This is a genomic window from Occultella gossypii, assembly GCF_019947135.1.
GTDB lineage: Bacteria > Actinomycetota > Actinomycetes > Actinomycetales > Beutenbergiaceae > Occultella > Occultella gossypii.
This window is the reverse complement of record NZ_JAGSHT010000010.1, coordinates 343,040-457,138: the sequence shown is the minus strand read 5'-3', so window position 1 is coordinate 457,138 and position 114,099 is coordinate 343,040. Positions and strand designations below refer to the sequence as shown.

Genomic DNA, 114,099 nt, shown 5'->3' with positions numbered 1-114,099 from the left:
CGGACGCCGGCGCCGGTCCGTGCGGACTCGGCGATCGCCCCGGCGAACAGGTCCGCGGCCAGCTCGTAGTGCCGGGGCGGCACGGACACCGAGATCTCCTCGGCGGCGCGGGTGTAGAGCTTCGTCGGGCGGCCGGCACCGGGACCGCGGCGCCCGCCGAGCCGGCGGAACTCCACGCCGAGCAGGCCGGCGGCGGCCAGCGCCTCCAGGTGGAAGGCGGCGGTGCTGCGGCTCAGCCCGAGCGCGCTCGCGGCGGCCTCCCGCCCGACGGGCTCGTCCTGCCCGGCGATCAGGTCGTACAGCGCGCGGCGCGTCGGATGGTCCAGCGCGGCGAGCCGATGCGTGGTGTCCTCGACCATGACCACCACCCTACGCTTCTAAAAACAACTTTGCTGGACGAAAGTTCGGGAACGGATCTACCGTCGTTGCATGGACGACCTGACCACCCTCACCGCGGAGCCGCCGAGCCCTCGGTTCGCACTCGAGCAACCGAGCGGGACAGCTCACGGACGCGACGCCGTCGACCTCGAGCATGTGGCGACCGACCACCAACCGATCGATCGCGCGAAGGCGATCACCGCCGTCGGCGACCTCCTCACGGCCCTCGGCCGCGACGTGCGCGGACCGCACCTGCAGGACACGCCCCGGCGGGTCGTGGACGCCTACCTGGAGATGCTCACCCCACGTGAGTTCACCCTCACCACGTTCGGCAACGACGAGCACTACAACGAGCTCGTGCTGGTCCGCGACGTCCCGTTCCACTCCCTGTGCGAGCATCACCTGCTGCCGTTCACCGGAGTCGCGCACGTCGCCTACCTGCCCGGGTCGCGGCTCGTGGGCCTGTCCAAGCTGGCCCGGGTGGTGGAGCATTTCGCGCGTGACCTGCAGGTCCAGGAGCGCCTCACCCAGCAGATCGCCGACTTCCTCGCCGAGCGGCTCGACCCCCGCGGGGTGGGGGTGGTCCTCGATGCCGAGCACGAGTGCATGTCGCTGCGCGGCGTCGGGGCGCGGGGTGCGCGGACCGTGACCAGCGCCCTGCACGGCGTGTTGCGCGACGACGCGCGCTCGCGCAGCGAGTTCCTCGCCCTCACCGGGCTGCGCTGAGTACCGATACCGATAAGGATGAGTGCCATGGCTGAGCAGACGTTCGTGATCATCGGAGGCGGGCTGGCCGGGGCCACCGCCGCGACCACCCTTCGGGAGCAGGGCTTCACCGGCCGGGTGGTGCTGTTCGCCGGCGAGGACGAGGTGCCCTACATCCGCCCGCCGCTGTCGAAGGAGTTCCTTGCCGGCTCGGCGGACCGGGCCGAGCCGCAGGTGCACCCAGAGCCCTGGTATGCGGAGAACTCCGTGGAGCTGCGCCGCGGCACGCCGGTGCGCGAGCTGCGCCCGGCCGCGCACGAGGTGCTGCTGGACGACGGTGAGACGCTCGGCTACGACAAGGTGCTGCTCGCCACGGGTGCGTCCTCGCGGCGCCTGCGCGGGGAGGCGTACCCGGACCTGCGCGGGGTGTACTACCTGCGCACGTTCGCCGAGTCGGAGGCGCTGCGCGCCGCCCTGGCCGACGGCGGCCGTCGGGTCGTCATCGTCGGTGCCGGTTGGATCGGGCTCGAGGTGGCCGCGGCCGCCCGCGGCTACGGCAACGAGGTGACCGTGCTCGGCCGGGAGGACGTCCCGCTCGAGCCCGCGCTGGGCGCGGAGCTCGGCGCGTACTTCGGCGCGCTGCACGCCCGCAACGGTGTGGACGTGCGGATGCAGGTCGAGGTCGCCGGGTTTGAGGGGGAGTCCGATGTGACCGGGGTGCGCCTGGCCGACGGCGAGGTGGTCGGCGCCGACGTGGTCGTGGTCGGGGTCGGCGCCGTGCCCAACACCGAGCTGGCGCAGGCCGCCGGGCTGCGGGTCGAGGGCGGCGTGGTCGTGGACGCCGCGCTGCGCGCCGAGGGCGACGCCGACGGACTCGCGGACGTCTTCGCGGCCGGCGACGTCGCGAGCGCGTTCCACCCGGTGCTCGGCAAGCACCTGCACGTGGACCACTGGGCGAACGCCGAACGTCAGGGTGCCGCGGCGGCGCGGTCCATGCTCGGCCAGGACCTCAGCTTCGACCGGGTGCCGTACTTCTACACCGACCAGTTCGATCTGGGTATGGAGTTCTCCGGGTACGGCGACCTCATGTCCGGCTCCCGGGTGGTCTACCGCGGCGACGTGGGAGGCGGCGAGTTCATCGCGTTCTGGGTCACCGGACCCGATAACGACGCCCGCGTGGTCGCTGGGATGAACGTCAACGTGTGGGACGTCAACGAGCAGATCGACGCCCTGATCGCGTCCGGCCGTGGGGTGGACGTGGCCCGGCTGGCCGACCCGGACGTCGCGATCGCGGATCTCTGAGCGTCGAGAGTGCTGTGGTGGCAGCCATGTCTGCTCGGTCGGACCGGGGCGGGATGGCACGATGGGACGCGTACCCGGGGACCCCGGCATGGAGGACCGCGCCACGATGACGCACGCAACGCTCTGCCCGGACCCGGTCCGCCGCCTGGCGCCCCGCACGATCGGGCCCCGCACGTTCGACTTCGCGAACCGGGTGGCCGTGATGGCCATCGTGAACCGCACCCCGGACTCCTTCTACGACGGCGGAGCGACGTTCGCGCTCGACGCGGCGGTGTCCGCGGCGGTGCGTGCCGCGGACGACGGCGCGGACTGGGTGGACGTGGGCGGCATGGCGTTCTCGCCGGACACCCCGGAGCTGAGCGTCGCGGAGGAGCTCGACCGGGTGCTCGGCGTGATCGAGGGGATCCGGGCGGCGTCCGACGTGGTGATCTCCGTGGACACCTACCGCCCGGAGGTGGCCCGGGCCTGCGTGGCCGCCGGCGCCGACGTCATCAACGACACGATGGGCCTGCGGGTGGACGGCATGGCCGAGGCCGTCGCCGAGACCGGCGCCACCGTGGTGATCGCCCACTCGATCGCGCAGCCGCACCGGCACCATCCCAGACCCACCTACGGTGACGTCGTGGCCGAGATCGCGCAGTTCCTGCGCGCCAAGGTCGAGGCGGCGCTCGCGGCCGGGATCGCGCCGGACCGGATCGTGATCGACCCGGGCCACGACCTGAACAAGAACACGCTGCACTCCCTGGAGATCACCCGCCGCCTGGCCGAGATCACCGAGATCGGGCTGCCCACCCTGGTGGCGCTGTCCAACAAGGACTTCGTGGGGGAGACCCTCGACGCACCGCGCGGGGAGCGGCTGATCGGCACCCTGGCCGTGACCGTGATGTGCATCGAGCGGGGCGCCCGGATCGTGCGGGCCCACAACGTCGCGCCGACCGTGCAGACGATCCGGATGGCCGAGGCCGTGCTCGGGCTGCGTGAGCCCGCCTGGACCCGGCACAACATGTGACGGGTTCCCGATGAGCACTGCACCTGAGCCCGCCGACGAGCCGGCCTTCGACACCGGCGACCTGCTCGCCGCGTACGCCGTCGCCGACCGCGACCGCCCCCACCTGCGGGTCAACTTCATCTCCAGCATCGACGGCGCCGCGACCCACGACGGACTCTCCGGTGCCTTGAACAACGCGGCCGACAAGCAGGTCTTCGACACCTTGCGCCGGCTCTGCGACGTCGTGATCGTCGGCGCCGGGACCGTCCGTGCCGAGGGGTACGTGGGGATGCGGCTGCCCGAGCCGGATGCCGCCTGGCGCCGGGAGCACGGGCTGGCCGAGCACCCCGTGTTCGCGATCGTCTCCGCACGCCTTGCCCTGGATCCGGCGTCGCCGGTGTTCACCGACGCACCGGTGCGCCCGATCGTGTTCACCGGCCCGGCTGCGCCCGAGCCGCAGCGTGCGGCCCTGGCGCAGGTCGCCGACGTCATCGTGTGCGAAGGTCCCGGCAGTGCGCCGGTGACGAGCGGGGCCGGCGTGCCCGGGGGCATCGACGCGCACGCCATGCGCCGCGAGCTCGCCGGCCGCGGCCTGACTCAGATGCTCTGCGAGGGCGGCCCGCACCTGTTCGGCACCCTGATCGGCGCCGACGCCGTGGACGAGGTGTGCCTCACCGTCAGCCCCGTCCTCGAGGGCGGCCCGGCCGGCCGGATCGCCCGCGGTGGCCCGCAGCGCACGCTGGACATGCGACTCGCGCACGTGCTCTCCGCCGGTGACATGCTGTTCCTGAGGTACCAGCGCCAAGACGCCTAGGAGCGACGATGCGACGGACCATCCGGCCCTTTCGGAGCGTCCGACCTGCACGTGTGCTGCTCCTGGCCGTCATGCTCGCGCTCGCGGCCGGCTGCACCACCGACCGCGAGGGCGGCCCCGTGCCGGAGCCGAGCGCGATCACCCCGACCGCCCCCACCGAGCCCGAGGCGACCACCTCCGAACCCGGCGCATCCACGCCCGCGACACCCCCGCCGTCGGGCCCTCCGGCCGACGTCACCGACGTGCGCGTCGGCGCCACGGTCGCGACCGGCCTGCAGACGCCGTGGGGCGTCGCGTTCGCACCGGACGGCTCCGCGCTCATCACCGAGCGGGACTCCGGGCGGGTGCTGCGGGTCACCGGCGGCGCCGTCACGCCGCTGGATGCCGGCGGGGCCGACGGCGCAGTGCCGGACGTCCAGCACGGCGGCGAGGGCGGCCTGCTCGGGATCGCCGTCGGGCCCGACGGCGGCGTGTACCTGTACCTGACCACGCGCACCGACAACCGGGTGATCCGGATGGACCTCGACGGCGACGCCCTGGTGGGCCCGCGGGTGGTCCTGGAGGGCATCCCGGCGGCCGGGAACCACAACGGCGGCCGGCTCGCGTTCGGCCCGGACGGCTTCCTGTACGTGAGCACCGGTGACGCCGGGCGGACGTCCCGGGCGCAGGATCTGGACAGCCTCGGCGGCAAGATCCTGCGCCTCACCACGACCGGCGACCCGGCACCCGGCAACCCGTTCGGCACCGAGATCTACAGCTACGGCCACCGCAACGTGCAGGGCCTCGGCTGGACCAGCGACGGACGGCTGTACGCCTCCGAGTTCGGGCAGCACGACCTCGATGAGCTCAACGTCATCACCGCGGGCGGCAACTACGGCTGGCCGCACGTCGAGGGCTGGGCCGGGACCGGCGAGTACGTCGATCCCGTGGTGACCTGGCCGACGTCGGAGGCCTCACCGTCGGGCCTCGCGGTGACGGACACCGGCGTCTGGCTCGCCGCGCTGCGCGGCGAGCGGCTCTGGTACGTGCCGATCACGCCCGACGGCGTGGGCGAGCCGAGCTCGTATCTGGACCTGGGCAGGCTGCGGGCCGTCACGCTCACGCCCGACGGCGAGCTGTGGGTGGCGACGTCGAACACCGACGGCCGTGGCGAGGTCCGCGACGGCGACGACCGGGTCGTCGAGCTCGACGTCTCGTAGCCCTCGCCCCAGGCGACGGTCGGCCCGGCCGACCCCGGACGCGGCGGCGGCCGGACACGCGAGGTGCCCGGCCGCCGTCGCCTGCTTCCGCTACGGAACTACCTCACAGATCACCCCGTTCGGTGACCGCCAGCGTGTTCAGGATCGGGTACTCGTAGCTGCGCCGGTTGGCCAGCTCGACCTCCAGATCACCGCCCTCGTGCTCGACGATCACGGTGTGCTGGTCGGCCCACAGGCCGCCGGCCTCCTCCGCGACGTCCACGGCGACCAACGCGTACTCGCCGTTGACGAGCACGTCGAACAGACGGTCACGCTCGGGGTAGTCCGCGTCGAACTCGGCGAACCCGAGGTCGATCGCGTACGTCCCGGCCGGTGCGTCGGTGAACACGTAGCTGAAGATCCCGGTGCGCCGGGTCTGGAACAGCGTGTCCTCCATGGTCCCGCCGATCGCGAGGTCGGTTGCCTCGGTCTCGGTGCGCTGACCGGTCCAGCCCCAGTCGCCCGCGGAGAGCGGCTGATCGGCGGACCAGGCGAACTCCCCGGCGTCGGTGTAGGCGCCGCCGCCGGCGTTCACCCCGACCTGGTAGGCGGAGACGATCAGGGTCACCGGGACCGTGATCGTCGAGACCCGCCCGGCGTTCGTCTGCACCAGGATGTTCGCGCCGTACACCCCGGGCGCCAGGCCCGTGGTGTCCACCGTGACGTCCAGCGTGGCGGACCGACCGGCCCGCACGGTGCCCTCGGCCGGGGTGACCGTCAGCCACGGCACGTCCGTGACGTTCGGGTCGCCGACGTCCACGAGGTACACCTCGCCGGTCAGCTGGTTCGCCGTCCAGAGGGCGCCGGTGGCGTCCAGGTCCAGACCGGAGCCCGGGCCTTCACCGGCCACCGGGTAGGCGACCGTGCTGATCGTCGAGCAGTCCTCGGGCGAGATCTGGAAGAACGACGTGACCAGCGCGCTGTTCACGTACCAGATCGTGTTCGAGGTGGGGTTGTACGCGATGCCCGCGATGGACGGGTCCTCCGGCGTGCACTGGGCCAGGGTCTCACCCGGGGTGGCGTGCGTGGTGCCCGCCACCGTGTAGATGATGCCCTCGTTCCAACCGCCGGTGTAGAACACGTCCTCGGCCGCGTTGTAGGCCAGCCCGCGCTGGGACACGGACGACCACGGCGAGCCGGTGAGGGTGGTGGTCGCCGCCCCCGTCGCCTCCTCGAAGCAGTGGATCCCGTTGTCCCCACCGACGTTCACCTGGCACAGGTCCCCGGTCGTGGAGTCCTGCGCGAGGTCGCCGGACCAGGTGCCGCCCCAGTTCGCCGGGAACTGGCTGCCCGGTGCGCCGGCCGTCGAGTACTGCTGGTTGACGACCTGTTCCGCGTCGGAGATCCACACGTCGCCGGTGTACCCGACGCCCCAGGCGACCCCGGCAAGGTTGGAGTCCCACTGGGCCAGGATGTCCCCGACCGCGTCCGGCGTGACCGGTGCGGCCAGCTGGTCGAGCTGGTCGTCGGAGTACAGACCCAGCGCCGTGCGGGCGTTCGGGTCCGTCTGTGCGGCCGCCTCCTCGAGTTCGGCGAAGGCCGAGTTGACCTGCGCCAGCGAGGTGTTGCCCGCGGGCACCACGGCAGCGTCCACAGCCGCCGTCGACAGCGCCGGAACGGCCGCCGCCTCGTTGACCGCCCGCGGGAGCTCACCGATGGTGTAGGTGAGCGGTGCCGAGCCGGTGTTGGCGATGGTCAGGTCCGCCGTGCGGGTCTGGCCCTCGGTGAGGGTCCAGGAGTACGACGGCGGAGCAACCGTTGCGATGCCCGTCTTCAGCTTCGGGGAGAACCGGTTGGTCTCGCCGTCCACGTCGATCACGACGTCCCGCGTGCGGGTGGTGTACCCCGGGGCCTCGATGTCGACGGTGTAGGCGCCGAAGAACAGCAACAGGTTGTAGTCGCCGCCGAAGTCGGTGGTGACCGTCCGCGGCTCACCGCCGTCGTCCGGGGTGGCCGTGACCGTCGCCCCAGCAACGGCCAGGCCGTCGTTGAGGTCCGTCACGTTCCCGAACACGGTGCCGTTCGGCGGCAGTTCGTACCGCACCGAGGAGCCCGTCGCCAGGACGGCCTCGTTGAACGAGTACTGGCTCGCGACCGTGCCGGCCTCGTTCTCGATGCCGACCGTGGCCGAGTCGCCGAGCAGGCGCGGGTTCTCCGCGTTGGAGGCCGGGCCGTAGCCGATCTCCACGTCGCCGCCGGCGAACAGGGTGATCGAGAAGCTCACGGTGTCCGTGCTCGAGAACGGGCTGACGTCCCGGTACTCGATGACGAACGCGTCCTCACCGTCGATGGTGGTGCTCGCCGTGTGGGCGGTGCCGCCATTGTTGAAGGTGAAGTCGTCCCAGAACCCGTAGACGGCCGCGTTCGGTGCGGCCGTGGTCGGCAGCGCCGCGTTGGAGTACGCGGTGACCGCGGCGAGGAAGTTCACGTGCCCGTTCGTCGACACGTACGCCGTGGAGTACGAGCCGCCGTAGAACGGGAACGCGAACGGCAGCTCCACGGCCGTGGCCGCGTCGTCACCGGTCAGGCTGAGCGGGGTGTCGCCCTGTCGGTAGCCGTCGGTGCCCACGGAGCAGAAGTACCCGTAGTCGTCCTGGAGGCCGACGAGCGCCGCATCGAGCGTCTCGTCACCGTCGACCACGATCTCGGTCGAGAACGGGGCGCTGCACCGGTCACCGGTGATGGTGACGGTGTAGGTGCCGGCCGGCACGTCGGCGACGGCGTAGGTGCCGTCCGCGCCGGTGGTGACCGGCTCGATCGGAGCACCTGTGAAGGCGACGGTCGCGCCTGCTACGGGTGCGCCGTCGGCCTCGTTCGTGACGGTCCCGGCGACCGCGAACGACGTCGCTGCCTCCAGTACCAGGTCCACGCCGACCGTCTCCTCGGCCACGACGGTGACGTCGGCAGTGGCCGGGGCGTACCCGAACGCGGTCGCGGTCACGGTGTAGGGCCCGGCGACGAAGGTGCCCGTGAAGGCGCCCTCCTCGTCGGTGGTCAGGACCCGCTCGCTCTCACCGGTGACGGTGACGGTCGCACCCGCGATCGGGCCGCCGTCGGAGCCGGTGACCGTGCCGGAGAGGGTGCCCGCCTCGGCGGTGGGTGCCGCCTGCACGAGCGCGAGGGCGTCGAGACGACCCTCGCCCCAGACGTTGTTGTCCTCGGCGGTGCCGCCGCAGGTGGTGTCGTCGACGTCCACGGCCGTGGCGTTCAGAAGGGCCTGGGTGCCGGCGATGTCACCGATCAGCGACGGTGCCGCGCTCCACAGCAGGGCGATCGCTCCGGCCAGGTGCGGGGCCGCCATCGAGGTGCCCGAGCCGGTGCCGTAGGAGTCGCCCGGCAGGGACGAGCGCACGTTCGAGCCGGGGGCTGCGATGTTCGGCTTGATCTCGCCGTCCTGACCGGGGCCGCGCGCGGAGTAGGACGCGATGTCGCCGCTGATGTCGAACGCGCCGACGGAGTAGGTGATGGTCCGGCTGCCCGGTGACCCGGACGTGGAGCAGGACGGTCCGCTGTTGCCGTTGGACCAGGTGCCGAAGATGCCGGCGGCCTCCCACGCGGCGATGACGTCCTCCATGAACGGGTCGTTCGAGGGGGTCCGTGAGCCCCAGGAGTTGTTCACGATGTGCGGGCGCTTCGTCGGGTCGGCGTTCTCACCCGCGGAGTCGGTCGGCGCGATGACCCACTCGCCGGAGGCGATCAGGTCGGCGTCGGCGCAGGTGGAGCAGCCGTTCGCGGCGATCCAGTCGGCGCCGGGGGCGACGCCGACCTGGTTGGCGCCACCGTCGCTGCCGATCATCGTGCCCATGGTGTGGGTGCCGTGACCGTCGGTGTCACACGGGGAGCCGTCACAGGCGCCGGCGACGTCGAACCAGTTGTAGTCGTCGACCACGGTGCCGTCGGGCTGGAGGCCGCGGTAGTGCGCGGCGAGTGCGGGGTGGTCTCCCTGGACGCCGGAGTCGATGTTCGCGACCGTGATGCCTTCGCCGGTCACGCCGTACTCGGCCCAGACGTCATCGGCGTTGATGGCGCTGACGCCCCATTCGAGGACGTTGCGGCCCATCGAGGAGGTCTCGACCGTGAGCCCGGCGACGGGTTCCTCGGCCGGGTAGGTGGTGGTCTGCCGGATCTCGAGGACCTCGCTGCTGGACGCGGCCTGGCGGGCCAGGTCGAGGGAGCCGCCCTGGACCAGGATCGCGTTCGAGATCCAATGGGTCTCGAAGGTGGCGCCGGCCGCGGTGAGGTCGGCGACCACGCCGGCCTGGGCGGCCTCGGCGGTCTGGACGAGGGCGTCGTGGACGGCGACGCCGCGGGCGTCCCAGTCGGCGGTCGCCGCGGCCGCGCTCAGGTCTGCGCGGTCGGCGAAGCGGATCCAGAAGTCCGCGGAGTCGGCTGCCGACAATGTCGACATCGCCTCTTCCGTGAACTTCTCGTCGGCTGTGGCCGGGACGGCCGGAGTCGTCGGCTCCGCGGCAGCGGGGATGATTGCGACGGCCATCGTCGCGACCATCGCCGCTGCCGCAGAGGCGGCGACCACCAGTCGTCTGGCGAACATCAGGGGTGTACGCACTGTGCCTCCATATGACGACGCGTGCCCGGGCGGTGCTCGGGTACGCGTATGTGATCCCCCGGATCAGGGGATCCCGCCACGCTGCCGCGAACGGTGGAGCCGGACAAGGACGGCACCCGGCCAGAACACGGTCAGGTTGCGGTCAGGTCACGGTCAGGCCCTCGTCACCCTGTCGTCAGGTGGGGATCAGGCAACGTTCAGGTGATGGTCAGGTGCTCGTCGATCGCTGTTCAACCGGCGGCCGGGCGGTGTGTTGGAGGCGCCACGCCGGGCGGGGGCGGGCCCGAAACGGCCGAACCCTTGACCTGACCTGCGCAATTGGAAAGGATCACGGCAGACCGCACTCGGGGGAGGTAGCAGTCAGGTGTCTATTGGGGATCTTGAGACCGAACGCAATTACGTGCTGTGCATCGGGGTGCCGCTCGAGGTGTGCAGCGAGGTTGCTCGGCTGGTGGGGCCGCACGCAGTCGTGGTGGCCGCGGCCGACACGCACGCGGCCAGGGAGCTGCTCGCCCACGACCGGTACGGCGCCGCCGCAGGTGGGAGCGCCGCCGCAGGTGGGAGCGCTCCCGACGGCGGGGACATGGTGCGAGCGACGACCAGCCGGACGAACGCCGACCCGGCAACCGGCAACCGGACGAACGCGGACCAGGGAGCCGGCAGCCACACGGTCGGTGACTGGGCAGCGGCCGGACCGCCGGGCCGGCGAGATGTGGCCGAGCGGCCCGGCGCGGTCGGTCGGGCGGCCCGGATCTTCACCCGCGGACCGCTCCAGGTGAACCTGGCTACTCGTGAGGTCACCATCCGCGGCCGCCGCGTGCACCTGTCCATCCGGGAGTTCGACCTGCTCGCCGCGCTCGCCTCCGAGACGGACCGGGTCTGGTCCTTCGCCGAGCTGACCGCGAACGTGTGGCGGACCGGCTACCTGGGGGACTCCGACGTGGTGGTCTCGACGGTCAAGCGGCTACGCCGGCGCCTGCTCTCGGCCGAGGGCCTGGAGGTCGCGTCCGTGCGCGGCATCGGGTACCGGCTCAAGATCGCGAGCTGACGCAAACGCTCACGCAGTACCTGACGCGCTCACGCAGAGCCTGCGCCCAGAGCAAGGAGGGTGGAACGGCCTTGCTCAGGCGCGAGGCACTGCCTCACCACCGTCGCCCTCGGGAGGGATCGGCGCGACCACGGCGCGCCCTAAGATCGGACGCATGACCCGCATCCTCTCCGCCGTGGCCTGGCCCTACGCCAACGGCCCCCGGCACATCGGCCATGTCGCCGGCTTCGGCGTTCCCTCCGACGTGTTCTCCCGGCACATGCGGATGGCGGGTCACGACGTGCTCATGGTGTCCGGCACCGACGAGCACGGCACCCCGATCCTGGTCCAGGCCGAGCAGGAGGGCGTGAGCCCGCAGGAGCTCGCCGACCGGTACAACCGGGTCATCGTCGAGGACCTCACCCAGCTGGGGCTCACCTACGACCTGTTCACCCGCACCACCACCCGCAACCACTACGCCGTGGTGCAGGAGATGTTCCGCACGGTGCACAAGAACGGGTACATGATCGAGCAGACCACCAAGGGTGCGATCTCGCCGTCGACCGGCCGCACCCTGCCCGACCGCTACATCGAGGGCACCTGCCCGATCTGCGGCTACGACGGCGCCCGCGGCGACCAGTGCGACAACTGCGGCAACCAGCTCGACGCCATCGAGCTGATCAACCCGCACAGCCGGATCAACGGCGAGGTCCCGAAATTCATCGAGACCGAGCACTTCTTCCTCGACCTGCCTGCGCTGTCCACGGCACTCGGACAGTGGCTCGGCACCCGCACCGACTGGCGTCCGAACGTCCTGAAGTTCTCCCAGAACCTGCTCGAGGACCTGCGCCCGCGGGCCATGACCCGGGACATCGACTGGGGGATCCCGGTGCCGCTGCCGGGCTGGGAGGAGAACGGCGCGAAGCGTCTGTACGTCTGGTTCGACGCGGTCATCGGCTACCTGTCCGCGAGCGTGGAGTGGGCCCGCCGGTTCGGCACCGGCGAGGAGTGGCAACAGTGGTGGGGTGACCCCGCGGCGATGCAGTACTACTTCATGGGCAAGGACAACATCACGTTCCACTCCCAGATCTGGCCCGCCGAGCTCCTCGCCTACGACGGGCTCGGGGACAAGGGCGGTGCCCCGGGGAAGTTCGGGAAGCTGCAGCTGCCGACCGAGGTGGTCTCCAGCGAGTACCTCACCATGGAGGGCAAGCAGTTCTCGTCCTCGCGCGGCGTGGTCATCTACGTGCGGGACATGCTCGCCCGGTACCAGCCGGACGCGCTGCGGTACTTCATCGCCGTCGCCGGGCCGGAGTCCGCGGACAGCGACTTCACCTGGGCCGAGTTCAAGCGCCGCACGAACGACGAGCTCGTGGCCGGCTGGGGCAACCTGGTGAACCGCACCGCGAACCTCGTCCACAAGAACTTCGGCGAGATCCCGGCCGCCGGCGAGCTGACCGAGCTGGACCGCGACCTGCTCGCCCAGACCTCCGCCGGCTTCGACACGGTGGGCACGGCGATCGCCGGCCAGCGTCAGCGCGCCGGCATCAACGAGGCGATGCGTCTGGTCGGGGAGGCGAACCGGTACCTGTCCGAGGCGGCCCCCTGGAAGCTCAAGGAGGACCGCGAGCGTCAGGGCACCGTGCTGCACACGGCGGCGCAGGCGATCGGCGACCTGAACACGATGCTGGCCCCCTACTTGCCGCACTCCGCCCAGGCCGTGCACGCCGCGTTCGGCGGAACCTCCGCCGTCGCCCCGCAGCCGCGGATCGATGAGGTGACCGACCTGGACGACCCGAGCCGGCACTACCCGATCATCACCGGTGACTACCGGCTCGGCGAGACGCTGGCCGCGTGGGAGCGCAGCCCGGTCGTGGCCGGCACGCCGGTCGGGCCGGCGACCCCGGTGTTCACCAAGCTCGACGACGGCATCGTCGAGGAGGAGCTGGACCGGCTGCGGAGCCGGGCGTAGGCCGACGGCGATGAGCAAACGACGCCGGGACTGGCCGGAGGCACCCGAGCCGCTGCCGGCCGAGGTGATCGACAACCACACCCATCTCGAGTCCATCGCCGGGGTACTGGCCGACGGCGTCGGTGACCCTGGCGTGGCCGGTCACCTCGAGCGGGCGGCCGGGGTGGGCGTGCGCGCGATCGTGCAGATCGGGTGCGACCTCGACTCGGCGGGGGTCAGCGTCGAGATGGCCCGGGCGCACCCACAGGTCGTGGCCGGCGTGGCGATCCACCCGAACGAGGCAGTGCTGCACGCCGGGATCCACGAGGTGGCACCGGACGGAATGGAACCGGCGCCGCTGGCCCGTCATGACGTCGGGCTCGATGACGCGATCGCCGAGATCGCCCGCCTCGCCGCCGACCCACGGGTACGCACGATCGGCGAGACCGGCCTGGACCACTTCCGGGCCGGGCCGCGGGGGCGCGCCGCCCAACGGGAGGCGTTCCGCACGCACATCGCCCTGGCGAAGGAACTGGACCTGCCCATGCAGATCCACGACCGGGACGCCCACGCCGAGGTGCTCGAGGTGCTCGAGGCCGACGGCGCCCCCGAGCGCACCGTGTTCCACTGCTTCTCCGGCGACGCGCAGATGGCCCGCTACTGCGCCGACCGGGGCTACTACCTGTCCTTCGCCGGCACGCTGACGTTCTCCAACTCCGAGGACCTGCGCGAGGCAGCCCGGGTGGTCCCGCAGGAGCTGCTGCTGGTGGAGACCGACGCCCCGTATCTGACCGCGCATCCGTGGCGGGGCCGACCGAACGCGCCCTACCTGCTGCCGCTCACGGTGCGGGCGCTGGCACAGGTGCGCGACGTCGATCCGGCCACGCTGTGCGAGGCGCTCACCGCCACGTCGGAGGAGCTCTACGGGCCCTGGTGAGAGGTCGGAGTGACGTCCGCGGGCGGTACTTCGAGCCTGTGGAGGAGGTGTGAACGTCCACACCCCGACCCCTCCTGTGTGGCCAATGAGGTCACGGATCGGTTACGGTCGAACTCGGCCAACCCCTCCTAGGCCGAATGCAGTCAGAAGAGGACTCCCTGTGTCAGTTGACAAGACCGGGTCGCGCCACCGCGCCGACTCGCCCGCAACAACCGAGATTCCCCGCCCGCTTCGCCGCCTGATCGGTGTCGGTGGCCTCGTCGTCGTCCTCGCCGGCAGCCTTGCCTTCGCCACTACCCAGGCGGATGACCTCGACCCCCAGAGCGTCGTCGGCGACGCCGGTGCGGCCCCCGAGGTCACCGGTCGCGACAACGTCTGGGCCCAGGTCTCCCGCGGCGAACTGCCGCGCACCGCACTCGAGGCCGAGAACGAGGTCACCTTCACCGTCACCGTGGACGGACAGGACCTCGAGATCACCTCGAACGCGCTCACCCTCGCGGACGCCCTGATCGACAACGGCATCGTCGTCGGTGTCGACGACCAGGTCAGTTCCGAGATGAACCAGCAGGCCACCGACGGCGACACCGTGACGATCGCCCGGGTCGGCACCCAGTACGGGGCCGAGACCGCGACGATCCCGTTCGAGACAGTCGAGCGGGAGACTTCCGCACTGCCGGCCGGGACCACCCGCGTGGACACCGAGGGCGTCGAGGGTTCCCAGGTCACCGCGTTCACCGCCACGTACGAGAACGGCGTCGAGGTCTCACGCACCAACAGCGCCGTGATCCTCGTCTCCGAGCCCGTGGACGAGGTCGTCCTGGTCGGCACCGGCCGCACCACCACGGCCGCCTCGCCCGAGGACTCGGGCTCCTCCTCGGCGCCGAGCGGCAGCTACAGCGGCACCGACCCGCGCGGGATCGCCCAGCAGATGGTCGCGGCTCGCGGCTGGGACTCCAGCCAGTGGTCCTGCCTCGACCGTTTGTGGCAGAAGGAGAGCAACTGGAACCCGTACGCGCAGAACGCAGGCTCCGGTGCCTACGGCATCCCACAGTCGCTGCCCGGGTCGAAGATGGCGAGCGCCGGCTCGGACTGGCGGACGAACCCGGCCACCCAGATCACCTGGGGCCTGAACTACATCTCCGGCCGCTACGGCACCCCCTGTGGCGCCTGGGGCCACTCGCAGTCGGTCGGCTGGTACTGACCCGGATCGGGGCCGGCCGGCGACCCCCGACCGACTCCGTATCACGACGTGTGTCGCCTCACAAGTAGCCCTTCTGGCGCGTTGCATAACGATTGAGTTACAGTCAACCCGGCCCTACGGGTCGAACCATGCGTGACCACGGGTCGGTCACCACCGCTGGAGCGTCCTCCCTCGCTCCGAGGAGGCGACCACGAGGCCCGGGCGAACGCACCGTGTGCGGATCCTCCCTCCCCCCGATCGGACCCGCCTGACCTAGGACGTCTGTGAGCCTGTTCTCCAAGAAGCAACCCGAGCCCACCCCAGAGCCGACCGACGAGACGGCCGAGATCGAGGCGACCTCCGCCGTCGAGCCCGACGGCGCAGCGTCCGTCGGCGAGGCGTCGTCGGCCGATGCGGCCGCGGACGCGGCAGACGAGACCGGCGCCGAGGCGCCGGCCGGCTCGTTCGACGACGTGGTCGCCGGCTACGCCGCCTCTGCGACCCCGGACGCCGGCACGACCGCCGAGTTCGACACCGATGACGCCGGGTCCGGCTCCGAGCACGATGCTGCGGCTGCCGGGGCCAAGCCCCGTCGCCGGTCCCGCCGGGCGATCATCGGGATCGCCGCCGCCTTCGCGCTCGTCGTGGGGACCGGTGGCGCCGTGTTCGCCTCGGCCCACAAGACCATCGACGTCGACGTCAACGGTGAGATCCGCACGGTGACCACCTACTCGGGTGACATCGCGGGCGTGCTCGAGCAGGAGGGCATCACCACCGGTGAGCACGACCTGATCGTGCCGTCGCTCGACGAGGCGCTCGTCGACGGTTCCGACGTCGTGGTCCGTACCGCCCAGGAGGTCACGTTCGAGGTCAACGGCGAGACCACCGACCTGTGGACCACCGCGACCACGGCCGGGCAGGCCGTCGCCGACGTCGCCGGCGCCGGCCGCGACATCCAGATCACCGCGTCGCGCTCCGTTGACGGCCGCGCCGAGCTCGAGCTCCCGCTCGTCACCGACGGCCCCGTGGTGTTCGAGGTCGACGGCGCCAGCACGACGGTCGAGATCGAGGGTGAGGCCACCCTGGACGAGGCGCTCGTGCAGGCCGGGCTCACCCTCTCCCTGCAGGACACGGTCGCCGTGACCGCTCGCGAGGACGGGACCCCGGTGGTCACGATCACGCGTCGGTCCTACGAGCCCTCCGTCACCACCGCGCCGATCGCCTTCGAGAGCGTCGAGCGCGAGACCGATGACCTCTACGTCGGCCAGTCCCGCGTGGTCCAGGAGGGTGCGGACGGCGTCACCACGTCGACCTTCACCAACCAGATCGTCGACGGCGTGGTGGTCTCCACGAAGCTCCTGCGCACCGAGGTCACCGACGCGGTCGCCGAGATCACCGAGGTGGGCACAGCCGAGCGACCGGTCGCACCACCGGCGCCCGCCCCGTCCTCGGGTGGCTCCTCCGGCGGTTCCTCCGGCTCCACCGAGCCCGACCCGCCGGCGAGCACCGTGGGTGGCGACGTCTGGGCCGCTCTGGCCCAGTGTGAGTCCGGTGGCAACCCGACAATCGTGAGCTCGAACGGGCTCTACCACGGCCTCTACCAGTTCTCGGTGGGCACCTGGCAGTCGGTCGGCGGCTCCGGCCTGCCGTCCCAGGCCTCCCCGGCCGAGCAGACCCAGCGCGCGCAAGCCCTCCAAGCGCGCTCCGGTTGGGGCCAGTGGCCGCACTGCTCGAGCGTGCTCGGCCTGCGCTGACCCACATCCACCGACCCGTCCCGGGCCGTCCCTGCACAAGCAGGGGCGGCCCGCGTCGCGTTCTGCGGACTTTCCCCTAGGCTCTCAGTCGTGACTGACCCAGCGGCCCCTGCCGACTCCGGTGTGCGGCTGCTGACGGCCTCGGACGTTCGCGCCCTCGCCGGCGAGCTCGGGCTGCGGCCCACCAAGACCCTCGGGCAGAACTTCGTCATCGACGGCGGCACGGTCCGGCGGATCGTCCGCGTCGCGGACGTGAGCGCCACGGACACGATCGTCGAGGTCGGGCCCGGGCTCGGGTCCCTCACGCTCGGCCTGCTGGAGACCGGTGCGCGGGTGACCGCCGTCGAGATCGACCCGGTGCTGGCGGCTCGGCTGCCCCGGACCATCGCCGAGCACGCGCCGGACGCCGCGGACCGGCTCACGGTGATCGGCGCCGACGCCATGACCGTGCGCGAGCTGCCCACGGCGCCCACCGCGATGGTGGCCAACCTGCCCTACAACGTGGCCGTCCCGGTGCTGCTCACGTTCCTCGAGCACCAGCCCACACTGCGCGAGGTGCTGGTGATGGTCCAGTCCGAGGTGGCCGACCGGCTGGCCGCCGGGCCCGGGTCGCGGACCTACGGGGTTCCGTCGGCGAAGGCGGCCTGGTACGCCGAGGCCACCCGGGCCGGGTCCATCGGGCGGAGCATCTTCTGGCCGGTGCCGAACGTGGACTCCGCGCTGGTGCGTCTGGTCCGCCGGGACCCGCCGGAGGCGACCGTGGACCGGGCAGCCGTGTTCGCCTGCATCGACGCCGCCTTCTCCCAGCGCCGCAAGATGCTGCGCTCGGCTCTGGCGTCCTGGGCGGGCTCGGCCGCAGCCGCCGAGGAAGCGATCCGGGCCGCCGGGGTGGACCCCGAGCTCCGCGGCGAGCGGCTGGACATCACACAGTTCGCCGCGATCGCCGCGCACCGGCCGCAGGCCCAGGACCGAGGCGATGACTGAACCGCGCCCGGCTGGCGCCGTGCACGTGCGCGCCCCCGGCAAGATCAACCTGTCCCTCGCCGTCGGCCCGAAGGGGGAGGACGGCTATCACCCGCTGGCCACCGTGTTCCAGGCGGTCACGCTGTACGAGGAGGTGCTCGCGGTCCCGGACGAGGTCATCCGGGTCAGCGTGACCGGGCGGCACGCGGACCGGGTCCCCACCGACTCCCGCAACCTCGCACACCGCGCGGCCACCCTGCTCGCCGAGGCCACCGGCATCGACGCCGGCGTGCACCTGCAGATCACGAAGGGGGTACCCACGGCCGGTGGCATGGGCGGCGGGTCCGCAGACGCCGCCGCGGCGCTGCTCGCGTGCGACCTGCTCTGGGGCACCGGGCTCGCCCGGGAGGAGCTCGGTCACCTCGCCGCCGAGCTCGGCGCCGACGTACCGTTCGCGCTCACCGGGCAGACCGCCGTCGGGCTCGGACGTGGTGACGCGCTCACCCCGGCCCTGGCTCGCGGCCGGTTCCACTGGGTGCTCGCGATCATCGAGGACGGGCTGACCACCCCCGAGGTGTTCCGTGCCTGGGACCAGCTGAACTCGGGCGCCCGGCTCGCGCCCCGGATCTCCGACGCTCTGATGCAGGCCCTGGTGGCGGGGGATCCGCGGCGGCTCGCCGGGCACCTGCGCAACGACCTGCAGATCGCCGCGATCGAGCTGCAGCCGCGGCTGCGCGACGTGTTCAAGGCATTCGACGACACGAGCGCCCTGCGCGCACTCGTCTCCGGATCGGGCCCCACCGTGGCCGCGCTGGCGCCGGACCACGCGGCCGCGCTCGCCATCGCCGCCGCGGTCGAGCGCGCCGACGTGGCGGACGAGGTGCTCGTGGTGAGCGGCCCGGCGCACGGGGCCCGGCTGGTGGAGTCGGTGCGCGACTCCGAGTAGTGGCGGCGCTCGCGTCGCTCAGGGGGTGAGGATGGTCTTGCCCAGCAGCTGGCCGGCCACGGCGCGGTCCTGCACGGCGGCCAACTCGCTGAGGGCATGGCGTTCGGCGACGTCGACGGTGAGCTCTCCGGCGTCGACGCGTGCGACGAGTTCGGTCAGCTGGTCGGCGTCGCTGCGGACGAAGACCTGCTGGACGTGGATGCCGCGGCCGGGATCGGCCGGTCCGGGCGTCGTCGTGCTGACGAACGTGCCGCCGTCCGCGACCAGGTCGATGAGGCGTGCGGCCTCCTCGGGGCTGGTGCGCACCAGGTGCAGCACCACGTCGAACCGGTCGCCGGCCAGGGCGTCTTCGACCGACGTCTCGGTGTAGTCGACGACGCGTTCCGCGCCCTGGGCTCGGACGCGTTCGGCGCTCCGTGGGCTCGCGGTCGCAGTCACCTTGGCGCCGGTCGCTGCGGCGAGCTGGACGGCGTAGCCACCCACCCCGCCACCGGCCCCGTTGACCAGGATGCGCTGCCCGGACGTCAGGCCGGCGTGGTCGAACAGTGCCTGCCGCGCCGTCAGCCCGCCGACCGGCAGCGTCGCGGAGTCGGCGAGCGCGACCGAGTGGGGAGCTCGGGCGAGGATGGCCGCCGGCACGGCGACGTACTCCGCAGCCGCGCCGTCGTCCGTGGCCGGCAGGAACGCGATGACCGCGTCGCCGGCGCTCCAGCCGGACACGCCGTCGCCAACCTCGGTCACCACGCCGGCGACGTCGATGCCTGGGATGTGCGGCAACGTGACGGGCATGACGTCCGCCATCGCACCGAGCCGGATCGCGACGTCCAGGAAGTTGAACGATGTCCCGGCCACGCGGATGACCACCTGCCCCGGTGCCGCGGTGGGCGTCGCGGCGTCCTCGTAGCGCAGCACGCTGCTGTCGCCGTGGGAGTGGAATCGGACTGCCTTCATGATGTTTCCTCCAGATGCTTCGAATTGGTAGCAATGTCGTGGCAACCGTATATGCTTCGAGTTCGAAGCACAACCCCCCCGCGTCACGGTGGTCGGTGCTTCGAATCCGCAGCGCATCCGTACGATGGGCACTCATGACAGGGCCACTGATCGACCTCAGCGGAGCCGAGCCGCTCGAACCCGAGCGGCTACAGGCGTACTTCGCGCTGACGGAAGCGGCGAGCCTGCTCCAGCACCGCGTGGAGCGGCACCTGCGCGGCGAGGGCGATCTCAGCGGCGTGCAGTTCCAGATCCTGATGCGGCTCGCGTCGGGCGACGGCCGGGCCACGATGACCGAACTGGCGGACGGGCTGGTCCACAGCCGTAGCGGCTTGACCTACCAGGCCGGCCTGCTCGAGAAGGCCGGCCTGGTCACGCGGGCGCCGAGCGAGCAGGACGAACGGGCCGTCGTGGTCACGATCACGGACGAGGGGGTCGCCGTGATCTCCCGGGTGCTGCCCGGCCATATCGACGTCGTCCGCCGGAGCCTGCTCGATCAGCTCTCCGACGACGACGTGCGGCGGCTCGCAGAGATGATGGCCCGCGTCCGGGACCACATGCGGGCCGAGCCGCCCCGGTCCGCGGCGGCCCGGCGCTCCCCGAGCAGGGCTCCGGTCAGCGGCGAGGCCGGCGGGCCGGCGCAGGCCTAGGCTCGCGCTGCTCGAGGACGGGTGTGCTGCGGGACTCGGGCCACCTGCTGGCTCAGGTAACTGATGACGGCGGTGCGGAGCTCCGCTGTCAAAGCGTCTCGTTCCGGTCCGTCCGCCTCGGTGATCAGCGGTGTCATACCGCGCACGAGCTGGATGGAGACGGTCGCGATGCGAGCGATGTCGTCCAGCGCGCGGTCCGGCATGAAGTGAGCGATGAGGTCGGCCACGCGGTGATGGATCGTCACCTGGATGGGGGTGACGGCGTCGCGGAGCCCGGCGGGCATGTCCGTCCTGGCGAAGAGCGCCTTGAAGCCCGGGTGGGCCAGGTTGAAGGCCACGAGCGGCCCGAGCACGGCATCGACGGTGTCCTCGAGGCCGGCGCCGTCGAGGTTCTCGATCGTGAACACTCCCGCGCGTAGAGCGGTGAGCTGGGTGGCGTAGTGCTCGGCCAGGGCGCGGGCGATGTCGTCCTTGTTCTTGAAGAACTGGTACAGCGAGCCCGGTGAGATCCCCGCCCGCTTGGCGATCGAATTGGTGGTGGTCGCGTCGTAGCCCTGCTCGCCGAAGACGGCGGCGGCGGCGTGCAGGATCTCCTCGATCCGCTGCTGACCGCGGGCCTGTCGGCGCGGCCGCGCAGGCGTGCCTTCGGTGACCGCGTTCTGGCTCGCCATGAATCCTCGCCTCCCGAAGCCTAGACAACACGAGCATCTGCTCGTATTTTAGAACACGAGCATCTGCTCGTACAACGTTAGCAGGGCTGGACGCCGGCATCGTCTGCCCGAGCGCCGCCCAGAGACCACTGGAGACCCCGTGACCGTGGCACCGCCGTCCGACACCGTCCTCGAACGCCTCGGCGAGGTGACCTATCGCCGCCGCTGGCCGGTGCTGATCGGCGCGCTCGTCGTGCTCACCGGACTCGTCGCGGTCGCCGCCGGCGCACTGTCATCGTTCGTGCTGAATCGCTGGGAGGCGGCCGGGAGTGAGTCAGTCGCAGCGCAGGAGGTGCTGCGGGAGGAGTTCGCCACCGGCAACTCCAACCTGATCCTCCTGATCACGGCCGTGGACGGCGACGTCGACGATGCGGCCGTGGTGGAGTCCGCGACGGTCGTCGCCGACGAGTTGTCCCGCGAGGACGCCGTGGGCGATGTGTGGTCGTACTGGTCGCTGGGTGGCGATGCCACGTTACGCAGCGACGACGGCGCCTCGGCTCTGGTGCTCGCCCACGTGACCGGTGATGCGACCCACGCTCGTGCGGCCATCGCCGAGTACATCCCGGACTACACCCGCCAGGACGCGGCGATCACCGTGCAGGTGGCGGGCTCGGAGGCGGCCTCGACGCAGATCAGCGCCCAGGCCACGCAGGACTTCGTGCGGGCGGAGCTCATCATCATCCCGCTCATGCTCGTCCTGCTCGTGCTCATCTACCGACGCGTCAGTTCGGCGCTGCTCACACTCGGTGTGGGCCTGTTCTCGGTGATCGCGACGCTGGCCGGGCTGCGGGCGCTCACCGCCGTGGTCGAGATCGCGAGCTTCGCCTCCAACATCGTGCTCGTCATGGGCATCGGGCTCGGGGTGGACTACAGCATGTTCGTGATCTCCCGGTTCCGTGAGGCGCTCGCCCGAGGTGCGACCGTCCGCCTGGCCCTGCGGGAGACGCTCAACACGGCCGGCCGCACGGTGGTCTTCAGCGGACTGACGGTGGCCGCCTCGGTCGCGGTCCTACTCGCGCTGCCGTTCCCGTTCCTGCGCTCCTTCGCCTTCGCCGGCGTGCTCACCGTGATCACGGCCGCCGTCGGGGCGCTCGTCATCCTCCCCGCTGCGCTCGCGGTCCTGGGTGAACGGATGACGCGCAGGGGTGTCACGGTCCCCGCGCAGATGCCGATCGAGCAGGGCCGCTGGTACCGGCTCGGTCAGCGGGTCATGCGCCGACCGGTGATCTGGGGCGGGGTAGCCCTGCTCGCGCTGCTCGCCCTGGCCGCTCCCGCCCTCGGCGTACAGATCGGCGTCCCCGACGATCGAGTGCTCGCTCAGGGATCCTCGGTGCGCGCCACCTATGAGCAGTTGCGTGCCGACTTCGGTGCCGAGGCCAACGATGCGCTCCAGGTGGTCCAGACCGGTGCCGGGGCACCCGCGGACGCAGAGGTGGAGGTCTATGCCGCCGAGATGTCCCGTATCGACGGGGTCGCCCAGGTGAACTCCGCGGTCGGCGTCTACGTCGATGGGACCAGGGTCGGGGACGGTGACGAACGGCTCGAGTCCGGGCACCGGCAGCGTCTCGAGGCGGTTCCGGTGCGCGCCGATCTCGACGACGACGCGGATCGGATCGTCGGCGAGGTGCGCTCGTTGGGGAGCCCGTTCGAACAGGTCCTGGTGGGCGGCTACCCGGCCCAGCTCGTCGACTTCCGGGAAGCTCTGCTGGAGCGGCTTCCGCTCATCGCCGGCCTCATCCTGCTCGTCACCTTCGTGCTGCTGTTCCTCCTCACCGGAAGCCTGCTGATCCCGCTCAAGGCCACGGTGCTGAACCTGCTCAGCGTCGGGGTGATGTTCGGCGTGCTGACCGCGGTGTTCCAGAACGGCTTCCTCGCGGACGTGATCGGCTTCACGCCGATCGGCACCCTCGACCCGGCCTTCCCGATCCTGATGTTCTGCGTCGTCTACGGGCTCTCGATGGACTACGAGGTGTTCATGGTGTCCCGCATCCGGGAGGAGTACGAACGCACGGGGGACAACGACCGTGCCGTGCTCGCGGGCCTGCAGCGCAGCGCCCCGCTCATCACCGCGGCGGCCGTCACCCTCGCAGTCTCGTTCGGCGTCTACGCGACCGGGTCGGTCATGTACCTGCAGATGATCGGCATCGGTGTCGCCGTCGCGATCGTCGTCGACGCGACCGTCATTCGCGGCATTCTCGTCCCCGCCCTCATGCGCCTCGCCGGAGACGCCAACTGGTGGGCGCCTGCGTTCCTCACGCCGGTCTTCCGCCGATTCGGCCTCCGTGAGGAATCCGCGTCCCCGGCCCTTGGCTAGTGGTGTCCCACTACTCGACGAGTTCGCTGAGCTCGTACCACCGGTTCTCGAGCTCGGTCAGCTCCGCCTCCAGGGTGCGGATCCGCTCCGTCTCGGCGGCGAGGCCCACGTAGTCGGAGTGATCGTGGTCGGCAAGTGCGGTGCGGGTGGTGTCGATCTGCGCCTGCAGTTTCGCGAGCCGCCGTTCGACCGATGCGAGCTCCTTCTGCGTCGCGCGCAGTTGCGCTCCGCTCTGGCCACCGCCCCCAGGACGCGCCGCCGGCTGGTCGGCCGACGCTGCCTGCTCCCGGTGCTCGCGCAGTCGCAGGTACTCGTCCACCCCGCCGGGCAGGTGCCGCAGCCGGCCGTCGATGATGGCGTACTGCTGGTCCGTGATCCGCTCCAGCAGGTACCGGTCGTGGGAGACCACGATGAGCGTGCCGGGCCAGGAGTCCAGCACGTCCTCCATGGCCGCGAGCATGTCCGTGTCCACGTCGTTGGTGGGCTCGTCGAGCACGAGCACGTTCGGCTCCGAGAGCAGGATCAGGAGGAACTGCAGTCGCCGCTTCTGGCCGCCGGACAGCTCGCCGACGCGGGCGGACAGGTGCTCCCGGGCGAAGCCCAGTCGCTCCAGCAGCTGGGCCGGCGTCATCTCCTTGCCGTCCACCAGGTAGGTGGTCTTGGTCCGGGCGAGGACGTCACGGACCCGGTCCCCGCCGATCTCCGCGAGTTCGGTGAACTGCTGGTCGAGCATCGCCAGCTGCACGGTCTTCCCGCGCTTGACCCGGCCCGAGTCGGGCTGCAGGGTGCCGGCGATCACGGCCAGCAGGGTCGACTTGCCCGCACCGTTCGCCCCGAGGATCGCGGTGCGTTCACCCGGGGCGATCCGCCACTCGATGCCGCGCAGCACCGGCTTGTCGCCGTAGGCCACGGACACGTCGAGCAGGTCGACGACGTCCTTGCCCAGGCGGGCGGTCGCCAGCCGGGACAGCGCCACCCGGTCGCGGATCGGAGGCACGTCCTCGATCAGCTGGTTGGCGGCGTCGATGCGGAACTTCGGCTTCGACGTCCGGGCCGGCGGGCCGCGGCGCAGCCAGGCCAGTTCCTTGCGCATCAGGTTCTGCCGCTTGCTCTCGACGGAGGCGGCCTGCCGGTCCCGCTCGACGCGCTGGAGCACGTACGCCGCGTAGCCGCCCTCGAACGGTTCCACGATCCGGTCGTGGACCTCCCACGTGGCGGTCGCCACCTCATCGAGGAACCAGCGGTCGTGGGTGACCACGAGCAGCCCGCCGGCGTTCGGCGCCCACCGGGTACGCAGGTGCCCGGCCAGCCAGGTGATGCCCTCGACGTCGAGGTGGTTGGTCGGCTCGTCGAGCGCGACGATGTCCCAGTCGTCGACGAGCAGCGCGGCCAGCGCGACCCGGCGCCGCTGCCCACCGCTGAGCGAACCCACCGTCGCGTCCCACCCGATGTCCGAGACCAGACCCGCGATGACGTCCCGCACCCGGGCATCGCCCGCCCACTCGTGCTCGGGCCGCGTCCCGACGATCGACGCGCCCACGGTCAGCGCGGGGTCGAGGGTGTCGCCCTGGTCGAGCACCGCCATCCGCACGCCACCGCGCCTCGTGACCCGGCCGCCGTCGGGCTGGATCCGCCCGGCGAGCATGCCGAGCAGGCTCGACTTGCCGTCGCCGTTGCGACCGACGATCCCGATCCGGTCGCCCTCGTCGATCCCGGCGGTCACCGAGTCGAACACGACCCGAGTCGGATATTCGAGGTGGAGGGCCTCGGCCCCCAGGAGATGCGCCATCGGGTCAAGAGTAGACGCGCCCGAGCCTGCCGCCGAACGCGCGGTTGCCACGTTCCAACGGCCGCCGGGGAGGGGGGGAACTGCGCGCTGGGCCGCCGGAGCTCGGTGGGGAGGGACGGCAGGGTGAGGAGGGGAGGAGGCGACGGCGGGGGCCGGCCTGGGAAGGTCGGCGTCAGCTCTCGAACGGCGTGAGCAGGGTGCGCAGCGTCGCTGCGAGTTCGGCGCTCTCGTCCGGGCGCAGCCGCTCGAGGAGCGCCGCCTCGCGGGCGAGCAGGTCGGTCATGGCCGCGTCCACGATCTCCTGCCCGCGCTGCGTCAGCCGGACCAGCACCACCCGGCGGTCCCCGGGCCCGGAGTGCCTCAGTACCAGGCCGTGGTCGACGAGCCGGTCGATCCGGTTCGTCATGGTGCCCGAGGAGACGAGGGTCTGGGTGAGCAGGGTGCCGGGGGTGAGCTCGTAGGGGGCGCCGGCACGACGCAGCGCCGACAGCACGTCGAACTCCCAGACCTCGAGCCCGTGCTCGGCGAACGCGGCCCGGCGGGCCAGATCGAGGTGTCGGGACAGCCGGGAGACCCGGGAGAACACTCGCAACGGGTCCACGTCGAGGTCGGGGCGCTCACGCTCCCACGCCTCGACGATCCGATCGACCTCGTCGTGTCCGGTCATGTCCAGAGATTACTCGATATCGAGAGACTTCCCGGGCGCGCCGAACCGAGGAGCCCGAGCCCGACCTGGCTCCGTGAGGGCCGGCGGCTCAGCGGGCCAGGGCGTCCTTGAGCTTCATCCGGCCACCGGTGTTCAGGACGGCCCGCGAGTAGACCCGGCCCGCCAGCCACACCAGCAGCGGCACGAAGGCGACGCAGAGCGCGATCGAGAGCGCGAGCTCCCAGACCTCGACCGAGTCGAATGCCTGCCGTACCGGCATCATGAACGGGGCGAAGAACGGGACCTGGGACAGGATCCGCACCACGGGCGAGTCCGGGAGGCTCGGGACCAGGTAGATGGCGAGGTAGAACGGCGCCATCATCCCGAAGATCATCGGGGTGGTCACCGCACCGATGTCCTCCTGCCGGGACACCAGGGCCGCGAACCCGCCGAACAGCACGGCGTACAGGGCGAAGCCGAGGAAGAACCAGACCAGCATCCAGACGAACGCGCTGCCGAGGTTCAGGTCCACGCCTTCGAGCAGACCGGTGGCTGCGGCGGCGATCGCGGCGGCGCCCCCGAAGACCAACAGCTGCACGAGGCCGACGATCCCGATGCCGAGCACCTTGCCGCCCATCAGCTGGGCCGGCCGGATCGTGGCGAGCAGGATCTCCACGACCCGGCTCACCTTCTCCTCCACCACGCCCATCGCGATCAGTGAGCCGCTCTGCAGGAGCGTGAACAGCAGCAGCGCGCAGGTGACCATGGCCACGATGAACGCGTACGGGTCGAACTCCGACTCATCCGTGGACAGCGCCTGGACGGTCGGCGCCGCCGCCGCGACGTCGGCGCCGATCTGGGACGGATCCCCGTCCAGTTCGGTGATCGCACTCGACATCACGTACTGCTGCGCCGCGGTCGTCAGTGCGGTCAGCAGTTCCGGAGCGGGGGAGTCCTCGACGAGCAGCACCGGGGCCTGCGGGTCCCCGGAGACGAACGCGGCCAGGTCGCCGTCGTTGATCGCCGTGGTGGCGTCGCCGGAGGTGGTCTCGCTGAGGACGATCGGGTAGCCGGCAGCCTCCGCTGCCGCCATCAGCGCGGGACTCAGCTCCGAGGTCTCGGCCGCGATGCCCACCTGCTCGCCCTCGGAGACCGCGTCGTTGTCACCGATGATCTTGACCGCGACCACACCGGCGACGATCAGCACCAGCACCACGAGGGTGGAGATGATGGTCGCCTTCGCGAACAGACGGGTACGGACCTCGCGGGCGGCGACCTGCCAGACGACGTTCACGCGGCATTCTCCTCGGTGGCTGGGGTCTCGTCGGCGGAGACCACGTGCCGGAACAGGTCGGTCAGGGTGGGGCGCACCTGCGTGAACTCCCGCACGGGGGAGTGCGCCAGCGCCGCCTGCAGGATCGCCTGCTCGGCCCCCGCCGCAGGTGAGGTCAGCTCGAGGACCGTTGCTGCGCCGTCGACGTCCAGCACCGTGGTGTGCGGTATCGCATCCGCCCATCCGGGTGGGGCGTCCGGCGCCACCACCCGCCAGCGTGAGAAGTCGGTGGTGCGCAGCTCGTCGATGGTGCCCAGCGCCACCATCTCGCCACCGCGGACGATGCCGACCCGGTCGCAGAGCCGCTCGACCAGGTCGAGCTGGTGTGAGGAGAACACCGTGGGAACACCGGCGGCGGCGCGCTCGTGGAGCACGCCGCTCATGACGTCCACGGCGACCGGGTCCAGGCCGGAGAACGGCTCGTCGAGGACCAGGACCTGCGGATCATGCACGAGTGCGGCGGCCAGCTGTACCCGCTGCTGGTTCCCGAGCGAGAGCTTCTGCACCTCGTCGCCGCGCCGGGCGGCCACCCCGAGTACCTCGGTCCAATGGTCGACGGCGGTGCGTGCGTCCGCGGCGGACATGCCGTGCAGGCGGGCCAGGTAGGTGAGCTGCTCGGCCACCTTCATCTTCGGGTACAGGCCGCGCTCCTCCGGCATGTAGCCGACCCGGCGGCGCATCTGGAGGTCGAGCGGGCGCCCGTCCCAGCGCACCTCGCCGGAGTCGGGGCGGAGCACGCCGAGGGCGATCCGCATCGTGGTGGTCTTCCCGGCGCCGTTCGAGCCGACGAAGCCGAAGATCTCGCCGGACTCCACGGAGAACGTCATGTCCTTCAGAGCACGGAGCGTTCCGTAACTCTTGTTCAGGTGGTCGATCTCGAGGGTTGCCACAGGGCCGGATCCTCCGGTCGGTGAGGTGGGTCGTTCCGACGCTAGCGCACCCGGGAAAGGCGTGCCTTACCCATTGCCAACCGTGCGGTCAGCCTCCCTGACGTCGCCGGACCGCCGCCGGGGTCAGCCGCGGCTCCACCTCGAGGGCACGCAGGCCGTTCCAGGCGAGGTTCACCAGGTGCGCGGCCACCACCTGCTTGTCCGGCGAACGCGCCTCCAGCCACCACTGTCCGGTCAGCGCGATCATGCCCACCAGCATCTGCGCGTACATCGGGGCGTTCGCCGGGTCGAAGCCCTGCCGCCGGAACTGATCCGCCAGCACCGACTCCACCTGGGTGGCGACGTCCCCGATCAGCGAGGAGAACGTCCCGGTGGCCTGCGCCACGGGGGAGTCGCGCACCAGGATCCGGAACCCGTCCGTGTTCTTCTCGATGTAGTCGAGGAGCGCCAGGGCGGTGGCCTCCACGGTGACCCGCGGGTGGCCGCCTCGCTTCAGCGGTCCGATCAGCGCGGTGAGCAGGGTCTGCACCTCACGGTCGACGATGACGGCGTACACACCCTCCTTGCCGCCGAAGTGCTCGTAGACCACCGGCTTGGAGACCTTCGCACGGGCTGCGATCTCCTCGACGCTGGTGCCCTCGAAGCCACGCTCGGCGAACAATGACCGGGAGACCCCGAGGAGTTGCTCGCGGCGCTCGCTGCCGGTCATCCGGGGGCGGCTGGGGCGTCGCGGGGTGTCGGCCATGAGCCCATCATGCCGTGCGGCCTGCGGGCGTGATGGAGCACGTCAGGAAGTTTGGCAGACTGGTCCCCGGTCTTCGCCCGCGGATCCTCGTCGGCGCAGGCCCGTTCCGCCCTGGTGTAATGGCAGCACGCCGGCCTTTGGTGCCGTGTGGTCCGGGTTCGAATCCTGGGGGCGGAGCCGCCGGTGGCGTGCGGCTGCGGCGTGGCGGGTCCGTTGCCGCGGCTACAGTGGGCGCGTGAGCCTGAAGCGTCCCGCCGCCGTCCTCGTACTCGCCGCAGGTCAGGGCACCCGGATGAAATCCGCTACCCCGAAGGTGCTGCACAGCATCGGTGGGCGATCCCTCGTGGGCCACGCGATCGCCAGCTCCCGGGGCCTGGACCCCGAACACCTCGTGGTGGTCGTGCGCCACGAGCGCGACCTGGTCGCCGCCCATGTGCAGGAGTTCGACCCCGAGGTGCTGATCGCCGACCAGGACGAGATCCCGGGCACGGGCCGCGCGGCGCAGTGCGCGATGGCGGTTGCCGACGCCGCCGCGCAGAGCCGTACCGTCGCGGACTCCGACGGCCCGGCACCGCTGGGTGGGGCGGGTGAGGGCCTGGCCGGCCCGGTCGTGATCGTCGCCGGCGACGTGCCGCTCCTGGACACCGGCACCCTCGCTGCGCTCCTGGAGGCCCACCTCGAGGACGGCAACGCCGTGACCGTGCTGACCACGGTCGTGCCCGACCCGACCGGCTACGGACGGATCGTCCGTGAGGACGGCACGGGCGACGTCGTCGGGATCGTGGAACAGAAGGACACGACGGCCGAGCAGGCGGAGATCGACGAGATCAACAGTGCCGTGTACGTCATGGACGCGGCCGTGCTCCGGAACGCGCTCGGCCGCCTCGGCCGTGACAACGCCCAGGGCGAGGTCTACCTGACCGACGTGATCGCCATCGCCCGGGAGGACGGCCACCACGTGCGGGCCGTGATCGCCGAGGACTCGCTGCTCGTCGAGGGTGTCAACGACCGGGTCCAGCTCGCCACGCTCGGCGCCGAGCTGAACCGCCGGATCCTCACGGACTGGATGCGCGCCGGCGTCACCGTGGTGGACCCGGCCAGCACCTGGGTGGACGCCGACGTCGAGCTCGCCCCGGACGTCACGCTGCTGCCGGGCACCCAGCTGCACGGGGCCACCCAGATCGGCGCCGGCGCCACGATCGGCCCGGACACGACGCTGCGGGACGTGCAGGTCGGCGAGAACGCGAGCGTGGTCCGCACGCACGGGTCCGAGTCCCAGATCGGCGACGGTGCCAGTGTTGGCCCGTTCGCCTACCTGCGCCCCGGTGCGATCCTCGGCGCCGAGGGCAAGATCGGCACGTTCGTCGAGGTGAAGAACTCCGAGATCGGGGAGCGCTCGAAGGTGCCGCACCTGTCCTACATCGGGGACGCCACGATCGGCCACGACTCGAACGTCGGCGCCGCGAGCGTCACCGTGAACTACGACGGCGTGCGCAAGCACCGCACCGTGATCGGCTCGCACGCCCGGACCGGCGCGGACAACATGTTCGTGGCACCCGTCACCGTGGGGGACGGCGCCTACTCCGGTGCCGGCACCGTGGTGCGGCGGGACGTCCCGCCGGGGGCGCTCGCCGTCAGCCAGGGATCGCAGCGCAACATCGAGGGCTGGGTGACCAGCCGCCGGCCGGGCACGCCCGCAGCCGAGGCCGCCACCGCGGCCGGCCACCCGGCGGCCGAGTCGCTCTCCCCGCAGGCCCGCGCCGAGCGCGAGCGCGGCGCCACGTCCTGAGCACAACAATCCCCCCACGAGGCGCGAGGAGCCACGATCGATGACAGGTATCACCAGCCACGGCGAGAATCGACTCGTCCTCGTCTCCGGCCGTGCGCATCCCGAACTCGCGGCCGCGGTGGCCGACGAGCTGGGTATCGAGGTGGTCCCGACCACGGCCTACGACTTCGCCAACGGTGAGATCTACGTCCGGTTCGCCGAGAGCGTGCGCGGCGCCGACGCGTTCGTGCTGCAGTCCCACACGGCTCCGATCAACGAGTGGATCATGGAGCAGCTGCTCATGGTCGACGCGCTCAAGCGGGCGTCCGTGAAGTCGATCACCGCGGTCGTGCCGTTCTACGGATACGCCCGTCAGGACAAGAAGCACCGCGGCCGCGAGCCGATCTCCGCGCGGCTGATGGCGGACCTGTTCAAGACCGCCGGGGCCAACCGCATCATGAGCGTGGACCTGCACGCCGCGCAGACCCAGGGCTTCTTCGACGGCCCGGTGGACCACCTGTGGGCGATGCCGATCCTCACCGACTACGTCCGGACCCGCGTCGACGTCGCGAACGCAGCCGTGGTCTCGCCGGACGCCGGCCGGATCCGGGTCGCCGAGCAGTGGGCTGCCAAGCTCGGTGGCGTGCCCCTGGCGTTCGTCCACAAGACCCGCGACATCAACCGCCCGAACCAGGCCGTGGCCAACCGGGTGGTCGGCGAGGTCGCGGACCGCGACTGCGTGCTGGTCGACGACCTGATCGACACCGGCGGCACCATCGCCGAGGCCGTGAAGGTGCTCACCGCCGCGGGCGCCCGCAGCGTGATCGTCGCCGCGACCCACGGGGTGCTCTCCGACCCGGCCGTGAGCCGGCTCCAGGAGAGCGGTGCCCGCGAGGTCATCATCACCGACACGCTGCCGATCCCGGTCGAGAAGCGGTTCGCGAAGCTGACCGTCCTGTCCATCGCCCCGCTGCTCGGCCGCGCGATCCGCGAGGTGTTCGACGACGGCTCCGTCACCAGCCTGTTCGACGGGGTCTGAGGCCCACTAGGCTGCAGCGATGACGACCGACGGCGGCATCGTCGTCACCGGGACCGGTGGCGTTGACGTACAGCCCGACGTGGTGCACGCCGACCTCGGTGTCACCGTGAGCGGACCGGACCTGTCCGAGGTCCTGCCCACGGCGGAGCAGGGCCTCGCCCGGATCCGCGACGGGCTGCTCGCGCGCGGCGTCGACCGAAGCGACCTGCGCACCACCCAGACCTCGATCTGGCACGAGGACCGCACCACGGACACCGGTGAACCGGCGCCCAGCCGGGTCCACGTGCGGCTCGGGCTGCGCGCCGTGCTGCGGGACGTGGGCGCCTCGGGTGGGCAGGTCCATGCGGCACTGGCCGACGGCGGACCGGTCGCCCGGATCGATTCGCTCACCTTCGGTATCTCTGAGCCCGCGCAGGCGCAGGCCCAGGCCCGCGCGGCGGCGTTCGCCGACGCGCGCCGCCGGGCCGAGCAGTACGCGGACCTGGCCGGTCGCGCCCTGGGTGCCGTGGTGGCCGTTCACGAGGGCGGCTCGGACGTGGTGCCGGGCATGCCGAAGGCGCGGGCGTTCGCGGCGGCGGCGTCGATGCCGGTCGAGGGTGGCGAGCAGACCGTGGGCGCGAGCGTGACGGTGCACTGGGACTGGGCGGACGGCCCCGGCGCCTGACGCCGGCGCCGGGACGGCGCCACGCACTGTGACGAAGACCGGATCCGCCCGGTTTCCGCCAACTCGCCTGTGCGGGTAGGATGTCCAGGTTGCCTCGGCGAGGGATGCCGGGCGGCCGCACGCGCAGCCGCCGGGTCCGTGATCGACGTGGTGGAGCGCGACCGTGAGCCGCCCGCCCGACGTCCCGCGCTGAGGCCACCCGCCGCCCCCACCATCTTTGGAGAAGACATCCATGTCTGAGAGCAACGAGAACGTCCTGAAGGCCACCGTCCGTACCGAGTTCGGCAAGGGCGCCGCTCGCCGCACCCGCCGCGCGGGCCTCATCCCCGCCGTGCTGTACGGCCACGGCACCGACCCGGTGCACCTGTCGCTGCCGGACCACGCTACGTTCCTGGCGCTGAAGGGCAACGCGAACGCCCTGCTCACGCTGGACTTCGGAGACAACCACGAGCTCGCACTGGTCAAGGACGTGCAGCGCGACGCCATCCGCCGCACCATCGACCACCTCGACCTCATCCTCGTCCGTCGTGGCGAGAAGGTCATCGTCGACGTGCCCGTCGTGATCATCGGTGAGACCGCCCCCGGCACCATCCACACCCTCGACATGCAGACCATCAGCCTGCAGGCCGAGGCGACCAACCTGCCCGAGCACGTCGAGGTCAACATCGAGGGCCTCGAGGAGGGCAGCATCGTCCGCGTGGGCGAGCTGACCCTGCCGGCCGGCTCGGTGCTCGAGGTCGACCCCGAATCGGTGGTCATCAACGTGACCGTGCCGCGCGCCTCCGCCGAGGACCTGGAGGCCGACGCCGAGGCCGAGGCTGCCGGCGAGGCTGCCGGTGCTGCGGGCGAGGCCGCTGCCCCGGCCGGAGCCGACGAGCAGGCCTGAGCCTCTCGGCACAGTCATGAGCGTCTGGTTGGTGGTGGGCCTGGGTAACCCCGGGCCCACCTATGCCGGGAACCGGCACAACGTCGGTCAGATGGTCCTCGACGTGCTCGCCCGGGACGTCCCCGGCTCCTTCACGACGCACAAGGCCGGCGCCACCGTGCTGGACGGTCGCCTGGGCACCCTGCCGGGCGGTGCGCCCGGCCCGCGCGTGGTCCTGGCCAAGCCGTCCAGCTACATGAACGTCTCCGGCCGCCCCGTCGCGGGGCTCTGCCGGTTCTACGACGTGGAACCCGACCACCTCCTGGTCATCCACGACGAGCTCGACCTGCCCGCCACCACGCTGCGGCTCAAGCGCGGTGGGGGCGAGGGCGGCCACAACGGACTGAAGTCCATCTCGCAGGCCCTCGGCGACCGCGACTACCTGCGGCTGCGCGTCGGCATCGGCCGCCCGCCCGGCCGGATGGACCCGGCCGACTACGTGCTGCGGGACTTCTCCGCCGCCGAGCGCGCCGAGCTCGGCGTCACCCTCGAGGAGGCCGCCGACGCCGTCCGGGACGTGCTGTCCATCGGGCTGGAGAAGGCCCAGACGGCGCTGCACACCGCGAGGGCCTGAGCCCGCCCGGCCGAGGCCGGCAATCGGGACTTGCTACCCTCCCCTGCATGGGGACGCCGGATCAGGGGCCATGGACGGGTGCGTCGTCGCACCAGCAAGCCGGTCAGCAGCGACCGGCCGGGCAGCACGGCACCCACGCGCCTCAACCGGGCCCGTCCGCGCCGGTGCCGCAGCACGGCCCCCATGCGACGGCGCCTGCGCCGGGTCCCTATGCACCATCGCCGCTCGGCACGTCCGCCGAGCCGCCGGCCCGGACCGGCCTGGGCCTGTTGCTCCTCGCGCCGGCCGCCATCGCCCTGCTCCTGGGTCAGATCATCCCCACCGTGCGCCTCTTCATCTCCAGCCTCCAGGAGCGTGCGCTCCTCGGCGGCGGGGTCTTCGTCGGGCTCGACAACTACGGGCAGATCCCACCCGAGCTGCTGACCGGTCTGCTGGTCGGCGCCGCGGCCGGCCTCGCCCCGGCGCTCCTCGGCTTCGGCGTGGGGATGCTCATCGGTCGGCTCCTGGCGAAGGCGTCGGCCCGCGCGGCCGCGATCGGCCTCGGCATCCTCGGCGCCGGCCTCGTGACCATGGCCCCGTTCTCGTACGGCTTCGGCGTCGGCCCGCTCGCCCGGGGTGACGGCGCCGGGATCGTCCTCGGCTTCCTCGCCGTCGGGCTCGGGGCAGCACTGCTCGTCGGGGCCCTCGTCGGGCGGCTCGTGGACGGACCCGGCCGCGGTCGCGCCACCGCGCTGGCGCTCGTCGGAACCGGGCTCGCTGGGATCGCCGTCGGCTGGCAGACCTTCACGCCCTACATCGTCGGAGGCGACCGCGAGCTTCCTGGCGCGTTGATCTATGAGAGTGCCTTCCTCTACGCCGACGCCGGGGTGGCCGGCGCGATCGCGATCGTGGTGCTGATCCCGCTCGTGCTCTTCGGGCTGCTCGGGACCGCTCTGGTGGTCGGCACGCGTTACCGCATCGAGCCACCGCCGGTCCCGCGCACCGATGGCGCGGCGGGCATCGTTGGGGTAGTGCTCGCGGCGGTCGCGCTGGTCGGCCTGATCCTGGTCGCGCTGCCCTGGCTGACCAGCCTCGGTCTGCCGGAGGAAGAGCTCGGAATCTCGGCGGCCGGGGTGTTCGTGACGACGTGGGGCAGCGCACTGGGCAACGCGCTGGTGGGCACCGCGATCGCCGCCGCCGGTGGGTACGCCATCGGCTACCTGCGCCCGTTCGGCCCGCGAAGCGAACGGGTCCTCTGGTTCTTCGCGCCGTGGCTGTTCGTGGGCCTAGGAGCACTCGCGCCCGCCTACTTCCTGATCCTGCGGGACCTCAACTGGCTGAACCGGCCGACTCTCGAGCCGCCGTTCCTGACGATCGGCGCCCTGTTCCTGTTCACGTTCCTGTTCGCTGCGGTCCGGCGCAGCCCGGACCGGCGCAGCGCCCCGCGAGTCGCCGGCCTGACTGTGCTCGGGGTGTTCGCCATCGAGACGTGGCTGGGTCCGCAGGGCGCACTGTGGCCGTACCTGAGTTCGTTCAGCCCGGACTCCCAGCACGCCGTCCTGGTGCTGACGCAGTTGTTCTCGCGGCGGTTCGAGACCGGATCCGTGCTCGGTCTGCTGACCCCGGTGCCGCTGGTGGTGCTCTTCGCCGCCGCCTTCGCGCTCCTGACCTCGCAGCTGGCGCGCGTGCGGATCGTCAGTGCGGACGCGGGCAGCACGGGCTGGCCGGGTCCGTACGCCGCCCAGCCGGGCCAGTACGTCGCGCAGCCGGGTCCGTACGCCGGGCAGCCGGGTCCGTACGCCGGGCAGCCGGGTCCGTACGCCGGGCAGCCGGGTCCGTACGCCGGGCAGCCGGGTCCGTACGCCGGGCAGCCGGGTCCGTACGCCGGGCAGCCGGGTTCGTACGGCGCGCAACTGGGCCAATACGGCGCCCCGCCGGACCCAGCCGTCCGAAACCCGGGCCAGCAGCCCCCGGCCGGACCCACCCCGGGAGGCCCATCCGCACCGACCCATTGATGCAATCGAGGTGCTCGGCACACAATCAGTCCAAGCACCACCACTCCTCGCCCGGCTGGGGGGCCGCCTGGGGAGGCTACGAAGGGAGGCGTAGATGTCCGTGAACGACGAGGTTCGTATCCAAGAGATCCGCCGGTATCGCGATCAGTTGCTGATCGGCGTCAACACGAGTCCGGATCCCACCGAGACCCGGATCCTGAGTAGGCGGCTGCGCGCGGTCGACACCCTGCTCGGCGACATCGAGGGCCGGTGGGGCCCGCCCATCCTCAGTTCACTGCCGAGCCGAGTATGGTCACGTCGTCCGGGTGCTCGGCCAGGTACTGCGACAGCGCATCGGTGGCCACGGCGTCCATGAGGGCGTCGAAACGCGCCTGGTCCAGGACCACGATCGACTGCTGCCCGTCCGGGCTGCGGCCGGTGCCCTCGACCGGCACGGTCAGGTAGTCCATCGAGCCCGGGCGCAGGTCCCGCAGACTGAGCGCGAGGTCGCGCATGGTGGCGACCGTGAAGCCCTCGTCGACGGACAGGCTCGAGGAGACCGCGTCGAGCAGGCTCGTCAGCTGCATCGGGTCGGCGAGGACATCGGTGCGGAACGCCTGCGAGACCATCGCACGCATCCAGTTCTGCTGCCGGGCAACCCGGTCGAAGTCGCCGCCGGGCAGGTCATAGCGCTGCCTGGCGTAGGCCAGTGCCTGCTCCCCGGTGAGCGTGTGCGTCCCGGGAGCCAGGGTCACACCGGCGTTGTCGAGACCGTTCGGCAGGTCGATCTCCACGCCGCCGAGCTCGTCGGTGAGCACGGCGAAGGACTCAAAGTCCGCGACGGCGAAGTGGTCGATGTGCACACCGGTGAGGTCCTCGACGGTCTGGATCAGCAACGCGGGCCCGCCGAAGGAGAACGCGGCGTTGATCTTGTTCTCGCCGTGACCGGGGATCGGCACCCAGGAGTCCCGGGGGATCGACATGACCTGCGCCGACTGCCGGTCGCCGGCGATGTGGACCAGCATGATCGCGTCGGTGCGCTGCGCACCATAGGACCACTGGCTGGGATCACCGGCGGAGATCCGGCTGTCCGACCCGAGCATGAGGATGTTCACGGCCGCCCCGACCGGCTCCTCGGTGGCGCCCTCTCCGGCCTCGGCGCCCGCGCTGGGCCGATCGGTCAGACCCTCGAACGGATCTTCGATCCAGTCGATGTTCGCCGATATCCGGTTCTGGATCACCGCGATGGTGGCGATCAGTCCTCCGAGTAGCACGACGATCAGGCCGGCGGCGACGAGCAGCGCGACTCGCGTGCGGCTGACCCGCCTCCGCCCCCGCCTCGGACCGGACCCGGCCTCGGGCTCGGGAAGCGCGTCGGTCTCGTCGTCGCCCTGTGGGTCTGTGGCCATGTCTGCAACCTCGGATTCTGGCCACCACCGGCCTTGCGCCCAGGATACAAGCGACTTCCCGCGGCGGGCGTACGCTTGAGGGCGCACCTGACCCGGCCCGAGATTCGGTCCGGGCTCGACGTGTGCGGCAAACGGGGGCAAGCAGTCTCCCGCACCGCCCTGGAAGGAAGCCTCGCGTGCCCAAGAACCTCACCGGAATCCTGCCTGCACTGCGCGCCGACGACGGCGTGCGCGAGCTCCTGGAGTCGCTGTCTGCCCGCGGCGCGATCGACGTCTCCGCGTCGGTCGGGGTCCGTGCCCCGCTGCTCGCCGAGCTCGCCGGTCGCGGCACCCGGCCGCTGGTGGTGGTCGTGGCGACCGGTCGCGAGGGCGACGAGCTCGCCGCCGCACTGGCCGCCTACCTCGATCCGGCGGACGTGGCGGTGTTCCCGTCCTGGGAGACCCTCCCGCACGAGCGGCTCTCGCCGCGCAGCGACACGGTCGCGCGCCGTATCGCCGTGCTGCGTCGGCTCGCCCACGCGGAGCCGCTCGCCCTCGCAGGGGAAGAGCCCACGCCCGACGGCGGAGCGTCCGCGGGTGCCGCGCGCACCGGGGCGGGTGGGTCGACCCGCCCGATCCGGGTGCTGATCCTGCCCGTGCGTGCGGCACTCCAGCCGGTGGTCGCCGGGCTCGGCGACCTGGAGCCGGTGGCGCTGCGCGCGGGCGACACCGCACCGATGGAGGACGTCGTATCCCGGCTCGTGGCCGCCGCCTACACCCGGGTGGACATGGTGGAACGTCGCGGCGAGTTCGCCGTCCGTGGTGGTCTGCTGGACGTGTTCGCGCCCACCGAGGACCACCCGCAGCGGATCGAGTTCTGGGGTGACGACGTGGAGGAGATCCGCTGGTTCTCGGCCGCCGACCAGCGTTCGCTCGAGGTGAGTGAGGATGGCATCTGGGCGCCGCCGACCCGGGAGATCCTGCTCACCGACGCGGTTCGGGCCCGGGCCGCGGCCCTCGTCGAGCGGTTGCCCGGAGCCGGCGAGCTGCTTGAGAAGCTCAGCCAGGGGATCGCCGTCGACGGCATGGAATCCCTCGCCCCGGTCCTGGTTGACCGGATGGAGCCGGTTCTGGATCTGGTCCCGGCCGACTCGCTGCTGATCATCAACGACCCGGAGCGGGTCCGCCGCCGCGCCCACGACCTGGTCGCGACCACCGAGGAGTTCCTCGCCGCCGCGTGGACCTCGGCCGCGGCCGGGGCGAACACCCCGCTGGACCTGTCGGAGGCGAGCTTCGCCACCATCGCCCAGGTGCGCGACGTCGCCGCGCGCCGCGGACTCGGCTGGTGGACGTTCGGCTCGTTCGCCGGCGACGCCGAGCTCGAAGAACTCCTCGACGACGATGACGAGCTCGACGCCCGCACCGTCACGGTGGCGTCCCGGGACGTGGAGGGCTACCGCGGCGAGACCGAACGGGCCGTCGCGGACCTGCGCAACCTTACCGGCGCCGCCTGGCGCCTGGTGCTCGTCACCGAAGGTGCCGGGCCCGCCCGCCGCATGGTGGAGCAGCTCCTCGATGGCGACGTGCCAGCCCGGCTCGTCTCCGCCGTCGAACCGGCCCAGGGCGACGCCCACCCGGGCGAGGCACCCGACCTGCCGCCGACCGGCGTCGTGCTCGTGACCACCGCGAGCGTGGGTCGCGGCTTCGTCTCGGAACCGCTCAAACTGGCCGTGTTCACCGAGGCCGACCTGACCGGCCGGGCCGGCACCTCCACCCGGGACATGCGCCGGATGCCGTCGAAGCGACGCAACGTCGTCGACCCGCTCGCGCTGCGCCCGGGCGACTATGTGGTGCACGAGCAGCACGGCGTCGGGAAGTTCGTGGAGCTGGTCCAGCGGACCATCGGGACCGGGCGCACCGCCGCCACCCGCGAATACCTGGTGATCGAGTACGCGGCCTCCAAGCGCGGTCAGCCGGGGGACCGGCTCTACGTGCCCAGCGACGCCCTCGACCAGGTGACCAAGTACACCGGCGGGGAGTCGCCGTCGGTGAACAAGATGGGCGGCTCGGACTGGGCCAAGACGAAGGGCCGGGCCCGCAAGGCGATCAAGGAGATCGCCGGCGAGCTGATCCGGCTGTACTCGGCCCGGATGGCCACGAAGGGACACGCGTTCGCGCCGGACTCCCCGTGGCAGCGCGAGCTGGAGGACGCGTTCGCGTTCGTTGAGACCCCGGACCAGGTGATCACCATCGACGAGGTCAAGGCGGACATGGAGAAGGCGGTCCCGATGGACCGGCTGATCAGCGGGGACGTCGGCTACGGCAAGACCGAGATCGCCGTGCGGGCCGCGTTCAAGGCCGTCCAGGACGGCAAGCAGGTGGCCGTGCTGGTGCCCACGACATTGCTCGTGCAGCAGCACTTCGACACGTTCTCCGAGCGGTACGCCGGGTTCCCCGTGGTGGTCAAGGGCCTGTCCCGGTTCCAGAGCGACGCCGAGGCCCGGGCCATCAAGGAAGGCATCAGCGACGGCACGGTCGACGTGGTCATCGGCACGCACCGGCTGCTCACCGGGGAGGTGCACTTCAAGGACCTCGGCCTGGTGGTCGTGGACGAGGAGCAGCGCTTCGGGGTGGAGCACAAGGAGACGCTCAAGCAGATGCGCACGAACGTGGACGTGCTCGCGATGAGCGCCACCCCGATCCCGCGGACCCTGGAGATGGCCGTCACCGGGATCCGGGAGATGTCCACCCTGGCCACCCCGCCGGAGGAGCGGCACCCGGTGCTCACGTTCGTGGGCGCCTACGCGGAGAAGCAGATCGCGGCCGCGATCCGGCGCGAGCTGCTGCGTGAGGGGCAGGTCTTCTACGTGCACAACCGGGTCGAGTCGATCGACCGGACCGCCTCGAAACTCGCCGAGCTCGTGCCCGACGCGAGGATCGCCGTCGCTCACGGGAAGATGGGCGAGCACCAGCTCGAGCAGGTCATCATGGACTTCTGGGAGAAGAGGTTCGACGTCCTGGTCTGCACCACGATCGTGGAGACCGGCCTGGACATCTCGAACGCGAACACCCTGATCGTCGAACGCTCGGACGTGCTCGGCCTGTCCCAGCTGCACCAGCTCCGGGGCCGGGTGGGCCGCGGGCGCGAGCGCGCCTACGCCTACTTCCTCTACCCCCCGGAACGCCCGCTCACCGAGACCGCACACGACCGGTTGCAGACCATCGCCGCGCACACCGACCTCGGCTCGGGCACCGCCATCGCCATGAAGGACCTGGAGATCCGTGGCGCCGGGAACCTGCTCGGCGGGGAGCAGTCCGGGCACATCGCCGGCGTCGGCTTCGACCTGTACGTGCGGATGGTCTCCGAGGCGGTCGCGAACTTCCGCGGCGAGGTGCCCGAGGAGCTGCCCGAGCTGAAGGTGGAACTGCCGATCGACGCGCACCTGCCGCATGAGTACATCGCGCACGAGCGGCTCCGGCTGGAGGCGTACACGAAGATCGCGAAGGCCGGGGACGCCGCGGCGATCGACGCCATCCGGGAGGAGCTCGTCGACCGGTACGGCCCGGTGCCCGAGCCCGTCGAGCGGTTGTTCGCCGTCGCCGCGCTGCGGGTCAAGGCCCGCGCCGCCGGGCTCGTGGACATGACCGCGCAGGGCAAGTACATCCGGTTCGCGCCGGTCGACCTGGCCGAGTCTGCCCAGTTGCGGCTCAAGCGTCTCTACCCCGGGACCATCCTCAAGCCGGCGGTGCGCACCGCGCTGGTGCCGGCCCCGACGACCTCCCGTGTCGGCGGTACCTCGCTGCGGGACGAGCAGCTGATCACCTGGGTCACCGATCTGATCGACGCCGTGCTGGTCCCGGGTGCGACGGTCGCCGCTGCCGCGAAGGTGGCAAGCTCCTCGTAGGACGAGCGTCGCGCCGAGGAAGTGCCTGCCGCCGTCAAGCAGTACCTGCCGCCTGACACAGAACGGTAGATCGTCCTTCCTCAGGCTGCAGGTACTGCGTGAGCGATCGGTTCACGCAGTGCGGCGGGGGGCTCAGCGGCGGCCCGGGTCGAGTGCCGGTAGGCCGGCGCTCTCGAGGTACCGGGCCAGGTCGATCAGAGGCTGCCCGTCGTGGCTGCCGATGGACTCGGGCTTCCACCGGCTGACGCTGGACATGGTCAGCCGGGAGCTGTGCGCGAGGAAGAACTTGGCAGACGACGGGTAACGGGCGTTGATGCTGTGCTCGGCGATGCTCAGGACCCGCTGCACGGTGGCGACGTCTGCCTCGGGTGCGACGTCGTGGTTCGCGCACAGCCACGCGACGAGTTCGGGATAGATGTTCGCCGCGTAGCCGCTGAAGCCTGCACCGCCGGCACGAAGGCTCTCGACGAGGGAGGAGATCTCCGCGTTGTAGTGGCGGAGCGGGGTGCCGGCCAGGACCTCGATCCGTGCCGCCATCACGTCGACCCGGTGGCTGGTGTCCTTGTAGAACGTGAACCTGCCGGTCTCGGCCAGCCACCGGACGGTCTCGAGCGTGAGCAACCGCTTGTAGGGCACGGGGCACTCGTACACCCCGAAGTCGAGGTCGGGCACCCGGTCGAGGATCCGCTCGGTGGCACGGATCCACGCCGCGTCGTCCTCGTCGGGGGCGGCCAGCAACGGGCTCACCAGGACGGCGGCGGTCACCCCGGCATCCGCCAGTCCGGCGGCGGCCTCGGCCGTCTCGTCCGGGTCGGCACCGATCGCCGAGGCGATCACTGGTACCCGACCGTCGACCGTCTCGACGACTCGACGGGCGAGCTCCAGGCGCTCGACAGGCGTGAGGTCGTACATCTCGCTGGACAGGGCGACGGTGAAGACACCGGCAGACCCCAGCTTCACGAGCCAGTCGGCGTAGGCCGCGACCTGGTCCCAGTCGATCGAGCGATCGGCGCGGAACGGGGTCAGCATGACGGGCCAGGCGCCGTCGGGCAGGAGTGTGGGCACGAGAGTCCTTTCGGGACGGGCTGGGGTCAGCCCTTGAGGGAACCGCTGATGAGGTCCAGCCGCCAGTAGCGCTGGAGGAACAGGAAGAGCGCGATCAGGGGTACGACGGCGAGCAGGCACCCCATGATCACGAAGCTGTACACGTTGGTCTGGTCCGAGCCCTGGTTCATCATCGAGTAGAAGCCGACCGTGAGCGGCATCATGTCGCTGCGGGTGACCATGATGAACGGCAGCAGGAAGTTGTTCCAGATCCCCACGAACTGGAGCAGGAACACGGTGATCAGGCCCGGAGCCATCATCGGCAGCGCCACCGACCGGAACAGGCGGAACTCGCGGGCGCCGTCCAGGCGGGCCGACTCGATCACCTCGTCGGAGACCGCACCGGCGGTGAACACCCGGGTCAGGTAGATGCTGAACGGGCTGATCATCGCGGGCAGCAGGATCGACCACCGGGTGCCCGCGAGCCCGAGCTGGGACAGCAGCAGGTACTGCGGGATGGCCACGATCACCCCGGGCACCAGGACGCCGACGAGCAGGTACCCGAACACGAGCCGCTTGCCCGGGAACTCGTACTTGGCCAGCGCGAACCCGGCGAGCGCGGCCACGGCGGTCGCGGCGACCGCGCCGCCGCCGGCGTAGATCAGGCTGTTCAGGCACCACTGCCAGAAGGCACCGCCGGCGTACTGCGACAGGCCGACCAGATTGTCGATGAACCCGCCGTTGAAGCTCGGGGCGAGGGAGAAGGTCGAGAAGAGCTCGTCGGGCCGCTTCGTGGCGGCCGAGATCAGCCAGTACACGGGCAGGAGGCAGTAGGCCGCGCCGATCAGCAGGATGGCCGTCGGCAGGATCCCGGAGGAGGTGCGGGCCCGGGCCGGGGCTACCGCCACGACCCGGTCGCCGGTGCGGGGCAGGGTGGTGGTCATGAGCGGCTCTCCGACCCGAAGGCCCGGCGTTGGGCGATGCCGAGCAGCAGGAACGACGCGGCCAGCGTGACCACGGTGATGATGATCGCGAGCGCGGACGCGCCGTAGAGGTCATTGGTGATGAACGCGTCCCGATAGACCACCATCATCGGCACCCAGTCGGACCCGATCGCGGTCGAGAGCGTCACCATCGTGTTCGGCTCGCTGAACACCTGCAGCGCACCGATCACCGTGAACATCCCGGTGAGGATCAGGCCGGGCACGACCAGCGGCACCTTGATCCGGATGGCCAGCTGCCACTCGCTGCAGCCGTCGATCCGGGCCGCGTCGTACAGCTCGTTCGGCAGCCCGCGCAGGGCGGTGTACAGGATCACCATGTTGAAGCCGACCGCGCCCCAGATCGCGATGTTGGCGATCGAGGCGATGATGCCCGAGTGCCCGAGGAAGTCGGGCCGGGGTAGCCCCAGGGCAGCCGCGACGTCATGGAAGGGGCTGACCCCCGGCAGGTACATGAATCCCCACATGAGCGCCGCGATCACCCCCGGGACCGCATAGGGAACGAAGATCGAGATGCGGGAGAACCGGGTCAGTCTGCTCGAGACGTTGTCGAGCAGGAGCGCGAACACGAGTGCGAGCACCATCGCGGTCGGGACGAAGATCACCGCGAATCCGAGCAGCCGGCCGAACGAGGGCAGCAGGTCGGCTCGGCCGAGGACCCGCACGTAGTTCTCGATCCCGACGAAGACCTCCTCGGCGACACCGAGGCCACCACCGGTGATCCGGGTCGCGTGCAGGCTCCGCCATACGGTGTACCCGATCGGCACCGTCAGCAGCGCGGTCGCGAGGATGAGGGCCGGTGCCAGGAACAGGTACGGGGCGAGCCGGAGCCGGCTCCTCCGGCTGGTCAGCGACGTCATTCGATCGTGTACCCGAGTGTCTCGAGGTCGCTGACCACCGAGGTCTCGACCGTCTCGAGTGCGTCCCGGAACGGGGTCCCGTTCGCGATCGCGTCGCTGAACGCGTTGTTGAACGTGTCGAACCCCGCCGCGACGTTCGGCCCCCAGGTGACCTCGACCGTGTACTCGTCGATCTGCGCCGCGAGGTCGTAGAAGTCCGGCTGGTTCGCCATGAAGCTCGGCGGCTCCGCGAGCCCGTCGAGGTCCCGGCCGCTGAGTGCCGCGGGCCAGATGTTCGCGTGCTCGATGTAGGCGTTCAGTGCCTCGTCCGAGGTGTTGAGCCAGAGGGCGAACTCCCGGGCCTGCTCCGGATGGTCGGACTGCGTGGTCACGATCGTGCCGGAGCCGCCCATCACGCCGGCTGCCGGCGCGTCCAGGGTCCACTGGGGCAGCGCCACCGCCTGCCAGAGGCCTGCAGTCTCCGGGGCGTTCTGCTCGATGAGCGGCGGCGTCCAGACTGCGCCGAGCCAGCTGACGAGAGTGCCGTCGGCCAGTGCGGCCTGCCATTCGGGGGTGTAGGTCTTCATGGTGGCGACCACGCCCTCGTCGACGAGTCCCTCCCAGTAGTCCGCGACCTGGCCGCTGGCGTCGCCGGCGATGTCCACCGACCAGGCGTCTCCGCTCTGGGACCACCACTGGGCGCCGGCCTGCTGGCTGAGCGCGGCGAACAATTGCGCGTCGTTGGCCGGGAACGTGGCCAGATAGGTGTCCGGGTCCGCGGCGTGGATGGTCCGGGCCGCCTGCGCGTACTCGTCCCAGGTGGTCGGCGCCTCGATGCCGTGCTCGGCGAAGACGTCGGTGCGGTAGAACAGCATCTGCGGCGAGGTCCCCTGGGGAACGGCGTAGTTGACGCCTCCGAAGGTGGTGAGGTTCCAGGCCGGCCCGGCCGTCTCCGCCTCGCGGTCGCCCATGACGTCCGAGACGTCGGCCGCGATGTCGTTGATGATCAGGCTCGGCAGGTTGTCGTAGGTCGTGTTGGAGACGTCCGGGAGGTTGCCTGCCTCGGCGGCCGCGAGCAGCTTGGCCGTGATCTCGGCCCCGGCGACAGCGGTGTTGACCTCGACCTGGATGTCCGGGTTGGCCTCGTTCCAGACGGCCACGACCTGCTCGATGTTGGGGGCCCAGGACCAGTACTCCAGGACCACCGGGCCTTCGTCCGCATCGGATCCGGAGCACCCGGCGAGGACCAGGGCCGAGGCTGCGAGGGCGCCCGTGAGGACGGCTGAACGTGTTCGTCGCGTTGGCATGTACACCACTCCTTCGTGCTGACATCTGAGGTTTCGGATCGAAACGTTACCGGTAACGTTTTGAGAGTGGCCACTCTAGGTCGATGGCTCGGGAGGCGCAAGCCTCAGGTCGAGACGGGCCCCGTCGAGGCGCGGACGATGAGTTCGGGCTCGGGGTAGGGCGCGTCCACCGACCTGCCCTCGATCATCGCTATCAGCCGGGCAGCGCTCGTCCGGCCGCCGGCGTCGAAGTGCTGTCGGACCGTGGTCAGGGGCGGGTGGAAGAACTCCGACTCCGGCATGTCGTCGAACCCGACGACGCTGACGTCACCAGGCACCCGGATCCCGAGCTCGTGGAACCGGAGCAGTGCGCCGAGGGCGATGCGATCGTTCGCGGCGAACACAGCGGTGATCGACCGGTCGCCGGCCACCCGCTCGGCGTGGGCGTACCCGGAACGGGACTCCCAGTCGCCCTCCCAGACCACGGGCGCCCCGGCGCGCTCGGCCAAGAAGGACTCGTACGTCGCTCGCCGCAGGTGCGCCGCGGTCCATTGGGACGGCCCGGCGATGTGAGCGATTCGCCGATGGCCGAGGGCGTGCAGGTGTTCCAGGGCGAGCAGGGTGCCCCGGCGCTGCAGTTCGTCGGTCTCCCGGGCGCCGTCCACCAGCACCGGGATATCGATCCGGAGGCGGCTGAGCTCGTCGGCGATGCCGACCGTGGGGGAGGTGATCAGAAGCCCCTCCACCCCATTGCGGATCAGCGTCTCGACGCCGTCGGCGAGCTGGCCCGGGTCGAGCGGGTCGAGGCCGACCACTTCGACGACGTAGCCCAGCTCGCGGGCGGCATCACTGGCCGCCTGCAGCACCCGGCCCGGATTGTGTCCGGCGATCTCGAACCCGAGTGCGCCGATCCGGAACGTCCGCTTCGTGGCCAGCGAGCGCGCGGCCATGTTCGGCCGGTAGCGCAGCTCCTCGAGCGCGGCGACGACCTTGACCTTGTTGTAGGGCCGGATGCCGCCCTCACCGTTGAGGAACCGGGCCACGGTCTGATGGCTGACGCCGGCGCGCCGGGCCACGTCGTAGATCGTGGCGGAACGCTTCTCCTCCTGGCCCGCCTCGCGGTCGCCGTCCTCGGTCACGCCCCGACACTATTCCAGCCCGGACCCGGAGGTGTCCGACCCCGTGTCCCCGGTCCGGTCAGGCCCGGCCGGATCCGCGGGCTCGGTCAGGACGGACCGCCGGCTGCCGGTTCGAACACCACGACGGGCGTCTCCCTCGAGCGCATCGCGGCGTAGTCGTCGAGATCGCCCTCGAAGAGCTCGGCGTACCGGGCCCAGAGGCGCTCGCGTTCGTCGCCCTGGGCTGCCCGTCCGCGCACGACGCGCTCCTCGCCGGGCAGGTCGACCGTGGCCTCCGGGCTCGCCTGCAGGTTCAGCCACCACGCCGGCGGCGCGTCGCCCCAGCCGTTCATCGCGAGGGTGACGAGGTTCGGGCCGTCCTCGATGTAGGCGAGCATGACGGCGCGCGGGTCGCCGGTGCGTCGGCCGACGGTCCGCAGCCGCATCAGGCCGGCCCTGCCCGGCTTGGGCCGGCTCAGTCCGACCCTCCCGCCGGAGCCGCGAAACACGGCTCGGTGACCCGCCCAGAACACGCGGATGAACCAACGCGGGGGGAGTCGGGGCGGAGTGGACCGGCCTGTGCCGCTCATCCGCACGTCTCCTTCGCTCGGCTCGGCCGGGCCCGATACGAAAACGCTACGTGGGCAGTGTCGGGACGGTCAACGAGTGGCGGTGTCCGGCCTCCAGGATTGATGAGCTCGATGTCCGCACGTTCGAAGTCGCGGACGTTCCGCGTGGCAATGATCGACCCGCGGCTGCTCACCGCCGTTGGTTCGGGTGGGCTCGCATCGTGCTTGCGGCGTCCGTCGGGTAGCTGCGACTGGAGTTCAAGAGTTGAGCCACGTCGACCTCCGACCGTCTGCAAGCGATGATCTCAGGCGGTGCCCACGGATGCGACGCTCGCCACCGCCGCGCCCACCGACTCCGCAGCACCGGCCAGGTCCTCCTCGGTGACCTCGCGCCCGAACGTGAACCGGACGGACGTCTGCGCGACCTCGGGTGGCACCCCGATCGCGATCAGCACGTGCGACGGCTCGTCCGAGCCGGCCGCGCACGCCGAGCCGCTCGAGGAGACCACGCCGAGGCGCTCCAGCTCCAGCAGCACGGCCTCGCCGCTGGTGCCCGGGAAGCAGAACGAGGCGTGGTTCGGCAGGCGCACAGTCCGTGGCCCGGTGAGCACCGCCGTCGGGACCAGCTCCAGCACCCGGGCGATGAACGACTCCCGCGCCGCGCCCACCCGGGGCGCCAGTTGGTCCCGTTCCGCCTCGGCGAGCGACAGCGCGATCCCGAGGGCGACGGCCCCCGGCACGTTCTCGGTGCCGGAGCGTCGCTCGCGCTCCTGGCCGCCACCGTGCAGCACCGGCTCCACCGGCAGCCGGCCGCGCAGGTACACCGCGCCGATGCCCTTCCCGGCGCCGACCTTGTGCCCGGAGATCGAGAGCGCATCCACGCCGAGGTCGCGCGCGGAGACCGGCAGCCAACCCGCCGCCTGGACGGCGTCGGTGTGGAACAGGGCGCCACGTCCGTGCGCGGCCGCGGCCAGGGAGGTGATGTCCTGCAGGGTGCCGATCTCGTTGTTCGCCAGCGCGATCGAGACCAGCGTGGTGTCCGGGCGCAGGGCCGCGTCGAGGGCCTCCGGCCGCACCCGCCCATCGGTGTCCACGGCCACGTGCGTGACCGAGAACCCGTGCACGCGGACCAGGTAGTCCACCGACGCCAGCACCGCCTCGTGCTCGATCCTGGTCGTGACCAGGTGCCGCCCCCGCGGGTTCGCCAGCGCCAGTCCCTTGATCGCCAGGTTCGCGCCCTCGGTCCCGCCCGAGGTGAACACCACCTCGCCGGGCCGGCAGCCGAGCACGCCCGCGACCCGGGACCGGGCGTCCGCCAGCGCTGCGGCGGCCCGCTCGCCGACGGTGTGGTGGCTGGACGGATTCCCGAACTCACCGGTCAGGTACGGCCACATGGCCTCCAGCGCCTCCCGGCGTACCGGGGTGGTCGCGGCCGCGTCCAGGTACAGCATCAGTGCACGCTCACGTCGAGCCCCAGGTCCAGGGCGGGGGAGGAGTGGGTCAGCGCTCCGACCGAGATCACGTCGACGCCGGTCTCGGCGATGGCTCGCACGGTGTCCAGGCGCACGTTGCCGCTCGCCTCCACGATCGCCCGGCCACCGATCAGGGCGACCCCCGCACGCAGCTCGTCGAGCGTGAAGTTGTCGCACATGATCGTGTCCACCCCGGCCGCGAGGACCGCGTCGAGCTGGTCGATCCGGTCCACCTCCACCTCGATGTGCGTGGTGTGCGGCAGACGGTCGCGGGCGGCCAGCAGCGCCTCGGTGACACCGACGCCGGAGTTCACCAGCACCGCCAGGTGGTTGTCCTTGACCATCACCGCATCCGACAGCGAGAACCGGTGGTTGTGCCCGCCGCCGGCCCGCACGGCGTGCCGCTCGAACGCGCGCAGCCCCGGCGTGGTCTTGCGGGTGTCCACGATCCTGGCCCCGGTGCCCGCGACGGCGTCCACGTAGGCACGCGTCGCCGTCGCGATCCCGGACAGCCGCTGGGCGAAGTTCAGCCCGATCCGCTCCGCCTGCAGCACGGCGCCCGCCGGGCCGACCACCCGGGCCAGCATCGCCCCCGCGGCGAACGCGGCGCCGTCGGGCTCGGCGAGGGTGACCTCGACCGAAGGGTCGGTCAGTGTGAACGCGGCCGCGAACACCTCCCCGCCGGCGAACACGCCTTCGGTGCGCGCCACCAGTTCGGCGCTCGCGGTGGCCGACGGCGGCACGAGCGCCGCGCAGGTCAGGTCGCCCCAGGGTGCGTCCTCGGCCAGGGCGGCGGCCACGGCCGCCTCGATCACGGTCCGGGTCAGCATGCGCCCACCGCCATGGCGGTCGGCTGCGCGGCGGATCGCGTGCCCAACGGCTCGTCGGTGCGGAAGTGCGCTCCGACCGACTCCGTGCGGGCCAGCGCGGCCCGGGCGGTGAGCCGGGCGAGCAGGAGCAGGTTCGCGTCCTCGTGCTCGGCCGGGGAGTGCGGGGCGGGCGTGCTCGCCGCCCAGGCGTCGAACGTCTGGGCGGCTCGCGCGAGCCCGACGCCGTGCCGGCGCAGCCCGACGGCGTCCCACATCAGGTCTTGCACCGCGGCCCGGGAGAACGGCGCCGCCTCCGACGGGCCATCGCCGGCACCGCGTGGCGCCGGAACCGCTCGCAGCGAACCGGTGGCCGAGGCGGCCACCGAACCGCCTGCGGGCCAGGGCCCGGCCGCGTCCGGGTTCGCCAGGGCCCGCACCGCGCGGTGGGCGAACACCGCGCCCTCGAGCAGGGAGTTCGAGGCCAGACGGTTCGCACCGTGCACGCCGGTGCGGGCGACCTCGCCGACGGCGTACAGGCCGGGCAGTGAGGTGCGGCCCAAGAGGTCGGTGGCCACGCCGCCCATCCAGTAGTGCGCGGCCGGGGTGATCGGCACCGGTGTGCGCGCCCAGTCCAGGCCGGCGGCACGCACGGCGGCGTCGATGCTGGGGAACCGGTGGGCGAGCGCGTCGGCGCCGAACGCGGTGGCATCCAGGTACACGGGCGCACCCGTCGCCGCCATCCGGTCCGCCACGGCCCGGGCCACCACGTCCCGGGGGGCGAGCTCGGCGTCGGGGTGCACGGCGAGCATGAACCGCTCGCCGTCGGCGTCGCGCAGCACCGCGCCCTCGCCGCGCACGGCCTCGGAGACCAGGAAGTTCCCGGGCAGGGCGAGCGTGGTGGGGTGGAACTGGTAGAACTCCAGGTCCGCCAGGGCGGCTCCGGCGCGCGCGGCCGCCGCGGCGCCGTCGCCCGTGGCCACCGCGGGGTTGGACGTGTACGGGTACAGCTGGCCGGCGCCGCCGGTGGCGAGCACCACGGCGTCCGCACGGACCTCGAGAACGTGACCGGCGCCGTCGAGCAGGCTCGCCCCGACCACGCGGCCGTCGGCGACGACGAGGTCGGTCAGGAACGTGTTCTCGTGGATCGCCACGGCGCTCGCGCGCACCTGCGCGGTCAGTGCCGCCTCGATCCGGGCGCCGGTGGCGTCCCCGCCCGCGTGCAGCACCCGCGGGAACGAGTGCGCCGCCTCCAGGCCCTGGGCGAAACGGCCGCCGGCCATGTCGAACTCGACGCCGGCGGCGACCAGGTCCCGGATCCGGGCCGGGCCCTCGGTGCACAGCACCCGGACGGCCTCGGGGTCGCACAGCCCGGCGCCGGCGGTGAGGGTGTCCGCGATGTGCGCGGCCACGTCGTCCTCGGCGAACATCACCGCGGCGATGCCGCCCTGGGCGTAGCGGGTGTTGCTCAGCCCGAGGTCGCCCTTCGTGGCCAGCACCACGTCATGGGTGCGGGCGGCCTCCGCGGCCGCGACGAGCCCGGCGATCCCGGAGCCGATGACCAGCACGCGCGCCATCTCAGGCTCCCGCCACGGGAGGCTTGGCCGCGAGCATCCGTTCCAGCGCCAGCCGGGCCGGGTCGGCGACGTCCGCGGGGACCGTGATCCGGTTCGGCACCTCGCCGGCCACCAGGGACTCCAGCACCCAGGCCAGGTAGCCCGGGTGGATCCGGTACATCGTGGAGCACGGGCACACCACCGGGTCCAGGCAGAAGATCGTGTGCTGCGGGTACTGCGCGGCCAGGCGCTGGACCAGGTTGACCTCGGTGCCGATCGCGAACGTGGTCGGCTCGGTGGCGGCGTCGATCGCCTTGCGGATGTACTCGGTGGAACCGGACTCGTCGGCGGCGTCGACCACCGGCATCGGGCACTCCGGGTGCACGATCACGCGCACGCCCGGGTGCTCGGCGCGGGCCTGCTCGATCTGACCAGGAGTGAACCGGCGGTGCACCGAGCAGAACCCGTGCCACAGGATCACCTGGGCGTCGGTCAGGGCCTGCTCGTCGTTGCCGCCGAGCGGCTTGTTCGGGTTCCACATCGGCATCGCCTCGAGCGGCACGCCCATCGCCTTGGCGGTGTTGCGCCCGAGGTGCTGGTCCGGGAAGAACAGCACCCGCTGCCCGCGCTCGAACGCCCACTCCAGCACCGTGGCGGCGTTCGAGGACGTGCAGACGATGCCGCCGTTGCGGCCGCAGAAGCCCTTCAGCGCCGCGGAGGAGTTCATGTAGGTGACCGGGATGACCGGCACCCTGCCGTCCTCGCCGGGCTCGGTGCCGTACAGCTCGGTGAGCTGCTCCCAGCACTCCTCGACCTGGTCGATGTCCGCCATGTCCGCCATCGAGCAGCCGGCGGCCAGGTTCGGCAGGATCACGGCCTGCTCGGGGCCGGAGAGCAGGTCCGCGGTCTCGGCCATGAAGTGCACGCCGCAGAACACGATCGCCTCGGCGTCCGGGCGGGTCAGCGAGGCGTTCGCGAGCTGGAAGGAGTCGCCCACGAAGTCCGCATGGGTGACGACCTCCTCGCGCTGGTAGAAGTGCCCGAGGATGACCACCCGGTCGCCGAGCGTCGCCTTCGCGGCGCGCACGCGCGCGTCCAGGTCGGCCGGGTCCGCCTCGCGGTATTCCCTGGGCAGCTCGCCCTGTCGGGGGGCGACGGCGGGTGGTGGGTCCGCGAGCGACGCGCCGGGCCCGTAGCCGGGACTGGCGTCGAACGCCCACGGGCCGCTGGCGAGGTCCGGGCTGCAGGTCGAGCCCGTGGCCCGGCCGGCGTCGATCAGCTGGATGGTGGTGTCGACCGAAGCGGTGGTCGTCATGGGGTCTCCTCGGTGGAGGTGGGGGACATCTGCGGTTCGGGGGCCAGCGGGCCGAGATCGACCGGTTCGATGGCGGTGTCGTAGCGGTACAGCTGGGCGGGCCGGTGCCGGCCTCCGGTGCGGACCTGACCGGTGGGGACGACGGCGCCACTCGCCTCCACCTGACGGCGGAAGTTGGCCGGATCGACCGCCTTGCCGAGCACCACCTCGTGGACCTCGCGCAGCTCGCGCAGGGTGAACGTCTCGCCCAGGAACGCATGCGCGATCCGGGAGTATTCGACCTTCGTGCGCAACCGCCAGAGCGCGTACTCCACGATCCGGTTGTGGTCGAAGGCCAGGTTCGGCAGCCGGTCCGCGGCCAGCCAACGCACGTTCTGCCCGGTGGTGGCCAGGTGCGCCTCCTCGGCCCCGATCATCGCCCAGTAGACGACCGAGACCACCCGCCCGTGCTCGGCGCCGGGCCGGTCGGCGTCGCCGAACGCGTAGAGCTGCTCCAGGTAGTTCGGGCGCAGCCCGGTGGTCTCCAGCAGGGTCCGGGAGGCAGCGTCGGCCAGGCCCTCGTCCTCGCGCAGGGGACCGCCCGGAAGTGCCCAGCGTCCGTCGAACGGGTCCCGCAGGCGCACCACGAGCGGCAGCCAGAGCTGGGGCCGGGCCCCGATCGCGGCGGAACTGCGCTCGTCGGTGCGCAGCGCGAAGATCACCGTCGACACCGCGAGCGTCGGGGCCATGGTCACCTCCGGAACGAGTAAGAGTCATCAAGACGTTAACACTGGATCGATCTTAAGGTCAGTCGGACCATTACGTCCAGTCGAGTCCAACCGGCGATACGCTGGGCAACCCTGACGAGGAGGCCAAGCAGTGCGGCGGATCATCATCGACACCGACCCGGGCATCGACGACGCGATCGCGCTGCTGTTCCTGTGCGCCGCGGCGGCGGCGCCCGCGAACCGGCTGCAGATCGACGGCGTCACGACCGTCGGCGGCAACGCCGACCTGGACCAGGTGACCGGCAACGCACTGCGTCTGCTGGAGCTTGCCGGCCGGACCGACGTCGGCGTGTACCGCGGCGCCGAGGGCAGCGCCGCCCGCGGCCGGGAGTTCAGCCCGGACGTGCACGGCGCCGACGGGCTCGGCGGCGAGGGCGGCCGGACGGTGACAATGCGCGAACGGGAGGAGTCCGCCGTCGACTTCCTCATCTCGCACACCGCTGCCCACCCGGGCGAGGTCACCCTGCTCACGCTCGGCCCGCTGACGAACATCGCGGCGGCCGTCCAGGCCGACCCGACGTTCGCCGGCAACGTCCGGTCCCTGGTGCTGATGGGCGGGGCGGAGGGCGGCGGCAACATGACGCAATGGGCCGAGTTCAACCTCTGGTGCGATCCGAAGGCGTCCGAAGCCGTGTTCTCCGCGGGGTTCGCCGACGTCGTCATGGTCGGCCTGGACGCCACCGCCGAGGCGGACCTGACGCCGGGGATCGGTGAACTGTTGCTCCGGCTGGACACCCCGGTGTCCCGCTTCATCCACGCGATCACCCGCACCTACGCGAACTTCGCGTTCGTCTCCAACGGGAGCCTGTCGTTCGACCTGCACGACCCGCTCGCCGCCGCGTACCTGCTCGACCCCGAGGTGGTCGCGACCGTCGAGGCCAACGTCACCATCGCCGTCGACGGTGAGCAGGAGGGTCGGTCCCTGGTGGCCCGCACCGGGGACTTCCCGGGCACGGCGGGCAACGCGCAGGTCGGCACCGGCGCGGACGCGGCCCGCTTCTACCGGCTCCTGCTGACCACCCTGTTCCCGGAGTCGGCCGCGGAGGTCGAGCGCGTCGTCACCGACGAGTACCGCTGACGGTTCGACGGCGTCGGGTCCGCTGCCGGTGTACGGCTCGGGTGTCGGCGACTAGGCCGGGACCTCGGCCGCGTCGCTCTGCGCCTCGGCCGCACCGGCCTCGGCACAGCCCTCGAACGGGGCGCGGTCCAGCTCGCTCGCGGCCCACCGGCCGAGTTGGTCCAGGATCGGCTGCAGGCGTTCTCCGCGCCCGGTCAGCGCGTAGGTGATCTGGGGTGGGCGGCCATCGGTCTCGGTCCGGACCACCACCCCGAAGTCGGCCAGGTCCACCAGCCGGTCGGCCAGGACGGAGTCCGTGATCGGACCGACGGCCCGGCGCAGTTCGGAGAACTTCATCGGCCCGTTCCGCAGCACCGAGAGGATCGGTCCGCTCCACCGCTTGCCCAGCATGTCGAAGGCACGGCTCACGCCGGCAGCGCACTGCGCGTGGGGGTGGGGATCCTCGGACATCTCCTGAGTTTACCGTGCCCGTAGGTTCTGGCGCTCGGATATTGCTAGTGCTATCTTTCTGCAAGTACTCGCATTCTGCTAGTGCCCCTGAACCGACCCGGAGGTCCCATGCCCACCCTGTTCCGCCTCGACGCCAGCATTCGATTCGAGGGCTCGCACAGCAGCCGGATCGCCGACATCGTCGAGTCCGAGTGGCGCGCCCAGCACCCGGCCGGCCACGTGGCCACCCGCCACCTCGGGCGCCACCCGATTCCGGCCGACGCCTGGCCGCATGCCGCCTTCGCACCCCCGGCCGGACGCACCACGCAACAGCAGCGCGCCATCGACCTCGCGACCGAGCTGGCCGACGAGGTCCTCGCGGCGGACGTCCTGCTGTTGGCGGTGCCGCTGTACAACTTCGGTGTCTCCCAGCACTTCAAGACCTGGACGGACCTGGCGCTCACCGACCCGCGACTGGCCCCCGGGGACTCGCCGAGTCTGGCCGGTAAGCGCGCGGTGTTGGCCACGGTCCGTGGCGGCGCGTACGGGGCGGGGACCCCTCGGGAGGGTTGGGACCACGCGACGCCGTGGATGCGCCGGATCCTCGAGGATGTCTGGAACCTGGATCTGGACGTGGTCGAGACGGAGTTCACGCTCGTCGGCACGAACCCGGCCCTGGACGAGTTCACCGACGTCGCCGCCCGCATGCACGCCGAGGCCGAGCTCCTTGCCCACGAGTACGGGCGCTCGTTGGCGAAGGGCGCGCGCACCGCGGCCTGACCCGCGTGTTCGGCGCCCCGGGCCGGCGGTCATCCGGACCACGGCCGCCCAGGCTGTGGCCGGGAGTCGGCAGCGGAGGTTGAGCACGTCGTCGCCGACGTGGAGCGCTGAGGATACGATGGCCCCGGTATCTGTTCGCGCGTGAAGGGTTTCGCCTCGGTGGTCACAACGTCTCGCCTCCTCAAGATCACCGGTTCGTTGGCCGTGGGCGCCCTCGCCCTCACCGCCTGCTCCGCGAACCCGGGCGCCGCCGCCGTCGTGGACGGCAGTCGCATCACCGAGAGCACGCTGTCCACCACGGACACGCAGATCTCTCCGATGCTGACGGCGGACCCCGCGCCCACGCAGGTGCTCCAGCTCCTCATCGCGGCCCCGGAGGTCCTTCAGGTCGCCTCCGAGAACGGGATCGCCTACTCCGACCAGCAGGCGCAGGAGGTGCTCGAGGCGACCGCGGCCGCCCAGGGTGTGCCGGTCGCCGACTACAGCGCGGACACCCTGCGGGTGACCCGGATGATCCTGGCCCAGGGCGACATCAGCCAGAGTCCGGACGGCCAGGCGATCCTGGACGACGTCAACGCACGGCTGACGGACGCCGACGTCGTGGTCAGTCCTCGCTACGGCGAGTGGGACGCCGAGGCCAACACCATCGCAGCCGTCACCCCCGACTGGATCCTCGCCCCTGAGGCCCCGGTCGCAGGATGAGCGTCCCCGGTCCCGGCGAGGCCGACCGCCCCGGTGGCGCTCTCCTCGACGCGGTGGCCGTGATGGACCGGCTGCGCTCTCCCGGCGGCTGCCCGTGGGACGCCGAGCAGACCCACGCCTCGCTCGCCCCGTACGCGATCGAGGAGGCCCACGAGGTCGCGGAGGCCGCTGAGTCCGGTGACGCCGCCGCGCTCCAGGAGGAGCTCGGGGACCTGCTGCTGCAGGTGCTGTTCCACGCCCGGGTCGCCACCGAGGCGCCCGACGGCGTCGCTTTCGACATCGACGACGTGGCCCGCACGCTCGTGGCCAAGCTGGTCCGCCGGCACCCGCACGTGTTCGCCGCCGATGCGGGCGACGCTGCACTGACGCCGGCCGACGTGAACCGGAACTGGGATGCGATCAAGGCGCAGGAGAAGGCCCGCGAGTCCATCCTCGACGGCGTCCCGCCGCACCTGCCGGCCCTGGCCCGCGCGCAGAAGGTGCTCGGGCGAGCCCGCAAGGCGGGCCTCGATCCGGCAAGCCTCGAACCGCACCACGACGAGCCCGCACCGGACTCCACGACCGTGCCCGCGCCGTCGGACCTCATCGGCGCCGCCCTGCTGGAGCTGGTCCGGCGCGCGGACGCCGAGCACGTCGACGCCGAGGCAGCGCTGCGGGCGCAGACCCGGGCCCTCGAGGCCCGGATCCGCGCCGCCGAACGGGATCTCCCGCTCTGAACCGACACGTCCCGGGCCACTATCGTGGACCGTGGCTCACCGAACCTGAACACCACAACATTGAAGGAGTCACTGTGGCCACCATTGAGGCCGTAGGAGCGCGCGAGATCCTCGATTCGCGCGGCAACCCGACCGTCGAGGTCGAGATGGCGCTGGAGGACGGTTCGTTCGCACGCGCCGCCGTCCCGTCGGGCGCGTCGACCGGTGCGTTCGAAGCCGTGGAGCGTCGCGACGGCGACAAGGGCCGCTACCTGGGCAAGGGCGTGCAGAACGCCGTCGCCGCGGTCACCGACGTCATCGCCCCCGAGATCCTCGGCCTCGACGCCGCGGACCAGCGTCACCTCGATCAGACCCTGATCGACCTGGACGGCACCGCCAACAAGGGCAAGCTCGGCGCGAACGCCATCCTCGGCGTCTCCCTCGCCGCCGCCCGCGCGTCCGCCGAGAGCGCCAACCTGTCCCTGTTCCGCTACATCGGCGGCCCGAACGCACACGTGCTGCCGGTGCCGATGATGAACATCCTCAACGGCGGCTCGCACGCCGACTCGAACGTGGACATCCAGGAGTTCATGGTTGCCCCGATCGGAGCGGGCACCTTCAAGGAGGGCCTGCGCTGGGGCACCGAGGTCTACCACGCGCTCAAGTCCGTGCTCAAGGACCGTGGCCTGGCCACCGGCCTCGGGGACGAGGGCGGCTTCGCGCCGAACCTCGAGTCCAACCGCGCCGCGCTGGACCTGATCCTGGTCGCGATCGAGAAGGCCGGGTTCACCGCGGGCCGGGATGTCGCGCTCGCCCTGGACGTGGCGGCCACCGAGTTCTTCTCCGAGGGCGCCTACCAGTTCGAGGGCAAGGTCACCTCGCCGGCCGACCTCGTCGCCTACTACGAGACCCTCGTTGCCGAGTACCCGCTGGTCTCCATCGAGGACCCGCTGTCCGAGGACGAGTGGGACTCCTGGGCCGAGCTCGTCGGCAAGGTCGGCGACAAGGTGCAGCTCGTCGGCGACGACCTGTTCGTCACGAACCCCGAGCGGCTCGCGAAGGGCATCGAGCTCGGCTCCGCCAACTCGCTGCTGGTCAAGCTGAACCAGATCGGCACCCTGACCGAGACGCTGGATGCCGTCACCCTGGCCCAGCGCAACGGGTTCACCGCGATGGTCTCGCACCGCTCCGGCGAGACCGAGGACACCACGATCGCGGACCTGTCCGTGGCCGTGAACGCCGGCCAGATCAAGACCGGTGCGCCCGCCCGCGGCGAGCGCATCAACAAGTACAACCAGCTGCTGCGCATCGAGGACGAGCTGGACAGCTCGGGCAGGTACGCGGGCGGCTCGGCGTTCCCGCGCTGGCACGGTCCGAGCGCCTGAGCGACAGCGCTCGGCAGGACCTGGATCGCGGCGGCTGGTAGCGCCTGGGTCGAGGCGACCGGTTGCGGCTTCGGCGCGCACTGCCGCCACGTCCGAACGACGGCGGGTGTCCCCTTTTTCGAGGGGCGCCCGCCGTTGGCGTTCGCGGCCCGAGATCGGCCCTGCCGGGCCCGGTCCCGGCCGGTGTCGGTGGGCAGACCTATCCTGCTGTGGCACGACTCACGCCCTGCTGCTCCGCCGAAAACCTCGCCCCGTGAGAGAACATGAGGGAGTGAGTCCCCGACGTCCTGCCGCCCCGCGCTCGAGCGGGTCCGTGGCGACGACGAGTCGGCCCGCCACGTCGAGCCGCGCCGCCGCCGGTGCGCGCGCGAGCACCTCGCGCACGCCCCGGTCGGGGTCGGCGTCCGCCAAGTCCGGCGCGAAGCCCACGTCGAGGTCCGCCGCGAAGCCCGCCGCCAAGCCGGCTGCGAAGCCGACGGCCGCCCGCCGGGCGGGCGCAGCGAAGCAGGCCGGCGCCACCACCGAGGTGCACAAGGCGCCGCGGCAGATCACCGTCCGTACCCTGGTGCTGTTCGTGGTGATCCTGATGGCCTTCATCGTGCTCGCGCCCACCCTGCGTGCGTACATCACCCAGCAGGAACGGCACCGTGAGCTGAGCGCCCAGATCGTGGCGGCCGAACAGCGCAACGCCGAGCTGACCGACGCCGTCGAGCAGTGGAACGACGACGCCTACGTGCAGGCCCGGGCGCGTGACCGGCTCGGCTTCGTGATGCCGGGGGAGACGCCCTACCGGGTGGTGGACCCCGAGACGATCACCGGCGAGGAGCCGGCCCCCGACCCCGCCGAGAACGGACCCGTGAGCGTGCCCCCGACCGGCCCGTGGTACCTGACCGTGTGGGACTCCGTCCAGGTGGCCGGGGAGGTCTCCGACTGATGACCGGCTCCGATGACGACGGCTCGACCCCTGACGCCGCCCACTCCGATGCGACCGACGCGCCCCCGTCTGCCGCGACCCCGCCCGGCGTCAGCGCCGCCGACCTGGAGGTGCTCGCCGAGCAGCTCGGCCGCCCGGCCCGGGGCGTGGTCGCCGTGGCCGCCCGGTGCGTGTGCGGCCGTCCCACGGTGGTCCGCACCGCCCCGCGCCTGGAGGACGGCACGCCGTTCCCCACGACGTACTACCTGACCAGCCCCGGCGCCGTCGCCGCCGTGAGCACCCTGGAGGCGAGCGGCGTGATGCGGGAGATGTCCGAGCGGCTCACCCAGGACGAGGCGCTCGCCGCCGGTTACGCCCGCGCGCACGAGCACTACCTCGCCCAGCGTGCCGAGCTCGGCGAGGTCCCCGAGATCGACGGCATCTCCTCCGGCGGCATGCCCACCCGGGTGAAGTGCCTGCACGTGCTCGTGGCGCACGCGCTCGCGGCCGGGCCCGGGGTGAATCCGCTCGGCGACGAGGCCCTCGCGCTCATCGCGGACGTCTGGAGACCGGACCGCTGCACCTGTTGAGCCGGCCTAGCCGGCTCGGACCGACTTCGCGACCACCCCGGACACCACGGCGGTCACGAGGACCGTGGTGAGCACGATGATCAGGCCCACGATGCCCACGGTCGTGGTCTCGATGCCGACCATGAGGGCGATGCAGACCCAGAGCACTCCGGCGAGTGCCCCGGCCAAGATTCCGTTGACGATACTGGTGTTCATCACTGCTCCTTCGGTTGTCTCGGAACATACTCTGTGCGGCGGAGTATGTGAAGCCCCGCGTGCGTGTCGCCGATAGACTTCCGGCATGGACCAGCCGCGGCCCAGTCCCGCCGACCCGAGGTCCGACGCCGCGGGGACCCTGGCGGACCTCGACGCGATCGGGCGCCGGGCCGACCGGGCGTACCGCGCACCTGTGACCGGTGCGCCGCTCGTCGGGTGGGGCATCGCCTGGGCCGTCGGCTACCCGGCGCTCGGCCACCTCGACCTGCCCTGGGCGCTCGTGGTGGGTGCGCTCGCGACGGCGGTCGGCCTCGTAGCCACGTTCGCGGGCCGGGAGCCGGGGGTGAGCAACCCGGGTGCCGGTCGGTTGCGCGGCGCGTGGTTCCTGGTCCTGGCCGCGTCGCCGTTCCTGGTCCAGGTCGTCTCACCGCTCGAACCGTGGCGTCTGGCGCTGTTCCTGGGGGCGCTGTGGGGTGTCGCGATGGCGATCTACGCGATCATGACCGCCGACCGGGCCCTGCTCGCGGTGAGCGGGGGGAGCGTGGTGCTCGCCGCCGTCGTGACGGTGCCGGAGGGTATCTCGCCGTTGCTGGTCTACGGTCTCGGGACCGGGATCGCCCTCCTGGTGCTCGGGATCGTGCGTGCCACGCCGGTACGGAGCGGGCGATGACCGAACCCGGGCCGGACCGCCTGCACGAGCTGCCGGCGGAGTTCGCGGACGCACTGCGCGCGCCGTTCGACCACCTGCTCACCGACCCGGTCCGGCTGCGCATCCAGGCGGCGCTCGTGGCGCTGCCCGCGGGCGGCTCGATGCGCTTCACGACGATCAGCCGAACCCTCGGGATCAGCGACGGGAACCTCGGTTCGCACCTCGCGGTGCTCGCGGAGGTCGGTTACGTGGACACGGAGGTGACCTGGCGGGGAAAGCGCCGCACCACCTGGTACCGCGTCACCGAGGCCGGGCGCGAGGCGTTCGAGCGGCACGTGGCGGCGCTGCGCGGCATCGTCGGGCCGCCGGTCTGACCGGCGGACCGTGGAGCGCCGCCACCCGGTCAGGTGAGAGGCTTGGACGGTGACTCGTGTGGCTGCCATCGACTGCGGAACGAACTCCATCAGGCTGCTCATCGCGGACCGGTCCTCGGACCGCCGCTCACTGACGCATGTGGTGCGCCGGCTGGAGATGGTCCGGCTCGGGCAGGGTGTGGATGCGACCGGCCGGTTCGACCCGGTCGCGCTGGCCCGCACCCTCACCGCGACCGAGACCTACGCGCAGCTGTGCCGGGATCACGGCGTCGAGGCGATCCGGTTCGTGGCCACCTCGGCGACCCGTGACGCGAGCAACCGGGACGAGTTCCTCGACGGTGTCCGTGAGCGTCTCGGTGTTCCGGCGGAGGTGATCTCCGGGGCCGAGGAGGCATCCCTCTCGTTCGCGGGCGTGATCAGCGGGGTCGGGTCGCGGGCCGAGGGTCCCTACCTGGTCGTCGACATCGGCGGCGGCTCCTCCGAGCTGGTCCTCGGGCAGGCGAGCCCGACGGCGTCCATCTCGTTGGACATCGGATCGGTGCGCCTGACCGAGCGGCATCTGCGCGACGATCCGCCCAGCACGGCGCAGGTCGAGGCAGCCGCGGCGGACATCCGCGCGCTCCTCGACGAGGCCGCGGCACGGGTGCCGCTCGGCCAGGTGGCCACTCTGGTCGGCGTGGCCGGGTCGGTCACCACGGTCACCGCCCACGCCCTCGGCCTGGACACCTACCGCCCCGAGCGGATCGACGGGGCCATACTGCCCGTCGACGAGGCACTGGCCGCCTGCCAGGACCTGGTCGCGATGGACCGTGCCGAGCGGGCCGCGCTGCCCTACCTGCACCCCGGCCGGGTGGACGTGATCGCCGCCGGCGCGCTGATCTGGTTCGAGGTGATCTCGCGGGTGGTCGCCGAGGTCGCCGCCGCCGGGGGGTCGCTCACCCACGTGCGGACCAGCGAGCACGACATCCTCGACGGCATCGCGCTCACGGCCGGCCGGCCCGACACCCCTGACACCGCCACGCCCGATAGCCGATGAGGGCGGGCGGTCGCCCGCCCGGCGTCGACTACGCCTCCACACCGCGCTGGGTGCGGATCGCCAGCATCCCGGTCATGGTCGTCGCCGGGGCGCTGACGTCGGTGCAGGCTCTCGTCAACGGCACATTCCGCGCCGAGCTCGGCACCGGGATGCGTGCGGCCGGAGTGGCGGCCACGGTCTCGATGATCGGCGGGCTGACGACGATCCTGATCATCGCGGTCTCGATCCCGACGGCGCGGCGGGGCGTGGTCACGCTCGCACGCGCCATCCGGTCCGGCTCCTACCCGTGGTGGACCTTCGTCGGCGGCTGCGTCGGCGGCGTGTTCGTGCTCAGCCAAGCGCTGTCGGTGAGCGTGATCGGGGTGGCCCTGTTCGCCGTCGCCGCCGTCGCGGGCCAGACGACGGCGGCCCTGCTGGTCGATCGCACCACCCTGGCCCCGGGCGGCCCGCAGCCACTGAGTCCAGGGCGCGTCGTCGCAGCAGGATCGGCCGTCGCGGCGGTGCTGATCGCCTCCCTCGGCGGGGCTGCGACCGGGCCGGATGCCACCTGGGAGGTGGTTGTGCTGGTGCTTCTGCCGTTCCTCGGGGGAGCCGGCAACGCGTTCCAGCAGGCCGTGAACGGTCGGGTCGCCCGGATCGCCGGCCCGGTCCCGTCCACCGTCCTGAACGTGACCCTCGCGACCACGGTGGTGGTCGTGTTCCTGGTGGTGAGCCTGATCGCACCGGGGGAGGACCTCGGGGCGTGGCCGACGCAGTGGTGGATGTACCTGGCCGGCCTCATCGGGATCACCTTCATCTTCCTGGCGGCCGCGCTCGTGCATGTGCACGGCGTGCTCACCCTCGCGCTGCTGACCATCGCAGGCCAGGTGATCGCCGCGGAGGTGCTCAACGCGCTCACGCCGGGCGGCTCCGTCACGCCGGCCAGTGCGGTCGCCACCCTGCTCGTCGTCGTCGGGGTCACGGTGGCCCTGGTCACCGCGCGGCGGCGCTCGAGAGGCACGTAGCGCCCTCGCCCACGTTCCGCTGACCCCAGATGTGGGTCGCGCCTGCGCCGACCCGCGCTTCGCGTCAGCGGAGCCGAGCGCGGGCGCGCGGAGGGCGAGCTGAACAGTCGCCCTCATCGACTGCAATGGATTGCGGCGCTAGTATCTCGATACCCACTCTGGTACCTTCAACGCAAGCCAACAAACGATTGCAGGAGACAACGATGTCCCAGGAGACACAAGCGCGGATCGGGTGGATCGGGGCCGGGCGGATGGGCGCAGCCATGGCCAGGCGCCTGCTCGCCGCCGGGCACGACGTGGCCGTGTACAACCGGACCCGGACCAAGGCCGAGGCGCTGATCGCGGACGGCGCCTCCGTCGTCGACCGCCCCGCGGACCTGGCCGACCGGGAGGTCGTCTACACGATGGTCTCCACCGGCGCGGACCTGCACGCGGTGCTCTTCGGCGAGGGCGGCCTGTTCGCTTCAGGGCCCGGCCCCCGCCTGCTCGTCGACTCCTCGACCGTGGACCCGGACGAGGGCGAGGCGATCCGGGCGGAGGTAACCGCGCGCGGCACGCGGATGCTCGCCGCCCCGGTGTCCGGCAACGCCAAGGTCATCGATGCCGGCCGGCTCACCATCGTCACCTCCGGCCCCCGGGAGGTCCACGACGAGGTCGAGGCCCAACTGCAGGCGATCGGCCGCGCCGTCACCTATGTGGGCGAGGGCGAGCGGGCCCGCCTGGTCAAGATCTGCCACAACCTGTTCCTCGGCGTGGTGACCCAGTCCCTGGCGGAGATCACCGTACTCGCCCAGAAGGGCGGGATCAGCCGGGCCGACTTCCTGGCGTTCCTGAACGACTCGGTGATGGGCTCGACCTTCACGAAGTACAAGACGCCGGCGTTCGTGAACCTCGATCTGACGCCGACGTTCACCCCGGTGCTGCTGCGCAAGGACTTCGACCTCGGCCTGGCCGCGGGGCGTCGCCTCGATGCGCCGATGCCGGTGGCGGCCCTGGTGCACCAGCTCGTCTCCGCCGCCGTGGGGGAGGGGCACGTCAGCGAGGACTTCGCGGTGCTGCTCGAGCTCCAGGCCCGCGCCGCCGGCCTCACGCTCGAGTCCGAGGACGCGGCCGTCTCCGACGGCCTCAGCCGAGCCTGACGTACCTGCGACGAACCGACCCCTCGCGTACCTGCCAGCAACTGCGAACGGAAGGCCTGACATGGTGACCATGAGCCTGACCCCGTCCCCCGGCCGGATGGCCGTCGACTTCGAGGAGCGGGTCAACTACGACCGGCTGCGTGAGTACCGGCTGGCCCGGGCCCGCGCCGCACTGGACGCCTCGGAACTGGGCGCCCTGCTCGTCTTCGACGTCAACAACATCCGCTACCTCACCTCGACCATGATCGGCGAATGGGCCCGGGACAAGGTCGCCAGGTACGCGCTGCTGATGCGCGGCCGCGAGCCGATCGTCTGGGACTTCGGCTCGGCCGCGCTGCACCACGAGATCTATGCGCCCTGGCTGCAGCCGGGCAACTCCCGGCCCGGCATGCTCGGCCTGCGCGGATCCGTCGCTCCGGACGCCGGCCTGATCGCGCGCGCGGTCGCCGAGATCCGCAGCGAGCTCTCCGCGGCCGGCGTCGCGGACCTGCCGATCGGGGTGGACATCGCCGAGCTGCCGATGGTGCTGGAGCTGCAGCGCGTCGGGCTCGACGTCCGGGACGGCCAGCAGGTGATGTTGGACGCCCGGCAGATCAAGTCCGCGGACGAGATCGCCCTGCTCAGCACCGCCGCAGCGATGGTGGACGGCGTCTACCAGACGCTGTCCGAGGCCCTCAAGCCCGGCATCCGGGAGAACGAGCTCGTCGCGATCGCGAACAAGCAGCTCTACGACATGGGCTCCGACGACGTGGAGGCGATCAACGCCGTCTCCGGGGAGCGGTGCAACCCGCACCCGCACAACTTCTCCGACCGGCTGATCCGGCCCGGGGACCAGGCGTTCTTCGACATCATCCAGTCCTACATGGGCTACCGGACGTGTTACTACCGCACGTTCGTGGTCGGCCGCGCGACCGCGCCCCAGCGGGACGCCTACAGCCAGTGCCGGGAGTGGATCGACGCTGCGATCGACCTGGTCCGGCCCGGCGTGAGCACCGACCAGATAGCCCGGGTGTGGCCGAAGGCGGAGGACTTCGGCTTCGCCTCCGAGATGGCCGCCTTCGGGCTGCAGTTCGGGCACGGACTCGGCCTGGCCCTGCACGAGCGGCCGATCATCTCCCGGCTGAACTCCCTGGAGCACCCGATGGAGCTCCAGGAGGGGATGGTGTTCGCCCTCGAGACGTACTGCCCGGCCTCCGACGGGGTGTCCGCCGCCCGGATCGAGGAGGAGATCGTGGTCACCGCCGACGGCCCGAAGGTGATCACCCTGTTCCCAGCGGACGAACTGTTCGTGACGAACCCATACTGAGGACGAAGACCCGCGCAGGACCCAGGACACGACGGAGGACTTGAGATGCTGACCGACCTGGTGACCGGACTCGAGGTACCCACCGACCTCCTCATCGGCGGGAGGTGGAGTCCGGCCGACGATGCCTCGACGTTCGACGTGATCGACCCCGCCACCGCCGGGGTGATCGCGACGGTCGCCAACGGCACCGTCGCGGACGCCCGCCGGTGCGTGGACGCGGCCGCGGCGGCGGCCGCCGGCTGGGCCGCGACCGCCCCACGGGAACGCTCGAGCATCCTGCGCCGCGCGTTCGACCTGATGACCGAGCGCGAGGAGCAGCTCGCCGAGCTGATCGTGCGCGAGAACGGCAAGGCCTTCGCCGACGCCCTCGGCGAGGTGCGCTACGCGGCCGAGTTCTTCCGCTGGTACGCCGAGGAGGCGGTGCGCCTGCACGGCGAGCTGACGACTGCGCCGTCGGGCTCGAACCGGATCATGGTGGTGCGCCAGCCGATCGGCATCGCGCTGCTGATCACCCCGTGGAACTTCCCGGCGGCGATGGCCACCCGCAAGATCGGCCCGGCGCTCGCGGCCGGGTGCACGGTGATCCTCAAGCCCGCCTCGGACACCCCGCTCACGGCGCTCGCCGTTGGCGCCCTGCTGGCGCAGGCCGGAGTGCCCGACGGCGTGGTGAACGTGTTGCCGTCGCGGCGGTCCGGGCCGGTGGGGGAGGCCATCCTCGGTGACCCGCGGGTGCGCAAGCTCTCCTTCACCGGCTCCACCGAGGTCGGCCGGTCCCTGCTCCGGGTCGCCGCCGACCAGGTCATCTCCAGTTCCATGGAGCTGGGCGGGAACGCGCCGTTCCTGGTGTTCGACGACGCGGACCTGGACGCCGCGCTGGACGGCGCCATGGTGGCCAAGATGCGCAACGGCGGCGAGGCCTGCACCGCCGCCAACCGGTTCTACGCACAGGCGGGCATCGCCGAGGAGTTCACCGCGCGCCTCGCCCAGCGGATGGCCGGGCTCACGGTGGGCCCCGGGATCGACCGGGCCAACGCCGTCGGGCCCTTGGTCAACCAGGCCGCCGTGGACAAGGTGAGCGAACTCGTCGGGGACGCCGTCTCACGCGGGGCCACGGTGAGCACCGGCGGTGGGCTGATCGAGGGCGACGGCTACTTCTACGCGCCGACCGTGCTGGCCGGCGTGACGCCCGGATCGCAGCTCCTGGACGAGGAGATCTTCGGACCGGTCGCACCCGTGATGACGTTCGAGACCGAGGCGGAGGCCATCGCCCTGGCGAACGCCACCGAGTTCGGGCTCGTCTCCTACGTCTACACCGGCGACCTCGCCCGCGGGCTGCGGGTCAGCGAGGCCCTGGAGTCTGGCATGGTTGGCCTGAACCGAGGCCTCGTCTCCGATCCGGCGGCCCCGTTCGGTGGGGTGAAGCAGTCCGGTCTGGGGCGCGAGGGAGGTCACGAGGGCATGGTCGAGTACACCGAGTCGAAGTACATCGCGGTGGATTGGTGAGGCCACCGGGGGCGCGGGGAGCCACCCTCAAGGACGTCGCGGACCGGGTCGGTGTGCATCCGGGCACGGTCTCGCGCGCCCTCAACCCGGCCACCCAGGGCATGGTCAACCCGGACACGGTGCGCAAGGTCCAGCGCGCCGCCAAGGAGCTGGCCTACCGGCCGAACCCGATGGCGCGTGGCCTGAAGACCTCACGCAGCATGACCGTGGGCATCATCGTGCCGGACATCACGAACCCCCTGTTCCCGCCCATCGTCAAGGGCGCCGAGGCGGTGCTCACCGAGGCCGGGTACACCTGCCTGATCGGCAACACCGACAACGATATCCACCGGGAGCGGGACGTCCTGGAGGCCTTCATCGGCCGCCAGGTGGACGGGCTGATCGTGGCCAGCGCACAACTCGAGGACGAGGTGCTCCGACACGCGGCAGACGGGGACCGCCCGCTCGTACTGGTCAATCGGCGGGTTGAGGGTGCCCGGATCCCGCTCGTGGTCGGCGACGACGCCGGCGGCATGGAGATGGCCGTGCGGCATCTCGCCGAGCTCGGGCACACCCGGATCGCGCACCTGGCCGGCCCACAGTTCCTGTCCACCGGCCGAGCCCGCGCGCGGGCGTTCCGGCAGAGCATGCACGAGTTCGGGCTGACCGTGGACCCCAGCCTCGTCCTCGAGTGTGCGACCTACTCGGTCGAGGCCGGCGCCGCCGCGGCCGCGGCGCTGTTCGAGGCCACGGACGCCGCGAGCGCGCCGACCGCGATCGCCTGCGGCAACGACCAGATCGCGATCGGGACTTACGACGTTATGCGCGAGCGGGGCCTGCGCTGCCCGGAGGACGTGAGCGTGGTGGGCTACAACGACATGCCCTACGTGGACAAACTGGCCCCGCCGTTGACGACGATCCGGGTGCCGCACCCCCTGCTCGGCGCCGAGGCGGCGCGGATCATGCTGCGCCTGCTCACCGGCGAGGACACCGCGACGTCCGTGATCAGTCTGCCCGTCGAGCTGGTGGTGCGGGGCTCGACGGCGCCGCCGCGCTGACCAGCTGGGTGCGGTCCAGCGCCGGGTAGTCCAGGTAGCCGCGCGGACCTGGCGTGTACAGGTGGGCGTGGTCGATCGGGTTGAGCGGCGCCCGCACCGCGAACCGGGCCGGCAGGTCCGGGTTGGCCAGGAACGCCCGGCCGTAGGAGACCAGGTCCGCGAGCCCGGACCGCAGGATCTCCTCGCCGGCGTCGCGGGTGGTCTGGTCCCGGTTCTCGCCGACGTTCGCGATCAGGGTGCCGTGCCAGCGCGGGCGCAGGTCCGCCAGGGCCGGGTAGTCGTCGCCGTCGGTGAGGTGCAGGTAGGCCAGGCCGAGGCGGTCCAGCCGGTCCACGAGCGGCCGGTAGACCGGCCCCGGGTCGGCCTCGACCATCCCGAACTGCGGGTTACCGGGGGAGAGCCGGATCGCGGTGCGGTCCGCACCGATCGCGCCGGTGACGGCGGCGGTCACCTCGAGCGGGAACCGCGCCCGGCCTTCTGGTCCGCCGCCGTAGGCGTCGGTGCGCAGATTCGTGTTGTCGGCGAGGAACTGGTGGATCAGGTAGTTGTTCGCCCCGTGCAGCTCGACGCCGTCGAAGCCCGCGTCGATCGCGAGCCGGGCCGAGGCTGCGTAGGCGGCGACGGTGTCCGCGATGTCCCGCTCGGACATGACCTGGGGGAGCACCGGCGCCGTCTTGGTGCCGTCCGGCAGGTGCACCGAGGCGGCCGCGGGCACCGCGCTGGGCGCGATCGGCGCCGCTCCGTCCAGCCCGGCCAGCGGGTGTCCGTTGCGACCACCGTGCATGAGCTGGGCCCAGATCCGGCCGCCTCGGGCGTGCACCGCGTCGGTGACCTGCCGCCACCCCGCCACGTGCGCGGCGTCGGTCAGCCCCGGCAGCCGCCACCCGCTCTGGCCGCGACGGTCGGGGTAGATGCCCTCGCTGATGATGAGCCCGGCCGAGGCGCGCTGGGCGTAGTGCTCGGCGACGATCGGCAGCGGGGTGCCGTCCTCGGCCGCGCGGTAGCGGGTCATCGGCGCCATGACGAGCCGGTTCGGCAGCTTCAGGCGGTCGCGGGAATAGGGGCGCAGGAGCAGGTCGTTCGACATGTCGGAACGGTAGGACCTCACACCGGTGTCAGATTCGAGTGCGAGTCGGCCGATGGCGACAGGAGGCGCGATGCGGATCGGGGAGTTGGCGCGGCGGACCGCGGTCAGTGAGCGGTCGCTGCGGTACTACGAGGAGCAGGGACTGCTCGCCGCCCGGCGCACCGGGGGTGGGCATCGGGAGTTCACCGAGTCCGCCGTCGATCGGGTGATCCACATCCAGGAGCTGTTCGCGGCCGGGCTGTCCAGCCGGACGATCGCGGACGTGCTGCCCTGCATGCGGGACTGCGACGGTGGTCCCGCGGCAGTGGCCACGCCGTCCTTGGTGGAGACGCTGCTCGGCGAGCGGGCCCGGATCGACGCCAGGATCGCGCAACTCGCCTCGTCCCGCGAGGTTCTCGACGAGGTCATCGAGGCTGCTTCGGGGGCGTGAGGCCGTCGCCGGGGTACGCTCGCCGGGCGGCCGTGACGGCCACCGCGAACGGTGCCGACGCCAGGGCGAACCCCCACGCGAACGCCTGGTAGTGGCCCTCGGCCACCGCGCCCGAACCGAGGGCGGTCCCGAGTGCGCTGCCCAGGAACAGCCCGGACGCGAACAGGCTCACCGCGACGGCCCGCGCCGCCGGGACCACCTCGGTGATCCACTTCTGCATGGTGGAGTGCGCGAACGCCCAGGCCGCTGCGAGCAGTGCGCATGCCGTGAACACGCCCGCGGCGCCCTGATCGACGACGAGCGCGGCGAACGCCGCCGTGGCCGATGCCGCACCCACGCCGATCAGGAAGGCCGGGCTGCGCCGTCGGGCCTGGCGTTTCACGACCACCGCGAAGACGACGATGAACGCCCCGTACGCGGCCGTCACGACCCCGGACAGCGCGGTGCTCATCCCGCCGGCCTGCAGCAGCGTCGGCAGGAACGGCAGCGCGCCGAGGAACAGGGCTCCCTCGATGGCCACCAGAACGATCACCGTCACGGCCCAGCGGTTCGTGACCACGCGCCGCACCGAGGCGCCGATCGGCAGTCGCGGGCCGGTCCGCTCCGGTTCGGGTAGTCGCCGCAGGGCCATGACCAGGCCCAGGACGAGCACACCCCCGACGGCGAACGGGAGCCGCCAGTTCATCAGGTCGGCGAGTGCGGCCGCCCCGAGCGTCGCGGCGGCCATGCCGAGGGCCGTGGCCGTCATGATGTCCGCCAACGGCCCGTGCCGGTCCCGCGACTCGACGGAGTCCCCGACGTAGGTCAGCGCCGTCGGCACCGCCGCCGAGAACGAGGCTCCGGCCAGCGCGCGCAACACCATGAGGATCTCGATGGTGGGCGCCGCCGCGGAGGCGAGCGTGGCCAGGCCGCCCAACGCCAGCGCCAACCGGAGCGCGTTCACGCGGCCGATCCGGTCCGCGACGAACGCCCACAGCACCTGCGTGCAGCCGTAGCCGATGAAGTAGACGGTCGCCGTGGTCGCGACCGCGGCGACCGTCGTGTCCAGGTCATCGGCGATCGGCAGCAGCAGTGGCGCGATCAGCATCCGGTCGACGGAACTCAGGAATGCGGCCGCCAGGAGCAGGCGCAGGGAGCGCCCCGGTGCGGAGATGGCGGCCTCGTTTCCGGGTCATCGCCGACCCCGACGGACTGCAAACGGTTGCTTGAATCTAGGCTGAGGGTGCGCCGTCGTCAAGGCGAACACTACCCGGCGCGGCGCGGGGCGACGTGCCGGCGGCGAGCGCCTCCGTCGGCCTCGTGGGCGGTGACAAACGGCGCGATGTCAAGGGTAACGCCGCCGTCGAAGTCGGATGGCTGATTCATTGACGGATGTCGCCGGGGTCGGATAGCGTCACACCAACACATCTGGATCCGCCGCCGGAGCACTGTGGCGAGAACGGCAAACGATTGCAGATGAATCCGCGCTCTCGAGTGCGAAGTACCTCGGTTGATGGCAATGATGCACAGGAGGAACTGATGAGCAGGTGGACCTCACGACGGCGCCGGACCTCGGCGTTGATCGCCGGGATCGGTGCCACGGCACTGATCCTGAGCGCGTGCAGCGGCGGTGGCGACGAGGGCGGCGACGATGTCGCGGAGGGTGGCGACGAACCCATCTTGATCGGGATCTCGCTTCCGCTCACCGGCGACTTCGCCGAACCGGGCCAGGGCGTGCAGCGCGGCTACGAGCTCTGGGCGGAGACGGTCAACGCGAACGGCGGGCTGCTCGGCCGCGAGATCGAGCTGAAGATCGTGGACGACCAGTCCAACGCGGACCGGGTCGTGGCCGACTACGAGGCGTTGATCACCCAGGACGAGGTCGATCTCGTGATCGGCCCGTTCTCGAGCCGGCTGGTGCTCGCCTCGGCCCGCGTGGTCGACGAGTACGGGATGCTCTTCGTGGAGCCCGCCGGTGCGGCCGCGAACATCTTCGAGGCGGGCTACGGCAACCTCTTCTACGCGGCGCCGGCGATCGCCGACGACCACTACAACTACCTCTACGACTACATCATGGAGATGCCCGAGGAGGAGCGTCCGCAGACCGCCTCCTACGCCACGATGGACGACCCGCTCGCTCAGGGCGCCGCCTACGGACTCAAGGACAAGCTCGAGGAGGCCGGCATCACCACGCTCGTCGACGAGGTGTACCCACCGAACACCACCGACTTCTCCGGGATCGCCGCGGCGCTGGCCGAGGCGGATGCGGACCTGTTGGTCGGCGGCACGCAGTACCAGGACGGCGTGAACATGATCGTCGCGGTGCAGCAGCTGAACTACCAGCCGCGGATGGCTGCGTTCACCACGGCACCGACGCTGCCGGAGTTCGTGGACGCCCTCGGTGACGGCGTCGAGGGTGTGCTCGCCCCCACCGGGTACTCGCCGACCGCGGACTATGAGGGCAACGCCGAGTTCGTCGAGGCGATCGCGGAGCTGTACGACCGCGAGCCCAGCGAGGACGAGGCGAACGCCTACACCGCCGGGCAGGTGGTCCAGGCGGCGGTCGAGGCGGTCGGGTGCGCCGAACAGGGAGAGTGCCAGCAGGAACTGATCGACTGGCTGCACTCCAACACGGTGCCGACCGTGGTCGGTGACCTCGCCTGGGACGAGGCCGGCCGCCCGAACGGGGCCCACTTCATCCAGCAGTACGTGGCCGGCCAGCCGGAGATCGTGCTGCCGGCCGACCAGGCCACGGCGGAGTTCATCAACGTCAAGCCGGAATGGTGACCTGAGGCCTCATGTCGCTCTTCGTCCAGAGCCTCATCCTCGGGATCCTGCTGGGTGGGCTGTACGCCCTGCTGGCCTCGGGACTGACGCTGTACTTCGGGGTGATGCGGGTGGTGCAGATCGCCCACTCCGCATTCCTGATCCTCGCGGCCTACCTGGCCTGGTTCTTCGCGACCAGGACCGGGTTGGACGCGCTCCTCTCACTCGTGATCACCGTGCCGCTGTTCTTCGTCGTCGGGGTCGGCCTGCAGCGCCTGCTGATCACCAGGCTGAAGCCGGCCACGCTCACGATGATGTCGGTGCTGCTCACGTTCGCGATCGCGCTGATCATCGAGGGCATGCTCGGGTTCGTGTTCACGGGCGTCCAGCGCCGGATCCACTTCAGCTACGGCTCGGCGAGCGTGCCCCTGTTCGGGGCCGAGGTGCCGGTGGTCAAGCTCGTCGCGTTCGCGCTGGCCGTGCTCGCGCTGGGTGCGCTGTGGCTGATCCTGAAGAAGACCGGGTTCGGTCAGGCGCTGCGGGCCACGATCCAGAACAAGGAGGCGGCGCAGCTGGTCGGGATCAACACCGACCGGGTCGCCAGCTACGGCTTCGGGCTCGGACTGGCGACCGCCGCCGTCGGGGGGACCGCGCTGGCGATGGACGCGACGATCTACCCGTCCCTGCACTGGCACTGGATCGGGCCGCTGATGGCGATCATCGTGGTCGGCGGGCTCGGGTCGGTGCCGGGGGCTGCGATCGCGGCGATGGTCCTCGGGATCTCGCAGTCCCTGCTGCAGATCCCGCTCGGGACCACCTGGGCGCAGACCGTGTTCTACGTGGCGCTGTTCGTGACGCTGATGGTGCGTCCGCAGGGATTCTTCGGAGGTCGCCTTGCGCAACGCTTCTGAGACGCTGGAGCTTGAGCGCGCCCTGACGGGTGCCCGCTGGCTGACCGCGGCGAGGGTGATCGCCCTCCTGGCCCTCGCCGCGGTGCTGGTGGTGTTTCCGCAGACCACGAAGGTCGGGTACCTGCTCTCCACCGGCGTGGTCATTCTCAACTACGCGGTGACCGCGACCGGCTGGAACTTCATGGGCGGCTTCACCGGGTACATCTCGCTCGGCCACGCCGCCTACTTCGGCCTCGGCGCCTACGGCACCGGGATCCTTGTGGTGAAGGCCGGCATCTCGCCGTTCCTCGCGCTCGCCCTGGCGGCGCTGATCGTGGCGGTGATCGCGGTGCCCATCGGGATCGCGGCCCTGCGGGTGCGGGGCGCCTCGTTCGTGATCGTGACGATCGCGTTCGTGCTCATCCTGCTGCTGATGTTCCAGTCGATGGGGTCGATCACGGGTGGCTCCGGTGGGCTCTCGCTGCCACGGCCGTTCCCGGACCTGATCCGCACCGACCACCACCGGACCTTCTACTACATCTACCTCGGCCTGCTCGCCGTGATGCTCCTGGCCTGGTGGGCCATCGACCGGTCCCGGTTCGGGATGGGCCTGAAGGCGGTCCGCGAGGACGAGGACAAGGCGCGCTCCCTCGGGGTGCCGACGACCGGCGCCAAACTGGTCGCGTTCATCCTGTCCGCGTTCTTCACCGGCCTCGGCGGCGGGCTCTACGCGCTCTGGTTCGGTGACCTGGACCCGGTGTTCCAGTTCTCGATCATGATGGGCGCGTACATGGTACTGATGGCCCTCCTCGGGGGCGTCCGGTCCCTGTTCGGCCCGCTGCTCGGCGCCCTCGTGGTTGGCATGGCGATCGAGTTCTTCAAGGCCCAGTACGGGGACACCCAGTTCCACCTGGTCGCGACCGGACTGCTGCTCGCCGTGGTGGTGCTGTTCATGCCGGAGGGCGTGATCCCGGCCGTGAAGGGCCTGTTCGCCCGGTTCGGGCCGCAGGCATCCTCGATCCGGGAGATCAGCGCGGCGGACCTTGCTGCCGAGCGGGACGCCGAGGAGGCGAGCAAGCCATGACCGTCACCCTCGAGGTCGCGAACCTGAGCAAGTCCTTCGGTGGCGTGCACGCCGTGGTCGACGCGAGCGTGTCCTTCCAGCCCGGCAAGGTGAACGCCATCATCGGGCCGAACGGCTCCGGCAAGACCACGTTCTTCAACTGCGTGACCGGGATGATCCGCGCCGATGCCGGCACAGTGACGCTCGCGGGCCACGACGTCACCAGGGCTTCCCCGGACCGGATCGCCCGGCTCGGACTCGGCCGCAGCTTCCAGGTGTGCCGGATCTTCCCGCGGATGACGGTGCTGGAGAACCTGCTCGTCGCGGTCAAGAACCCGTCCCTGACCGGTGCCCTGGGCTCCGCGAAGAACCCGACGGCGATCGCGGCGGCCCGGGTGTGGCTGCGGCGGGTCGGCATCGACCACCTCGAGCACGCCGAGGCGCGCAACCTCTCCTACGGGCAACAGAAGCTCCTGGAGCTCGCAGGCGTCCTGATGGGCGATCCCGAGATCATCATGCTGGACGAGCCCGCCGGCGGCGTGAACCCCGCCCTGATCGGGCGGATCTCCGCTTTGATCCGGGAGCTGAACGCCGAGGGGCGCACGTTCGTGGTCGTCGAACACAACATGGAGCTGGTGATGAGCCTGTCCGATCACGTGGTGGTCTTCGACCGGGGCCGACCGATCGCCGAGGGCGACCCGGCGCACGTGCAGGCCGACCCGCGAGTGCTGGAGGCCTACCTTGGCGTCTGAACAGCCCACGTCGCCCGCGCCCGAGCCTGGGTCCGAGACCGCGCCTCGGACCGGGGCCGCGAACCTGCTCGAGCTGAACGGGATCGAGGCCGGGTACGGCCGGGCCGCCCTGGTGCTGCGCGGGCTGACCGTGAAGGTCCCGCCGCGTACGATCGTGTGCCTCGTCGGACCGAACGGCGCCGGCAAGTCAACCGTGCTGCGGGTGGCGAGCGGCATGCTCACCCCGCGCGCCGGGGAGGTCCTGGTCGACGGCGTCGACGTCACCCGGCAGGGGCCCCAGGAGCGGCTCGCCAGCGGCCTGGCCCATGTGCTCCAGGGGCACAGCGTGTTCCCCGAGATGACGGTCGAGGAGAACATCCGCCTCGGCGCCTACTCGGTCAAGGACCGGGCTCTGGTCGCCGAGCGGACCGCGTTCGTGAAGGACCTGTTCCCCGTGGTGGGGGAGCGGTGGACCTCGCTCGCGGGCCTGCTCTCCGGCGGCCAGCAGAAGCAGGTGGAGTTCGCCCGCTCGCTGATGGTCGACCCGAAGGTGGTGCTGCTGGACGAACCGTCGATGGGCCTGGATCCGAAGACCACCGCGGCCGTGTTCGAGCAGATCGTCACGATGCGCGACGCCGGCACGGCCGTGCTCCTGGTCGAGCAGAACGCCCGCCGGGCCCTGGAGACGGCAGACATCGGCTGCGTCCTCGACCTCGGCCGGTTGCACATCACCGGCCCGGCCGCGGACCTGCTCGCGGACCCGGAGCTGTCCGCCTTGTATCTGGGCGGGCGCCCGCACGAGCGGACGTAGTACGGGGTGTTCAACCCCGGCTGAGGACCGCCACGATGAAGTCCGAGTCCGGCGCGAACGGGCGCAGGTCCCAGGTGGAGAACAGGGCGTCCACGCTCAGCCCGGCCGTCGCGGCATCGGTGCGGAACGTCTCGAACTCATAGCCTCGCCCGGCGCCGAAGCCGATCACGGCACGGCCGCCGTCGTTCAGGTGCCCGCGGAACCGGCGCAGCACCTCCACCTCCGTGCCGGTGGCGAGGAACGTCATGACGTTCCCCGCGCAGACGATCACGTCGAAGCCCTCGGCGACCCCCGCCGTCGGGAGATCGAGTTCGGACAGGTCGCCGACGAGCCACGTCGGGCCCGGGTGATCGGCCTGGGCCGCCTCGATGAGCACGGGGTCGACGTCCACGCCGACCACCTCGTGCCCGGCCTCGGCCAGGAACGCGCCCACCCGGCCCGGCCCGCAGCCGGCGTCCAGGACCCGCGACCCGCGCGGCAGCATGGCGTCGATCAGGCGCGCCTCACCGGCGAGGTCCGCGCCCTCCGCAGCCATGGTCCGGAACCGCTGCACGTACCAGTGCGAGTGCTCGGGGTTCTGGTCGACCTTCTGTTCCCACTTGCTCGGCGTGCGCACGCCTCATGCTACGTCGAACAGTTCCGGGTGCTCGACCAGCGCCTTGCGGGTCCGGCGGATGTGCAGGGCCTGCAGCGCCTCGGCGTCCTGGGGGTCGCGGCGGCTGATCGCGTCGACCATCAGGTGGTGCTCATGATGGGTGAGGTGGCTGTGCTGGATGTCCACGAGGATCGCGAACGCCCGCCGGTAGTGCTGGGTGGTGTTCCAGAGCCGGCGGACCTGGGCGGCGAGCGACTCCGACGCCGCGCCGCTGAAGGACAGCATGTGGAACTGCCGGTCCAGGACCAGGAACGTCTCCAGGTCCGCGAACTCCATGGCGTCGGCGAGGCGGTCCAGCTCGGACACGGCCGGCTCGCTCAGCGACGGGATGGACTCCGCCAGCAGCAGCGGCTCCAGGCGTTCGCGGATCAGGTAGGCCTCGGTGCACTCGGTCAGGCTCAGCCTGGCGACCCACGCACCGGTGTTCGCGACCAGGCGAACCAGGCCCTCGGCCTCGAGCAGTCGCAGGGCCTCGCGGACCGGGAGCCGGCTCGCCCCGAACCGTTCGGCGAGGTCCTCCTGGCGGATCCGTGCGCCCGGTTCGAGGTCGCCGGCCAGGATCTGCGCGCGCAGGCCCGCGACGATGCGCTGGGACGCGAGGGCGTCCGCCCGTGGGGTGCTCGCCACGCCGCTCCCTTCGGTCAGTCGTTCGGATGTGCCGGGTGCCAAAGTAGCGTCGTCGCGGACTTCTCGTACTCCTTGCCGCCGGGGTAGCTGACGAGTTCGAACTGCATGCCCCAGGGCGCGAGGAAGTAGACCCAGCGCTGCCCGGTGTTGTGCCGGGAGCTCGCGGTCGGCTCCCCGAGTACCCGGATGCCCTGCTCACGCAGGTAGGCGACCGCGGCGTCCAGGTCCTGCACGTAGAACGCGAGGTGGTGCCCGCCGATGTCGCTGTTGCGAGGTTGCGGGGCAGCCGGGGTGGGCGGGTCGTAGGCGAAGACCTCGAAGTTCGGTCCGGTGCGGCACCGGAAGAACCGGTTCTCGCGCATCACGGTGCGGGGCTCCACGTTCAGGTGCTCGGCCATCCAGTCGCCGTGTGGGTCGGCGAACGGGCCGAGCGAGTACAGCCACTCGCAGCCGATCACATCCACGAAGAACCGGGTGGCCTCCTCCAGATCCGGGACGGTGAAGCCGATGTGCTCGGTGCCGACGAGTCCGGGCAATGCCATGGGATCCTCCTCTGCCCGCCCACCACGGTGCGAGCGGTAGCTCGCCCAAATGTATCCATACGGGACGTAACTGGCCAGATCTACCCCGCGATCGCCGTCATGCATCTTGTTATTGGATCCAATCGAGTCGTATCCTGAGGGCGGCCCTCCCGTTCCACGCCGCCGTCGAAGGAGAACTGCGATGCCGCAGGTCAACACGCTCACCGCCTCGGTCCCGTGGCTCGAGGTGCGGAGCACGCCGCAGGACTGGGACGACGCGGACCCGGCGCTGCTGGCGACGATGCTCGGCCAGCTGCACCTGATCCGGGCGTTCGAGGAGACCGTGCTGGAACTCGCCGGCGCGGGCCTGGTGCACGGCCCGGCGCACTCGAGCATCGGGCAGGAGGGCGGCGCCGTCGGATCCATCGTCGGGCTGCGCACCTCCGACGGCGTGAACGGGTCGCACCGCGGCCACCACCAGTTCCTCGCGAAGGCGATCTCGCACGTCAGCCCGAGCCTCGACCTCGCCGCGCTCGTCACCGCCGACATCCGCACCGTGCTGAGCCGCACCCTCGCGGAGATCCTCGGCCTCGCCCCCGGCTTCTGCAGCGGCCGCGGCGGGTCGATGCACCTGCAGTGGCACGAGGCCGGTGCGCTCGGTACGAACGCGATCGTCGGCGGGGGAGTGCCGTTCGCCGCGGGCAACGCCTGGGCGCAGCGGCACGCCGGCACCGATGACGTGACGTTCTCCTACTTCGGCGACGGCGCCGTGAACATCGGGTCGGTGCTGGAATCGATGAACCTCACCGCCGCCTGGGACCTGCCGCTGTGCTTCTTCATCGAGAACAACCTCTACGCGGTGTCGACGAGTGTCGCCGAGGCCACCGGGGAGCCGCGGCTGTCCGGGCGCGGGCCCGGCTTCGGGATCCCCGCCTGGCGGGTGGACGGGATGGACCCGCTCGCCGTGCACCTCGCCACCGCGCAGGCCCTCGCGCACCTGCGCGCGGGCAACGGACCGGCCGTGATCGAGGCGGAGGTCTACCGGTTCTTCCACCAGAACGGCGCCTACCCGGGCAGCGCGTTCGGCTACCGCAGCAAGGACGAGGAGGCCGCCTGGCGCTCGCGGGACCCGCTCGCGCGCGTCGCCACCGAGATGACCTCCCGGGGCCTGCTCACCGACGACGCGGCCGTGCGCGAGCAGGCCACCGGCGCCATGGCCGAGGTCGCCGCCGATCTGCTCGAGGCGGACCCGGACGGCAAGCCCGGCAGCCGCCGGATCCGGCCCGGGTTGTGGCCGGAGCGCACCTTCGTGGACGTCGGCGTCCGGGGCGATGCCCGCGAGCTCGACGGTGGCCGCACGCTGGAACTGGCCGGATACACCGGCGAGCTCACCGAGCGCAGCCTCGTCGAGTGCGCCGCCGCCGTCATGGGCCGCCGCATGGAGACCGACGAGCGGTACGTGGTGCTCGGCGAGGACGTGCACAAGCTCGCCGGCGGCACGAACGGCGTCACCAAGGGCTTGCCCGCGCGGTTCCCGGGCCGGGTCCTGGGCACCCCGATCTCGGAGAACGCGTTCGCCGGGCTCGGCGGCGGCATCGCCCTGGACGGCCGGTTCCGCCCGGTGGTGGAGTTCATGTATCCCGACTTCATGTGGGTGGCGGCCGACCAGGTCTTCAACCAGATCGGCAAGGCGCGGCACATGTTCGGCGGCACCAGCGCGGTCCCCCTGGTGCTGCGCACGAAGGTCGCCGCGGGCAGCGGCTACGGTTCCCAGCACTCGATGGACCCGGCCGGCATCTACGCGACCAGCCCTGGCTGGCGGATCGTGGCGCCGTCCACCCCGTTCGACTACATCGGCCTGATGAACACCGCCCTCACGCTGGATGACCCGGTGCTCGTGCTGGAGCACGTGGACCTGTACCCGACCACCGGCCAGGTGCCCGTCGACGACCTCGACTACCGCATCGAGCTCGGCCGGGCGTCGGTACGCCGGGAGGGCAGTGCGGTCACGGTGCTGAGCTACTTGAGCATGGTCAACCACGCCCTCGAGGCGGTCGAGCAGCACGGCATCGACGCCGAGGTGATCGACCTGCGCTGGCTCGACCGGGCCAGCCTCGACTGGGAGACGGTCGGCGCGTCCATCCGCAAGACGAACACGGTGCTGATCGTCGAGCAGGGCGCGGTCGGCACGTCCTACGGCGGCTGGCTGTCGGATGAGATCAACAGGCGGTTCTTCGACTGGCTCGACCAGCCCGTGCAGCGCGTGCATGGCTCCGAGGCGTCCCCGAGCATCTCCAAGGTCCTCGAGCGTGCCGCGATCGCCCGCACCGACGAGGTGCTCGCCGCCCTCGAGCGCGTCGCCACGATGGAGGTGTGAGCGATGCCCACCCTCGTGCGGATGCCGGAGGTCCTCGCGAACACCACCGAGGGGGTGCTGGCAACCTGGCTCGTCGCGGAGGGCACGGGCGTGAGCGTCGGCCAGCCGCTCGCCGAGATCGAGACCGAGAAGGCGGTGGTGGAGTACCAGGCCGAGTCCGACGGCGTGCTCGGACGCCGGCTCGTGGCCGCGGGAGCGACGGTCGACGTCGGCGCACCCATCGCGGTGCTGCTCGCCCCCGGTGAGGACGACGCCGTGCTGGCGGCGTTCCTCGCGCAGGTGGGGCAGGGGGACGCAACGCCCGACGGCGGAGTGGGCCCGGGTGGTCGGGTCTTCGCCAGCCCCCTCGCCCGCAAGCTGGCCCGCGACCAGGGCCTCGACCTCGCCGTACTGCGCGGCTCCGGGCCGCGCGGGCGCATCGTGCGCCGGGACGTCGAGGCCGCCGCGAGTGCGGCGAGTGCCGCGAGCACCGCAGCGACCACGGACGCCGTCCGGGACGAGCGGGCGACCGCCGTCGGGCCTGACCGGACCGGAACACCAGCCGCTGCCTTCACCGACGTCCCGCACACCCGGATGCGGCGTGCCGTCGCGCGACGCCTCGCGGAGTCCAAGGCCACCGTGCCGCACTACTACCTGACCGCGGAGGTCCGCGTCGATGCGCTGCTGGACCTGCGCCGTCGGATCAACGCCGACGGTGGTCACCGCGTGTCCGTGAACGACCTCGTGGTCCGAGCAGTCGCCGCCGCGCACGAACGGGTGCCGGACCTGAACGCCATCTGGACCGACGACGCGGTGCGCACCTTCGCCGGGGTGGACATCGCCGTGGCCGTGTCCACCGACCACGGGCTGTACACGCCGGTGGTCCGGGGCGTGGAACGGATGCGTCTGCGCGAGCTCAGCACCGCGATCGCCGACCTGGCTACCCGGGCGCGCGAGCGGCGGCTGCGCCAGGACGAGCTCGAGGGCGGCTCGTTCACCGTCTCCAACCTCGGCAGCTACGGTGTGCGGGAGTTCGCGGCGATCATCAACCCGCCGCACGCGGGGATCCTCGCCGTCGGCGTGGCCGAGCAGCGGCCGGTCGTCACCGACGGTGCCCTGGGCGTGGCCACCGTGATGACCTGCACGCTGTCCGTGGACCACCGGGTCGCAGACGGCACCCTGGCGGCGCGCTGGCTGGAGGCATTCACCCGGGTCGTCGAGGAGCCGGTGAGCATGCTGGTCTGAGGCCGTGGCTACACGGACTCCAGCGCCCGGAGGGTTGGCCGCCGTGCTGGTGGTCCCGGAGCGCATCATCGACCACCCACGTCGTCGATCTTCGACAAGCTCGGGCTCGGCTGGGACGCTGGCGAGTCGACGTGTGCAGCCCGCGGCCACCTGAGTCCAGGCCGACCTCGAGCAGCGACGTCGGGTCAGCTGATCGACTCTGCGTGGCACGGTCCGCGCGCCTCCATCGCCTGCTCGTTTTCCCCGGATTCACAGGGGTTTGGGGGTGTTGTCGGTGGTCGGTCATAGTGTTCTGGGTATGGCGCGGGATCAGGCGGGCGGTGCGGCCCCGAGCGAGGGCGGGGGCTCCTCACGGGTGCAGTTCTGGCCTGCCGAGCCGGGCTCGGTCCGGGTGCGGCTGGCCTCGGAGAAGTCCACCTTGGAGACCGTTCTGACGGCGATGGTGGCGGCGTGGGAGGCGCTGCCGGAGGCGGCCCGGCTGGCGCAGATGCTCCCGACGCCGGCGTTGCTGACACGTATCCAGGCGTTGGATCTGGATGAGGTTGATGATGCGACGTTGGTGGAGGTCGCGGCCGCGGCGCGTCGGGTGCAGGCGGCCGCGCAGGAGACGTTGACGAGGGCGGCGGCGATCCTGGCGGAGCGGGCCACGATGAACCAGCCGGGGTTGGCGTTGGTGACCGATGGGGAGGCGAGCACCGCGGGGGAGGAGCTCTCGATCCGGTTGACCGCGCCGAGGAATGAGTGTTTGTCGTTGGTCCGGCAGGGCATCATGCTGACCACGGTCCTGGCCAAGACCGGTATCGAGTTGCGGCTGGGTCGCATCGATGCGGCGAAGGCGAAGGCGATGGTCGAGGCGTTGCATGAGGTGCCGTGGCAGGCCGCGATGGCGGTCGAGGACCTGGTGTTGCCCAAGGCGCCGGGTCGCACGCCGCAGCAGTTGCGGCGTGATGTCGCGAAGGCGCTGATCAGTGTTGATCCTGAAGGCGCCCATGAACGTGCCCAACTCAGGGCGCGTGGGCGTAAGGTCACCCGCCCTCGGGCGTTGCCGGATGGGGCGGCGTCGATGTGGATTGAGGGACCTGCCCCGGATGTGTTGGCGTTGGATATCGCGCTGGACGCGGCGGCCCGGGCCGCGAAGGCCGAGGGTGATGACCGGACCCTGGATCAGTTGCGATTCGACACCCTCGCCGGGGTCGGCTCCCACGCATTGGCCACCGGTGAGTTCCCCGATGGGACTTCGTTGGCTGCGACGGTCGGTGGGCGCCGCCCGGAGATCCACGTGATCGTCGCGATCGAGCACCTGTTGCCCCCGGACGCCCTCGCGGACCGGGACACGGTCACGGTTGCGGGCCAGAACTCTGCCCCGGACCGCCCACCCGCGGCTGCCCGTGGAGCGATCCCGGACAGCCCACCCGCGGCTGCCGGTGGAGCGGTCCCGGACAGCCCACCTGCGGCCGCCACCGAAGCCGGCACGCATGCCACCCCCGGTGCGGCTGCGCCCACGACCGGTGCGCCCCCGACCGGTGCGCCCACGAGGCATCGGTGTCGGGATCCGTTGTGCCCGAACTCCGCTATGCCCCGGCAGCCCGGCGGGACTCCTGTGCCGCCGGTGGATCCGCATGCGGATCATCCGGATCCGCCGACTCGTTCGATCGACCCGGAGTCGGTGCCGATCCTGGCCGGGTATGGGCCGATCACCCCGGCCACGGCGCGGGCGATCGCGGCGGGTGGGATCTGGCGGCGGCTGGTCACCGACCCACTCTCGGACACGGTCCTGGACCTCGGGCACACCCGGTACCGGCCCACGCAGGCGTTGGCCGATCACATCGTGGCCCGGGACCGCACCTGCGTGCGGCCCTGCTGCTCCCGCCCCGCGGGCGGCTGCCAGTTGGACCACAACGTCCCCTGGGTCGAGGCGCCGGAGGGCTCCGAGGAGCCCGGCGACCCCTCCGGTGGGCGGACCTCTCACGACAACCTGTCGCCGCTGTGCGGTCGGGACCACAACGTCAAGACCCACGGCGCCTTCGAGGTCGAGCAGACCGAGCCCGGCGTGTTCGAGTGGACCACCCCGGCCGGGCTGCGCTACCGCCGCGAACGCGACGAGACCACGACCTTCCTCGGCCACATCATCAACGACACCCTCCACCCACCACAGCCACCCGACGCACCACCACCCTTCTGATGTGGCAGGACGAGGTCAGCCGGGTGGGGCCGGGCACGTACCCGCGACGGCCCGGGCCGTCCACTGTCGTGGCTAAGGTGAGTGGATGACCGACGCCCCTCACACGCCGGCGATCGACGCGCTCGAGGCGTCCGGCATCCCGTTCACGGTGACCACCCACGGACGGGTCGGTTCGCTCGCCGAGGCTGCCGCGGCCCGCGGCGTGGAGCCGGGGGACATCGTCAAGACGATGGTGGTCCGTCGGGCCTCCGGTGACTACCTGTTCGTCCTGGTACCCGGGGACCGGACCATCTCGTGGCCGAAGTTGCGCGCCCTGCTCGGCGTGAACCGGCTCTCCATGCCGGACGCCACCAGGGCCCTCGAGGTCACGGGATACGAGCGCGGCACGATCACGCCGTTCGGCGCCAGCACCGCGTGGCCGGTGATCGCCGACGAGCGGGTCGCCGGGCGGCAGATCTCGATCGGCGGTGGCGCCTTCGGAGTGGCCGCGACGGTCGACGGCGACGATGCCATTCGGGTTCTCGGCGCCCAGGTCGCGGACGTCACCGACCCGGAGGCTTGAGCCCGTGGGCCCGGTGGGGGAGGCGCTGCCCCACCCGATCACAGGTGAGCCGTTCACCTCTCCGGTCCCGCCCGGGTCCGGGTGGCCCGGTGATCCGGCCTCCGCGCGCACCCCGCGGGCACGGACTCCCGCGGACGTCGTGCGGCTCGCCGAGCGCGCCACCCTGGCCCAGGTCGACGCCCGCAGCAGCGTCTGTTCGGCCTGCCCGCGGCTGGTCTCCTGGCGCGAGGACGTGGCCCGCACGAAACGACGGGCGTTCGCGGACCAGCCGTACTGGGGCCGTCCCGCCGCGAGCCTCGGGGACCCCGAGCCCACCCTGCTGATCGTGGGCCTGGCACCCGCGGCGCACGGGGCGAACCGCACCGGGCGGATGTTCACCGGGGACCGGTCCGGGGACTGGATCTTCGCGGCCCTGCACCGGGCCGGCTACGCGACCCAGGGGACGTCCGTCGCGGCGGGGGACGGGCTGGAGCTGCACGGGGCGCGGATGGTCGCGACCGTGCGGTGCGCCCCACCGGACAACAAGCCGACACCCGACGAGAAGCACGCGTGCGCGCCCTGGCTGCACCGCGAACTCGACCTGCTGTCCGACGGGCTCACCGCGATCCTCGCCCTCGGCGGCATCGCCTGGCAGGCCACGTTCGCGGCGCTGTCCGATCTCGGCTGGGGCATCCCGCGGCCGCGGCCCAGCTTCGGGCACGGGGTCACCGCACGGGTCACCACCCCGGGCGCGCCGGCGACCACGTCCGGCGCCCGGGCGACCGGCCCGGGACGTAACGGCAGCGGCGGACGCGAGATCGCCGTCGTCGGCAGTTATCACGTCTCCCAACAGAACACCTTCACCGGACGGCTCACCGAGGCGATGCTCGACGATGTCCTGGCGCGCTGCCGGGACGGGTCCGGTGGTGCGCAATCACACACTGCCGACGGGGTCGATCCGCTCTAAGGTTGAACGCATGAGCGCCACCATGCCCACGTTCACGTCCGCGGCCGGCCGCACCCGCAAGGTGCCCAGGATTCTCATCCTGGGCGGCGGCTACGTGGGCCTGTACACGGCGAGGCAGATCCGCAAGCGACTCGGACGACGCGAGGCGGCCATCGTCATGGTTGACCCGCGACCGTACATGACCTACCAGCCGTTCCTGCCGGAGGCCGCCGCGGGCTCGCTGGAGCCACGGCACGTCGTCGCGCCGCACCGTCGTCTGCTGCGCGGCAGCACCCTGCTGTCCGGGTCCGTGTCCGCACTGGACCACGCGAACCGGCGCGCCACCATCAACCCCACCGAGGGTGAGCCCTACGAGATCTCCTACGACCAGGTGGTCCTGGCTCTCGGGGCCGTTGCCCGGGTGCTGCCGATCCCCGGACTGGCCGAGAACGGGATCGGGTTCAAGCAGATCGAGGAAGCGATCGCGCTGCGCAACCGGGTCCTGAACAAGCTCGACGTCGCCGCTTCCACCTGGGACCCCGAGGCCCGCAAGCGGATGCTCACGTTCACGTTCGTGGGCGGTGGCTTCGCCGGGATCGAGGCGATCGCCGAGGTCGAGGACATGGTCCGCCAGGCCGTGAAGGACTTCGACTCGATCCGGATGCAGGACGTGCGGTTCGTGCTCATCGAGGGCACCCACCGGATCCTGCCCGAGCTCGGCGAGGAGCTCGGCGGCTACGCCCTGGAGCAGCTGCGCGGGCGCGGCATCGAGATCAAGATCAACACGTTCCTGAACTCCGCCGTCGACAACCACATCGTGTGTTCCGACGGGGACGAGTTCGACTCGGACACGCTCGTCTGGACGGCCGGTGTGAAGGCGAACCCGGTCCTGACCAACTCCGACCTCCCGCTCGACGAGGCGGGCCGGGTGCGCGCGCTGGCCACCCTGCAGGTCGCGGACGTCGACGGCACCGTGGTCGCGGGCGCCTGGACCGCGGGCGACAACGCCGCCGTGCCCGACCTCTCGACCGGTGAGCCCGGCAAGTTCTGCGCGCCGACCGCGCAGCACGCCGTGCGCCAGTCCCACCACCTCGGCGACAACATCGTCCGGCACCTCACCGGTGAGCCTCTCGAGGAGTACTCGCACAAGAACATCGGCACGGTCGCCTCGCTCGGCCTCTACAAGGGCGTCGCGCAGATCTTCGGCATCAAGTTCCGTGGACCGGTCGCCTGGTTCATGCACCGGACCTACCACATGTGGGCGATGCCGACCCTGAACCGCAAGGCCCGCATCGTGCTGGACTGGACGATGGCCCTGGTGTTCAGCCGGGAGACGGTCGCACTCGGCAGCCTGCAGACCCCGCGGGAGGCGTTCCAGGCCGCGGCGGCCAGCTCGGGCAAGCGGCCCGCGGCCGGGAAGTAGGGCCGCGGGCGGGTCCCCGGGAACCCCGCGAGTGCGCAGTTAGACTCGCGGTGCCGCCGGCCCCCATAGCCCAATCGGCAGAGGCAGCCGACTTAAAATCGGCACAGTCAGGGTTCGAGTCCCTGTGGGGGCACGCTCAGGACTCGACGATCAGGACGAGCACCAGCTGGGCCGAACTCGAGTTCACCTCGAGCTGCGGGGCCACGTTGACGAAGTACGCCTCGGGCGCTGCCACCAGCAGGATCATGCCCTCGCGCAGGTCCGGCACGTCGTCGCCGAGGGCGGCGATGAGGTCGTCGCGCGGCATGGTGACCTCGGCCCCGTAGGACAGCGTCTCGGTCGGGTTGAGGGTGATCTCGATCTGGTCGTACCAGCCCGAGTAGTCCGTCGAGACCGTCACGTCGTCGCCGTCGCCCACCGGGTCGCCGGCGCCGGGATCGATGACGCGGAACTCGACGTCCTCGGGATCGGTGAGGCCTGCGGGCACCGTGACGACGAACGCGCCGCCGTTGTTGGGCGCGACCTCGACGTTGTCGATGGCCCGCCCGTCGAAGCTCGCCGGTGGTTCCGGGCGGGACAGCCGCCAGGCCGCGAAGCCGATGGCGGCGATGACCAGGACGATGCCGATGACGATCAGGACGGCCCGGCCCCGCCCGCGGCTCGGGGTGCCGACGAACCCGCCGACGTAGCCGCCCGACGACTGCCCGGTCGCGCCCTGCCACGGGGCGGAGACGGCGTAGCGGCCCGGGTCGGGCGGGGCGTCCGGCGTCCGGTACTGGTTCGGGTGGCTGAGACCGCTCGGGTGCGCGCCCTGGCCCGGCCCGCGGTGGGGTGGGGCGGCCTGCGGACCGCCGTGGTTCGGAGGGTTGGGGCCGACGGCGGGGGCCGGGTTCGGGCGGACGGGTGCGGGCTGCGGTCGGTACAGCTCGCGCTGTGCCGGCGGGGTGGCGCCGGGGGCTCCGTAGCCGTAGGGGGCCGCGGGCGGGACGGCCGACGGCGTCGCTACAGGGGGTGTTGACGGCGCCGACGCGGTGCTTGCCGTGGGTGTCGACGGCGCCGACCCCGTGCCTGCGGTGGGTGCCGACGGCGCCGCCGCGGTCGACGGCAGTGGGCCGGCGGCCGGGGCAGGATCAGGGTCCGGCAGGACCTCACCGGGGGCGAGCGTGTGGTGGCCCTCCGGCACGGGCATCCGCACCACCTCGTGCGCGGCCCGTGGGCGCATCCTGGTCTCGCCCGGATCCGGCGGCTCGGGGGCCGGCGTCGCTCCCTTCGGCACCTCGAGCGGGGTGACCTCGAATCCCAGCTCGCGCTGCACGTCCTGCAACGCCTGGGCCATCGCGATGGAGCTGTCGAACCGGGCGTCCGGGTCGTAGGACAGGCCCCGCCGGAGCAGCGCCCGCAGTGAAGGGGGCACGTCGGAACGTTGCATCTGCGCGACGAAACCCGTGTGGATCCGCCCGGTCAGGTGCGAGGCGCCGTTCGGACCGCCGGGCACCTCGTGCGGGGACCTGCCCTCGAGCAGTGAGTACAGCGTGGCGGCCAACGAGTACCGGTCGGACCGGGTGTCGGACGTCGGCGGCTCGGCGAGCGTCTCCGGTGCCGCCCACGGCAGGCTCAGCCCGATCGAGTCCGACGTGTCGATGTCCGCGGACCCCGCCCCCACGGTCGCGTACACCTGGGCCCGGGCGATCGTGGCGTCCGGGAAGTCCTCGTCGATCGTGGAGATGCCGAAGTCGGACAGGACCGGCACGCCGTACTCGGTGAGCAGGATGTTCGCCGGCTTGATGTCGCGGTGGACGATCCCGGCGCGGTGCGCCGCCTCGAGCGCACTGCTCAGCCGCACGCCGAGCGTGAGCACGTCCTTCACGGACAACGGGAAGTTCCGATAGTGCTCGCCGAGGCTGCCGCCCGAGCAGTACTCCATCACCAGGTAGGGCTGACCGTCGCCGTCCACGTCCGAGGAGTAGATCGAGGCGATGTTGGTGTGGTTGGACAGCCGCGCCATCAGGTTCGCTTCGGCGCTGAACTGGCGCCTGCTCGCGTCGGTCAGCGCATCGGTGCGGAGGACCTTGATCGCCACGTCCCGGCGCGGCATCAACTGCTGGTACAGGTACACGTCCGAGAACCCGCCGTGCCCGATCGGGTACTTGTAGACGTAGCCGGGGATCTCGGGCGGCGGCTGGATGCGCTGCTCGGTCATGTACCTCCCCCGGGACTCGTGTCAGTTCGAACCGTGCGGCGGACCGGCTAGATTGGGCTCGCGTGTCCGTCGATGACGCGTCCGATCATATGGGGGAGAACACCGATGGGCCTCAGGCGCTCCTCGATGGCGCGCGTCGCCGTGGTCGTAGTGGCCGGGCTGGCCGCGTTGACCGGCTGTGCCAACTCACCGACCGCCGCCCTCGGCCCGGAGCCGACCCCCGCCGTCGACCCGGACGGCCCTGCGGCCGACCTGCAGACCCTGCTCACCGAGCTGTACGGAGCGTTCCTGGTCTCCGGCGACGACGCCACCACGATCATCCCGGCGGGGGCGACCCCGACGGTCGCCGTCGCCGAGCTCGACCAGGCCCTGGCGCTGGGCGACCAGGTGGAGGCGTTCGCAGCCGCGACCGGCGCCGAGCTCGTGCGCCTGGCGACGCAGTCCCCGACCACGCCGACCGGTGTGAGCGTCGAGATCACCGACGCCACGGTCGTCGGTGAGGAGGACTCCCGGCCGGTCGCCGCCGTCGGGCTCGTCACCACGATCACCCAGCGCGGTGGTGCCACCCGCGAGGCCGAAGCCGAGTTCCTGATCGGCTGGGGCGACGACGGGCTGACGGCGGTGTGGGCCGTCGAGCGCGCCGGCACAGACATCGTGCGGGACTCGGGGATCGGGCTGAACTCACCGACCGGGGCGGTGGATCGGTTCCTGCGCCTGGCGCTGAACGAGGAGTGGGAGGCACTCGAGCAGCTCAGCGGCGGCGTGAACGCGAGCGACACCGAGCTCGCCGTGTTCGCGTCGGTGGCCCGCGCGACGGGCCGGTACTACGTGCTCGAACTGCCGCAGGAGCGCGCGGGCAGCACGCACGTCGTGTACCTCGTCGGGGAGTCCAACCAGGTCATCGGCCGCTTCGAGGTCGTCCTCGGCCGGGACCTGCGGGTGGTCTACTTCCCGACGACCTGACTCGAGGAGTCGAGCGTGGCCACCATGGTGGTCGCGTCCCCATTGCGCCCGACCTCGGTGAAGCCGAGCGATTTGTACAGCCGCAGTGCGGGGTTGCCGTCCTCGACGCTCAGGCTGATCCTGCGGATGCCCTGGTCGCGTGCCTTGGCCATCAAGGAGCGGACCAGACCGGTGCCGATGCCGCGGCCACGCTGGTGCGGCACCACCGCCATCGACAGTTCGGGCACGTCCTCGGCGACGAACCCGTAGCCAGGGTTGCGGGCCGGGAACTGGCGCAGCCAGGCGGCACCGATCGGGATCTGCAGTCCGCTCGGGCCGGCGAGGTCGACGGCGATCACGCCGAGGTCCCCCGCGCGCTGCCAGCCGGCCACATACAGCGAGGTCGACTTGTCCTTCAGGATCTGCTTGCGGGTGAACCGCTCCTCGCCCCGCCAGTTGAACGCCTCGAGAAGCATGTCCACCAGGAACTCGGAATCCTCAGGCCCGGCCTCGCGCACGCCCACCGGTCCCCGCCGGGACTCCTCACTCATCGATGTCCTTCCTTGACTGCCACTCGGTTACGGATCAGGCGGGACGGATCAGACCGGTCTCGTAGGCGTAGACCACGGCCTGGACGCGATCGCGTAGCCCCAGTTTCGCCAGCACTTTACCTACATGCGTCTTTACTGTCGCCTCGGACACGAACAGTCGTTCGGCGATCTCCCCGTTCGACAGGCCCTCCGCGATCGCCAGGAGCACCTCGTGTTCGCGGTGGGTCAGGTCCGAGAGAGGCCCATCGGCGGCGGCGGCGGCCGCGCCGGAGGCGTCGCCGGCCGCCCCCTCCGGCATCTGGGTGGCGAACATCTCCAGCATTCGCCGCGTGATCCTGGGGGAGACGACGGCATCCCCGGAAGCCACCGTGCGGATCGCGCCGACCAGTTCGGCCGGTTCGGTGTCCTTGAGCAGGAACCCGCTGGCGCCGGCCCGTAGCCCCGCGAACGCGTACTCGTCCAGATCGAACGTGGTGAGAATGATCACCTTCGTGTCCGGTTGCTCGGCGACGATGGCTGCGGTCGCCTCGATGCCGTTCACGCCCGGCATCCGGACGTCCATCAGCACCACGTCGGGGCGCAGCGAGTGGGTCATGCTGACCCCGGCGGCGCCGTCGGAGGCTTCCCCGACGACGGTGATGTCATCCTCTGCCTCGAGGACGAGGCGGAACCCCATCCGCAGTAGCGACTGGTCGTCGACCAGCAGCACCGAGATTCCCGTCATGAGTCCTCGTCCTTCCGTTCGAAGTGCAGCACCGCGCGCAGCCGCCAGCCGCCGGCATCGGGGCCCGCCTCGACGGTCCCGTCGTACACGGCGGCCCGCTCCCGCATCCCGACCAGGCCCTTGCCACTGCCGGCAGGCCCGGTCTGCCCGCTCCCGGCATCATTGCGCACGCTGACGGTGACCGCGTTGTCGCGGCGCGCGATCGTGACCGAGATGTAGGACGCTCCCGGTGCGTGCCGGAGTACGTTCGTCAGGCCCTCCTGGACGATCCGGTAGACCGTCAGCTGGAGCCCGGCATCATCCGGCAGCGCCGGCCCGGTGAAGGTCAGGTGCACCGGCAGCCCGGTGGCCCGGAACCTGGCGACCAGGTCACTGAGCGCGGGTGCGCCCGGTTGCGGAGCCATCGGCAGGGCAGCGGCGTCACCGTCGGACCCGGCAGCCTCGGAGGCGGCGTCGGACCCTCCGGACCCTCCGGACCCTGCTGAACCTGGCACCGCACGTTCCGCCGGGTCCTCGCGCAGCACGCCGAGGATGCGCCGCATGTCCGCCAGCGCGGCACGGCCGGTGCCGGACAGCTCCCGCAGCGCTTCCGCGCTGCGTTCGGGGGACCGGGTGAGGCTTGCTCCGGCGCCGTCGGCCAGGGCGATCATGACGGACAGGCTGTGCGCGACGACGTCATGCATCTCCCGGGCGATCCGGGCGCGTTCGGTGGCCGCGGCGAGCAGCTCCCGCTGGTCCCGCTCGAGGGCCAACTGGTTCGCGCGATCGATCAGGCGCTGCACATGGTCGCGTCGGTTGCCCACGCTGGTGCCGATCGCGAGGGCCACCAGGGTGAACCCGGCGGTGACGATGATGCCGGCGAGCGCGTTGGCGAGCGGAGTGAGCTCGGGATCCAGGCCGGCCAGCTGCCCCCAGATCAGCAGGGCCGCCGAGACCGCGGCGTTCGCCGCGATCAGCGCGAGCCAGGCGATCCGTGGTGGGTAGCGGGTGGCCACCGCGTAGATGGCGAACGCGAGTGCGAGCTCGAAGCCGCCGCTGGAGCCGGTTGCGCCGATCGCGATCACCGCGAGGGTGGTCAGCGCGGCGAGGACCCGGAGCGGGGTGTGCCGCCGCCAGAACAGGGCGACGCCGCCGAGCACGGCGAGCACGGCGAGGACGATCCCGTCCGACTCGACGAAGAACTCGGTGATGAGCGCGGGAACCAGGAACCAGGCGACGACCACCCGATCCATGGCCACCGGGTGGGCTGCGAAGTAGCGGCGGATCGGTCCGAGCCGGCGGGCATGCAGCTCCGTGAACGGAACCTCGACCTGGTCAGCGCCGACCCGGCGGGAGGCTCGCCCGTTGGTGGATGCGGACACAGCCGGAGGCGCCGGCGGGAGATCTCCCACCGGCGCCTCCTCTGGTTGAGTGCTCAGGCGTCCCTCCGACGCAGGAGCACTGCGGCAGCCGCCAGCGCGGCGACCACCCAGATCATGAGGACCCCGAAGCCCTGCCAGGGGGTCAGGACCGCACCGAGCTGCTCACCGATGATGATCCGCTCGCCGGCGGCACCGGGCAGGTAGGGGGCGATGTCCTGGATCCACTGGATCTGGATCGAGCCGAGGATCGGCAGCAGCAGGAGCATTCCCAGGACGGTCGCGATCCCGGCGGCCGCGTGCCGCATCAGGGTGCCGATCGCGAAGGCGAACAGGGCGATAGCCGTCATGTACAGCGGCACGCCGAGCAGGCTCTGCAGGCTGGCCGAGTCGCTCAGGTCCACCTGGAGGTCGTAGGTGGAGAGCATCGGCGTGGTGACCAGGACGGCGATCGCCACCCCGACGGCGCCGAGCACGAAGGAGGTGATCGCGACGATCGCGCCCTTGGCCGCCAGCACGGGCAGCCGGGTGGGGACAGCGGTGAGCGTGGACTTGATCTGGCCGGTCGAGTACTCACCGGTGACGATCAGCACGCCCAGGACGGCGACGACGATCTGGCCGAAGTAGTAGCCGAACGAGGCGACGCTGGTGCCGATGACGGTGCCCGTACCCCCGAAGCCCGCCTCCTCCATGCCTCCGCCGCCCTGGGCGATCTGCGTCATCCCGAAGCCCATCAGGAAGCTGAAGCCGACCATGACCCCGACGGTCACGACGGCCACCCAGACGGTGGACCGGAGGCTGGTGAACTTGATCCACTCCGAGCGCAGGATGCGCGCGAAGTTCAGGTGGTAGCCGTTCGCCTCGGTGGGGGTCACGGGCGCGGTGGCGGTGGTGGCGGTCATCGGTTCGCCCCTTCGGTCTCGGCGACGACGGCGGGTGCGGTCTCCTCGCCGGCGCCGTGGGAGTGGTACTCCACGTCGTCTGCGGTCAGGGTCATGTAGGCCTCCTCGAGCGAGGCCCGCATCGGGGTGAGCTCGTGCAGCACGAACCCACCGGCGGCGGCCGCCTCACCGATCTGCTCGGCCGAGAGGCCGTCCACCTTCAGCAGCGACGGCTCAAGGGAGGTGACGGTCACGTCCGCGCCCTGCAGCCGGGCCACGAGGTCCTCGGCCTGCGGCGAGCGGACCCGCACGCTCGACTTGGTCACGGCGTCGATCACGTCCTGGACGGCGCCGGTGGTGATGATCCGACCCCGTCCGATCACGATGAGCTCGTCGGCGGTGATCGCCATCTCGCTCATCAGGTGCGAGGACAGGAACACGGTCCGGCCCTCGTCGGCCAGGTAGCGCACCATGGTGCGCACCCACTTCACGCCCTCGGGGTCGAGGCCGTTGACCGGCTCGTCCAGGATCAGGGTGCGCGGGTCGCCGAGCATCGCGGCGGCGATCCCGAGCCGCTGGCCCATCCCGAGGGAGAAGCCGCCCACGCGCTTGCCCGCCACGGCGGCCAGGCCGGTCATATCGATGACCTCGTGCACCCGGGCCTTGGCGATGCCGTGCGTCGCGGCCAGGCCACGCAGGTGGTTGGTCGCACTGCGGCCGGAGTGCACGGCCTTCGCCTCGAGCAGCGCCCCGACCTCGCGCAGCGGGGCGCGGTGCTGGACGTAGGGCTTGCCGTTGACGGTCACCGAGCCATGGGTGGGCCGGTCCAGGCCGACGATCATGCGCATGGTGGTGGACTTCCCGGCGCCGTTCGGCCCGAGGAACCCGGTCACCCGACCGGGGTTGACGGTGAAGGAGATGTCGTTGACGGCGACTTTGTCGCCGTATTTCTTGGTCAGGCCGTGGGCCTCGATCATCGGGCCAGCCTCGCTTCCGGGTCGACGGTTGTGGTGCTGGGCTCAACGCTAGGACTTCCCGCGTGCCACGCCCACCTGCGGTAGACGGATCTTCGGGCGACCTCCCCTCGCCCGGTCGGGTGAGGGCCTCATCCGATCGGTGGAGATCGCCGAACGGGACGTGCCGTTCGGGAACACGCGCGCGGACGCGGGCGTTCTACGGATGGAACCATCTTTGGATCACCCGCCGGTCCGCCGGGCGCGTGCCCCTAGGATGGGAGATGACGGCCCATGCACGTCGGGCCGGCCGCGGCGGCGGCCGGGGCGGCGCGACCTTCGGAGGCAACGAATGGCAAATCCCTTCTTCACGAACTCCGCGGAGTTCGGCAAGAGCAAGCCGAACCACGCACCGGTGAACCCGTACGGTCAGCAGGCGCAGCCCGGCTACGGCCAGCCGAACGCGCAGCCCTACGGCGCGACCGCCACCCAGGGCTACGAGCCGCAGTTCGCGAGCGTCGAGCAGTCCTTCTACGGCCCGGACGCCGGCCCGGCGCAGACCGGCCGGCTCACCTACGACGACGTGATCATGAAGACGGCGGGTGTGCTCGCCGTCGTCATCGGCGTCGCCGTGCTGTCCTGGTTCGCCGTTCCGGCCGAGATGCGCATGCCGGTCCTGTTCATCGGCCTCATCGGTGGTTTCGTACTCGGCCTCGTCAACGCGTTCAAGCGGAGCCCGAGCCCGGCGCTGATCATCGCGTACGCGGCGTTCGAGGGCGCGTTCCTCGGCATGATCTCCGGCGTCTTCGAGACCATGTGGCCCGGCATCGTCATCCAGGCGGTCCTCGCCACCTTCGTCACCTTCGCCGTCACCCTCGCGCTGTTCAAGAGCGGCAAGGTGCGGGTCACGCCGAAGTTCACGCGGTTCCTGCTGATCGCGGGCGCCAGCTACGTGGTGTTCTCCCTCGTCAACGTCGGCCTGATGGTGTTCGGTGGCATGGACGGGTTCGGCCTGCGTAGCGTGGAGGTCTTCGGCATCCCGCTCGGCCTGATCATCGGTCTGTTCGCCGTCGGCCTGGCCGCGATGAACCTGATCTGGGACTTCGACTCCATCAGCAAGGGCATCCAGAACGGCGCCCCGGCCAAGATGGCCTGGTCGGCCGCCTTCGGGATCACGATCACCCTGGTCTGGCTCTACCTGGAGTTCCTGCGGATCCTCGCGATCCTTCGCGGCAGCAACTGATCCTCAGCGCCCAGCGCAGCCCGTCACCGGCGCGTCACCCCACCCGGGGTGGCGCGCCGTTGCCGTCTCCTCCCGTGTCGTGGGCACCGCTACGGTAAGCGCATGCCGCTCTTCGACCTGCCGCTCGCGCAGCTCATCGACTACCGTCCCGACGTCGCCGAACCGGCGGACTTCGACGAGTTCTGGTCCGGCACGCTCGCCGAGGCACGGGCTCACACCACCCCCGTCGAGGTCACCGAGGTGGACTCCGGCCTGACCCACGTGGACGTCTTCGACGTCACGTTCCCGGGATTCGCCGGGCACCCGATCAAGGCCTGGTATGCCCGCCCCGCGGGCGTCGCCGGCGACCTGCCGATCGTCGTCAACTACATCGGCTACAGCGGCGGGCGTGGACTGCCCCACGAGCACTCGCTGCTGCCCGCCGCCGGGTATGCCTACCTGAAGATGGACACCCGTGGCCAGGGCTACACCGGCAACGGCGGCGACACCCCGGACCCGGTCGGGAGCGACCCGGCCGCGACCGGCTACCTGACCCGGGGGATCGCGGACCCGGCCCAGTACTACTACCGGCGCGTGTTCACCGATGCCGCGCGTGCCGTGGACGCCGCACGCACGCTGCCCGGGGTCGACCCGGCCCGGGTGATCGTCTCCGGTGGCAGCCAGGGTGGCGGCATCGCGACGGCGGCCGCGGCCCTGGTCCCGGACGTCGCCGGCGCGATGATCGACGTACCCTTCCTGCAGTACTTCCGCCGCGCCGTCGAGATCACGGCGAACCTGCCGTATGCGGAGATCACCAACTACCTCGCCGTCCACCGGCCTGCCGTGGACCGGGTCTGGGAGACCCTCTCCTACTTCGACGGCGTGAACCTCGCCAAGCGCGCACAGGCGCCGGCCCTGTACTCGGTGGCGCTGATGGACCAGGTGTGCCCGCCGTCGACCGTGTACGCGGCCTACAACGCCTACGGCACGGGCACGGGCGTGCCATCGACCGTCTCGAAGCAGATCGAGGTGTACGGCTACAACGGCCACGAGGGTGGCGCCGGGTTCCAGGTCGCAGCGCAGCTGCGCTGGCTCGCCGACCTGCTCGGGTGACACCACCGCCCGGGGCGAGGGCCGCCGTCGGGCGTTTAGGCTGGCATCGATCACTGACACCGAATCCGAGAAGAGGATCCATGACTTCCCTGCCCAGCGCCACCGGTTCGTTCGGCGACAAGCCCGCGCTGACCTTCCCCGAGAACGCGGCGCCCGCCGACCTCGCCGTCCAGGTCATCAGCCAGGGTGACGGCGCCCTCGTGGAGGCCGGTCAGACGATCGACGTCAACTACCTCGGCCAGATCTGGGGCGGCGGCATCTTCGACAACTCCTACGACCGCGGCTCCTCGATCCAGTTCCCGATCGGCGTCGGCGCCGTCATCGCCGGCTGGGACAACTCCCTCGTCGGTCAGCCGATCGGCTCCCGGGTGCTCGTCTCGATCCCCCCGCACGAGGGCTATGGCCCGAACGGCATGCCGCGCGCGGGCATCAAGGGCACCGACACCCTGGTCTTCGTCGTGGACATCATCGGCGCCTCCTGACGGCATCGACAACGCGAACACCGAACGGGGCCGCCCGGACCAGATGGTCCGGGCGGCCCCGTTCGGCTGTGCTGTGCTACGTGCGCAGACCCAGCCGGCGCAACACCCGCCCGACCTGTGCGCGGACGCGGCGGGTCATCGGGACCGCACCGGCGGTGGCGTGCCGGCTGACCGGCTCGGCGGCGCCGTCCACCGTGTCCTCACCACGGATGAGGATCACCAGGGCCTGCGGGAACAGGACGTTGGCGGGCACCCACTCCACGATCGAGAAGCCGGCCGCCCCCCAGACCCGCTTGACGTACTCGACGGGCGCTGCGGCCCAGCCGTAGTAGTCGCCGGTGCGAACCTCGCCGCCGCCGCTGCCGGCGAACTGGATCTCGCCCCGGTCGAAGCCTGCGCGCGCAGCGTCGACGTCCTCGAAGGTCGTCGCCAGCGACGTCGCGAAGTCGTCCGCCTCGCCGGCCTCCACGGCCGCCCGGGCACCGGCGACCTGGCCCATGAACTGGTCATCCAGGACCGTGATCGCAACGACCCCGCCCGGCCGAACGACCCGCGCGAACTCCTTCGCCCACGCTTCGTGCGCTGGGCCGGACAGGTGCGAGAACACACTGAAGGCCACGGCGAGGTCGAACCCGCCCCGCCCGAGGACCGTGGGTGGGAGCGGGTCCACGGTCATCGCGTTGATGCCGGGCAGCGTCACGTTGACCAGGGCCGTCATCTCCGGATCCACGTCGAGCGCATGGATGTGGGTCGGCGCGGTCCTGGCCAGCAGGAACCGCGAGATCCGGCCCCAGCCTGCCCCGAAGTCGATGATGCGGTTCGCGTCGGCGACACCGGACCCCGTGTGCTTGACGGCCATCTCGTCGACCACCTTGACGAAGGTCTCGGCCTCGCTGTAGGCGGCCTCGTAGGAGAGTCCGACGAACTTCTGCTGGATCTCCTGTGGCGGGTTCGGCGGCGTCGACGTGGCGACGTCGATCGCCGCCGGTAGCGCCTCGAGGGACGGTGCCGAGGAGAACCTCAGCACCCGGTCGGAGTGTGCGGAGTCTGCCACCTGAGGCCTTTCCTCATCGAAGACGTTAGGCAGCACAGTAGCCGGAGGGTCCCTCCGCAGACCTCGGCTTCGGTCCTGATGATGCGACGCGCTACCCGGAACCGGGCGGCGCGTCGCGTCGGGCTAGGAGCCCGACGGCGGTGCGATGTCGGTCTGAGCCGGCAGCTGGTCCTGGCGCAGGATCCCGATCGGGCAGCTCATCCCGTTCGGGCCGTGGTTGCAGTAGCCGCCCGGGTTCTTGTCGAGGTACTGCTGGTGGTAGCCCTCGGCGTAGTAGAAGGTGCCCGCATCGGTGGCCGGCGCGAGCTCCGTGGTGATGTCGCTGAAGCCGTGCTCGCGGACGACGGCGTTGAACGCCTCCCGGCTGGCGCGCACCAAGGCTTCGTCCGCGGGGTCGCTCCAATAGACCGCCGAGCGGTACTGGGTCCCCACATCGTTGCCCTGACGGTTGCCCTGGGTGGGGTCGTGGTTCTCCCAGAACTCCGCCAGGATCCGCTCCAGTGAGATCTGCTTCGGGTCGTAGGCGACGATGACCGCCTCGGTGTGCCCGGTGCGGCCGGTGCACACCTCGTCGTAGGTGGGGTTGGGCGAGTAGCCGCCCATGTATCCGGCGGCCGTGGTCACGACGCCGGGCAGGCGCCAGAAGATCCGCTCCGCGCCCCAGAAACACCCCATCGCCAGGTAGACCGTCCGGGTGCCCTCGGGCCAGGGGCCCTGCAGTGGGGTGCCGAGCACGGTGTGCGTCGTCGGCACCTGGTAGAGCGGACGCTCGTGGCCTTCCATCGCGTCCTCGCGGCTGACCATGGCCGTTCGCATGCGGGCTCCGAAGATCATCCGTAGTACCTCGTTTCCGTCTCTGCGCCGATCCGGCGCACTACCCACAACACTGCGCTCACGTGCCCTGTTCCCACCCTGGTGGCACGTAGTCTGAGGTCCGGAACCCCAGGAAGGACACCATGTCGAACGATGATCGCGGCAGTGCCGCCGACCCTGAGGTCGGGCACGTTCCTGAACCTAACCCGGTGGTGCCGGAGGACGTCGATGGGCAGAACCTCCCAACCGCCGGGGCCGCGCCGACGTCACCGGTGCAGAAGACCTACCCGGGGCCGGTACCGCCGCCGGTGACTGCTGCGGCGGCGTGGTCCTGGCGCCTGGTGGTGATCGTGGCCGCCGTGGCGCTCGTCGCCCTGGCCCTCGTCCAGATCAAGACCGTCGCGATCCCCGTTCTCGTGGCCGCCCTGTTGACCGCACTGCTGTCCCCGGTCACGAACTGGCTGAGCCAACGGGTCCGGTTGCCGCGGACGCTGGCGGTGGTCGTCACCCTGTTGCTCGTGGTCCTGTTCCTCGGAGGGTTGCTGACGCTCGCGGGCAGGTCGGTGGTCAGCGGGTTCGCCGACCTGGCCGACACCGCCTGGGACGGGATCGAGACCGGGATCGCGTGGCTGAGTTCGGGTCCCCTCGCGCTGAGCGAGGAGACCATCAACTCCTACGTCGATGCGCTGCAGCAACAGCTCTCGACGAACATCGACTCGATCCTGTCCGGCGCGTTGTCCGTGACCACGTCCGTCGGGCACGTGCTGGCCGGCGCCCTGATCGCCCTGTTCTGCCTCTTCTTCTTCCTCAAGGAGGGCGCCACGATCTGGGGCTGGATCGTCCGGCTGTTCCCGCGGGTCGCGCGGGAACGGGTCGCCGGCGCCGGGATGCGGGGCTGGACCAGCCTGAGTGTGTATGCGCGGACCCAGATCGTCGTGGCGTTCATCGACGGTGTCGGCATCGGCCTGGGTGCCTGGATCCTCGGGGTGCCGCTTGCCCTGCCCCTCGGCATCCTGGTGTTCATCGGCTCGTTCATCCCGATCATCGGTGCCGTGCTCACCGGCGCCGTTGCGGTGGCCGTGGCCCTCGTGGACCAGGGACCGTTCCGGGCGCTCATCATGCTGGTGATCGTGCTCGGGGTGCAGCAGCTCGAGAGCCACTTCTTCCAGCCGGTCCTGATGAGCCGGGCGTTGAAGCTGCACCCGGTCGCGGTGCTGCTCGCGGTGGCGACCGGCACACTGATCGGCGGCATCGTCGGGGCGCTGTTCGCGGTGCCGATCGTGGCCGTCGTGAATGCGGTGATGAACTACCTGAACCACCCGGACGGCGCCGATCCTGACCTCATCGAAGTGACGGCGAAGACATGAGGTCCGCGGCATGACCGTCGACCTCGCGAGGATCCGGGCAGCCGCGGCCGAGCTCGAGGGCGTGATCCAGCGGACCCCGATCCAGTACAGCGGGGCGCTCAGCGCGATCGCCGGGGCCGAGGTCTGGCTCAAGTGCGAGAACCTGCAGACGGGCGGCTCCTTCAAGATCCGCGGCGCCTACACCCGCATGCTCCGGCTGTCCCCGGAGCAGAAGGCCGCCGGGGTGCTCGCCGCCAGCGCAGGCAACCACGCCCAGGGGGTGGCCCTCGCCGCACGGATGCTCGGCATCCCCGCGACCATCTACATGCCCGTCGGCGCCGCCCTGCCGAAGCTCGCGGCGACGCGCGGTTACGGCGCCGAGGTGCGCCTGCACGGCGCCACCGTGGGGGAGGCGCTCGTGGAGGCCCGGGCGGAGGCGGAGCGGAGCGGACGTGAGGTCATCCACCCGTTCGACCACGAGGACATCGTGACCGGCCAGGCCACGATCGCCCTGGAGATCGCGGAGCAGGTCCCGACCGTGCGCACCGTGCTGGTGCCCACCGGCGGTGGCGGCCTGCTCGCCGGGGTGGCGACGGCGCTGCACGAGATCCTCGGTACCCACATCGAGGTGGTCGGGGTCCAGGCCGAGGGGGCGGCAGCGTACCCGGGCTCGATCAGCGCCGGGCACCCGGTCGCGCTGGCCACGATGAAGACGATGGCCGATGGGATCGCGATCGGCGAGCCCGGGCGGATCCCGCTCGAGATCGTCCGCCGCGAGGTGCGGCAGGTGGATCTGGTCAGCGAAGAGGACCTCAACCGCGCGATGCTCCTACTCGCCGAACGGGCCAAACTGGTCGTGGAGCCCTCGGGCGCCGCGGGCGTCGCGGATCTGCTGGCCCGGCCCGGCGTGCACGAAGGGCCGATCGTGGCGATCCTCTCCGGCGGCAACATCGACCCACTGGTGCTCATGAAGGTGCTCCAGCACGGCATGGTGGCCGCCGGGCGCTACCTGCAGGTGCACGTGCGTGTGCCGGACACCCCCGGGAACCTCGCCGGACTGCTCCGGGACCTGGCCGGCCTCGGGGCGAACGTGCTGGACGTGGCGCACGTGCGAACGGCCGCCGGCCTCGCCGTGGACGAAGTGGACATCGCGGTCGAGTGTGAGACCAAGGGCCCCGAGCACTGCACCGACGTGGTGCGGGCGCTCACGGACCGTGGCTATCAGGTGCGGTAGACCACAGACGCCGCTGCCCGCCGGACCGGGTGGTCGAGCGGGCAGCGGGATGTCGCCGGGTCCGGCCCGGCGGGGCGGTCAGCCTGTGAACGGCTTGGCCTTGGTGATCTTGACCTTGACGGACGTGCCGTTCGGAGTCTCGTACTCGACGGTCTCGCCGGTCTTGTGGCCGAGGATCGCCGTGCCGAGCGGAGAACTCGCGGAGTAGACGTCCAGATCGGTGTCGCCGGCGACCTCGCGGGAACCGAGGAGGAAGGTCATCTTCTCGCCGCCGACGGTGGCCGTGACCACCATGCCGGGCTCGACGATGCCGTCGTCGGCCGGGGCCTCCCCGACCTGGGCGCCGCGGAGCAGCTCGTCGAGCTGTCGGATGCGGGCCTCCTGCTTCGCCTGCTCCTCGCGGGCGGCGTGGTATCCGCCGTTCTCCTTGAGGTCGCCCTCTTCGCGAGCCGACTCGATCTTGTCGGCGATCTCGGTCCGTCCCTCGCCCACGAGGTGGTCGTACTCGGCCTTGAGACGGTCGTAACTGTCCTGGGTCAGCCACGTGGTTTCGGACACGGTTCCTCCTTCATCTACGTTCGAGCCCCAGCGCATGACCACGACGGACAGCTCACAGGCGGGCGAGAGTTCCATTTGCCCGGGCTGGATGCCGTTGCGGACCGCACCGGGGCGGTGGAAAAGGTCAATTATACCTGTCGGGCGCATTCTCGTGGCCAATGGATAGTTCGATCCATGTCCTGAGACGTCGGATCGAGCGGTGCCACGTACCCTCCACGATAGGCTGGCGGCGGCCGGCAGAAGCCGCGATGGAGCCGAAATCGAGAGGGGTGGGCCATGAGTCACGGGGCGCCACCGCCCGGTCCCGATCCGGCCGGTCCGCACGATCTGTTTGGTGCGGCGACGTCCCCACCGCCCCAGAATTCTGTGCCATCCGGGCCGCCCCAGTGGATCCCGCCGGGGCCACCGAGCCCGTACGTCCAGGCCCAGCCGGCGCCGCGTCCGGGCGCTCATTTTCCGGAACCCGTTCGGCGTGTCGCCGCGACGCCGCCGTCGGTGGCACCGGCCCCGCCCGGCGTCGCGAACGCTGGCTGGTCGCCACCGGGCGGAGCCCGGCCGTCGGCACAGGCCCAGGGCCCGGCACCGTCCTACGGGTACCGCTACCGCGACATGCCCGCCTACCCGGCGCCGCAGTTCCCCCCGCAGACCTCACCGCAGCCGCGCCGCCGCGGCCGCCCGCTGCCCGGCTGGGCGATGGCCCTCGGCGCCGTCATGGTGGTCGCCCTCGTGGTGCTCGCCTCGCTGGCCTTCGTCCAGGACCGGAACGCCGGGCCGACGGCGGATCCCGACCCGGGCACGATGCCCACCGACGACGGGTACGGCCGCCCGAACACCCAGCCCGACGGTCGCTTCACCGGCACCCACTTGAGCGAGCAGCTGAACGCCGCGCTCGCCTCCCGGGACCGGGAACTGTTCTTCAGCTACGTGGGTGGCGACGCCGCCGCACCGCTGTCGCTGTGGTGGGACAACATGGAGATCCTCGGCTGGAGCCGCGGCGTGTTCTCGATGCAGGGCCTGCAGAACGCCAACTACCGCGACAACACGGCCATCCAGAGCGTCCAGCTCGGCGCGGTGACCGCGGGCTCGCCCACCATCCCGACCGACTCCGACCACCCGGACGCCGGCCTCGCCTACGCGCCGGTGAACGACTACCGCGCCACGATCGCCGTCAGCGACGACGGTGAGAGCGGTCTGATCACGGGCTGGGAGGTCGAGGGCGACCCGGCGCCGTGGGACCTCGAACCGCTGTACGCGGTGATCACCGAGCACTCGGTCGTGGCCGGCTACGAGGACGAGTCGGAACTGGTCGACTCCGTCGCCGAGGCCGCCGAGGAGAGTGCACGCTGGGTCGTCGAGCGGTATGAGAGCGAGACCGGGGTCGCGAACGCCCAGCGGTTCCTCTCCTTCTACAGCGACGACATGGACCGGTTCAACAGCTGGTTCATCAACCCGGACGAGATCGACGGCTGGACCGGGGACCGGGCCGGCACCCTGTTCCCGCAGTCGCGGCCGTTCCCCTCTGCCGGCGTCCCGGACGACATCGCCACCGGTGGCTGGGACGCCACGGCGGGCGGCATCGTGACGGTCGGTCCCAATGGACTGGCCTACGGGATCGCCGACACCCAGGACACGATCACGCACGAGTTCATCCACGCCATCCATGAGGTCAACGTGCCCCGGGCGGCCTACGCCGGGCCCATCGTCACCGAGGGCTGGGCCACGTACAACGAGTCGCTGTTCCAGGGTCACGGCACCTATGCCACCAGGCTGAGCTACACCGGCCGGGTGCTCCGGGGCTGCGTGGAGGACATGGACGGCTCGTTCCCGTCGCCGCGGGACTTCGACGACGTCGAGGACGTGAGCTGTGCCTACGCCCTCAGCGGCAGCGTGTACGCCTACGCCGACTCGCTCGGCATCGACGTGTTCGAGCTGTCCGACACCGCCCTCGAGACCGGGGACTCCCTGACCGAGACGGCGGGCGAGATCGGGGACGTCGACCTGACCGAGGAGGGTTGGGCCGGGTGGCTCGAGTCGACCTTCGACTAGCCGACGCGTCGGGGCCGGCGGGCCCGGTGCGGGCCGGGTGCGATCAGTCGGTGAGGGTGCAGGCGCGGACCAGACCGGTGGTGGCCAGTTCACTGGTCGCCACCTCGGACGTGATCCGCACCGTGTCGGCCGGCTGCGGGCCGATCTCCACCTCGAGCAGCCCGACCTGGCCGTAGCCGGTGCTGAGCGCCTCCAGCGTGCACACGGCGCTGCGCTCGGCCGGCTTCGTGACGTCGAAGGTCACCCGCACCGACTCGGAGTCCACGACGTGGAAACCGACGTCGCGGCTGTCCACCGAGGGCGCGAACATGTCGACGGCGATCCAGACCAGGACCGCGATGCCTACGGCGGCCAGCACCCCGATCAGGACGCGTGCCCGCAGCCGGCGCGCTCCGCCGTCGGGCCGACGACCGTAGCGGTCCGCGAGCAGGGCCGCCGAAGGTTCGTTCTCGGCCCGGGCCGGTGCCTGCACCACGCGTACCATCCTTAGACTGGGGGTCGCCGCGCGCGGAGTTCCGGCGCGCGCCTTCGTGCCCATTGTCCCACCGCCGATCCCAGGAGGATCACTTGGCTGCGCAGAACCTGCGGCTCATGGCCGTGCACGCCCACCCCGACGACGAATCGAGCAAGGGCGCGGCGACCATGGCGCGGTACGCCGCCGAGGGCGTGGAGGTACTCGTCGTCACCTGCACCGGTGGCGAGCGTGGAGACATCCTGAACCCGCGACTCGAGAACGATCCGGAGGTGCTGCGGGACATGCCCGGCTACCGGCGCCGGGAGATGGCGGCCGCGGCGGCCGCGCTCGGGGTCTCGCAGCGGTGGCTCGGCTTCGTGGACTCCGGCCTGCCCGAGGGGGACCCGCTGCCGCCGCTGCCACCGGGGTGCTTCGGCCTCGAGCCGCTCGAGGTGACCACCGAGGCCCTCGTCCGGGTGGTCCGGGAGTTCCGACCGCACGTGATGACCACCTACAACGAGAACGGTGGCTACCCACATCCGGACCACATCATGACGCACCGGGTCTCGGCCGCGGCCTTCGACGCCGCCGCCGACCCGGATGCGTTCCCGAACGCCGGTCCGGCCTGGGAGATCGCCAAGCTGTACTACGACCACGGCTTCTCCCGCGCCCGCGTCACCGCGATCCACGAGGCGACCCTGGCCGCCGGCAAGGAGTCGCCGTACGCCGACTGGCTGGAGCGCTGGGGCGACCGCGACGACCGCGCGGACAAGGTGACCACCCGGATCGAGTGCGCCGACTACTTCGACCAGCGGGACCGGGCCCTGCTCGCCCACGCCACCCAGATCGACCCGGACGGCTTCTTCTTCGCGGTGCCGCGGGAGATCGAGCGGGAGGCGTGGCCGTTCGAGGAGTACGAGCTGGCCCGGTCCCGGGTCGAGACCGGCGTCCCCGAGACGGACCTGTTCGCGGGCATCCGGGAGACGCCGTGATGGCCTCGGCCGTGTCGATGCTGCCGCTGCTGGCCGACGACATCCCGGACCCGAGCGTCGTCACCCCGGGCGTGGGCGGCTTCGCCGTGTTCTTCTTCCTCGCCGTGGTGCTGTTCTTCCTGGCCCGGTCCCTGGGCAAGCACATGCGGCGCGCGCGGACGAACGCGGCCGCCCAGGAGTCGGCCGACGAGGAGACGGCCGACACCGCCGGAACCGCCGACGCCGCCGACAACACCGAGCCGCCCGACGGCGCGCGGCCATGAGCACTCTCCCGGTGGCCGTGGCGCAGTTGAGCGCCGGCGCGGATCCCGAGGAGAACGCACGCATGGCCGTCACGGCGATCGCGGATGCGGCCGCCGACGGGGCGCAGCTGGTGGTGCTGCCCGAGTACACCGCGGGCTGGGCGCCCCGGCTGAGTCTCGAGCTGGCCCAGCCGGCCGACGGACCGTTCCTGCGTGCCGTCGCCGACGCCGCACGGGACGCGGGCGTGCACGTCGTGGTCGGCACCATCGAGACCGGCACGGTCGCAAGCGGCCCGACGGCGGCCGCTGGCCGGGCACTGAACGTCGCCGTCGCGATCGGTCCGGACGGCCGCGTGCTGGGTCGCTACGTCAAAGTGCACCTGTTCGACGCGTTCGGGGTGCGCGAGTCCGACGTGCTCGCTCCCGGCGAGCCGGAGCCGCAGAACACGCTCGTCCTCGACGTCGGCGGGTTCCGGGTGGGCATCGCCACCTGTTACGACCTGCGCTTCCCGGAGTCTTTCCGGGTCCTGGCCGACGCGGGTGCGGACGTGCTCGTGGTGATCGCGGCCTGGGCCGCGGGTGACGGCAAGGTGGCGCAGCTGCAGACCCTGGCCCGCGCCCGGGCCCTGGAGAACACCAGCTACCTGCTCCTGGCGAGCCAGAGTGGCCCCGGACGCAGCGGGCACAGCGCGATCATCGACCCGCTCGGAGCGCCGGTCGCCGAGGCGGACGCCGCGGCCACGGTGACGCTGCACGGGGACCTGGACTCCGCCGTCGTGAGCGGCGTTCGCGACGCGGTGCCCAGTCTGCGGCACCGCCGCTACCGGGTGGTGCCCGCCGGCGCGGCCACGCTCGACCCCTAGGGACGGGTCGACCTGGGGGAGGGGTTACTTCTTCCTCCCCTTCTTCCCCTTCTTGTTGTCCTTCTTCGACTTCTTGCCGCCGCCGGTGTCCTCGTTCTCGTGGGCCTGGTAGGCGGGGTCCGCCATGGTGGCGGCCAGGCGCCCCTTCTCCTTCTCGACGTCGTAGTCCGCCTCCGGCCAGGACAGGTCGAGGCCGACCAGCGCCTGGTACAGCAGCTCGGTGACCGCGATCCGCGCATACCACTTGTGGTCGGCCGGAACGACGTACCAGGGCGCAGCCTCGGTGGAGGTGCGTTCGAACATCTCCTGGTAGGCGTCCTGGAACTCGTTCCACTTGAGCCGGGTGTCGACGTCGCCTGGGTTGTACTTCCAGTGCTTGTCGGGACGCTCGAGCCGTTCCCGCAGCCGCGCGCCCTGCTCCTCGTGGGAGACCATCAGGGCGACCTTGATCACGGTGGTACCGGAGTTGATCACCTGCCGGTCGAACCTGTTCAACTCGGCGTACCGGCCCTCGTTCTCCTGCGCCGGCTCCAGCCCGTCCACCTTGACCACGAGCACCTGCTCGTAGTGGGACCGGTCGAACACGCCGATGCGCCCGGCCGGCGGCAGGGCACGGCGGATCCGCCAGAGGTGGTGGTGCTTGCGCTCGGTCTCGGTGGGTACGCCGAACGACGCGAGGGCGACTCCCTGCGGGTCGAGCATCCCGAGGACGTGCCGCACGATCCCGCCCTTGCCGGCGGTGTCCAGGCCCTGCAGCACGAGCAGGACCGACCGGTCGCCACCGGTGCGACCGTGGGCGAACAGGCGCTCCTGGAGGTCGGAGAGTTCCTCGCCGCGGGCGGCCATGGCCTCCTCGGCCCCGGCCTTGCCCGCCGACCAGCCGGGCGTGGCGTCCCGGTCGAGGTCTGCGAGCACGAAGTCCCGGCCCGCGCGGAGCAGCTCCGCGGGAGCCTCGTCCCAGTCGGCGTCCTTGCCCATGCGGATCTCCCTCGGCGGTGCGGCGGTGGTGGGCTCAGCCTAGTGGCGCACCGGTCACACCGCCGAGAACGCCGCCAGGGCGATCGCGACCGCGTGGCAGGAGTAGCCGATCACGGTCCCGGTGTGGAAGATCTCGTGGAATCCGAACCAGGTGGGGCTCGGGTTCGGACGCTTGAAGCCGTAGGCGGCCGCGCCGAGGGTGTAGCCGAGCCCACCCGCGATCACCAGGAGGGCGATGGCCGGCCCGCCGTTCGCCCAGAACGCCGGCAGGAAGCCCACAGCCACCCATCCGAGCGCCACGTAGACCGGCACGTAGAACCACCGCGGCGCGCCGAGCCAGAAGATCCGGGCAAGCAGACCGGCGACCGCGCCGCCCCACACGAGCCAGAGGAGCAGCCTTGCGGTGCCGGCCGGCAGCAGCAGTACCGCCAGCGGCGTGTAGGTGCCGGCGATGACCAGGAAAATGTTCGCGTGGTCCATCCGCCGGAGCACGGCGAATGCCCTCGGAGACCAGGTGCCGCGGTGGTAGGTCGCGCTGGTGCCGAACAGGATCACCGTGGTGAGAGCGAACACGGCGGTGCTGATCTTGGCCGCGGGCGTGGTCGAGCCCGCCACCAGGATGATGCCGACGATCAGCGCGATCGGGGCCATGATCGCGTGGATCCAGCCGCGCAGCCGCGGCTTGAAGTCGGGGGCCGGGGCGACGAGGGGCTCGGCGCTCACCGGTGGCGGCCCGGGCCGGCGCCCGCGCGCTGTGGTGCGTGTCATGGAGGCCCTTTCATCGTCTCGGTGCAGGCTGATTCCGACCGTCGGGGGCAACGGTCCTTACGCCATCGTAGGTTACGCAAGCGTAGGTCCGCGCGCCGGTTGAGAGTTGTAGCGTGTGCCTGCACCCGACGGTGCGAGGGACCATCGGGTGCAGGCACCCACGCGAGGAGGAGCGGAAACCGAGATGCGGCCACCGAACTTCCTCTACGGCATCTACGAGCGCAAGCTCGCGAAGCAGTTGCACGGCCGACCGGTACCGCATCACATCGGCGTGATGCTGGACGGGAACCGTCGCTGGGCGCGCTCGGTGGGCCTGGAGACGGCGCAGGGCCATCAGGCCGGGGCGGACCGGATCACCGACCTGCTCACCTGGTGTGAGGAGGTGGGTGTCGGGGTCGTCACACTGTGGATGCTCTCCACCGACAACCTCCGGCGCGACCCCGCCGAGATCACCGACCTGCTCGAGATCATCGCCGCCACGGTCGCGAAGCTCGCCACCACCAGGCGCTGGCGGCTGCGGATGGTGGGGGAGCTGGACCTCCTGCCGGAGGAGATCTCCGACCGGCTGCGCGCGGCCGAGGCCCTCACCGCGGACGTGGACGGGGCGCACGTCAACATCGCCGTCGGCTACGGAGGGCGCCACGAGATCGCGAACGCGGTGCGCTCGCTGATCAAGGAGTACACCGAGCAGGGTCGCCCGCTCGAGGACCTCACCGACGTGGTCACGGTCGAGAAGATCGCCGAGCACCTCTACACCAAGGGTCAGCCCGACCCGGACCTGGTCATCCGCACCTCCGGGGAGCAGCGGCTCGGCGGCTTCCTGCTCTGGCAGAGCGCGCACAGCGAGTTCTACTTCTGCGAGGCCTACTGGCCGGACTTCCGCCGGGTGGACTTCCTGCGTGCCCTGCGTTCCTTCGGTGAGCGCGAGCGTCGCCTCGGTCGCTGAGGCGAAGGCGCCGGTCACGGTGGGCTCTCGAGGGCCCACCGGCTCGAACATGTCCGGCAGGTGAACTCTTCGCGGTTCGCCGCGCCACGCCGCGCTGCTCCCACGAAGAGCTGCGCTGCGGTCGTAGCGTGGTCATCACTGGGTGGCACTCCGGTCACCCACCGGGAGGCCAGCCCATGGAGCACACGCTCAGGTGGGAGAGGGGCCGCCGTCGGCCCCTCGTCGGGCCGACCGCCCTCACCCCGCAACCGCAGCGCGGCAATGCGCAGCGGAGCAGGTCCATCTGGAGGAGCTACCAGTGACCCGTGAGTCCCTCGCGTTCGACGATCCGATCCCCGGCACATCGAAGGGCGGTGAGGGACTCCCCGGCGTGTTGCCGGTCCCCGATCCGCACGCCCCTGACGGCACCGACGGCGCACGCGTCACGTATGTCCTGGACACCTCGGTGTTGCTCTCCGACCCCCGCGCGATCTTCCGGTTCGCCGAACACGACGTGGTGCTGCCGATCGTGGTCGTCACCGAGCTGGAGGCCAAGCGCGACCACGCCGAGCTCGGCTACTTCGCCCGCAGTGCACTGCGGATCCTCGACGACCTGCGGGTCGAGCACGGCAAGCTCGACGAGCCGATCGCAGTGGGCGAGGCGGGCGGCACCGTCCGGGTCGAGCTGAACCACTCCGACCCGTCGGTCCTGCCCTCGGGGCTGCGCCTGGGTGACAACGACACCCGGATCCTCTCCGTTGCCGCGAACCTGCGCTCCGAGGGCCGATGCGTCCGGGTGGTCTCCAAGGACCTGCCGATGCGGGTCAAGGCCTCCGCGGTCGGGATCCGGGCCGAGGAGTACCGGGCCCAGCTGGCGGTCGATTCCGGGTGGCGGGGCATGTCCGAGGCCTCGGTCACCGAGTCCGAGATGGCCACGCTGTTCGGGGACGAGCAGCTCTCCATCGCGGACCTGTCGATGGGCGACGGCGTCCGGGACCTGCCGTGTCACACCGGGCTGGTGCTGCACTCGCCGCGCGGTTCGGGGCTCGGGCGGGTCACGCCGGACAAGCAGATCGCGCTGGTTCGGGGCGACCGGGACATCTTCGGGATGCACGGACGCAGCGCCGAGCAGCGGATCGCGATCGACCTGCTGCTCGATCCGGAGATCGGCATCGTCTCGCTCGGGGGCCGGGCGGGGACGGGGAAGTCCGCGCTGGCACTCTGCGCGGGGCTCGAGGCCGTGCTGGAGCGGCGCGAACACCGGAAGGTGATGGTGTTCCGGCCGCTGTACGCCGTCGGCGGCCAGGAGCTCGGCTACCTGCCGGGCAGCGAGGCCGAGAAGATGAACCCCTGGGCGCAGGCCGTCTTCGACACCCTCGGTGCGGTGGTCTCCTCGGAGGTGGTCGAGGAGGTCATGGACCGGGGCATGCTCGAGGTGCTCCCGCTCACGCACATCCGGGGCCGGTCCCTGCACGACGCGTTCGTGATCGTGGACGAGGCCCAGTCGCTCGAGCGCAACGTCCTGCTCACGGTGCTGTCCCGGATCGGGCAGAGCTCCAGGGTGGTCCTCACTCACGACGTCGCCCAGCGGGACAACCTCCGGGTGGGACGTCACGACGGGGTCGCCGCCGTGATCGAGGCGCTGAAGGGGCACCCGTTGTTCGCCCATGTCACGCTGACCAGGTCCGAGCGGTCCCCGGTCGCGGCGCTCGTGACAGAGCTGCTGGAGGGCATCGAGGCGTGATCTCTGCGCCGACCTCATGCGCGCCGCGCATGAGGTCGGCGCCCAATCGTGCGACACGCGCTGTGTTCTAGGTCACGGACCCTCGCATTATCTCAGATGTGAGATATCGTGAGGCAATGACCGTGATTGAAGAGACCGATACCTCCGTGGCCGAGATCGGCACCCTGATCCGTGGGGCCCGTCAGAACAAGGGCCTGACCCAGAGCCAGCTCGCCGAGCGTCTGAACACCTCGCAGAGCGCCATCGCCCGGATCGAGCAGGGCAGTCAGAACCTCTCCGTCGAGCTTCTCACCCGGATCAACCGCGCCCTCGAGGCCGATCTACTCTCCATCGGGGCGCCGCGGGCCTCACACCTGCGGGTGACCGGCGGTCAGCAGCTCTCCGGCACGATCACCGTCAAGTCGTCCAAGAACGGTGCCGTCGCCCTGCTCTGTGCCTCCCTGCTGAACCGGGGCCGGACCCGGCTGCGTGGCGTGGCCAGGATCGTCGAGGTCGACCGGATCGTCGACGTACTCCGGTCCATCGGCGTGGAGGCCACCTGGTCCGCCAACGGCAAGGACCTGGACATCGTTCCCCCGGCCCGGCTGGACCTGAGCGGGATCGACTCCGACGCGGCCCGCCGGACCCGCAGCATCATCATGTTCCTCGGACCGCTGCTGAACTCCGAGGCCACCTTCGACCTGCCCTACGCGGGCGGTTGCGACCTGGGCACCCGCACCGTGGAGCCCCACATGATCGCGCTTCGCCCGTTCGGGCTCGACGTCGTGGCCACCTCCGGTGCCTACCACGCGACCGTCGACCCGAACCGCCCGGGGGACATCAAGGTGGTCCTCACCGAGCGTGGCGACACCGTCACCGAGAACGCGATCATGGCCGCCGCCCGGCACCCGGGCGTGACCACCATCCGCAACGCCAGCCCGAACTACATGGTCCAGGACCTGTGCTTCTACCTGGAACTGCTCGGCGTCCGGGTGGACGGCATCGGCACCACCACCCTGCGGGTGCACGGCCGCTCCGAGATCGACGTCGACGTCGACTACGCGCCGTCGGAGGACCCGGTCGAGGCGATGAGCCTGCTCACCGCCGGCATCGTCACGCACTCGGAGATCACGGTCTCCCGGGTGCCGATCGAGTTCATGGAGATCGAGCTCGCGACGCTCTCCGAGATGGGCCTGAGCTACACGGTCTCCGAGGAGTACGCCGCCGCGAACGGACGGACCCGGCTGGTGGACGTCACCGTCCACCCGAGCGACCTGCGTGCCCCGATCGACAAGATCCACCCGATGCCGTTCCCTGGGCTGAACATCGACAACCTGCCGTTCTTCGCCGTCATCGCGGCCAGTGCGTCGGGTCATACCCTGATCCACGACTGGGTCTACGACAGCCGCGCGATCCACCTGACCAACCTGACCCGGCTCGGTGCGGACGTGCGCCTGCTCGACCCGCACCGGCTCGACATCAACGGCCCGACCCACTGGTCCGGCGCGGAGGTGAGCTGCCCGCCCGCGCTGCGTCCCGCCGTCGTCATCCTGCTCGCCATGCTCGCTGCGAAGGGCACCTCCGTGCTCCGCGGGGTGGACATCATCGCCCGCGGCTACGAGCAGTTGCAGGAGCGACTGATCGAGCTCGGCGCCCAGATCGAGACCTTCCGGGACTGATCGCCCGGAGCCGCGCCGGTGCCCGCGATCTCGCTCACGCCTCGACGGATGTGAGCGTGATCGCGGGCACTCGCCTGCGTGGTGCGGCCCTCCGGTCCGGGCCGCACGGGCACGCGCTCGACGTGCGCACTCACCCGATCGGGTGTTGGCTGTCGCCTGAGGTCAGTCGATGACGTGATCTTTGGGGAGGTCTGGTGCGACGAAACCGAATGGTCGCGGCGACCGCCGGAGCAGCACTCGTGGCGACCCTCGCCGCGTGTGCGCCCGACGATGGCCCGCCGACGCTGAACTGGTACATCAACTCGGACAACGGTGGCCAGGCGCAGATCGCCGCCGAGTGCACGGAGGCAGCGGACGGCGCGTACACGATCGAGACGGTGCTGCTGCCGCGTGATGCCGCCGCCCAGCGCGAGCAGCTCGCCCGACGCCTCGCCGCGGAGGACCGCTCGATCGACCTGATGAGCCTGGACCCGCCGTTCATCCCCGAGCTCTCCGAGCCGGGCTTCCTGGCGCCGATCCCCGACGATGTGGCCGAGGCCGTCTCCGAGAACGTGGTGCAGGGCTCGCTGGACTCGGCCACCTGGAACGACGAACTCGTCGCGATCCCGTTCTGGGCCAACACCCAGCTGCTCTGGTACCGCGAGTCCGTGGTCGAGGAGGCCGGGCTGGACATGTCCCAACCGGTGACCTGGGACCAGCTGATCGAGGTGGCCACCGACCAGGATCGCTACCTCGCGGTCCAGGGAATCAAGGGGGAGTCCCTCACCGTCTGGATCAACGCCCTGATCGCCTCTGCCGGCGGTGAGATCATCACGAACCCCGGCTCGAGCGCGGAGGACACCGAACTCGGCCTCGAGACCGACGCCGGGCGCGAGGCCGCGCGGATCCTCGAGCAGATCGGCAGCGAGGGCCTGGGCGGCCCGGGCCTGCCGACCTCCGACGAGTCCGCGTCGCTGCGACTCTTCCAGGGCGATGACGCCTCCTTCATGGTGAACTGGCCGTTCGTGTGGACCTCCACCCAACAGGCGGTCGACGACGGGCTCCTCGACCAGTCCGTCCTCGACGACATCGGCTGGGCGCTCTACCCGGCGGTCACCGAGGGCACCGACTCCGCGCCCCCGGTGGGCGGGATCAACCTCGGCGTCGGTGCGTTCAGTGAGCACACCGACCTGGCCTTCGAGGCCGCCCAGTGCATCGTCACCCCCGAGCACCAGGCGTTCTACATGGTCAACGACGGGAACCCGGCCTCGAACACCGAGGCCTACGAGGATGCCGAGGTCCAGGAGACCTTCCCGATGTACGAGATGATCCGGGACTCCCTCGAGCAGGCCGCGCCACGGCCGCAGACACCGCTCTACAACGAGATCAGCACCGGGCTGCAGGAGACCTGGTACCCGGTCTCCGACGTGAACCCGGACACGTCTCCGGAAGCGGCCACCGAGCTCATCACCGCCGTCCTGCGAGGGGAGCGTCTGCTGTGAGTCATAGTGCGAGCAGGCCCGCGACCGGTCCTGACGTCAAGGAACGCAGTTCGCGCAGGAAGCCGCGCGCCAGCGACCGGGCCCGATCCGAGGCCCGACTCGGTCTGATGCTCGCGGCGCCGGCGTTCATCGTCATGGTCGCCGTGACCCTCTACCCGATCGTGCAGGCGTTCATCGACTCCCTCTCCCGGATCCGGCTGACCGCGCCCGACGCCAACGAGTTCGTCGGGTTCGGCAACTACGCGGTCGTGCTCACCGACCCGGTGTTCTGGTCCGCGATGGGGGTGACACTGTTCATCACGGTGGTGACCGTACTGGTCGAACTGGTCATCGGCTTCGCCCTCGCGCTGGTCATGCACCGGGCCATCCAGAACCTGCGTGGCGCGCTGCGCACGGCGATCCTGGTGCCCTACGGCATCATCACGGTGGTCTCGGCGTTCGCGTGGTTCTACGCCTTCGACATCAGCTCCGGCTACGTGAACTCCTGGTTCGACTGGGTCCCGGGGGTCAGCGAGGACCTGAACTGGTTCGCGTCCCAAGGGACGAGCCTGTTCGTGATCATGGCCTCGGAGATCTGGAAGACGACCCCGTTCATCTCGCTGCTGCTCCTCGCCGGCCTCGCG

Annotated in this window: 103 protein-coding genes and 2 tRNA genes (2 of these 105 only partly in view); 65 read left to right on the top strand and 40 right to left on the bottom strand. The window is 71.3% G+C overall.

The features are described from left to right. Positions 1-359, bottom strand: partial view of a helix-turn-helix domain-containing protein gene (locus KCQ71_RS11095; protein ID WP_223405777.1) — the 5' portion only. 310 nt of this gene lie to the left of the window's left edge; 359 of the gene's 669 nt are visible here — the first part of the coding sequence; the start codon lies at positions 357-359; the stop codon falls past the left edge of the window. Between the two features lie 70 nt (positions 360-429). On the opposite strand from KCQ71_RS11095, the gene folE reads away from it, so the two are divergent. The 5 genes from folE to KCQ71_RS11070 all read left to right on the top strand — a co-directional run bounded on the left by folE (position 430) and on the right by KCQ71_RS11070 (position 5,386). Then, entirely contained in the window at positions 430-1,104 is a 675-nt protein-coding gene (folE, locus tag KCQ71_RS11090) for a GTP cyclohydrolase I FolE (protein ID WP_223405775.1), read from the top strand. 27 nt (positions 1,105-1,131) lie between these two features. Continuing rightward, positions 1,132-2,385 carry an NAD(P)/FAD-dependent oxidoreductase gene (locus tag KCQ71_RS11085; RefSeq protein WP_223405773.1) on the top strand — a complete coding sequence of 418 codons (1,254 nt, stop codon included), beginning with the start codon at positions 1,132-1,134 and terminating at the stop codon, positions 2,383-2,385. 61 nt (positions 2,386-2,446) lie between these two features. Beyond that, complete coding sequence (gene folP / locus KCQ71_RS11080; protein ID WP_223405771.1) at positions 2,447-3,394, top strand: dihydropteroate synthase; 948 nt, start codon at positions 2,447-2,449, stop codon at positions 3,392-3,394. 10 nt (positions 3,395-3,404) lie between these two features. Then, positions 3,405-4,187, top strand: a complete 783-nt coding sequence (locus tag KCQ71_RS11075) for a pyrimidine reductase family protein (RefSeq protein WP_223405769.1) — start codon at positions 3,405-3,407, stop codon at positions 4,185-4,187. 8 nt (positions 4,188-4,195) lie between these two features. Continuing rightward, positions 4,196-5,386, top strand: coding sequence for a PQQ-dependent sugar dehydrogenase (locus KCQ71_RS11070; protein WP_223405767.1), 1,191 nt, complete (start codon positions 4,196-4,198; stop codon positions 5,384-5,386). 103 nt (positions 5,387-5,489) lie between these two features. Here the strand turns inward: KCQ71_RS11070 and KCQ71_RS11065 are convergent, their stop codons facing one another. Then, positions 5,490-9,992: a S8 family serine peptidase gene (locus KCQ71_RS11065; RefSeq protein ID WP_223405765.1), complete on the bottom strand. Its 4,503-nt coding sequence runs from the start codon at positions 9,990-9,992 to the stop codon at positions 5,490-5,492. A 364-nt stretch (positions 9,993-10,356) separates the two neighbouring features. Here KCQ71_RS11065 and KCQ71_RS11060 point away from each other — a divergent pair, with 364 nt between their 5' ends. The 7 genes from KCQ71_RS11060 to KCQ71_RS11030 all read left to right on the top strand — a co-directional run bounded on the left by KCQ71_RS11060 (position 10,357) and on the right by KCQ71_RS11030 (position 18,750). After that, positions 10,357-11,040 (top strand): winged helix-turn-helix domain-containing protein, encoded by a 684-nt coding sequence (locus tag KCQ71_RS11060; protein WP_223405763.1) that lies wholly within the window; start codon positions 10,357-10,359, stop codon positions 11,038-11,040. 154 nt (positions 11,041-11,194) lie between these two features. Beyond that, positions 11,195-12,991: a methionine--tRNA ligase gene (metG, locus tag KCQ71_RS11055; protein ID WP_223405761.1), complete on the top strand. Its 1,797-nt coding sequence runs from the start codon at positions 11,195-11,197 to the stop codon at positions 12,989-12,991. Positions 12,992-13,001: 10 nt separating this feature from the next. Next, a complete protein-coding gene (locus KCQ71_RS11050; protein ID WP_223405759.1) occupies positions 13,002-13,907 on the top strand; it encodes a TatD family hydrolase in 906 nt (301 codons plus the stop codon). A 160-nt stretch (positions 13,908-14,067) separates the two neighbouring features. After that, complete coding sequence (locus KCQ71_RS11045; protein ID WP_223405757.1) at positions 14,068-15,108, top strand: resuscitation-promoting factor; 1,041 nt, start codon at positions 14,068-14,070, stop codon at positions 15,106-15,108. 263 nt (positions 15,109-15,371) lie between these two features. Continuing rightward, the gene (locus KCQ71_RS11040) at positions 15,372-16,841 is read left to right on the top strand and encodes a resuscitation-promoting factor (RefSeq protein ID WP_223405755.1); all 1,470 of its coding nucleotides are present in this window, start codon (positions 15,372-15,374) and stop codon (positions 16,839-16,841) included. A 90-nt stretch (positions 16,842-16,931) separates the two neighbouring features. Further along, positions 16,932-17,825 carry a 16S rRNA (adenine(1518)-N(6)/adenine(1519)-N(6))-dimethyltransferase RsmA gene (gene rsmA / locus KCQ71_RS11035; RefSeq protein WP_223405753.1) on the top strand — a complete coding sequence of 298 codons (894 nt, stop codon included), beginning with the start codon at positions 16,932-16,934 and terminating at the stop codon, positions 17,823-17,825. Then, a complete protein-coding gene (locus KCQ71_RS11030; RefSeq protein ID WP_223405751.1) occupies positions 17,818-18,750 on the top strand; it encodes a 4-(cytidine 5'-diphospho)-2-C-methyl-D-erythritol kinase in 933 nt (310 codons plus the stop codon). Before rsmA ends, KCQ71_RS11030 begins: the two co-directional genes overlap by 8 nt. An 18-nt stretch (positions 18,751-18,768) precedes the next feature. On the opposite strand, the gene KCQ71_RS11025 is transcribed toward KCQ71_RS11030, so the two are convergent. Continuing rightward, the gene (locus KCQ71_RS11025) at positions 18,769-19,701 is read right to left on the bottom strand and encodes an NADP-dependent oxidoreductase (RefSeq protein ID WP_223405749.1); all 933 of its coding nucleotides are present in this window, start codon (positions 19,699-19,701) and stop codon (positions 18,769-18,771) included. 134 nt (positions 19,702-19,835) lie between these two features. Between KCQ71_RS11025 and KCQ71_RS11020 the strand changes: the two genes are divergently transcribed. After that, complete coding sequence (locus KCQ71_RS11020) at positions 19,836-20,390, top strand: MarR family winged helix-turn-helix transcriptional regulator (protein WP_223405747.1); 555 nt, start codon at positions 19,836-19,838, stop codon at positions 20,388-20,390. On the opposite strand, the gene KCQ71_RS11015 is transcribed toward KCQ71_RS11020, so the two are convergent. Beyond that, a complete protein-coding gene (locus tag KCQ71_RS11015; protein WP_223405745.1) occupies positions 20,387-21,061 on the bottom strand; it encodes a TetR/AcrR family transcriptional regulator in 675 nt (224 codons plus the stop codon). The two genes, KCQ71_RS11020 and KCQ71_RS11015, sit on opposite strands and share 4 nt — an antisense overlap. Before the next feature lie 139 nt (positions 21,062-21,200). Here KCQ71_RS11015 and KCQ71_RS11010 point away from each other — a divergent pair, with 139 nt between their 5' ends. Beyond that, positions 21,201-23,414, top strand: coding sequence for an MMPL family transporter (locus KCQ71_RS11010; protein ID WP_223405743.1), 2,214 nt, complete (start codon positions 21,201-21,203; stop codon positions 23,412-23,414). A 10-nt stretch (positions 23,415-23,424) separates the two neighbouring features. Here KCQ71_RS11010 and KCQ71_RS11005 read toward each other — a convergent pair whose 3' ends face one another. The 5 genes from KCQ71_RS11005 to KCQ71_RS10985 all read right to left on the bottom strand — a co-directional run bounded on the left by KCQ71_RS11005 (position 23,425) and on the right by KCQ71_RS10985 (position 28,781). Next, positions 23,425-25,203 (bottom strand): ABC-F family ATP-binding cassette domain-containing protein, encoded by a 1,779-nt coding sequence (locus tag KCQ71_RS11005; protein ID WP_223405741.1) that lies wholly within the window; start codon positions 25,201-25,203, stop codon positions 23,425-23,427. Between the two features lie 172 nt (positions 25,204-25,375). Next, entirely contained in the window at positions 25,376-25,870 is a 495-nt protein-coding gene (locus tag KCQ71_RS11000) for a MarR family winged helix-turn-helix transcriptional regulator (protein ID WP_154795398.1), read from the bottom strand. An 88-nt stretch (positions 25,871-25,958) separates the two neighbouring features. Then, positions 25,959-27,143, bottom strand: coding sequence for an ABC transporter permease (locus KCQ71_RS10995; protein ID WP_223405739.1), 1,185 nt, complete (start codon positions 27,141-27,143; stop codon positions 25,959-25,961). After that, a complete protein-coding gene (locus tag KCQ71_RS10990) occupies positions 27,140-28,072 on the bottom strand; it encodes an ABC transporter ATP-binding protein (protein WP_223405737.1) in 933 nt (310 codons plus the stop codon). Before KCQ71_RS10990 ends, KCQ71_RS10995 begins: the two co-directional genes overlap by 4 nt. An 88-nt stretch (positions 28,073-28,160) precedes the next feature. Further along, positions 28,161-28,781 (bottom strand): TetR/AcrR family transcriptional regulator, encoded by a 621-nt coding sequence (locus tag KCQ71_RS10985; protein WP_223405901.1) that lies wholly within the window; start codon positions 28,779-28,781, stop codon positions 28,161-28,163. Positions 28,782-28,922: 141 nt separating this feature from the next. On the opposite strand from KCQ71_RS10985, the gene KCQ71_RS10980 reads away from it, so the two are divergent. The 7 genes from KCQ71_RS10980 (at position 28,923) to KCQ71_RS10950 (ending at position 35,781) form a co-directional block, all read left to right on the top strand. Next, a tRNA-Gln gene (locus KCQ71_RS10980) sits at positions 28,923-28,994 on the top strand. A 58-nt stretch (positions 28,995-29,052) separates the two neighbouring features. Then, positions 29,053-30,606 (top strand): bifunctional UDP-N-acetylglucosamine diphosphorylase/glucosamine-1-phosphate N-acetyltransferase GlmU, encoded by a 1,554-nt coding sequence (glmU, locus tag KCQ71_RS10975; RefSeq protein WP_223405735.1) that lies wholly within the window; start codon positions 29,053-29,055, stop codon positions 30,604-30,606. Between the two features lie 40 nt (positions 30,607-30,646). Next, a complete protein-coding gene (locus KCQ71_RS10970) occupies positions 30,647-31,624 on the top strand; it encodes a ribose-phosphate diphosphokinase (protein ID WP_223405733.1) in 978 nt (325 codons plus the stop codon). Between the two features lie 19 nt (positions 31,625-31,643). Further along, complete coding sequence (locus KCQ71_RS10965) at positions 31,644-32,288, top strand: SIMPL domain-containing protein (protein ID WP_223405731.1); 645 nt, start codon at positions 31,644-31,646, stop codon at positions 32,286-32,288. A 232-nt stretch (positions 32,289-32,520) separates the two neighbouring features. Next, positions 32,521-33,174 (top strand): 50S ribosomal protein L25/general stress protein Ctc, encoded by a 654-nt coding sequence (locus KCQ71_RS10960; protein WP_223405729.1) that lies wholly within the window; start codon positions 32,521-32,523, stop codon positions 33,172-33,174. 16 nt (positions 33,175-33,190) lie between these two features. After that, a complete protein-coding gene (gene pth, locus KCQ71_RS10955; RefSeq protein WP_223405727.1) occupies positions 33,191-33,787 on the top strand; it encodes an aminoacyl-tRNA hydrolase in 597 nt (198 codons plus the stop codon). Positions 33,788-33,834: 47 nt separating this feature from the next. Beyond that, positions 33,835-35,781 carry a ribosomal eL19 family protein gene (locus KCQ71_RS10950; RefSeq protein WP_223405725.1) on the top strand — a complete coding sequence of 649 codons (1,947 nt, stop codon included), beginning with the start codon at positions 33,835-33,837 and terminating at the stop codon, positions 35,779-35,781. Positions 35,782-36,047: 266 nt separating this feature from the next. Here KCQ71_RS10950 and KCQ71_RS10945 read toward each other — a convergent pair whose 3' ends face one another. Next, entirely contained in the window at positions 36,048-37,169 is a 1,122-nt protein-coding gene (locus KCQ71_RS10945; protein ID WP_223405723.1) for an LCP family protein, read from the bottom strand. Positions 37,170-37,345: 176 nt separating this feature from the next. On the opposite strand from KCQ71_RS10945, the gene mfd reads away from it, so the two are divergent. Beyond that, positions 37,346-41,053, top strand: a complete 3,708-nt coding sequence (mfd, locus tag KCQ71_RS10940; protein WP_223405721.1) for a transcription-repair coupling factor — start codon at positions 37,346-37,348, stop codon at positions 41,051-41,053. A gap of 132 nt (positions 41,054-41,185) precedes the next feature. Here mfd and KCQ71_RS10935 read toward each other — a convergent pair whose 3' ends face one another. The 11 genes from KCQ71_RS10935 to KCQ71_RS10885 form a co-directional block, all read right to left on the bottom strand. Then, positions 41,186-42,118 (bottom strand): dihydrodipicolinate synthase family protein, encoded by a 933-nt coding sequence (locus KCQ71_RS10935; RefSeq protein WP_223405719.1) that lies wholly within the window; start codon positions 42,116-42,118, stop codon positions 41,186-41,188. Between the two features lie 26 nt (positions 42,119-42,144). Beyond that, positions 42,145-43,041: a carbohydrate ABC transporter permease gene (locus KCQ71_RS10930; protein ID WP_223405717.1), complete on the bottom strand. Its 897-nt coding sequence runs from the start codon at positions 43,039-43,041 to the stop codon at positions 42,145-42,147. Further along, a complete protein-coding gene (locus KCQ71_RS10925) occupies positions 43,038-43,958 on the bottom strand; it encodes a carbohydrate ABC transporter permease (RefSeq protein ID WP_223405715.1) in 921 nt (306 codons plus the stop codon). The genes KCQ71_RS10930 and KCQ71_RS10925 overlap by 4 nt, the downstream gene beginning before the upstream one ends. Then, positions 43,955-45,244: an ABC transporter substrate-binding protein gene (locus KCQ71_RS10920; RefSeq protein ID WP_223405713.1), complete on the bottom strand. Its 1,290-nt coding sequence runs from the start codon at positions 45,242-45,244 to the stop codon at positions 43,955-43,957. Before KCQ71_RS10920 ends, KCQ71_RS10925 begins: the two co-directional genes overlap by 4 nt. Before the next feature lie 104 nt (positions 45,245-45,348). Further along, the gene (locus KCQ71_RS10915; protein WP_223405711.1) at positions 45,349-46,362 is read right to left on the bottom strand and encodes a LacI family DNA-binding transcriptional regulator; all 1,014 of its coding nucleotides are present in this window, start codon (positions 46,360-46,362) and stop codon (positions 45,349-45,351) included. 86 nt (positions 46,363-46,448) lie between these two features. Further along, positions 46,449-46,931: a nitroreductase/quinone reductase family protein gene (locus KCQ71_RS10910; RefSeq protein WP_223405709.1), complete on the bottom strand. Its 483-nt coding sequence runs from the start codon at positions 46,929-46,931 to the stop codon at positions 46,449-46,451. 284 nt (positions 46,932-47,215) lie between these two features. Beyond that, entirely contained in the window at positions 47,216-48,361 is a 1,146-nt protein-coding gene (locus tag KCQ71_RS10905) for a cysteine desulfurase family protein (protein ID WP_223405707.1), read from the bottom strand. Further along, a complete protein-coding gene (nadC, locus tag KCQ71_RS10900) occupies positions 48,361-49,212 on the bottom strand; it encodes a carboxylating nicotinate-nucleotide diphosphorylase (protein ID WP_223405706.1) in 852 nt (283 codons plus the stop codon). The genes KCQ71_RS10905 and nadC overlap by 1 nt, the downstream gene beginning before the upstream one ends. Then, positions 49,206-50,765, bottom strand: coding sequence for an L-aspartate oxidase (gene nadB / locus KCQ71_RS10895; RefSeq protein ID WP_223405704.1), 1,560 nt, complete (start codon positions 50,763-50,765; stop codon positions 49,206-49,208). The genes nadC and nadB overlap by 7 nt, the downstream gene beginning before the upstream one ends. A 1-nt stretch (position 50,766) precedes the next feature. Then, positions 50,767-52,059 (bottom strand): quinolinate synthase NadA, encoded by a 1,293-nt coding sequence (gene nadA / locus KCQ71_RS10890; RefSeq protein ID WP_223405702.1) that lies wholly within the window; start codon positions 52,057-52,059, stop codon positions 50,767-50,769. Next, entirely contained in the window at positions 52,056-52,787 is a 732-nt protein-coding gene (locus KCQ71_RS10885) for an NUDIX hydrolase (protein WP_223405700.1), read from the bottom strand. The genes nadA and KCQ71_RS10885 overlap by 4 nt, the downstream gene beginning before the upstream one ends. A 130-nt stretch (positions 52,788-52,917) precedes the next feature. On the opposite strand from KCQ71_RS10885, the gene KCQ71_RS10880 reads away from it, so the two are divergent. Beyond that, on the top strand, positions 52,918-53,904 hold the full coding sequence (locus tag KCQ71_RS10880) for a nucleoside hydrolase (RefSeq protein ID WP_223405698.1): 987 nt from the start codon (positions 52,918-52,920) through the stop codon (positions 53,902-53,904). A gap of 51 nt (positions 53,905-53,955) precedes the next feature. Here KCQ71_RS10880 and KCQ71_RS10875 read toward each other — a convergent pair whose 3' ends face one another. Further along, positions 53,956-54,354 carry a winged helix-turn-helix transcriptional regulator gene (locus tag KCQ71_RS10875; protein ID WP_223405696.1) on the bottom strand — a complete coding sequence of 133 codons (399 nt, stop codon included), beginning with the start codon at positions 54,352-54,354 and terminating at the stop codon, positions 53,956-53,958. Between the two features lie 108 nt (positions 54,355-54,462). On the opposite strand from KCQ71_RS10875, the gene KCQ71_RS10870 reads away from it, so the two are divergent. The 6 genes from KCQ71_RS10870 (at position 54,463) to KCQ71_RS10845 (ending at position 59,398) form a co-directional block, all read left to right on the top strand. Next, positions 54,463-55,113 (top strand): FMN-dependent NADH-azoreductase, encoded by a 651-nt coding sequence (locus KCQ71_RS10870; RefSeq protein WP_223405694.1) that lies wholly within the window; start codon positions 54,463-54,465, stop codon positions 55,111-55,113. Between the two features lie 159 nt (positions 55,114-55,272). Continuing rightward, complete coding sequence (locus KCQ71_RS10865; protein WP_223405692.1) at positions 55,273-55,815, top strand: SurA N-terminal domain-containing protein; 543 nt, start codon at positions 55,273-55,275, stop codon at positions 55,813-55,815. Next, positions 55,812-56,531 carry a nucleoside triphosphate pyrophosphohydrolase gene (locus KCQ71_RS10860; RefSeq protein ID WP_223405691.1) on the top strand — a complete coding sequence of 240 codons (720 nt, stop codon included), beginning with the start codon at positions 55,812-55,814 and terminating at the stop codon, positions 56,529-56,531. The genes KCQ71_RS10865 and KCQ71_RS10860 overlap by 4 nt, the downstream gene beginning before the upstream one ends. A gap of 74 nt (positions 56,532-56,605) precedes the next feature. Then, positions 56,606-57,895 (top strand): phosphopyruvate hydratase, encoded by a 1,290-nt coding sequence (gene eno, locus KCQ71_RS10855; protein ID WP_223405689.1) that lies wholly within the window; start codon positions 56,606-56,608, stop codon positions 57,893-57,895. 313 nt (positions 57,896-58,208) lie between these two features. Then, positions 58,209-58,829 (top strand): FtsB family cell division protein, encoded by a 621-nt coding sequence (locus tag KCQ71_RS27605; RefSeq protein WP_223405687.1) that lies wholly within the window; start codon positions 58,209-58,211, stop codon positions 58,827-58,829. Next, complete coding sequence (locus KCQ71_RS10845) at positions 58,829-59,398, top strand: DUF501 domain-containing protein (protein WP_223405685.1); 570 nt, start codon at positions 58,829-58,831, stop codon at positions 59,396-59,398. The genes KCQ71_RS27605 and KCQ71_RS10845 overlap by 1 nt, the downstream gene beginning before the upstream one ends. Before the next feature lie 6 nt (positions 59,399-59,404). Here KCQ71_RS10845 and KCQ71_RS10840 read toward each other — a convergent pair whose 3' ends face one another. Further along, positions 59,405-59,593, bottom strand: a complete 189-nt coding sequence (locus tag KCQ71_RS10840) for a hypothetical protein (protein ID WP_223405683.1) — start codon at positions 59,591-59,593, stop codon at positions 59,405-59,407. A gap of 85 nt (positions 59,594-59,678) precedes the next feature. Between KCQ71_RS10840 and KCQ71_RS10835 the strand changes: the two genes are divergently transcribed. From KCQ71_RS10835 to KCQ71_RS10800, 8 genes are all read left to right on the top strand, one after another. After that, complete coding sequence (locus KCQ71_RS10835; RefSeq protein WP_223405681.1) at positions 59,679-60,263, top strand: hypothetical protein; 585 nt, start codon at positions 59,679-59,681, stop codon at positions 60,261-60,263. Then, positions 60,260-60,616, top strand: a complete 357-nt coding sequence (locus KCQ71_RS10830; protein ID WP_223405679.1) for a transcriptional regulator — start codon at positions 60,260-60,262, stop codon at positions 60,614-60,616. The genes KCQ71_RS10835 and KCQ71_RS10830 overlap by 4 nt, the downstream gene beginning before the upstream one ends. A gap of 49 nt (positions 60,617-60,665) precedes the next feature. Beyond that, on the top strand, positions 60,666-61,652 hold the full coding sequence (locus tag KCQ71_RS10825; protein WP_223405677.1) for a Ppx/GppA phosphatase family protein: 987 nt from the start codon (positions 60,666-60,668) through the stop codon (positions 61,650-61,652). Continuing rightward, complete coding sequence (locus KCQ71_RS10820; RefSeq protein WP_223405675.1) at positions 61,649-62,656, top strand: DMT family transporter; 1,008 nt, start codon at positions 61,649-61,651, stop codon at positions 62,654-62,656. The genes KCQ71_RS10825 and KCQ71_RS10820 overlap by 4 nt, the downstream gene beginning before the upstream one ends. Positions 62,657-62,859: 203 nt before the next feature. Beyond that, positions 62,860-63,795, top strand: a complete 936-nt coding sequence (locus KCQ71_RS10815) for an NAD(P)-dependent oxidoreductase (protein ID WP_249422802.1) — start codon at positions 62,860-62,862, stop codon at positions 63,793-63,795. Between the two features lie 70 nt (positions 63,796-63,865). Next, positions 63,866-65,101 carry a M24 family metallopeptidase gene (locus KCQ71_RS10810; protein WP_223405671.1) on the top strand — a complete coding sequence of 412 codons (1,236 nt, stop codon included), beginning with the start codon at positions 63,866-63,868 and terminating at the stop codon, positions 65,099-65,101. 45 nt (positions 65,102-65,146) lie between these two features. Then, positions 65,147-66,604 carry an NAD-dependent succinate-semialdehyde dehydrogenase gene (locus KCQ71_RS10805; RefSeq protein WP_223405669.1) on the top strand — a complete coding sequence of 486 codons (1,458 nt, stop codon included), beginning with the start codon at positions 65,147-65,149 and terminating at the stop codon, positions 66,602-66,604. Next, positions 66,601-67,641, top strand: a complete 1,041-nt coding sequence (locus tag KCQ71_RS10800) for a LacI family DNA-binding transcriptional regulator (RefSeq protein WP_223405667.1) — start codon at positions 66,601-66,603, stop codon at positions 67,639-67,641. Before KCQ71_RS10805 ends, KCQ71_RS10800 begins: the two co-directional genes overlap by 4 nt. Here the strand turns inward: KCQ71_RS10800 and KCQ71_RS10795 are convergent. Beyond that, a complete protein-coding gene (locus KCQ71_RS10795) occupies positions 67,589-68,728 on the bottom strand; it encodes an alkene reductase (protein WP_223405665.1) in 1,140 nt (379 codons plus the stop codon). The two genes, KCQ71_RS10800 and KCQ71_RS10795, sit on opposite strands and share 53 nt — an antisense overlap. 70 nt (positions 68,729-68,798) lie before the next feature. Between KCQ71_RS10795 and KCQ71_RS10790 the strand changes: the two genes are divergently transcribed. Further along, positions 68,799-69,158 (top strand): MerR family transcriptional regulator, encoded by a 360-nt coding sequence (locus tag KCQ71_RS10790; protein ID WP_223405664.1) that lies wholly within the window; start codon positions 68,799-68,801, stop codon positions 69,156-69,158. Here KCQ71_RS10790 and KCQ71_RS10785 read toward each other — a convergent pair. Then, positions 69,133-70,278 carry an MFS transporter gene (locus KCQ71_RS10785; protein ID WP_283248657.1) on the bottom strand — a complete coding sequence of 382 codons (1,146 nt, stop codon included), beginning with the start codon at positions 70,276-70,278 and terminating at the stop codon, positions 69,133-69,135. The genes KCQ71_RS10790 and KCQ71_RS10785 overlap by 26 nt on opposite strands. 398 nt (positions 70,279-70,676) lie before the next feature. On the opposite strand from KCQ71_RS10785, the gene KCQ71_RS10780 reads away from it, so the two are divergent. From KCQ71_RS10780 to KCQ71_RS10760, 5 genes are read left to right on the top strand one after another with little or no spacing between them, the layout of a single operon-like run. Next, positions 70,677-71,924 (top strand): amino acid ABC transporter substrate-binding protein, encoded by a 1,248-nt coding sequence (locus KCQ71_RS10780; RefSeq protein ID WP_223405662.1) that lies wholly within the window; start codon positions 70,677-70,679, stop codon positions 71,922-71,924. Positions 71,925-71,935: 11 nt separating this feature from the next. Further along, entirely contained in the window at positions 71,936-72,814 is an 879-nt protein-coding gene (locus KCQ71_RS10775) for a branched-chain amino acid ABC transporter permease (RefSeq protein WP_223405660.1), read from the top strand. After that, positions 72,798-73,877 (top strand): branched-chain amino acid ABC transporter permease, encoded by a 1,080-nt coding sequence (locus tag KCQ71_RS10770; protein WP_223405659.1) that lies wholly within the window; start codon positions 72,798-72,800, stop codon positions 73,875-73,877. Before KCQ71_RS10775 ends, KCQ71_RS10770 begins: the two co-directional genes overlap by 17 nt. Further along, positions 73,874-74,608, top strand: coding sequence for an ABC transporter ATP-binding protein (locus tag KCQ71_RS10765; protein WP_223405656.1), 735 nt, complete (start codon positions 73,874-73,876; stop codon positions 74,606-74,608). The genes KCQ71_RS10770 and KCQ71_RS10765 overlap by 4 nt, the downstream gene beginning before the upstream one ends. Beyond that, entirely contained in the window at positions 74,598-75,398 is an 801-nt protein-coding gene (locus tag KCQ71_RS10760; RefSeq protein ID WP_223405654.1) for an ABC transporter ATP-binding protein, read from the top strand. The genes KCQ71_RS10765 and KCQ71_RS10760 overlap by 11 nt, the downstream gene beginning before the upstream one ends. Before the next feature lie 10 nt (positions 75,399-75,408). Here the strand turns inward: KCQ71_RS10760 and KCQ71_RS10755 are convergent, their stop codons facing one another. From KCQ71_RS10755 to KCQ71_RS10745, 3 genes are read right to left on the bottom strand one after another with little or no spacing between them, the layout of a single operon-like run. After that, the gene (locus KCQ71_RS10755; RefSeq protein ID WP_223405652.1) at positions 75,409-76,014 is read right to left on the bottom strand and encodes a class I SAM-dependent methyltransferase; all 606 of its coding nucleotides are present in this window, start codon (positions 76,012-76,014) and stop codon (positions 75,409-75,411) included. 3 nt (positions 76,015-76,017) lie between these two features. Further along, positions 76,018-76,680: a GntR family transcriptional regulator gene (locus KCQ71_RS10750; RefSeq protein ID WP_223405650.1), complete on the bottom strand. Its 663-nt coding sequence runs from the start codon at positions 76,678-76,680 to the stop codon at positions 76,018-76,020. Between the two features lie 14 nt (positions 76,681-76,694). Further along, complete coding sequence (locus KCQ71_RS10745) at positions 76,695-77,222, bottom strand: VOC family protein (protein ID WP_223405648.1); 528 nt, start codon at positions 77,220-77,222, stop codon at positions 76,695-76,697. A 181-nt stretch (positions 77,223-77,403) separates the two neighbouring features. Here KCQ71_RS10745 and KCQ71_RS10740 point away from each other — a divergent pair, with 181 nt between their 5' ends. The 7 genes from KCQ71_RS10740 to KCQ71_RS10710 all read left to right on the top strand — a co-directional run bounded on the left by KCQ71_RS10740 (position 77,404) and on the right by KCQ71_RS10710 (position 86,027). Next, positions 77,404-79,578 carry an alpha-ketoacid dehydrogenase subunit alpha/beta gene (locus KCQ71_RS10740; protein WP_223405646.1) on the top strand — a complete coding sequence of 725 codons (2,175 nt, stop codon included), beginning with the start codon at positions 77,404-77,406 and terminating at the stop codon, positions 79,576-79,578. Between the two features lie 3 nt (positions 79,579-79,581). Next, positions 79,582-80,802 (top strand): 2-oxo acid dehydrogenase subunit E2, encoded by a 1,221-nt coding sequence (locus KCQ71_RS10735; protein WP_223405645.1) that lies wholly within the window; start codon positions 79,582-79,584, stop codon positions 80,800-80,802. Positions 80,803-81,100: 298 nt separating this feature from the next. After that, entirely contained in the window at positions 81,101-82,984 is a 1,884-nt protein-coding gene (locus KCQ71_RS10730; RefSeq protein WP_223405643.1) for an HNH endonuclease signature motif containing protein, read from the top strand. Positions 82,985-83,069: 85 nt separating this feature from the next. After that, on the top strand, positions 83,070-83,546 hold the full coding sequence (locus tag KCQ71_RS10725; RefSeq protein ID WP_223405641.1) for an aminoacyl-tRNA deacylase: 477 nt from the start codon (positions 83,070-83,072) through the stop codon (positions 83,544-83,546). 13 nt (positions 83,547-83,559) lie between these two features. Further along, positions 83,560-84,492: a uracil-DNA glycosylase gene (locus KCQ71_RS10720; RefSeq protein WP_308116629.1), complete on the top strand. Its 933-nt coding sequence runs from the start codon at positions 83,560-83,562 to the stop codon at positions 84,490-84,492. A 10-nt stretch (positions 84,493-84,502) separates the two neighbouring features. Then, a complete protein-coding gene (locus KCQ71_RS10715; protein ID WP_223405639.1) occupies positions 84,503-85,894 on the top strand; it encodes an NAD(P)/FAD-dependent oxidoreductase in 1,392 nt (463 codons plus the stop codon). Positions 85,895-85,953: 59 nt separating this feature from the next. Further along, positions 85,954-86,027, top strand: a tRNA-Leu gene (locus KCQ71_RS10710). Between the two features lie 3 nt (positions 86,028-86,030). On the opposite strand, the gene KCQ71_RS10705 is transcribed toward KCQ71_RS10710, so the two are convergent. Then, positions 86,031-88,094, bottom strand: a complete 2,064-nt coding sequence (locus KCQ71_RS10705) for a serine/threonine-protein kinase (RefSeq protein ID WP_223405637.1) — start codon at positions 88,092-88,094, stop codon at positions 86,031-86,033. A gap of 105 nt (positions 88,095-88,199) precedes the next feature. On the opposite strand from KCQ71_RS10705, the gene KCQ71_RS10700 reads away from it, so the two are divergent. Further along, entirely contained in the window at positions 88,200-89,057 is an 858-nt protein-coding gene (locus KCQ71_RS10700; RefSeq protein ID WP_223405635.1) for a hypothetical protein, read from the top strand. Here KCQ71_RS10700 and KCQ71_RS10695 read toward each other — a convergent pair. Genes KCQ71_RS10695 through KCQ71_RS10675 form a run of 5 tightly spaced genes read right to left on the bottom strand, consistent with a single transcriptional unit; the run spans position 89,039 to position 93,527 of the window. Beyond that, positions 89,039-89,587 carry a GNAT family N-acetyltransferase gene (locus tag KCQ71_RS10695; protein ID WP_223405633.1) on the bottom strand — a complete coding sequence of 183 codons (549 nt, stop codon included), beginning with the start codon at positions 89,585-89,587 and terminating at the stop codon, positions 89,039-89,041. The two genes, KCQ71_RS10700 and KCQ71_RS10695, sit on opposite strands and share 19 nt — an antisense overlap. Positions 89,588-89,621: 34 nt before the next feature. Continuing rightward, complete coding sequence (locus tag KCQ71_RS10690) at positions 89,622-90,311, bottom strand: response regulator (protein WP_223405631.1); 690 nt, start codon at positions 90,309-90,311, stop codon at positions 89,622-89,624. Next, positions 90,308-91,672: a sensor histidine kinase gene (locus KCQ71_RS27280; RefSeq protein ID WP_223405629.1), complete on the bottom strand. Its 1,365-nt coding sequence runs from the start codon at positions 91,670-91,672 to the stop codon at positions 90,308-90,310. Before KCQ71_RS27280 ends, KCQ71_RS10690 begins: the two co-directional genes overlap by 4 nt. A gap of 53 nt (positions 91,673-91,725) precedes the next feature. Continuing rightward, positions 91,726-92,571, bottom strand: a complete 846-nt coding sequence (locus tag KCQ71_RS10680) for an ABC transporter permease (protein WP_223405627.1) — start codon at positions 92,569-92,571, stop codon at positions 91,726-91,728. Then, positions 92,568-93,527: an ABC transporter ATP-binding protein gene (locus tag KCQ71_RS10675; protein ID WP_223405624.1), complete on the bottom strand. Its 960-nt coding sequence runs from the start codon at positions 93,525-93,527 to the stop codon at positions 92,568-92,570. Before KCQ71_RS10675 ends, KCQ71_RS10680 begins: the two co-directional genes overlap by 4 nt. Positions 93,528-93,855: 328 nt before the next feature. Here KCQ71_RS10675 and KCQ71_RS10670 point away from each other — a divergent pair, with 328 nt between their 5' ends. From KCQ71_RS10670 to KCQ71_RS10660, 3 genes are all read left to right on the top strand, one after another. Next, positions 93,856-94,746 carry a Bax inhibitor-1/YccA family protein gene (locus KCQ71_RS10670; protein WP_223405622.1) on the top strand — a complete coding sequence of 297 codons (891 nt, stop codon included), beginning with the start codon at positions 93,856-93,858 and terminating at the stop codon, positions 94,744-94,746. Positions 94,747-94,848: 102 nt separating this feature from the next. After that, positions 94,849-95,838, top strand: coding sequence for an acetylxylan esterase (locus KCQ71_RS10665; protein ID WP_223405620.1), 990 nt, complete (start codon positions 94,849-94,851; stop codon positions 95,836-95,838). A gap of 80 nt (positions 95,839-95,918) precedes the next feature. Next, complete coding sequence (locus KCQ71_RS10660; protein ID WP_223405618.1) at positions 95,919-96,320, top strand: FKBP-type peptidyl-prolyl cis-trans isomerase; 402 nt, start codon at positions 95,919-95,921, stop codon at positions 96,318-96,320. Between the two features lie 76 nt (positions 96,321-96,396). Here the strand turns inward: KCQ71_RS10660 and KCQ71_RS10655 are convergent, their stop codons facing one another. Further along, positions 96,397-97,374: a class I SAM-dependent methyltransferase gene (locus tag KCQ71_RS10655; RefSeq protein ID WP_223405616.1), complete on the bottom strand. Its 978-nt coding sequence runs from the start codon at positions 97,372-97,374 to the stop codon at positions 96,397-96,399. 123 nt (positions 97,375-97,497) lie between these two features. Continuing rightward, positions 97,498-98,190 (bottom strand): peptide-methionine (S)-S-oxide reductase MsrA, encoded by a 693-nt coding sequence (gene msrA, locus KCQ71_RS10650; protein WP_223405614.1) that lies wholly within the window; start codon positions 98,188-98,190, stop codon positions 97,498-97,500. Between the two features lie 140 nt (positions 98,191-98,330). On the opposite strand from msrA, the gene KCQ71_RS10645 reads away from it, so the two are divergent. Then, positions 98,331-99,554, top strand: coding sequence for an AI-2E family transporter (locus KCQ71_RS10645; protein WP_223405612.1), 1,224 nt, complete (start codon positions 98,331-98,333; stop codon positions 99,552-99,554). A 10-nt stretch (positions 99,555-99,564) separates the two neighbouring features. Continuing rightward, positions 99,565-100,767 carry a threonine ammonia-lyase gene (ilvA, locus tag KCQ71_RS10640; RefSeq protein ID WP_223405610.1) on the top strand — a complete coding sequence of 401 codons (1,203 nt, stop codon included), beginning with the start codon at positions 99,565-99,567 and terminating at the stop codon, positions 100,765-100,767. A 78-nt stretch (positions 100,768-100,845) separates the two neighbouring features. Here the strand turns inward: ilvA and greA are convergent, their stop codons facing one another. Then, the gene (gene greA / locus KCQ71_RS10635) at positions 100,846-101,361 is read right to left on the bottom strand and encodes a transcription elongation factor GreA (protein ID WP_223405895.1); all 516 of its coding nucleotides are present in this window, start codon (positions 101,359-101,361) and stop codon (positions 100,846-100,848) included. Between the two features lie 459 nt (positions 101,362-101,820). On the opposite strand from greA, the gene KCQ71_RS10630 reads away from it, so the two are divergent. Then, positions 101,821-103,371, top strand: coding sequence for a hypothetical protein (locus KCQ71_RS10630; protein WP_223405608.1), 1,551 nt, complete (start codon positions 101,821-101,823; stop codon positions 103,369-103,371). A gap of 43 nt (positions 103,372-103,414) precedes the next feature. On the opposite strand, the gene KCQ71_RS10625 is transcribed toward KCQ71_RS10630, so the two are convergent. Further along, complete coding sequence (locus KCQ71_RS10625; protein WP_223405606.1) at positions 103,415-103,846, bottom strand: DUF4307 domain-containing protein; 432 nt, start codon at positions 103,844-103,846, stop codon at positions 103,415-103,417. 92 nt (positions 103,847-103,938) lie between these two features. Between KCQ71_RS10625 and mca the strand changes: the two genes are divergently transcribed. The 3 genes from mca to KCQ71_RS10610 are packed head-to-tail and all read left to right on the top strand — an operon-like array spanning position 103,939 to position 105,922. Continuing rightward, a complete protein-coding gene (gene mca, locus KCQ71_RS10620; protein ID WP_372453996.1) occupies positions 103,939-104,817 on the top strand; it encodes a mycothiol conjugate amidase Mca in 879 nt (292 codons plus the stop codon). Next, positions 104,817-105,080, top strand: a complete 264-nt coding sequence (locus tag KCQ71_RS10615) for a hypothetical protein (RefSeq protein ID WP_223405604.1) — start codon at positions 104,817-104,819, stop codon at positions 105,078-105,080. The genes mca and KCQ71_RS10615 overlap by 1 nt, the downstream gene beginning before the upstream one ends. Beyond that, a complete protein-coding gene (locus tag KCQ71_RS10610) occupies positions 105,077-105,922 on the top strand; it encodes a nitrilase-related carbon-nitrogen hydrolase (RefSeq protein WP_223405602.1) in 846 nt (281 codons plus the stop codon). Before KCQ71_RS10615 ends, KCQ71_RS10610 begins: the two co-directional genes overlap by 4 nt. Positions 105,923-105,946: 24 nt before the next feature. Here KCQ71_RS10610 and KCQ71_RS10605 read toward each other — a convergent pair whose 3' ends face one another. Further along, positions 105,947-106,900, bottom strand: a complete 954-nt coding sequence (locus KCQ71_RS10605) for a PPK2 family polyphosphate kinase (protein WP_223405600.1) — start codon at positions 106,898-106,900, stop codon at positions 105,947-105,949. Between the two features lie 54 nt (positions 106,901-106,954). Continuing rightward, complete coding sequence (trhA, locus tag KCQ71_RS10600; protein ID WP_223405598.1) at positions 106,955-107,668, bottom strand: PAQR family membrane homeostasis protein TrhA; 714 nt, start codon at positions 107,666-107,668, stop codon at positions 106,955-106,957. A gap of 184 nt (positions 107,669-107,852) precedes the next feature. Between trhA and KCQ71_RS10595 the strand changes: the two genes are divergently transcribed. From KCQ71_RS10595 to KCQ71_RS10575, 5 genes are all read left to right on the top strand, one after another. Continuing rightward, positions 107,853-108,614: an isoprenyl transferase gene (locus tag KCQ71_RS10595; RefSeq protein ID WP_223405596.1), complete on the top strand. Its 762-nt coding sequence runs from the start codon at positions 107,853-107,855 to the stop codon at positions 108,612-108,614. A 370-nt stretch (positions 108,615-108,984) separates the two neighbouring features. Beyond that, the gene (gene phoH2 / locus KCQ71_RS10590) at positions 108,985-110,337 is read left to right on the top strand and encodes an RNA 5'-3' helicase PhoH2 (RefSeq protein WP_223405891.1); all 1,353 of its coding nucleotides are present in this window, start codon (positions 108,985-108,987) and stop codon (positions 110,335-110,337) included. 116 nt (positions 110,338-110,453) lie between these two features. Then, a complete protein-coding gene (locus tag KCQ71_RS10585) occupies positions 110,454-111,995 on the top strand; it encodes a carboxyvinyltransferase (protein WP_223405594.1) in 1,542 nt (513 codons plus the stop codon). 191 nt (positions 111,996-112,186) lie between these two features. Further along, the gene (locus tag KCQ71_RS10580) at positions 112,187-113,476 is read left to right on the top strand and encodes an extracellular solute-binding protein (RefSeq protein ID WP_372454004.1); all 1,290 of its coding nucleotides are present in this window, start codon (positions 112,187-112,189) and stop codon (positions 113,474-113,476) included. Next, positions 113,473-114,099, top strand: the 5' portion of a protein-coding gene (locus KCQ71_RS10575; protein WP_223405592.1) for a carbohydrate ABC transporter permease. It continues 345 nt past the right edge of the window; the window shows 627 of its 972 coding nt (coding positions 1-627); its start codon is at positions 113,473-113,475; its stop codon lies off the right edge, out of view. Before KCQ71_RS10580 ends, KCQ71_RS10575 begins: the two co-directional genes overlap by 4 nt.

Bases quoted from the DNA above. Each gene is read 5' to 3' on its own strand.
- folE (WP_223405775.1), top strand. From the start codon at position 430: ATGGACGACCTGACCACCCTCACCGCGGAGCCGCCGAGCCCTCGGTTC.
- KCQ71_RS11085 (WP_223405773.1), top strand. From the start codon at position 1,132: ATGGCTGAGCAGACGTTCGTGATCATCGGAGGCGGGCTGGCCGGGGCC.
- folP (WP_223405771.1), top strand. From the start codon at position 2,447: ATGGGACGCGTACCCGGGGACCCCGGCATGGAGGACCGCGCCACGATG.
- KCQ71_RS11075 (WP_223405769.1), top strand. From the start codon at position 3,405: ATGAGCACTGCACCTGAGCCCGCCGACGAGCCGGCCTTCGACACCGGC.
- KCQ71_RS11070 (WP_223405767.1), top strand. From the start codon at position 4,196: ATGCGACGGACCATCCGGCCCTTTCGGAGCGTCCGACCTGCACGTGTG.
- metG (WP_223405761.1), top strand. From the start codon at position 11,195: ATGACCCGCATCCTCTCCGCCGTGGCCTGGCCCTACGCCAACGGCCCC.
- KCQ71_RS11050 (WP_223405759.1), top strand. From the start codon at position 13,002: ATGAGCAAACGACGCCGGGACTGGCCGGAGGCACCCGAGCCGCTGCCG.
- KCQ71_RS11030 (WP_223405751.1), top strand. From the start codon at position 17,818: ATGACTGAACCGCGCCCGGCTGGCGCCGTGCACGTGCGCGCCCCCGGC.
- KCQ71_RS11025 (WP_223405749.1), bottom strand. From the start codon at position 19,701: ATGAAGGCAGTCCGATTCCACTCCCACGGCGACAGCAGCGTGCTGCGC.
- KCQ71_RS11020 (WP_223405747.1), top strand. From the start codon at position 19,836: ATGACAGGGCCACTGATCGACCTCAGCGGAGCCGAGCCGCTCGAACCC.
- KCQ71_RS11015 (WP_223405745.1), bottom strand. From the start codon at position 21,061: ATGGCGAGCCAGAACGCGGTCACCGAAGGCACGCCTGCGCGGCCGCGC.
- KCQ71_RS11005 (WP_223405741.1), bottom strand. From the start codon at position 25,203: ATGGCGCATCTCCTGGGGGCCGAGGCCCTCCACCTCGAATATCCGACT.
- KCQ71_RS11000 (WP_154795398.1), bottom strand. From the start codon at position 25,870: ATGACCGGACACGACGAGGTCGATCGGATCGTCGAGGCGTGGGAGCGT.
- KCQ71_RS10985 (WP_223405901.1), bottom strand. From the start codon at position 28,781: ATGACCGGCAGCGAGCGCCGCGAGCAACTCCTCGGGGTCTCCCGGTCA.
- KCQ71_RS10970 (WP_223405733.1), top strand. From the start codon at position 30,647: ATGACAGGTATCACCAGCCACGGCGAGAATCGACTCGTCCTCGTCTCC.
- KCQ71_RS10965 (WP_223405731.1), top strand. From the start codon at position 31,644: ATGACGACCGACGGCGGCATCGTCGTCACCGGGACCGGTGGCGTTGAC.
- KCQ71_RS10960 (WP_223405729.1), top strand. From the start codon at position 32,521: ATGTCTGAGAGCAACGAGAACGTCCTGAAGGCCACCGTCCGTACCGAG.
- pth (WP_223405727.1), top strand. From the start codon at position 33,191: ATGAGCGTCTGGTTGGTGGTGGGCCTGGGTAACCCCGGGCCCACCTAT.
- KCQ71_RS10950 (WP_223405725.1), top strand. From the start codon at position 33,835: ATGGGGACGCCGGATCAGGGGCCATGGACGGGTGCGTCGTCGCACCAG.
- KCQ71_RS10945 (WP_223405723.1), bottom strand. From the start codon at position 37,169: ATGGCCACAGACCCACAGGGCGACGACGAGACCGACGCGCTTCCCGAG.
- KCQ71_RS10930 (WP_223405717.1), bottom strand. From the start codon at position 43,041: ATGACCACCACCCTGCCCCGCACCGGCGACCGGGTCGTGGCGGTAGCC.
- KCQ71_RS10925 (WP_223405715.1), bottom strand. From the start codon at position 43,958: ATGACGTCGCTGACCAGCCGGAGGAGCCGGCTCCGGCTCGCCCCGTAC.
- KCQ71_RS10920 (WP_223405713.1), bottom strand. From the start codon at position 45,244: ATGCCAACGCGACGAACACGTTCAGCCGTCCTCACGGGCGCCCTCGCA.
- KCQ71_RS10910 (WP_223405709.1), bottom strand. From the start codon at position 46,931: ATGAGCGGCACAGGCCGGTCCACTCCGCCCCGACTCCCCCCGCGTTGG.
- KCQ71_RS10905 (WP_223405707.1), bottom strand. From the start codon at position 48,361: ATGCTGTACCTGGACGCGGCCGCGACCACCCCGGTACGCCGGGAGGCG.
- nadC (WP_223405706.1), bottom strand. From the start codon at position 49,212: ATGCTGACCCGGACCGTGATCGAGGCGGCCGTGGCCGCCGCCCTGGCC.
- nadB (WP_223405704.1), bottom strand. From the start codon at position 50,765: ATGGCGCGCGTGCTGGTCATCGGCTCCGGGATCGCCGGGCTCGTCGCG.
- nadA (WP_223405702.1), bottom strand. From the start codon at position 52,059: ATGACGACCACCGCTTCGGTCGACACCACCATCCAGCTGATCGACGCC.
- KCQ71_RS10885 (WP_223405700.1), bottom strand. From the start codon at position 52,787: ATGGCCCCGACGCTCGCGGTGTCGACGGTGATCTTCGCGCTGCGCACC.
- KCQ71_RS10875 (WP_223405696.1), bottom strand. From the start codon at position 54,354: ATGTCCGAGGATCCCCACCCCCACGCGCAGTGCGCTGCCGGCGTGAGC.
- KCQ71_RS10870 (WP_223405694.1), top strand. From the start codon at position 54,463: ATGCCCACCCTGTTCCGCCTCGACGCCAGCATTCGATTCGAGGGCTCG.
- KCQ71_RS10860 (WP_223405691.1), top strand. From the start codon at position 55,812: ATGAGCGTCCCCGGTCCCGGCGAGGCCGACCGCCCCGGTGGCGCTCTC.
- KCQ71_RS10845 (WP_223405685.1), top strand. From the start codon at position 58,829: ATGACCGGCTCCGATGACGACGGCTCGACCCCTGACGCCGCCCACTCC.
- KCQ71_RS10840 (WP_223405683.1), bottom strand. From the start codon at position 59,593: ATGAACACCAGTATCGTCAACGGAATCTTGGCCGGGGCACTCGCCGGA.
- KCQ71_RS10835 (WP_223405681.1), top strand. From the start codon at position 59,679: ATGGACCAGCCGCGGCCCAGTCCCGCCGACCCGAGGTCCGACGCCGCG.
- KCQ71_RS10830 (WP_223405679.1), top strand. From the start codon at position 60,260: ATGACCGAACCCGGGCCGGACCGCCTGCACGAGCTGCCGGCGGAGTTC.
- KCQ71_RS10820 (WP_223405675.1), top strand. From the start codon at position 61,649: ATGAGGGCGGGCGGTCGCCCGCCCGGCGTCGACTACGCCTCCACACCG.
- KCQ71_RS10815 (WP_249422802.1), top strand. From the start codon at position 62,860: ATGTCCCAGGAGACACAAGCGCGGATCGGGTGGATCGGGGCCGGGCGG.
- KCQ71_RS10810 (WP_223405671.1), top strand. From the start codon at position 63,866: ATGAGCCTGACCCCGTCCCCCGGCCGGATGGCCGTCGACTTCGAGGAG.
- KCQ71_RS10805 (WP_223405669.1), top strand. From the start codon at position 65,147: ATGCTGACCGACCTGGTGACCGGACTCGAGGTACCCACCGACCTCCTC.
- KCQ71_RS10795 (WP_223405665.1), bottom strand. From the start codon at position 68,728: ATGTCGAACGACCTGCTCCTGCGCCCCTATTCCCGCGACCGCCTGAAG.
- KCQ71_RS10790 (WP_223405664.1), top strand. From the start codon at position 68,799: ATGCGGATCGGGGAGTTGGCGCGGCGGACCGCGGTCAGTGAGCGGTCG.
- KCQ71_RS10780 (WP_223405662.1), top strand. From the start codon at position 70,677: ATGAGCAGGTGGACCTCACGACGGCGCCGGACCTCGGCGTTGATCGCC.
- KCQ71_RS10775 (WP_223405660.1), top strand. From the start codon at position 71,936: ATGTCGCTCTTCGTCCAGAGCCTCATCCTCGGGATCCTGCTGGGTGGG.
- KCQ71_RS10765 (WP_223405656.1), top strand. From the start codon at position 73,874: ATGACCGTCACCCTCGAGGTCGCGAACCTGAGCAAGTCCTTCGGTGGC.
- KCQ71_RS10745 (WP_223405648.1), bottom strand. From the start codon at position 77,222: ATGGCATTGCCCGGACTCGTCGGCACCGAGCACATCGGCTTCACCGTC.
- KCQ71_RS10740 (WP_223405646.1), top strand. From the start codon at position 77,404: ATGCCGCAGGTCAACACGCTCACCGCCTCGGTCCCGTGGCTCGAGGTG.
- KCQ71_RS10735 (WP_223405645.1), top strand. From the start codon at position 79,582: ATGCCCACCCTCGTGCGGATGCCGGAGGTCCTCGCGAACACCACCGAG.
- KCQ71_RS10730 (WP_223405643.1), top strand. From the start codon at position 81,101: ATGGCGCGGGATCAGGCGGGCGGTGCGGCCCCGAGCGAGGGCGGGGGC.
- KCQ71_RS10725 (WP_223405641.1), top strand. From the start codon at position 83,070: ATGACCGACGCCCCTCACACGCCGGCGATCGACGCGCTCGAGGCGTCC.
- KCQ71_RS10715 (WP_223405639.1), top strand. From the start codon at position 84,503: ATGAGCGCCACCATGCCCACGTTCACGTCCGCGGCCGGCCGCACCCGC.
- KCQ71_RS10705 (WP_223405637.1), bottom strand. From the start codon at position 88,094: ATGACCGAGCAGCGCATCCAGCCGCCGCCCGAGATCCCCGGCTACGTC.
- KCQ71_RS10700 (WP_223405635.1), top strand. From the start codon at position 88,200: ATGGGCCTCAGGCGCTCCTCGATGGCGCGCGTCGCCGTGGTCGTAGTG.
- KCQ71_RS10695 (WP_223405633.1), bottom strand. From the start codon at position 89,587: ATGAGTGAGGAGTCCCGGCGGGGACCGGTGGGCGTGCGCGAGGCCGGG.
- KCQ71_RS10690 (WP_223405631.1), bottom strand. From the start codon at position 90,311: ATGACGGGAATCTCGGTGCTGCTGGTCGACGACCAGTCGCTACTGCGG.
- KCQ71_RS10680 (WP_223405627.1), bottom strand. From the start codon at position 92,571: ATGACCGCCACCACCGCCACCGCGCCCGTGACCCCCACCGAGGCGAAC.
- KCQ71_RS10675 (WP_223405624.1), bottom strand. From the start codon at position 93,527: ATGATCGAGGCCCACGGCCTGACCAAGAAATACGGCGACAAAGTCGCC.
- KCQ71_RS10670 (WP_223405622.1), top strand. From the start codon at position 93,856: ATGGCAAATCCCTTCTTCACGAACTCCGCGGAGTTCGGCAAGAGCAAG.
- KCQ71_RS10665 (WP_223405620.1), top strand. From the start codon at position 94,849: ATGCCGCTCTTCGACCTGCCGCTCGCGCAGCTCATCGACTACCGTCCC.
- KCQ71_RS10660 (WP_223405618.1), top strand. From the start codon at position 95,919: ATGACTTCCCTGCCCAGCGCCACCGGTTCGTTCGGCGACAAGCCCGCG.
- msrA (WP_223405614.1), bottom strand. From the start codon at position 98,190: ATGCGAACGGCCATGGTCAGCCGCGAGGACGCGATGGAAGGCCACGAG.
- KCQ71_RS10645 (WP_223405612.1), top strand. From the start codon at position 98,331: ATGTCGAACGATGATCGCGGCAGTGCCGCCGACCCTGAGGTCGGGCAC.
- ilvA (WP_223405610.1), top strand. From the start codon at position 99,565: ATGACCGTCGACCTCGCGAGGATCCGGGCAGCCGCGGCCGAGCTCGAG.
- greA (WP_223405895.1), bottom strand. From the start codon at position 101,361: ATGCGCTGGGGCTCGAACGTAGATGAAGGAGGAACCGTGTCCGAAACC.
- KCQ71_RS10615 (WP_223405604.1), top strand. From the start codon at position 104,817: ATGGCCTCGGCCGTGTCGATGCTGCCGCTGCTGGCCGACGACATCCCG.
- KCQ71_RS10610 (WP_223405602.1), top strand. From the start codon at position 105,077: ATGAGCACTCTCCCGGTGGCCGTGGCGCAGTTGAGCGCCGGCGCGGAT.
- KCQ71_RS10605 (WP_223405600.1), bottom strand. From the start codon at position 106,900: ATGGGCAAGGACGCCGACTGGGACGAGGCTCCCGCGGAGCTGCTCCGC.
- trhA (WP_223405598.1), bottom strand. From the start codon at position 107,668: ATGACACGCACCACAGCGCGCGGGCGCCGGCCCGGGCCGCCACCGGTG.
- KCQ71_RS10595 (WP_223405596.1), top strand. From the start codon at position 107,853: ATGCGGCCACCGAACTTCCTCTACGGCATCTACGAGCGCAAGCTCGCG.
- KCQ71_RS10585 (WP_223405594.1), top strand. From the start codon at position 110,454: ATGACCGTGATTGAAGAGACCGATACCTCCGTGGCCGAGATCGGCACC.